The 115343-nt window shown below is 65.2% G+C and carries 95 protein-coding genes and 1 tRNA gene (2 of these 96 only partly in view); 27 read left to right on the forward strand and 69 right to left on the reverse strand.

All coding sequences use genetic code 11. From position 1 onward, the window contains the following. Nucleotides 1–1675, reverse strand: the 5' portion of a protein-coding gene (acnA, locus tag HIM68_RS04510; RefSeq protein WP_216656728.1) for an aconitate hydratase AcnA. The gene continues 1010 nt to the left of window position 1, outside the view; 1675 of the gene's 2685 nt are visible here — the first part of the coding sequence; the start codon lies at nt 1673–1675; its stop codon lies beyond the left edge, outside the window. Between the two features lie 310 nt (nt 1676–1985). Between acnA and HIM68_RS04515 the strand changes: the two genes are divergently transcribed. After that, nucleotides 1986–2180, forward strand: a complete 195-nt coding sequence (locus HIM68_RS04515; RefSeq protein WP_101546980.1) for a hypothetical protein — start codon at nt 1986–1988, stop codon at nt 2178–2180. A gap of 13 nt (nt 2181–2193) precedes the next feature. Here HIM68_RS04515 and HIM68_RS04520 read toward each other — a convergent pair whose 3' ends face one another. Continuing rightward, a complete protein-coding gene (locus tag HIM68_RS04520) occupies nt 2194–3579 on the reverse strand; it encodes a class I SAM-dependent RNA methyltransferase (protein WP_172169949.1) in 1386 nt (461 codons plus the stop codon). Nucleotides 3580–3586: 7 nt separating this feature from the next. Then, nucleotides 3587–5596, reverse strand: coding sequence for an APC family permease (locus HIM68_RS04525; RefSeq protein WP_367647426.1), 2010 nt, complete (start codon nt 5594–5596; stop codon nt 3587–3589). Nucleotides 5597–5633: 37 nt separating this feature from the next. On the opposite strand from HIM68_RS04525, the gene HIM68_RS04530 reads away from it, so the two are divergent. After that, nucleotides 5634–6308, forward strand: coding sequence for a TrkA family potassium uptake protein (locus tag HIM68_RS04530; RefSeq protein ID WP_101546977.1), 675 nt, complete (start codon nt 5634–5636; stop codon nt 6306–6308). Further along, nucleotides 6305–6991 (forward strand): TrkA family potassium uptake protein, encoded by a 687-nt coding sequence (locus tag HIM68_RS04535; RefSeq protein WP_139908226.1) that lies wholly within the window; start codon nt 6305–6307, stop codon nt 6989–6991. The genes HIM68_RS04530 and HIM68_RS04535 overlap by 4 nt, the downstream gene beginning before the upstream one ends. 65 nt (nt 6992–7056) lie before the next feature. On the opposite strand, the gene HIM68_RS04540 is transcribed toward HIM68_RS04535, so the two are convergent. The 3 genes from HIM68_RS04540 to dut are packed head-to-tail and all read right to left on the reverse strand — an operon-like array spanning nt 7057 to nt 8769. Further along, a complete protein-coding gene (locus tag HIM68_RS04540; protein ID WP_139469793.1) occupies nt 7057–7434 on the reverse strand; it encodes an OB-fold nucleic acid binding domain-containing protein in 378 nt (125 codons plus the stop codon). A gap of 6 nt (nt 7435–7440) precedes the next feature. Beyond that, nucleotides 7441–8289 (reverse strand): DUF3710 domain-containing protein, encoded by an 849-nt coding sequence (locus tag HIM68_RS04545; protein ID WP_172169952.1) that lies wholly within the window; start codon nt 8287–8289, stop codon nt 7441–7443. A gap of 6 nt (nt 8290–8295) precedes the next feature. Further along, nucleotides 8296–8769, reverse strand: a complete 474-nt coding sequence (gene dut, locus HIM68_RS04550) for a dUTP diphosphatase (protein ID WP_229664113.1) — start codon at nt 8767–8769, stop codon at nt 8296–8298. A gap of 64 nt (nt 8770–8833) precedes the next feature. Here dut and HIM68_RS04555 point away from each other — a divergent pair, with 64 nt between their 5' ends. After that, complete coding sequence (locus tag HIM68_RS04555) at nt 8834–9289, forward strand: DUF3093 domain-containing protein (RefSeq protein ID WP_139469790.1); 456 nt, start codon at nt 8834–8836, stop codon at nt 9287–9289. Nucleotides 9290–9421: 132 nt separating this feature from the next. Here HIM68_RS04555 and HIM68_RS04560 read toward each other — a convergent pair whose 3' ends face one another. Next, nucleotides 9422–9721, reverse strand: a complete 300-nt coding sequence (locus HIM68_RS04560; RefSeq protein WP_135541258.1) for a DUF4193 domain-containing protein — start codon at nt 9719–9721, stop codon at nt 9422–9424. A 287-nt stretch (nt 9722–10008) separates the two neighbouring features. On the opposite strand from HIM68_RS04560, the gene HIM68_RS04565 reads away from it, so the two are divergent. Further along, the gene (locus tag HIM68_RS04565) at nt 10009–10236 is read left to right on the forward strand and encodes a hypothetical protein (protein WP_172169955.1); all 228 of its coding nucleotides are present in this window, start codon (nt 10009–10011) and stop codon (nt 10234–10236) included. A gap of 66 nt (nt 10237–10302) precedes the next feature. Here the strand turns inward: HIM68_RS04565 and HIM68_RS04570 are convergent, their stop codons facing one another. Continuing rightward, on the reverse strand, nt 10303–11415 hold the full coding sequence (locus tag HIM68_RS04570) for a ferrochelatase (protein WP_172169958.1): 1113 nt from the start codon (nt 11413–11415) through the stop codon (nt 10303–10305). A gap of 328 nt (nt 11416–11743) precedes the next feature. Here HIM68_RS04570 and sepH point away from each other — a divergent pair, with 328 nt between their 5' ends. Next, nucleotides 11744–12865, forward strand: coding sequence for a septation protein SepH (gene sepH / locus HIM68_RS04575; protein WP_172169961.1), 1122 nt, complete (start codon nt 11744–11746; stop codon nt 12863–12865). 2 nt (nt 12866–12867) lie between these two features. Here the strand turns inward: sepH and cydC are convergent, their stop codons facing one another. The 3 genes from cydC to HIM68_RS04590 are packed head-to-tail and all read right to left on the reverse strand — an operon-like array spanning nt 12868 to nt 18992. Next, nucleotides 12868–16389 carry a thiol reductant ABC exporter subunit CydC gene (cydC, locus tag HIM68_RS04580; protein WP_172169964.1) on the reverse strand — a complete coding sequence of 1174 codons (3522 nt, stop codon included), beginning with the start codon at nt 16387–16389 and terminating at the stop codon, nt 12868–12870. Then, the gene (gene cydB / locus HIM68_RS04585) at nt 16386–17408 is read right to left on the reverse strand and encodes a cytochrome d ubiquinol oxidase subunit II (protein ID WP_172169967.1); all 1023 of its coding nucleotides are present in this window, start codon (nt 17406–17408) and stop codon (nt 16386–16388) included. Before cydB ends, cydC begins: the two co-directional genes overlap by 4 nt. 12 nt (nt 17409–17420) lie before the next feature. Continuing rightward, a complete protein-coding gene (locus HIM68_RS04590) occupies nt 17421–18992 on the reverse strand; it encodes a cytochrome ubiquinol oxidase subunit I (protein WP_172169970.1) in 1572 nt (523 codons plus the stop codon). Between the two features lie 242 nt (nt 18993–19234). Between HIM68_RS04590 and HIM68_RS04595 the strand changes: the two genes are divergently transcribed. Then, complete coding sequence (locus HIM68_RS04595; RefSeq protein ID WP_092013109.1) at nt 19235–19597, forward strand: BlaI/MecI/CopY family transcriptional regulator; 363 nt, start codon at nt 19235–19237, stop codon at nt 19595–19597. An 18-nt stretch (nt 19598–19615) separates the two neighbouring features. Next, the gene (locus HIM68_RS04600) at nt 19616–20509 is read left to right on the forward strand and encodes a M56 family metallopeptidase (RefSeq protein ID WP_139908233.1); all 894 of its coding nucleotides are present in this window, start codon (nt 19616–19618) and stop codon (nt 20507–20509) included. Between the two features lie 75 nt (nt 20510–20584). On the opposite strand, the gene HIM68_RS04605 is transcribed toward HIM68_RS04600, so the two are convergent. Beyond that, nucleotides 20585–22696, reverse strand: a complete 2112-nt coding sequence (locus tag HIM68_RS04605; RefSeq protein WP_139908234.1) for a type IIA DNA topoisomerase subunit B — start codon at nt 22694–22696, stop codon at nt 20585–20587. 126 nt (nt 22697–22822) lie between these two features. Here HIM68_RS04605 and HIM68_RS04610 point away from each other — a divergent pair, with 126 nt between their 5' ends. Further along, a complete protein-coding gene (locus tag HIM68_RS04610; protein ID WP_172169973.1) occupies nt 22823–23671 on the forward strand; it encodes an N-acetylmuramoyl-L-alanine amidase in 849 nt (282 codons plus the stop codon). 84 nt (nt 23672–23755) lie between these two features. On the opposite strand, the gene HIM68_RS04615 is transcribed toward HIM68_RS04610, so the two are convergent. Both HIM68_RS04615 and HIM68_RS04620 read right to left on the reverse strand, forming a co-directional pair. After that, complete coding sequence (locus HIM68_RS04615) at nt 23756–25186, reverse strand: RNA polymerase sigma factor (protein WP_248284068.1); 1431 nt, start codon at nt 25184–25186, stop codon at nt 23756–23758. Nucleotides 25187–25508: 322 nt separating this feature from the next. Continuing rightward, a complete protein-coding gene (locus HIM68_RS04620; protein ID WP_172169976.1) occupies nt 25509–26681 on the reverse strand; it encodes a DUF4192 family protein in 1173 nt (390 codons plus the stop codon). A gap of 295 nt (nt 26682–26976) precedes the next feature. Here HIM68_RS04620 and HIM68_RS04625 point away from each other — a divergent pair, with 295 nt between their 5' ends. Both HIM68_RS04625 and HIM68_RS04630 read left to right on the forward strand, forming a co-directional pair. Continuing rightward, on the forward strand, nt 26977–27729 hold the full coding sequence (locus tag HIM68_RS04625; protein ID WP_367647428.1) for a spermidine synthase: 753 nt from the start codon (nt 26977–26979) through the stop codon (nt 27727–27729). Between the two features lie 233 nt (nt 27730–27962). Then, a complete protein-coding gene (locus HIM68_RS04630; protein WP_172169982.1) occupies nt 27963–30194 on the forward strand; it encodes an ATP-binding domain-containing protein in 2232 nt (743 codons plus the stop codon). Nucleotides 30195–30452: 258 nt separating this feature from the next. On the opposite strand, the gene nrdR is transcribed toward HIM68_RS04630, so the two are convergent. From nrdR to mraZ, 22 genes are all read right to left on the reverse strand, one after another. Next, the gene (gene nrdR, locus HIM68_RS04635; RefSeq protein ID WP_025777954.1) at nt 30453–30950 is read right to left on the reverse strand and encodes a transcriptional regulator NrdR; all 498 of its coding nucleotides are present in this window, start codon (nt 30948–30950) and stop codon (nt 30453–30455) included. A 2-nt stretch (nt 30951–30952) separates the two neighbouring features. Continuing rightward, a complete protein-coding gene (gene hisD, locus HIM68_RS04640) occupies nt 30953–32263 on the reverse strand; it encodes a histidinol dehydrogenase (protein ID WP_172169985.1) in 1311 nt (436 codons plus the stop codon). Nucleotides 32264–32334: 71 nt separating this feature from the next. Continuing rightward, a complete protein-coding gene (gene dnaE, locus HIM68_RS04645) occupies nt 32335–35892 on the reverse strand; it encodes a DNA polymerase III subunit alpha (RefSeq protein WP_139469776.1) in 3558 nt (1185 codons plus the stop codon). A 192-nt stretch (nt 35893–36084) separates the two neighbouring features. Then, nucleotides 36085–37008 carry an RluA family pseudouridine synthase gene (locus HIM68_RS04650; protein WP_139908244.1) on the reverse strand — a complete coding sequence of 308 codons (924 nt, stop codon included), beginning with the start codon at nt 37006–37008 and terminating at the stop codon, nt 36085–36087. Next, a complete protein-coding gene (locus HIM68_RS04655) occupies nt 37001–37537 on the reverse strand; it encodes a signal peptidase II (protein ID WP_172169988.1) in 537 nt (178 codons plus the stop codon). Before HIM68_RS04655 ends, HIM68_RS04650 begins: the two co-directional genes overlap by 8 nt. Nucleotides 37538–37661: 124 nt before the next feature. Further along, nucleotides 37662–38465, reverse strand: a complete 804-nt coding sequence (locus HIM68_RS04660) for a DivIVA domain-containing protein (protein WP_172169991.1) — start codon at nt 38463–38465, stop codon at nt 37662–37664. 304 nt (nt 38466–38769) lie between these two features. Further along, nucleotides 38770–39069, reverse strand: coding sequence for a YggT family protein (locus HIM68_RS04665; RefSeq protein WP_101546294.1), 300 nt, complete (start codon nt 39067–39069; stop codon nt 38770–38772). 93 nt (nt 39070–39162) lie between these two features. After that, nucleotides 39163–39681, reverse strand: a complete 519-nt coding sequence (locus HIM68_RS04670) for a cell division protein SepF (protein ID WP_172169994.1) — start codon at nt 39679–39681, stop codon at nt 39163–39165. A 30-nt stretch (nt 39682–39711) separates the two neighbouring features. Further along, entirely contained in the window at nt 39712–40518 is an 807-nt protein-coding gene (pgeF, locus tag HIM68_RS04675) for a peptidoglycan editing factor PgeF (RefSeq protein WP_139469771.1), read from the reverse strand. 1 nt (nt 40519) lies between these two features. Then, the gene (ftsZ, locus tag HIM68_RS04680; protein WP_139469770.1) at nt 40520–41707 is read right to left on the reverse strand and encodes a cell division protein FtsZ; all 1188 of its coding nucleotides are present in this window, start codon (nt 41705–41707) and stop codon (nt 40520–40522) included. Between the two features lie 270 nt (nt 41708–41977). Then, nucleotides 41978–42733, reverse strand: a complete 756-nt coding sequence (locus tag HIM68_RS04685) for a cell division protein FtsQ/DivIB (RefSeq protein ID WP_139908247.1) — start codon at nt 42731–42733, stop codon at nt 41978–41980. A gap of 5 nt (nt 42734–42738) precedes the next feature. Further along, on the reverse strand, nt 42739–44154 hold the full coding sequence (gene murC, locus HIM68_RS04690) for a UDP-N-acetylmuramate--L-alanine ligase (protein ID WP_172169997.1): 1416 nt from the start codon (nt 44152–44154) through the stop codon (nt 42739–42741). A gap of 2 nt (nt 44155–44156) precedes the next feature. Further along, nucleotides 44157–45257 (reverse strand): glycosyltransferase, encoded by a 1101-nt coding sequence (locus HIM68_RS04695; protein WP_172170000.1) that lies wholly within the window; start codon nt 45255–45257, stop codon nt 44157–44159. 1 nt (nt 45258) lies between these two features. After that, nucleotides 45259–46869: a putative lipid II flippase FtsW gene (gene ftsW / locus HIM68_RS04700; protein WP_172170003.1), complete on the reverse strand. Its 1611-nt coding sequence runs from the start codon at nt 46867–46869 to the stop codon at nt 45259–45261. Between the two features lies 1 nt (nt 46870). Next, entirely contained in the window at nt 46871–48391 is a 1521-nt protein-coding gene (gene murD, locus HIM68_RS04705; protein ID WP_216656730.1) for a UDP-N-acetylmuramoyl-L-alanine--D-glutamate ligase, read from the reverse strand. After that, the gene (mraY, locus tag HIM68_RS04710) at nt 48384–49472 is read right to left on the reverse strand and encodes a phospho-N-acetylmuramoyl-pentapeptide-transferase (protein ID WP_139469765.1); all 1089 of its coding nucleotides are present in this window, start codon (nt 49470–49472) and stop codon (nt 48384–48386) included. Before mraY ends, murD begins: the two co-directional genes overlap by 8 nt. Further along, complete coding sequence (gene murF, locus HIM68_RS04715; protein ID WP_172170006.1) at nt 49469–50935, reverse strand: UDP-N-acetylmuramoyl-tripeptide--D-alanyl-D-alanine ligase; 1467 nt, start codon at nt 50933–50935, stop codon at nt 49469–49471. Before murF ends, mraY begins: the two co-directional genes overlap by 4 nt. Nucleotide 50936: 1 nt before the next feature. Continuing rightward, nucleotides 50937–52508 (reverse strand): UDP-N-acetylmuramoyl-L-alanyl-D-glutamate--2,6-diaminopimelate ligase, encoded by a 1572-nt coding sequence (locus tag HIM68_RS04720; RefSeq protein ID WP_253903709.1) that lies wholly within the window; start codon nt 52506–52508, stop codon nt 50937–50939. Beyond that, entirely contained in the window at nt 52508–54289 is a 1782-nt protein-coding gene (locus tag HIM68_RS04725; RefSeq protein ID WP_139908253.1) for a penicillin-binding protein 2, read from the reverse strand. The genes HIM68_RS04720 and HIM68_RS04725 overlap by 1 nt, the downstream gene beginning before the upstream one ends. Nucleotides 54290–54364: 75 nt before the next feature. Continuing rightward, complete coding sequence (locus HIM68_RS04730) at nt 54365–54931, reverse strand: hypothetical protein (RefSeq protein WP_172170012.1); 567 nt, start codon at nt 54929–54931, stop codon at nt 54365–54367. Beyond that, a complete protein-coding gene (gene rsmH / locus HIM68_RS04735) occupies nt 54928–55890 on the reverse strand; it encodes a 16S rRNA (cytosine(1402)-N(4))-methyltransferase RsmH (protein WP_172170015.1) in 963 nt (320 codons plus the stop codon). Before rsmH ends, HIM68_RS04730 begins: the two co-directional genes overlap by 4 nt. Nucleotides 55891–56055: 165 nt before the next feature. Next, on the reverse strand, nt 56056–56487 hold the full coding sequence (mraZ, locus tag HIM68_RS04740; protein WP_039208349.1) for a division/cell wall cluster transcriptional repressor MraZ: 432 nt from the start codon (nt 56485–56487) through the stop codon (nt 56056–56058). 458 nt (nt 56488–56945) lie between these two features. Here mraZ and HIM68_RS04745 point away from each other — a divergent pair, with 458 nt between their 5' ends. The 3 genes from HIM68_RS04745 to HIM68_RS04755 are packed head-to-tail and all read left to right on the forward strand — an operon-like array spanning nt 56946 to nt 61718. Further along, on the forward strand, nt 56946–57935 hold the full coding sequence (locus HIM68_RS04745; RefSeq protein ID WP_101546280.1) for a MoxR family ATPase: 990 nt from the start codon (nt 56946–56948) through the stop codon (nt 57933–57935). Between the two features lie 4 nt (nt 57936–57939). Next, complete coding sequence (locus HIM68_RS04750; protein ID WP_172170018.1) at nt 57940–59199, forward strand: DUF58 domain-containing protein; 1260 nt, start codon at nt 57940–57942, stop codon at nt 59197–59199. Then, entirely contained in the window at nt 59196–61718 is a 2523-nt protein-coding gene (locus tag HIM68_RS04755; protein WP_172170021.1) for a DUF3488 and transglutaminase-like domain-containing protein, read from the forward strand. The genes HIM68_RS04750 and HIM68_RS04755 overlap by 4 nt, the downstream gene beginning before the upstream one ends. 122 nt (nt 61719–61840) lie before the next feature. Here the strand turns inward: HIM68_RS04755 and HIM68_RS04760 are convergent, their stop codons facing one another. From HIM68_RS04760 to dinB, 3 genes are all read right to left on the reverse strand, one after another. Next, complete coding sequence (locus tag HIM68_RS04760; protein ID WP_172170024.1) at nt 61841–62560, reverse strand: ElyC/SanA/YdcF family protein; 720 nt, start codon at nt 62558–62560, stop codon at nt 61841–61843. Nucleotides 62561–62609: 49 nt separating this feature from the next. Continuing rightward, entirely contained in the window at nt 62610–63017 is a 408-nt protein-coding gene (locus HIM68_RS04765) for a DUF3040 domain-containing protein (protein ID WP_172170027.1), read from the reverse strand. A 146-nt stretch (nt 63018–63163) separates the two neighbouring features. Continuing rightward, the gene (gene dinB / locus HIM68_RS04770; protein ID WP_139908260.1) at nt 63164–64399 is read right to left on the reverse strand and encodes a DNA polymerase IV; all 1236 of its coding nucleotides are present in this window, start codon (nt 64397–64399) and stop codon (nt 63164–63166) included. 60 nt (nt 64400–64459) lie between these two features. Between dinB and HIM68_RS04775 the strand changes: the two genes are divergently transcribed. Continuing rightward, on the forward strand, nt 64460–65005 hold the full coding sequence (locus HIM68_RS04775; protein WP_229664119.1) for a hypothetical protein: 546 nt from the start codon (nt 64460–64462) through the stop codon (nt 65003–65005). After that, entirely contained in the window at nt 65002–66282 is a 1281-nt protein-coding gene (locus HIM68_RS04780; protein WP_253903710.1) for a polyprenyl synthetase family protein, read from the forward strand. The genes HIM68_RS04775 and HIM68_RS04780 overlap by 4 nt, the downstream gene beginning before the upstream one ends. A 101-nt stretch (nt 66283–66383) precedes the next feature. Here the strand turns inward: HIM68_RS04780 and HIM68_RS04785 are convergent, their stop codons facing one another. Continuing rightward, a complete protein-coding gene (locus HIM68_RS04785) occupies nt 66384–66734 on the reverse strand; it encodes an Rv2175c family DNA-binding protein (RefSeq protein WP_101546273.1) in 351 nt (116 codons plus the stop codon). A 129-nt stretch (nt 66735–66863) separates the two neighbouring features. Here HIM68_RS04785 and HIM68_RS04790 point away from each other — a divergent pair, with 129 nt between their 5' ends. Then, on the forward strand, nt 66864–68003 hold the full coding sequence (locus HIM68_RS04790) for a LysM peptidoglycan-binding domain-containing protein (protein WP_172170030.1): 1140 nt from the start codon (nt 66864–66866) through the stop codon (nt 68001–68003). Continuing rightward, a complete protein-coding gene (locus HIM68_RS19285; RefSeq protein WP_172170033.1) occupies nt 68000–70267 on the forward strand; it encodes a PASTA domain-containing protein in 2268 nt (755 codons plus the stop codon). Before HIM68_RS04790 ends, HIM68_RS19285 begins: the two co-directional genes overlap by 4 nt. A 152-nt stretch (nt 70268–70419) precedes the next feature. On the opposite strand, the gene HIM68_RS04800 is transcribed toward HIM68_RS19285, so the two are convergent. The 4 genes from HIM68_RS04800 to gcvH are packed head-to-tail and all read right to left on the reverse strand — an operon-like array spanning nt 70420 to nt 73867. Then, nucleotides 70420–71814: a class II 3-deoxy-7-phosphoheptulonate synthase gene (locus HIM68_RS04800; protein WP_139469752.1), complete on the reverse strand. Its 1395-nt coding sequence runs from the start codon at nt 71812–71814 to the stop codon at nt 70420–70422. Nucleotides 71815–71824: 10 nt separating this feature from the next. Continuing rightward, entirely contained in the window at nt 71825–72310 is a 486-nt protein-coding gene (locus HIM68_RS04805) for a bifunctional nuclease family protein (RefSeq protein WP_101546269.1), read from the reverse strand. Nucleotides 72311–72320: 10 nt separating this feature from the next. Further along, nucleotides 72321–73463: an FHA domain-containing protein gene (locus HIM68_RS19290; RefSeq protein ID WP_172170036.1), complete on the reverse strand. Its 1143-nt coding sequence runs from the start codon at nt 73461–73463 to the stop codon at nt 72321–72323. Then, nucleotides 73463–73867 carry a glycine cleavage system protein GcvH gene (gcvH, locus tag HIM68_RS04815; RefSeq protein ID WP_172170039.1) on the reverse strand — a complete coding sequence of 135 codons (405 nt, stop codon included), beginning with the start codon at nt 73865–73867 and terminating at the stop codon, nt 73463–73465. The genes HIM68_RS19290 and gcvH overlap by 1 nt, the downstream gene beginning before the upstream one ends. A gap of 230 nt (nt 73868–74097) precedes the next feature. Here gcvH and HIM68_RS04820 point away from each other — a divergent pair. Beyond that, a tRNA-Pro gene (locus tag HIM68_RS04820) sits at nt 74098–74174 on the forward strand. Between the two features lie 165 nt (nt 74175–74339). Here the strand turns inward: HIM68_RS04820 and HIM68_RS04825 are convergent. From HIM68_RS04825 to HIM68_RS04840, 4 genes are all read right to left on the reverse strand, one after another. After that, entirely contained in the window at nt 74340–75512 is a 1173-nt protein-coding gene (locus HIM68_RS04825) for an MFS transporter (protein WP_172170042.1), read from the reverse strand. Next, nucleotides 75509–76900 carry a sodium:proton antiporter gene (locus tag HIM68_RS04830; RefSeq protein ID WP_172170045.1) on the reverse strand — a complete coding sequence of 464 codons (1392 nt, stop codon included), beginning with the start codon at nt 76898–76900 and terminating at the stop codon, nt 75509–75511. The genes HIM68_RS04825 and HIM68_RS04830 overlap by 4 nt, the downstream gene beginning before the upstream one ends. Nucleotides 76901–77103: 203 nt before the next feature. Further along, nucleotides 77104–77598, reverse strand: coding sequence for a DedA family protein (locus HIM68_RS04835; RefSeq protein ID WP_172170048.1), 495 nt, complete (start codon nt 77596–77598; stop codon nt 77104–77106). A gap of 151 nt (nt 77599–77749) precedes the next feature. Next, nucleotides 77750–78964 carry an amidohydrolase family protein gene (locus HIM68_RS04840; protein ID WP_172170051.1) on the reverse strand — a complete coding sequence of 405 codons (1215 nt, stop codon included), beginning with the start codon at nt 78962–78964 and terminating at the stop codon, nt 77750–77752. Nucleotides 78965–79220: 256 nt separating this feature from the next. Here HIM68_RS04840 and HIM68_RS04845 point away from each other — a divergent pair, with 256 nt between their 5' ends. Together HIM68_RS04845 and HIM68_RS18915 are read left to right on the forward strand one after the other, a co-directional pair. Beyond that, nucleotides 79221–83237, forward strand: a complete 4017-nt coding sequence (locus HIM68_RS04845; protein WP_172170054.1) for a Pls/PosA family non-ribosomal peptide synthetase — start codon at nt 79221–79223, stop codon at nt 83235–83237. Next, complete coding sequence (locus HIM68_RS18915; RefSeq protein WP_253903711.1) at nt 83230–84693, forward strand: M1 family metallopeptidase; 1464 nt, start codon at nt 83230–83232, stop codon at nt 84691–84693. The genes HIM68_RS04845 and HIM68_RS18915 overlap by 8 nt, the downstream gene beginning before the upstream one ends. 84 nt (nt 84694–84777) lie before the next feature. Here the strand turns inward: HIM68_RS18915 and HIM68_RS04860 are convergent, their stop codons facing one another. After that, complete coding sequence (locus tag HIM68_RS04860) at nt 84778–85623, reverse strand: N-acetyltransferase (RefSeq protein WP_172170057.1); 846 nt, start codon at nt 85621–85623, stop codon at nt 84778–84780. Beyond that, nucleotides 85620–86936, reverse strand: a complete 1317-nt coding sequence (locus HIM68_RS04865; RefSeq protein WP_172170060.1) for an MATE family efflux transporter — start codon at nt 86934–86936, stop codon at nt 85620–85622. Before HIM68_RS04865 ends, HIM68_RS04860 begins: the two co-directional genes overlap by 4 nt. Nucleotides 86937–87260: 324 nt before the next feature. Between HIM68_RS04865 and HIM68_RS04870 the strand changes: the two genes are divergently transcribed. After that, on the forward strand, nt 87261–90104 hold the full coding sequence (locus HIM68_RS04870; protein ID WP_253903712.1) for an HNH endonuclease signature motif containing protein: 2844 nt from the start codon (nt 87261–87263) through the stop codon (nt 90102–90104). 162 nt (nt 90105–90266) lie between these two features. On the opposite strand, the gene HIM68_RS04875 is transcribed toward HIM68_RS04870, so the two are convergent. Further along, nucleotides 90267–91466: an acetyl-CoA C-acyltransferase gene (locus HIM68_RS04875; RefSeq protein ID WP_172170063.1), complete on the reverse strand. Its 1200-nt coding sequence runs from the start codon at nt 91464–91466 to the stop codon at nt 90267–90269. 51 nt (nt 91467–91517) lie between these two features. After that, nucleotides 91518–92261: an SDR family oxidoreductase gene (locus HIM68_RS04880; RefSeq protein ID WP_172170067.1), complete on the reverse strand. Its 744-nt coding sequence runs from the start codon at nt 92259–92261 to the stop codon at nt 91518–91520. A gap of 512 nt (nt 92262–92773) precedes the next feature. On the opposite strand from HIM68_RS04880, the gene HIM68_RS04885 reads away from it, so the two are divergent. The 5 genes from HIM68_RS04885 to HIM68_RS04905 all read left to right on the forward strand — a co-directional run bounded on the left by HIM68_RS04885 (nt 92774) and on the right by HIM68_RS04905 (nt 97460). After that, the gene (locus HIM68_RS04885) at nt 92774–93922 is read left to right on the forward strand and encodes an ABC transporter substrate-binding protein (protein ID WP_229664121.1); all 1149 of its coding nucleotides are present in this window, start codon (nt 92774–92776) and stop codon (nt 93920–93922) included. Between the two features lie 85 nt (nt 93923–94007). Then, nucleotides 94008–94874 carry a branched-chain amino acid ABC transporter permease gene (locus HIM68_RS04890; protein ID WP_139469740.1) on the forward strand — a complete coding sequence of 289 codons (867 nt, stop codon included), beginning with the start codon at nt 94008–94010 and terminating at the stop codon, nt 94872–94874. 5 nt (nt 94875–94879) lie between these two features. After that, a complete protein-coding gene (locus HIM68_RS04895; protein ID WP_253903713.1) occupies nt 94880–95986 on the forward strand; it encodes a branched-chain amino acid ABC transporter permease in 1107 nt (368 codons plus the stop codon). 2 nt (nt 95987–95988) lie between these two features. Beyond that, a complete protein-coding gene (locus HIM68_RS04900) occupies nt 95989–96756 on the forward strand; it encodes an ABC transporter ATP-binding protein (RefSeq protein ID WP_172170076.1) in 768 nt (255 codons plus the stop codon). Continuing rightward, nucleotides 96756–97460 (forward strand): ABC transporter ATP-binding protein, encoded by a 705-nt coding sequence (locus tag HIM68_RS04905; protein ID WP_172170079.1) that lies wholly within the window; start codon nt 96756–96758, stop codon nt 97458–97460. Before HIM68_RS04900 ends, HIM68_RS04905 begins: the two co-directional genes overlap by 1 nt. Before the next feature lie 148 nt (nt 97461–97608). Here the strand turns inward: HIM68_RS04905 and HIM68_RS04910 are convergent, their stop codons facing one another. The 17 genes from HIM68_RS04910 to HIM68_RS04990 all read right to left on the reverse strand — a co-directional run. Then, the gene (locus HIM68_RS04910) at nt 97609–98235 is read right to left on the reverse strand and encodes an L-threonylcarbamoyladenylate synthase (RefSeq protein WP_101546252.1); all 627 of its coding nucleotides are present in this window, start codon (nt 98233–98235) and stop codon (nt 97609–97611) included. A gap of 147 nt (nt 98236–98382) precedes the next feature. Next, entirely contained in the window at nt 98383–99693 is a 1311-nt protein-coding gene (locus tag HIM68_RS04915) for an AI-2E family transporter (RefSeq protein ID WP_253903714.1), read from the reverse strand. Further along, nucleotides 99694–101205: a ribosome biogenesis GTPase Der gene (gene der, locus HIM68_RS04920; protein WP_172170082.1), complete on the reverse strand. Its 1512-nt coding sequence runs from the start codon at nt 101203–101205 to the stop codon at nt 99694–99696. It abuts the gene before it with no gap. Then, nucleotides 101202–101861 (reverse strand): (d)CMP kinase, encoded by a 660-nt coding sequence (gene cmk / locus HIM68_RS04925; RefSeq protein ID WP_172170085.1) that lies wholly within the window; start codon nt 101859–101861, stop codon nt 101202–101204. The genes der and cmk overlap by 4 nt, the downstream gene beginning before the upstream one ends. Next, complete coding sequence (locus HIM68_RS04930) at nt 101858–103006, reverse strand: prephenate dehydrogenase (RefSeq protein ID WP_172170088.1); 1149 nt, start codon at nt 103004–103006, stop codon at nt 101858–101860. The genes cmk and HIM68_RS04930 overlap by 4 nt, the downstream gene beginning before the upstream one ends. Further along, nucleotides 103003–103863, reverse strand: a complete 861-nt coding sequence (locus HIM68_RS04935; RefSeq protein ID WP_139908276.1) for a pseudouridine synthase — start codon at nt 103861–103863, stop codon at nt 103003–103005. The genes HIM68_RS04930 and HIM68_RS04935 overlap by 4 nt, the downstream gene beginning before the upstream one ends. A gap of 17 nt (nt 103864–103880) precedes the next feature. Further along, nucleotides 103881–104534, reverse strand: a complete 654-nt coding sequence (gene scpB, locus HIM68_RS04940) for an SMC-Scp complex subunit ScpB (protein WP_172170091.1) — start codon at nt 104532–104534, stop codon at nt 103881–103883. Further along, complete coding sequence (locus tag HIM68_RS04945) at nt 104531–105442, reverse strand: ScpA family protein (protein WP_367647432.1); 912 nt, start codon at nt 105440–105442, stop codon at nt 104531–104533. Before HIM68_RS04945 ends, scpB begins: the two co-directional genes overlap by 4 nt. Before the next feature lie 17 nt (nt 105443–105459). Further along, entirely contained in the window at nt 105460–106326 is an 867-nt protein-coding gene (locus tag HIM68_RS04950) for a ParA family protein (RefSeq protein WP_172170094.1), read from the reverse strand. A gap of 38 nt (nt 106327–106364) precedes the next feature. Then, on the reverse strand, nt 106365–107315 hold the full coding sequence (xerD, locus tag HIM68_RS04955; protein WP_172170097.1) for a site-specific tyrosine recombinase XerD: 951 nt from the start codon (nt 107313–107315) through the stop codon (nt 106365–106367). A 6-nt stretch (nt 107316–107321) separates the two neighbouring features. Beyond that, complete coding sequence (locus tag HIM68_RS04960) at nt 107322–108026, reverse strand: NUDIX hydrolase (RefSeq protein ID WP_172170100.1); 705 nt, start codon at nt 108024–108026, stop codon at nt 107322–107324. A gap of 88 nt (nt 108027–108114) precedes the next feature. After that, entirely contained in the window at nt 108115–109776 is a 1662-nt protein-coding gene (locus tag HIM68_RS04965; protein ID WP_172170103.1) for a CTP synthase, read from the reverse strand. A 26-nt stretch (nt 109777–109802) separates the two neighbouring features. Next, a complete protein-coding gene (locus HIM68_RS04970) occupies nt 109803–110939 on the reverse strand; it encodes a glycosyltransferase (protein ID WP_172170106.1) in 1137 nt (378 codons plus the stop codon). Nucleotides 110940–110972: 33 nt separating this feature from the next. Further along, nucleotides 110973–112121 carry a glycosyltransferase family 4 protein gene (locus HIM68_RS04975; RefSeq protein ID WP_172170109.1) on the reverse strand — a complete coding sequence of 383 codons (1149 nt, stop codon included), beginning with the start codon at nt 112119–112121 and terminating at the stop codon, nt 110973–110975. After that, nucleotides 112118–113857: a lipid II flippase MurJ gene (gene murJ / locus HIM68_RS04980; RefSeq protein ID WP_172170112.1), complete on the reverse strand. Its 1740-nt coding sequence runs from the start codon at nt 113855–113857 to the stop codon at nt 112118–112120. The genes HIM68_RS04975 and murJ overlap by 4 nt, the downstream gene beginning before the upstream one ends. After that, a complete protein-coding gene (locus HIM68_RS04985; RefSeq protein WP_172170115.1) occupies nt 113854–114723 on the reverse strand; it encodes a hypothetical protein in 870 nt (289 codons plus the stop codon). The genes murJ and HIM68_RS04985 overlap by 4 nt, the downstream gene beginning before the upstream one ends. Continuing rightward, nucleotides 114720–115343, reverse strand: the 3' portion of a protein-coding gene (locus tag HIM68_RS04990) for a copper transporter (RefSeq protein ID WP_139469722.1). Its footprint extends 369 nt past the window's final position; the window shows 624 of its 993 coding nt (coding positions 370–993); its start codon lies off the right edge, out of view; the stop codon is at nt 114720–114722. The genes HIM68_RS04985 and HIM68_RS04990 overlap by 4 nt, the downstream gene beginning before the upstream one ends.

Raw genomic sequence — 115343 nt, forward strand, 5'->3', positions numbered from 1 at the left:
TGCCGGCCAGTGCGTAGGCGATGACCAGCGGAGGCGAAGCGAGGTAGTTCATCTTCACGTCCGGGCTGATGCGGCCCTCGAAGTTGCGGTTGCCCGACAGGACTGCGGTGACCGAGAGGTCGTTGTCCTGGATGCTGTTCGAGATCTCCGAGTCCAGCGGACCGGAGTTGCCGATGCAGGTGGTGCAGCCGTAGCCGACGATGTAGAAGTTCAGCGCTTCGAGGTCCTCGATGAGGCCGGCCTTGTTGTAGTACTCGGTGACGACCTTCGAACCCGGTGCGATCGAGGTCTTGACCCACGGCTTCGAGTTGAGTCCGCGCTTGCGGGCATTGCGTGCCAGCAGGCCGGCGGCCATCATCACCGAGGGGTTCGAGGTGTTGGTGCAGGACGTGATCGAAGCGATCGCCACGGCACCGTTGGCCAGCTCGAAGTTGCGTCCGTCAGCGGTGCTGACGTCCACGGACTTCGACTCCTCGCCGGGAGCGGCGTAGTTGTGGATGTCCTTGGCGAACTGGCTCTTGGCATCGGAGAGCTCGATGCGGTCCTGCGGGCGCTTCGGTCCGGAGATCGAGGGCACCACGGTGGACAGGTCGAGTTCGAGGTACTCGGAGTACTCGACTTCGTTCTCCGGATCGTGCCAGAGTCCCTGCGTCTTGGCGTAGTCCTCGACGAGCTGGATCTGCTCTTCCGAACGGCCGGTGAGCTTGAGGTAGTCGATGGTGACTTCGTCGATCGGGAAGATCGCGGCGGTCGAACCGAACTCGGGGCTCATGTTGCCGATGGTGGCGCGGTTGGCCAGCGGCACCTCGGCGACGCCCTTGCCGTAGAACTCGACGAACTTGCCGACGGCTCCGTGCTGGCGGAGCATATCGGTGATCGTGAGCACAACGTCGGTTGCGGTGACACCCGAGGGGATCTCACCGGTGAGCTTGAAGCCGACGACGCGCGGGATGAGCATCGACACGGGCTGGCCGAGCATGGCGGCCTCTGCCTCGATGCCGCCGACGCCCCAACCGAGCACACCGAGGCCGTTGACCATCGTGGTGTGCGAGTCGGTGCCGACCAGGGTGTCCGGGTAGGCCCGGAGGACTCCGCCGACCTCGCGCGGCATGACCACGCGAGCCAGGTGCTCGATGTTGACCTGGTGAACGATGCCCATGCCCGGAGGCACGACCTTGAAGTCTTCGAATGCGGTCTGGCCCCAGCGCAGGAACTGGTAGCGCTCACCGTTGCGCTGGTATTCGATGTCCATGTTGAGCTCGACGGCGTCAGCGGTGCCGAAGCGGTCGATCTGCACCGAGTGGTCGATGACCAGCTCGGCCGGAGCCAGCGGGTTGACCTGATCCGGGCTGCCGCCGAGCTCGACGACCTTCTCGCGCATGGTGGCGAGGTCGACGATGCAGGGCACACCGGTGAAGTCCTGCATCACCACGCGGGCGGGGGTGAACTGGATCTCCGTATCGGGTTCGGCATTGGGGTCCCAGCTGCCGAGGGCTTCAATATGTTCCGAAGTGATGTTTGCGCCGTCTTCCGTGCGCAGCAGGTTCTCCAACAGCACCTTGAGGCTGAAGGGAAGCTTCTCCGACCCTTTGACCTGGTCCAGGCGATAGATCTCATAATCCTTATCGCCTACGGTCAGGGTGCTCTTCGATTTGAACGTATCGACGTTGCTCATCGTGATTCTCCTGTTTCATCCGACACTCATCCAAGAAACCGGGTCCGTCCGACTCGGCGGTCGGACCCTTGCATCACGCACCGATTTACGCGACACATATGTTTCCAAAAGTATCTTGACGTCAAGATAAATTCTATCGCATTTGAGGGGCTTTGACCACCATGGCACACGGAGGTGCGAAACCCTGCGATCGGGTTTTCCGCAGGCCCTCGTGCGGTCATCACCAGGGCCGCGGCCGGGTCGCGCGGCCTAGCCTGGACAGCACACTCAAAGCAGCAGCGCACTCGCCTGCCACCCCCGAGGAGATCCCATGGACCCGTTCACACTAGGCGCCGGATTCGGCTTCGGCGCACTGCTCGTCGGCATCATCTTCGCCGTCGTCTGCAGCTCATTCGCGAAGGAGAAGGGCCGGTCGGGCGGCTGGTGGGGCCTGTGGGGCTTCCTCACGACGTTCATCGCCCTCATCGCGCTCGTCCTCCTCCCCCGCCGCTCGGTCACCGCCTGAGGTCACCGGTCGGTCACCGCCGGAGCACGGTGACCGTCTCCAGGTGCGAGGTCAGCGGGAAGAGGTCGAAGCCGGTGAGGCTCTCGATCGCGAATCCCCCGCCTGTGAGAGCCGCGAGGTCCCGAGCCAGCGTGGCCGGGTCACAGGACACGTAGACCAGGGTGCGTGCCGCTGATTCGATGATCGCCGAGGTGGCTTTCCTCCCGGCGCCCGCCCGTGGCGGGTCGAGGATGATGACGTCCGAATCGGGCAGTCGGGCTCGATCCACGCTGAGAGCGAGGAATCGGGACTCGAGATCGGCGGCATTGTCTCGAGCATGAGCAATGGCTGTCTCCACCCCTTCGACCCCGAACAGGGGCGCTCCGGTGGCCCGGGCGGCAGTGATGCCGAGGAGCCCGACCCCGCAGTAGAGGTCGGTGATCGCCGCGACATCGGCAGGCAGGGCTGTGACGACCTCCGAGCTGAGCAGTGCGGCCGCATCCCGATGGACCTGCCAGAAGCCGTCGGCGCCGACGGTGAAGTCACGACCGTCGACCGTTTCGGTCAGGGTGTGGTCTCCACGGATCACGCGCAGGGCGGGAGCGGGCGCATGGGAACGACCGCGACCACGGGGACGACCTCCGCGACCACGACCATGACTCTGCTCCGGTCCGGCCGCCTCGGCGAGGAGGGAGAACGACGTCGGCAGCCAGGACTCGATCTCATCGAGGACCTGCGCAGTGGGCCGACCACGGACGATGAGCGCGCCATGGTCGCCGGCCCACGCGAATTCGAGTCGGCGGACTCCCGGCACATGCAGTGTCGTCATGGCGAGGTCGTGCAAGGGCCTGGCGGCCAGAGGGGGCGTGGTCACAGGGATGACCGCATGTGATCTGGGGGCGAGCATTCCGGCACGGCCCTCTTCGTCGACGGCCAGCTGCACGCGGGTGCGCCAGTCCGTGCCGTCCGTCTCGCCCGGCGCGGGAAGCACCTCGGCGGCGCAGTCGATATGTCCGATGCGCTGAAGCTGGGCATTGAGCACCTCGGCCTTGAGCGCGCGGGAATGGGCGAGGTCGACGTGGGCGAATTCCATTCCGCCGAACCCGGCCGAATCCGGCACGGCCCCAGCACCGGGGCCCGCAGCGAACCCCGCACCGGAACCGTCGGCAGAATCACCGGGAACATAGTCGAGACGACGATCGGGGACGCGGTGAGCCGAGGCCTCGATCACCTCGGTGACGGCGGCGCGAAGAAACCGGGCGGGCGGTCCTGCCTCGGTGCGAACTCGGACCTTCTCACCGGGCAGGGCCCCGGAGACGAAGACGACCTGACCGTCGTGTCGGGCGATGGAGGTGCCGCCGGCCGCCGGTGCCTCGATGTCGAGGGTGAGTTCCTGGGCGGGAACCGAAGTGTCGCTCATGCGTGTTCTAGGCCTGTCTGTACAGCGAGGTGTCGGAATCGGGTCCGTCTCCGCCGTACTGTCGAGAGAAGGACTTCAGTCGCCAGGGTACGGAGACCACGACGACGTTGGGCACCAGCAGCAGTCGGGTGCGCAGTTTGAGAGCCACCTGGTTGTGCAGGATGTGCTCCCACCAGCGACCGACGACGAACTGCGGGATGTAGACGATGACGAGGTCCCTGGGCGACCTGCGGCGGATGGCGAGGATATGGGCGAGCATCGGACGGACGAGTTCGCGGTACGGCGATCCGAGCACGGTCAGCGGCACCGGCAGCTCCATCTCGTTCCATCGTTTCTGCAGACCGGCCGCGGCCTCTTCGTCCACGGCCACGGTGACGGCTTCGAGCTGACTCGACCGGGTCACCCGGGCGTAGGAGAGGGCCCGCATCGTCGGTTTGTCGATTTCGCTGACGACGACGATGGCGTGGGTGTTCGACGGGATCGTCCGTGAGTTCACGTCCGCGTCGGGGGCGAGCTCGCGGGCCACCCGCGAATAGTGTCGGTGGATGGCGCCCATGACGAGGTAGAGTCCGGCCATGGCGGCGACCGCCAGCCAGGCGCCGGCGAGGAACTTCGAGACGATGACGACGATGAGGACGCCGGCGGCGAGCACGCAGCCGACGGCGTTGACGACCTGGTTGAAGTGCATGCGCATCCGGGTCTTCGAATCGATGACCAGGCGCAGCCGTTTGCGCCAGTGCAGGACCATTCCCGCTTGGCCGAGGACGAAGCTGGCGAAGACCCCGACGAGGTAGAGCTGGATGAGCACCGTCGCCGAGGCGGACGTGGCGACGACGAGGACGATCGCCGCTGCGGCCAGCAGCAGGATGCCGTTGGAGAAGGTGAGTCGATCGCCCTTCGTCGCCAGCTGCCTTGGCAGGAATTCGTCGCGGGCCAGCCGAGAGGCCAGTCCGGGGAACCCCTCGACCGCAGTGTTCGCAGCGGCGATGAGCACGAGCGCGGTGATGAGGACGACGATGAAGAACATCGCCGGCGCATTGTCGAAGATCGCGTGCGCCAGTTGCGCGAGGACGGGTTCCTGTTCGTATTCGGCGCTGACCGGGCTGCCGTCGCCGCGGACGAGATAGAGATGCGGGTCGTCGACGTATTTGATTCCGGTGGCCGACGCCAGATAGGTCAGCCCTGTGAGCATGAGGGCGGCGAGCAGTCCCGACAGCAGCAGGGTGTTGCCGGCGTTCTTGCCACGCGGCTTCTTGAACGCCGGAACCGCCGTGGCCACGGTCTGCACGCCGGCCAGTGCGACGGCACCGGACGAGAACGCGCGCAGGACGATGAGGACGGTGGCCAGGCCGAGCGTCGCCTGATCGCCGATGTTGCTGTGCACGACCGTGTAGTCGGCGGTCTGGGCGTGCGGGGTGTCACCGAGCCCGACGCGGATGAGACCGACCGACATCGTGAGGAACACGGCACCGAGGAACAGGTAGGTCGGCACGGCCAGCAGCATCGGAGTGGCCCGGGAACCGCGCAGACCGGCGAAGCAGATGAGCAGGATGCCGACGATGGCCACGGGCACACGGTAGGGCGCGAGCATCGGGAACGCCGTGGTGATGTAGGCGGCGAAGACCGTCATCGACACGGCCAGGGTGAGCACATAGTCGACGAGGAGGGCCGCGGCGACGACGAGCCCGGCACCGGAGCCGAGGTTCTTCGAGGCCACCTCGTAGTCACCGCCGCCGGAGGGGTACGCCTTGACGTTGATGCGGTAGCAGGCGACGATCACGAGGATGACGATGCCGACGGCCACACCGATCCAGGGGGCGACGGTCAGGGCCACAAGTGAGGTCAGCGACAGTGCCAGCAGGATCTCATCGGGGGCGTAGGCCACCGAGGAGAGCATGTCGGAGGCGAAGACGGGCATCGCGATGCGCTTCTTCAGCGCAGGCGCACGCCTGTCCTCACTGCGGAAGGGCCGTCCAACGAGTAGTCTTTTGACGGCATCAGAAAAACTGCTGGCCACGGCAACCAATGGTAGATCACTGCGGGAAGGATTACCCATGCACTTCGTGATTATGGGCTGCGGTCGAGTCGGGGCCTCCCTGGCCAAAGCCCTTGATGCGAATGGGCACTCCGTCGCAGTCGTCGACCGGGACCCCGACGCGTTCCTCAAGCTCGGTCGGGATTTCAGCGGTTCGACGATCACCGGCGTCGGTTTCGACCGCGAGACTCTGTCCCAGGCGAAGACCGCCGAGGCCTTCGCCTTCGCCGCCGTCTCCAGTGGTGACAATTCGAATATCCTCGCCGCGCGTGTCGCTCGTGAGACCTTCGGGGTGAGCAATGTCGCCGCCCGCATCTACGATCCCGACCGTGCGCAGGTCTTCGAACGTCTCGGCATCCCCACGGTGCCCACCGTGCGGTGGACGGCCGAGCAGGTGATGCGCAAGCTCGTCCCGCAGGGGTCGATCACCGAATACCGTGAGCCCTCCGGCAACCTCGTCCTGGCGGAGGTGCATCTGGATCCTGGCTGGGTGGCCCGTCCGATCAAGGAGATCGAAACACGGACCAAGGCTCGGGTCGCCTATGTCACCCGCCTGTCCGAGGGCATCGTCGCCCACGATGATCTGCTCCTCCAGGACGGCGACCTCGTCCATCTCATGGCTCCGGTCGACCGCCTCGGCGAGATCGAACGGATCCTCGATCAGCCCGTGCGAACCGTGGAGGAAGAAGAATGAGGGTCATCATCGCCGGAGCCGGCTCCGTCGGACGTTCGGTGGCCAGGGAGCTGCTGGACAAGGACCATTCGGTCCTGCTCATCGACCAGAGCAAGGAGGCGCTGGGCCATGAGCGCATTCCGGGCGCCGAATGGCTGCTCTCCGATGCCTGTGAGCTCGCCGGTCTCGCCGAGGCGGGGCTGGAGGAGGCCGATGTCGTCGTGGCCGCGACGGGAGATGACAAGACTAATCTGGTGCTCTCCCTGTTGGCGAAGACCGAGTTCGGGGTGCCCAGGACGGTCTCGCGGGTGAACAATCCGAAGAACGAATGGCTCTTCGACGACAACTGGGGCGTCGATGTCGCCGTCTCGACTCCGCGCCTGATGACCGCGCTCGTCGAGGAGGCCGTGGAAGTCGGCGGACTGGTCCACCTCATGAGCTTCGAACGCGGGCAGGCGGGCCTGCTCGAGTTCACAGTGCACGAGAACGCCGAACTCGTGGCCGAGCGCGTCGGTGGGATCACCTTCCCGCTCGATACGGTGCTGGTGGCGATCATCCGCAATTCGCGGGCGTTCGCTCCGAGCGCCGATGATGTCATCGAGGCCGGAGACGAACTGTTCTTCCTCTCCTCCCCCGATCAGGAGCCGGCGCTGCTAGCGCTGCTGCAGGAGACTGCGAAAGCCGACGAGAACGCAGAGGGCTGAGCCCGGTCGTCTGCGGCCGAGATCGTCAGTTCTGCGGCCGACGGCCGCCCGGCCCCTCGGGACGGTCAGTCGTCGGAGTCGTCGCGGGTCTGCAGGAGTTCGTAGACGGGATTGTGTGCGGTGAGCACTCCGTCCTTGCCGCAGAACCGTCCTTCTAAGACGATGAGGGACCCGGGACGGATGCCGCTGATCTCCCGGCGTCCGAGGAATTGGGCGCGGGCTTCGCCGGTGCCATCGGCGACGGTGATGTCGAGCCTGGGGCTGTCGGCGCTGCACGACTGAGTGGTCGCTGAAACGACTCCGGCGATGCGTGAGGTCTTTCGCGCCTCCAGCTCTTCGACCGGAATAACCCCGGGGATCTGGCTGACCAGTCGCAGATCGGCCCGGGCCTCGGCCTCACGGGATCCGAAGTCGCGCACGAGGCGAGGGATGAGGTTCCGCATCAGCGCTCAGCGGACCTCTGTGATCTCGGGGCCGCGTTCGAAGGGGTTGAGTTCGTCCTCGTCCTTCTTCTCCTCCGCCTCGTCCTGGTCGACCTGCGGTGCGGTCAGTGCGATGAGCTCGCGGGGAGCCATCGCCTCCTCACCGCGATCGACGACGACTCCGCGGAAGAGTGCGGAGAGTTCGGCACGCACCTCGTCATCGGTCACGGCCTTGCCGGAGAACACGGCGCGGACGAACCAGCGTGGTCCGTCGATGCCGGCGAAGCGCATGGCGCGTTTGCCGGGGCGACCGGATTCCGTCTTCGCCGGAACCTCGATGGCCAGCTCCTTGCCGAGAGAGGTGTGCAGCTCGGTCGATTCCCCACCCTGTTTGGTCACGGATTCGGCGAGCTGACCGCGCACCGTGTTCCACAGGCCCTCGGAGCGTGGTGTCGCGAACGCCTGCAGCTGGATGCCTCCACCGTCGTGGATGAGGGTGACGGCCAGCACGCGCTGAGAATCGTCGTCCGTGTCCAGGCGCACCTGCATGCCGTCGACGACGGGCACCTTGAGCGCGCCGAGGTCGAGGCGGTCATGCTCCGGGTACTCCTCGGAGATGTCGAAGGGGCCCTTCTCGGACCGGTCGAAGGGTGCGGACTTCTCCAGCCGCGCTTCTTCCTCGTCGACATCTTCATCGGACTCGGCCGCCTCTGCGGCGGACTCTGCCTCGTCGTCATCGGCGTCGTCGTCTGCACGATCGGCCGCCTCGGTGTCGGTGTCCTGAGCGTCGAGCTCATCGTCGTCGGTGAGTTCGTCGTCGGCGCGGACGTCGTCATCGGTCGGTGTGGATTTCTTGAACCGGGAGAACAGTCCCATAAGTCCTCACTTCTCCTTTTCGCTGAGGCCGGCGACGATTCCGCCGGTGGATCCGAATCCCCCGGCGCCGCGGGCGCTGTCTTCGAGGGATTCGACGATGTCGAAGTCGGCGTGAGCGATCCTCTGGATCACGAGTTGGGCGATGCGGTCGCCGCGCACGACGCGCAGCGGGGTCTTCGCGTCGAGGTTGATCAGCGGCACCTTGATCTCGCCGCGGTAGCCGGCGTCGATGGTGCCCGGCGCATTGACGACCGTGACTCCGTGCTTGCTCGACAGGCCCGAACGCGGATGCACGAAGGCCGCATAGCCCTCTGGCAGGGCGATCGCGATTCCGGTCGGAACGACACGGCGCTCGAACGGTTCGAGCACGAAGTCGATCGCCGAATGCAGGTCTGCACCGGCGTCGCTCGCATGCGCGTAGCCGGGCGCGCTCATGCCCGCGTCGAGGAGCTGGAGGTTGATCTTCACGGTTTCCGTCACAAAGATGCACTCTAACGCTCCAGCCTGAGCGTGGCCAAACTTCTCGCTATGGGACAATGGCCGCATGGCAACAACTCAATCCGGAACCCACGTGGTCTATCAGGAGAAGGTCCGCCCCTCGGTCGGCATGTGGATCCTCGTCGTGGTGGCCGCTCTGTCCACGGCACTCATGGTCATGCCCGTCTGGCAGCTCGGCACCATCATCCTTCCCGTCGTCAGCTTCGTCCTCTTCGCCTGGTGGCTGAATTCGCTGACGCTGACGATCATCGTCACCGAACGACAGCTGTTCGTCGGCGAAGCTCATATCGACCGCACGTTCGTTCCGGGTGCGGTCGCCTTCGACGGCGAGGAGGCCCGGCAGGCCCGCGGTGTCGATCTCGACGCCCGCGCCTTCCTCAAGATCCGCCCGTGGGTGAAATCCGTCGTCCGCATCGATCTCGACGATGAGACGGATCCGACCCCGTACTGGCTCGTCTCGAGCCGTCACCCCCACAAACTAGCCGCCGCCCTCACCCCCTGATTACTACCTGACGGCGGCCCAGCAACCTCGCGCGAGGTTGCTGGGCCGCCGTCAGGTAGTAAGGGGAGAAGAACGGACCGCGACCCTTTCGAGGGTGCGGTCCGTTTTCGGGTTTTCGCGAAGAGAAGCGATTCAGCCTGCACAGTCTGTGCAGATGGGGACACCGCCTTCTTCGGTCGCAAGCTGAGAACGATGGCGGACCAGGAAGCACTCCATGCAGGTAAACTCATCGTTCTGCTTCGGCAGGACCCGAACGGAGAGCTCTTCGTTCGACAGGTCCGCACCGGGAAGTTCGAAGCCTTCGGCTACTGCAGTCTCGTCTTCGTCGATCTTGCTCGCCTGAGCCTGGGAACGCTGGGCCTTGAGCTGCTCGATCGAATCGCTTTTGATCTCATCGTCTTGCTTGCGAGGTGCGTCGTAGTCTGTTGCCATATGGCCTCATCGCTCTCTGTCCGGAGGGGGTGCCGAAGAGGAGCATCTTCTCCTCTTCCGAGATGTGTCCCCAGCATTGTGCACTGTATGCTTGCCGTTGGCAAGATGGAATGAGCACCTGATGCGGTGATTCTCGTCACCAGCTTGTCCGCATGGACGGAGCACACATAGAGTTCACGAAATGCTCTGCAAGAATGCTTGTGATGGACAGCACCGACAGCACGCTCTGTCGGTCGAATACCGGGCTCGTCCCCTGTGGAGGCGGCCCGAGGAAGGACGGATCCACAATGAGTGAATTCGCTGATCAGCTCGACACACGAATCGATGATGTCCGTCATCGCATTCACGAGGCCCGTTCCGCCGGTGACGACTTCCTCGTCGAAAATCTCATCGACGACCTGCAGAACCTGATGGAATTGGCCGGACGCAACGATGTCGACACCGGTCCCATCGCCGAGGCGATCCAGGCCGAGACGGGAGCCCTGCCGGTCATCCCGAGTCCCGACGACTACTGAGAGAACACACAGCAAAGAACCCTCCCTCACCGATTCGGTGAGGGAGGGTTCATTCGTCTTCAGGACTCAGTTCGCCATGGCCCAGTTCGGATAGGTTGCACGTTCGATGCGGCCGCGGCAGCAGTCGATGCTGCAGGCTCCGCTGCCAGGCACCAGAGCCTTCGTCCCGGGCAGAGCCGGAACGTCGACGTCTTCCCCGCGCAGCTGAGCCACGCGCTCCTCGACGAGGTCGACGAGTCCCCCGACGAAGGCGTCATGAGTGCCGACGGTGTCGACCCGGGTGAAGTCGAGACCGAGTTCCTCAGCAGTCTCCTTCGCTTCGGTGTCGAGGTCGAAAGCGACCTCCATATGGTCGGAGATGAAACCGATGGGCACGAGCACGACACCGGTCACCCCCTCCTCGGCAAGTTCGGTCATCCGGTCGTTGACATCGGGTTCGAGCCAGGGCACCTCAGGTGAGCCGGAACGTGAGCAGTAGACGAGTTCGGACGGAACACGATCGGCCTCATCGATGCGCCCCATGAGGTGCTCGATGAGTTCTTCGTGCTGGGCCCGGTATCCGTTGGTGGCCACCTCTGAGGCGTCCTGCATGACGTTCGGGATCGAGTGGGTGACGAAGAGGATCCGGTGCTTGGTCGAATCGATCTGCCCGACCTTCGACCGGAAATCGGCGAGGCCGTCGCCCAGGCAGTCGGCGCAGGCGTCGGCGTAGCCGGGATGGTTGTAGAACTGACGGATCTTGTCGATCGAGACAGTGAGACCCTCGTCCTTGAGCGTGTCGATCGTCTTCGCGAAGTCCTCACGGTACTGCCGGCACGACGAGTAGGAGGAATACGCGGAGGTGTCGATCGAGAGGAACTGCGTGGCACCGTCCTGTGCCAGCTTGCGCACCTCGTCGGTGAGATAAGGATCCCAGTTGCGGTTGCCCCAGATCAGCGGGGTCTCGATTCCGCGGCGATCGAGTTCGTCGCGCAGCGCGGCCAGCAGCGCCTTGTTCTGATCGTTGATCGGAGACTTGCCTCCGAAACCGAAATAGTGCTCCCCCACCTCCTCGAGCCGTTCCTCGGGAATCCCGCGGCCGGCGGTGACGTTGCGCAGGAATGGAACCACTTCTTCTGGGGCCTCCGGTCCTCCGAATGACATGAGGATCAGGGCGTCGATGGGTGCAGTCGTATTCACCTTCCCGATTTTACAGACTGTAGAGCCGCTCGGCCCGCTGTCCGCACAGTGAGCCGCGCCCACTCACGGTGCAGACGCCGACCGGAGGGTCCGACGCCCGCCCTCGCCTGTGTCGTGGCGACGCCGGCGGCGTGGTGGCGACGCTGTCGGAGCCGACGCGCAGGTTCCCCTTTCGCACATTTCTCGCACGTGCGTGGCCGGTCTCACAGAATCACCCCGCCGGCTCCCGATCTGCCCCGTGATTTCGCGACTCGCGCGGAAATCTGCCCGGCACGACGCGCCGAACGTGACACGATGCTTCTGAGACGCGACAAAGGAGCTTAAGGCAATGCGTGAACTGATCTTGAACGGAGTCAACGCAGACGGCACACATCTGCTGTTGAACGACGAGAACGGGCTTCAGTACCGAGTCGTCCTCGATGAGGCTCTCTTCGCCGCGGTCCGCAGGGACCGCTCCCACCCCAAGTCCGAGACTCCCGTGCGCCCGAAAGAGATCCAGGCCATGATCCGCGGCGGCATGGACGCCGAGGAGGTCGTGGCCGCCACCGGTGCCGACATCGAATACGTGCGCACTTACGAAGGTCCGGCGATGGCCGAACGCGAACGCACCGCCTACCTCGCCAGCCGCCATCCCATCTATTCCGATCATGATCCCAACGGTGAACCGACTCCGCTCATCGAGCTGTGTCAGGAACGCCTGGCGATGCGCGACGTCGATATCGAGACGATGGAGTGGGATTCCTGGAAGCAGCAGGACGGCAACTGGTACATCCAACTCAGCTTCACCGCCGCTGATCGTGTCCGCACCGCCAGCTGGCATTACTACCGCCGTTCGCTGACCCCGATCGACGATGAGGCGAAGTGGCTCGCCGATTCCGGTCCCACCGACACCGGACCGATCCCGAACTACGGCAGCGGGGCCGAACGACAGAGGAACACCGAGGAGGTCGATGTCCTCCCGGCGACCGATCAGTCGTCCGCGTCGATCGCCGCCGACGGACCGGTCCGGCCCACCGCCGGTTCGGCGCCGTCGCAGCAGGCCCGCGATCATCAGGCCGAAACCGGCCGGATTCTGGAGAATCTGCGCAAGCGCCGCCACGCCGAGGAAGAGCCGCGGACCCGTCTGCGCGCGGTCACCGAGGACCCCGAGACTCACCCGCAGGGAGCGCACACCGCTCCGGGCCAGCCCGAAGCCGCCACCGATGACGAAGTCTTCGCCTTAGAAGATGCGGCTGCCTCGGCTGAGGAACCGCAGGAGCCGACCGAGAAGGTCGGCGTCTTCGACGACGAGAATCAGCTCTCCCTGCTCAATGAGCCCGGAGTGAGCGATCACGACGATCAGTTCAAGGACTCGGCCTCGGCGAAGGATACGAAGCCGAAGTCGAAGAAGAACTCGCGTGCCTCGATCCCGAGCTGGGACGAGATCATGTTCGGGTCGAAACGGGACTGACCTCAGACTCTCGAGTGTTCGCCCTCGGGGTCGCGTGTGCCGAGGCCCGCTGCACCCGGTTCGACTGTGCCGAGGTCGACGACCTCATCGCCGTCCGCGATCAGTCTCCTGTCATGGGTGACCATGACGACCGTGCGGTCGCCCAGGCTCCCGCGGAGATCGTCGATGAGCAGCCGAGCCGTCTCATCGTCCAAGTGCGCCGTCGGTTCGTCGAGGACGATCACATCGGCTCCGGTCAGCAGGGTTCTGGCCACTGCCAAACGCTGTCGCTGACCGCCGGAGATCTCCGCTCCGTGGTCGCCGACCCACCGGTCGAGCCCCGCGGAGTCGGCCCAGTCGCTCAGTCCTGCCGCTCTCAGCACGGAGATCATCTCGTCGTCCCCGGGGAACGACCGCCCGGCGAGTGCGAGATTGCCGCGCACTGTGGAGCGGAAGACGTGTGCCTCCTGAGGGCACCAGGCGATTCGGCCGACGAGGTCTTCGGGTGAGCAGGTGAGCATATCGTGGTCGGTCCCGCTCCGGTCACGGGCACGGTACCTGCCGGACCAGGGGTCGAGGAACCGCAGGAGCACGCTCAGGCTCGTCGTCTTACCGGTTCCGCTGTCACCGCACAGCACGGTCCAACTGCCGCGTTGAGCTCTCAGGTCCAGTCCTGCGACGACAGCCTGATCGTCCCATCCGACGGTGATCTCATCGAATTCGAGGGCGTCGACGCCGACGAGCTCGACCGGGCCAGAGCGGCACGACGAGTCGTCGCTCTCGCCGGCCGTCGTTCCGGCAGCAGGAGCCTGCACTTCGACGTCGAGTCCCGAGTCCTCGGCTTCGCGGTCCGCCGCACTGTCCGCATTGGGCAGACAGTCCAGTGCCGACCCCAGGGCGGGCAGCTGGCGGAACGCTTCGAGTGCCGAAGCGAACACTTCGCCCAGGCCCAAGGCCATGAGGGAGAGCACCGCGACGATCTCGGTCGGAGCATCCGTGGACACCGCCAGGATGACTGCGGTGGTGAACGTGCTCAGCTGCAGCCACAGTTGGGCGAGCCCGAAGTTGCGGGCAGAGGCCTTCTGCTTCTTCTCGAGGTCGGCCTCCAAGTCGGCCAACAGGCCGAGGACCGCAGAGTCGACCCGGTTCGTGCGCAGGTCGTCCTTTGCGTACAGAGCGCGAGTGAGCACGGACAGGATCCGGTTGCGGTCCTCCCTGATTCCGTACGCCAACCGGCTCTCTGCCCGGATGACGAGAATCGGGACGATGACGAGGTTGACGGCGCCCACCAGGATGAACCAGACCAGTGACCTCACGTCGAGAAGTGCTGCGGTGATGCTCACGCCGATGACGACCATGGTGGAGACGAAAGGCGGGAACAGAGTCCGGGGCACCAGGTCGCGGACGTCGTCGGCGTCGGCGACCATGGCGCGCAGCGCCGAATCCGAGGTCAGCAGCCGCCGATCACTCATGCCGACGCGCTCGAAGTGCTCCCACAGCCGTATGCGCAGTTTCGTGAGCGCGGCGAAGATCGCCGAGTGGAGTCTCAGCCGACTGGCGTAGAGCAGCACGGAGCGGCTGAGCCCGAAGAATCGCACACCGACGATGGCGACCATGAGCAGCATGATCGGCGGCTGGTACGAAGCTTCGACGATGAGCCATGCGGAGACGGCAGTCAGAGCGATGGCCGCGAGGCTGGACGCGCAGGCGGTGAGCGCGGCCACCAGCATGGTCGGGGTGAACAGCGGCAGGCTCGAGCCCAGTATCGACCAGCGACGTCGCAGTGCAGCTGTCCAGGACTCGCCTCCGGAGTGCTGCGTCGAGACATCCGGGTGCCGCTCGACGTCGGACCGAGGCCCGCGCTCGCTGCCCGAACCCGTCCGTTCCGCCGGAGCGGGAACTTCAGTCCGCGCCCTTGTTGCAGGAACCTCGGCGGCGTCGGTTCGGGCCTGATCCGCGATCACGGTCGACTTTGATTCCGCTGGTGCACCGTTCTCTGCCGCTTCAAAGTGCGTCTTCTCCGGGCGGATCTCTGTGTCGGCCAGCGCGCGAACCTGTTCGTCATGGCTGGCGAGGATCACGCGGTGGGTGGCGGCCGCCTCGGCGATCATGTCGATGACGATGGCGGCATTGTCGGCGTCGAGGTGGGCGGTCGGTTCGTCGAGGACGAGCAGCTCGGCCCCGTCACCGAGGCGGTGCCGCACTCGCACGAGGGCCAGCCGACGCTGTTGGCCGGGGCTCAGCGCCTCCGTCTGCACACACAGATCGGTGGGCAGTCCGGCGGCGGACAGGGCCGTCCGAGCTTGGTCGTCGTCGAGTCCGAAGAGTGCCAGTTCGGCGCCGATGGTCTCGGCGAACATGCGTGGAGCCTGCGGCACGTATGCCGCGCTCATCGGATCGGCGGTGGTGTGCGCGTCGGCAGGCAGACTGCCGACCAGCGCACCGAGCACGGTCGACTTGCCGGTTCCGGACCTGCCGCTGATCGTCGTCACTCCCGGCCGGGTGTCGATGACCCCCGACCACGAGATGAGTGTGCCGTCGGCATAGCGAACCCACTGGTCCCCCGGCCAGCCGATGGCATCGAGCGCGCGTGCCCCCGCCGCCGACGGAGTCTCCGCTTCCGCCGACCGTGTCTCCGACAGCAGCGACCGGGCCCTCTCACGAGCTTCGCGTCCGTTCTCGCTCGCATGATAGCCGGCCCCGAGCTCCCGCAGAGGGATGAAGCATTCGGGCGCGATGAGCAGGACCAACAGGCCATCGCCCAGCTCCATCGTCCCATTGACCAGGCGCAGACCGATGACCACGGCCACGAGCGCCACCGAGATCGTGGCGATGAGCTCGAGTGCCAAACTGGAGAGGAACGCGATGCGCAGCGTCGTGAGGTTCGCCTGATGGTAGCGCTCCCCCAGTTCCCGCAGCCGGCGCGCGTGATCGCGAGAACGGCCGAGGCCGATGAGGACGGGCAGCCCCTCGGCGAGTTCGGCCAGGTGATCCGACAGCCGCTCCAGAGCCGCCATGGTCTCCGAGGTCGACTCTGCCGTGTAGCGGCCGATGAGCACCATGAACATCGGCACCAACGGCAGGCACACCGCGATGATGACCGCCGAGAGGACATCGCTGAAGACGATGCGCACCAGCAGCACGATGGGCACCACCGCGGCCGCGGTCAGGGCCGGCACCACCGTGGTGAAGTAGTCATCGAGATCGTCGATTCCGCGGGTGACCGTGACCGCCGCATTCGTCCGCGGGCGTCCCCGTCCGCGCAGCAGACCGGAGAGGATCGAGCGCCGCAGACCCTGTTTCGAAACGGCTGCCAGGCTGGTGCCCAGACTGCGGTCGAGCCAGAGTCCGCCGCCGCGCAGCAGCGCGCCGAGGGCGCCGAGGACCACCCACAGCCCGGGCGCGCTGTGGCCGATGATGGCTCTCACCAGGGCTTCGGCGATGAGGACGATTCCCACCGACCGGCACAGGGCGGAGAGCACCGACAGTGCCAACCCCCGCCGACCGGTGGGCAGCTCGAGCAGGATCGACAGGGGTGAGCTCACGATCGGATCGCCACCGGCAGCTTGTGAGCTTCGGGGATGTGGGTCTCGGCGATGCGGCCGAGGAACATCCGGTAGCTGAAGATCTGGTAGGCGATGATGATCGGCAGGATCACGATCGTCACGATGAGCATGACGTTCAAGGTGTAGTCCGACGAGGATGCCGCAGCGATCGTCAGCGAGTTCGCCGGGTCGATCGTCGAGGGCAGGACGTTCGGGAAGACACCGGCGAAGACGGCGGTCAGACCGGCGATTAGATAGATCCCGTGCAGGATGAAGGCGCGCTTCTCGGCACCGGCGCGGACCGCGACGAACGCGAACATGAGAGCGACGATCGCAACGAGCACCGGCACGATGAGCCAGGTCCGCTGGGTGATCGAGGAGGCGAACCAGATGAGGAACGGAATCGCGGCCGGCAGCATGATCCGACCGGCCCAGCGCCGCGACCGCGCCCGGACCTCGCCCTGAGTCTTGAGACCGAGGAAGATGAGCCCGTGGGCCAGAGAGAAGCCGAGCCCGCCGAGTCCGCCGGCGAGAGCCGGCCACGACATCCAGGCGAAGGCACCGCCGATCATGTCGCCATGATCATTGAGCGGCAGCCCGATGGTCGTCAGTGCGAGCATCGCACCGATGCAGAAGGCTGTTCCGGCCGATCCCACGGCCAGAGCCCAGGTCCAGAAGGTCTTCCACCTCTCCGAGTGCCCTTTGCCGCGGTATTCGATGGCCACGGCGCGGAAGATCAGCGCGAGCAGGCAGATGGTCAGTGGAATGTAGAGCGCGGAGAACAGTGAAGCGTACCAGTGTGGGAAGGCGGCGAACATCGCTCCGGCCGCGGTGATCAGCCAGACCTCGTTGCCTTCCCAGACCGGACCGATCGAGTTGAGCAGAACGCGCTTGCTGCGTTCGCTGCGGCTGAGGAAGGGCATCATCATGCCCACGCCGAGGTCGAAGCCGTCGAGGAACAGGTATCCCATCCAGAGCACGACGATGAGGACGAACCAGATTGTGGCGAGGATTTCCATCGTGACCTTCCCTCAGTACGCGAACGACAGGACGTCGTCGCCGTTGTCGGTGATTGTGGGTTTCGTATTCGTCTGGTCGAGTTCGGGCATCGCCGAGGCGACTCCCCCCTTGACGTATTTCGTGATCAGCCGCAGTTCGACGACCATCAGAATTCCGTAGACGGAGGTGAGACTGATCAGTGAGAACAGCAGCATCGCCGGTGTCACCTCGGGTGACAGCGCCGCCTGGGTGTACATGTACACTCCGTCGAGCTGAGCCGGGTTCGGTGCGACGACGAAGGGCTGGCGTCCCATTTCGGTGAAGATCCATCCTGCCGAATTCGCGAGGAACGGTGCCGTGATGGCCAGGACGAATCCGCGGCTGAGCCATTTCGACTCGGGCACCGTGCCCTTGCGGGCCAGCCACAGTCCGATGACGCAGACACCGGCGGCCAGGGCGCCGAAGCCGATCATCATGCGGAAGCCCCAGTAGGTGACGATCATGATCGGCTGGTAGTCGATGGGTTCGCCGGCATGGTCGCCGTACCGCGGGTCGTCGGGGATATGCGTGCCGTAGCGCTCCTGGTATTCAGGCAGCAGCGTCGTCACACCGTGGACCGGGGTGTCGAAGTCGCCGTTGGCCAGGAAGGACAGCAGACCGGGGATCTCGAAGATGTTCTGCACTCCGTCGCAGTCGTTCGACGACGGATCGGCGATCGTGAGGACGGAGAATTGGGTGCCGTCGTGGCAGGCCGCCTCGGCGGAGGCCATCTTCATGGGCTGCTGGTCGAACATCAGTTTGGCTTGGACGTCACCGGTGATCGAGACGCCGGCGAAGGCGAGGACGCCGACGATCGCGCCGATGCGCAGGGATTTGATCCACACCGCATGATCCGTCTTGTCCCGTCCTGGAAGCTCCTTCGAAGAGCCCACGATGACCTTGCCGTCGGCACCGACGGTGTCGATTCCGGCCTTGCGCCGGTGGTAGAGGTGGTACCAGGAGATGCCGAGGAGGAAGGATCCGCCTACTGCCAGGGCGCCGAAGATCGTATGCGTGAAGGCGGCGATGGCGGTGTTGTTGCCGAGGACCGCCCAGACGTCGGTCATCACGGGCCGGCCGTCGACCATTTCGACGCCGACGGGATGCTGCATCCAGGAGTTCGCGACGATGATGAAGTAGGCCGAGATCCATGTGCCGATGACGGCCAGCCACAGCGAGCCGAGGTGAACCGCCCGCGGCAGTCGGCCCCAACCGAAGATCCACAGGCCGAGGAAGGTCGATTCGAGGAAGAACGCCAGCAGGGCCTCCAACGCAAGGGGCGCGCCGAAGACGTCGCCGACGAAGCGGGAGTATTCGCTCCACGCCATGCCGAACTGGAATTCCTGGACCAGGCCGGTGGCCACGCCCATGATGAAGTTGATGAGGAAGAGCTTGCCGAAGAACTTCGTGCTCCGCAGGTACACCTCGTTGCCGGTGCGATGGTAGATGGTCTGCAGGACCGCCACGAGCATGCCGAGGCCCAGGGTCAACGGCACCATCCAGAAGTGGTAGACCGTTGTGATTCCGAATTGCCACCGTCCGATGAGGACCGGGTCCAGCTCCATGGGTGCTCCATTCAGGTTTCACGCGAGCAATGTTTCTACGTCACGTAGAATTCTACAGTCCGTAGAAACGCTGCCCGGGTGGTTTCATCATTCAAGACTCCCGATTCCAAGTATGCTCTCGGGCAAGCTCCCTGACCAGGGCCGCCCCTCTGCCGATACACACGCGCCTATGTGGAATTCGACAGGCTGTAGAGATATACTGGAGCGATCAGACCGACAAAGAAATTGAGGGCGAAAGAACTGTGGGAACACTGGGTGAACTCGAACGCAGCGTCATGGACGCCATCTGGGTCCACGACGACGGGTTGAGTGCCGCTGAACTCCGCGAAGTCCTCTCGGATCGCGAGCTCGCGCTGACAACGGTCCATACTGTCCTGTCTCGACTCGAGAAGAAGGGCTTTGTCACTCGCGATCGCAGCATCCGTCCGCATCGCTACGTCGCGGTATCGACACGTGAGGATCACGTTGCGGAGCTGATGACCGAGATGCTGTCTCAGGCACCGGATCGTCAGGCTGTCCTCGCTCGCTTCCTCGGTACCGTCTCGGAGGCCGACACCAAGGCGCTGCGCAATCTGCTCGGGCGCAATCACTCGACGCAGTCCTGACTCAGGCCGGTCACCTCAATGACCATCGTGGGAATCGTTCTGGCCGTGCTGGCTTTTCTGCTGGCATGGCCTATTCCTGCGGCCCTCGCGCGTTTCCGCGGTGACCCGATCTCAGAGGTCGTCCTCTGGCAGGCTGTCGGACTCTCCGGAGGACTCTCCCTCATCGGCGCTGCGCTCGCCTTCGCGGTCGCCCCGGGGACCACGAGTCTCCCGCAGGGACTCTTCGACCTCATCCGGGGCAAGGACCACACTCAGCTCTCACTCTTAGCCTGGATCTTCCTCGTCATCGCCGTGCTCCTCATCGGTCGGCTGCTCGGCTGCCTGATCCTGACCCTCTATTCGGCTCGGCAGACTCGCCTGCGCCACGACGAGATCCTGCATCTGCTCAGCGAACCGTCGATCGCCTATCCCGACACGCGCATCATCACCACCGATGAGGCCGTCGCCTACTGCCTGCCCAAGGGGCCCCGGAAGGGCACTGCCGTCCTGTCGACCGGTCTGCTCAAGGCCCTCGACGAGGATGAGCGCACCGCCGTCATCGCCCATGAGCGGGCGCATCTGGATTTCCGGCACGATGTGCTCGTCATCCCCTTCGCCGCCTGGCATAGGGCCCTGCCGTACTTCTCGGCCACGGCGATCGGGTTGAACTCGGTGAATCGGCTCATCGAGCTCATGGCCGATGATCAGGCCCGCGACCATGTCGATCCGCAGATCCTGGCTCAGGCGGTGAGATCGGCCGCCGCGATCAGCCCCGATCACCGCAGTGATCTGTCCGCGCAGCGTATCCAGCGCCTGTCGCATCCCCTGGATCCGGCGCGGATCCCCGTGCGGCTGATGTCGATCGGATTGGCCGTTCTGCTGCTGCTCCTGCCGACCCTGCTCATCGTCACACCGTCCTCATTCGGCATCTGAGCCCGGACCGATTTTCGGTCCGGGCTCAGATCTGTCGGTGCTGACTCAGCATTGGTGCTGACTCAGCAGTCGAGGTCAGCTGTCGATGCGTTCGGCATCGAGGACGGCAGCGCCGGAGACGATGAATTCCTTGCGCGGCCCGACCGATGATCCCATGAGGAGCTCGAAGGTGTTCTCCGCCATCTCGGCATCCGCCATCGTCACTCGACGCAGGGTGCGCATGCTCGGGTCCATGGTCGTCTCGGCCAGCTGATCGGCATCCATCTCGCCGAGGCCCTTGTACCGCTGGATCGGCTCCTTGTAGGTCTTCTTCTGCTTCTCGAGCTTCTTCAGCAGAGCGTGGAGCTCGGCTTCGGTGTAGGTGTAGACGATGTCGTTGGGCGTTCCGCGCTTCGTCACGACCTCGACTCGGTGCAGCGGAGGCACGGCCGCGAAGACGCGACCGGCCTCGACCAGCGGCTTCATGTACCGGAAGAACAGAGTCAGCAGGAGAGTGCGGATATGCGCTCCGTCGACATCGGCGTCTGTCATGATGATGACTCGGCCGTACCGTGCAGCGTCGATATCGAAGCTGCGCCCGGAGCCGGCGCCGATGACCTGGATGAGCGCTGAGCATTCGACATTGGCGAGCATGTCGGCCAGAGTCGCCTTCTGCACGTTGAGGATCTTCCCGCGGATGGGGAACAGCGCCTGATGGTCGGAATTGCGAGCGGCCTTCGCCGTACCCATCGCCGAGTCTCCCTCGACGATGAACAGCTCCGTGTTCTCCACCCCGTTGTCACGGCAGTCGTAGAGCTTCGCCGGCAGCGAAGAGGCTTCCAGCGCAGTCTTCCGTCGCTGGTTCTCCTTGTGGGTGCGGGCGGAGATGCGTGACTTCATCTCGGCCACGACTTTCTCCATGAGCACGGCGGCCTGCTGCTTCTCAGCACGCTTGGTCGAGGCAAGCACCTCGCCGAGCTGAGACTCCACGGTCTTCGCCACGATCTGTCGCACTGCCGCGGTGCCGAGGACCTCCTTGGTCTGCCCTTCGAACTGAGGTTCGGCCAGCTGCACGGTGACGACGGCGGTGATGCCGGCGAGCACATCGTCCTTCTCGAGCTTGTCCTTGCCGACCTTGAGCTTGCGTGCGTTGGCGTCGACGGCCTTGCGCATCGCCTTCAGGCAGGCCTGTTCGAACCCGGCGAGGTGTGTGCCGCCCTGTGGAGTGGCGACGACGTTGACGAAGGACTTCAGCTTCGTGTCGTAGCCGGTCCCCCAGCGCAGAGCGATATCGACGCCGACCTCGCGTTCGACTTCCTTGGACTCGAGGTGACCCGAGGAATTGAGGACCGGGACGGTCTCCTTGAAGGTGCCGGTGTTCTGCAATCGCCAGGTGTCGGTGATCGGCGGGTCGATGGAGAGGTGATCGACGAATTCGGTGATTCCGCCGTCGAACTTGAAGACCTCTTCGCGCTCCTCGATGACGGCACCGGTCTCGTCACGGGCGACACCGCGACGATCGACGATGCGCAGCTCGAGACCGGGCACGAGGAATGCGGTCTGACGGGCGCGTTCGACCAGATGCGGGTAGTCGAACTGAGCCTTGGACAGGAAGATCTGCGGATCTGCCCAGTACTGGACCCGAGTGCCGGTGGCGCCGCGTTTGGCCTTGCCGACGATGTCGAGACCGGTCGGCTCCTGGAAGGCCTCGAAGGGGTTGTCGGGGCTCGCTGTGCCGGAGGAGTCGTCGAAGCGTCCGGGAACGCCTCGGCGGAAGGACATCTTGTGCACCTTCGATCCGCGGGTGACCTCGACGTCGAGGCGAGCGGACAGGGCGTTGACGACCGAGGCGCCGACTCCGTGCAGTCCGCCCGAAGCAGCGTAGGAGGAGCCGCCGAACTTTCCGCCGGCATGGAGCTTGGTCATGACGACTTCGACGCCGGTCAGCCCGGTCTTCGGTTCGATGTCGACGGGGATGCCGCGGCCCTTGTCGGTGACGGCCACCGATCCGTCAGCGGCGAGTTCGATGAGGATCTCTGAACCGTGTCCTCCGAGCGCCTCGTCGACGGAGTTGTCGATGACCTCCCACAGACAGTGCATGAGTCCACGGGAATCGGTCGTGCCGATGTACATGCCGGGTCGCTTGCGAACCGCCTCAAGACCGGACAGGACGGACAGGTGCCTGGCGCCGTAGCTTTCGTCTTCCACACAATTCCTCTCGTTCGATTAAATTCTAATCGCTGCGCGCTCAGGACCCTATTCCCTCGGGCTCGTGTCGGGAATGCATCCGGTCGACCCCGACCATGGGCACGCCTTTGCTGAAACAATGGAGTCATGCCGCATCGCCTCCTCGTCCCAAGTCTCCTTCTCACCGCCGCTCTCAGCCTGCCCGGACTGGCGGCCTGCTCCCAGGACGCAGGTGCCCCCGAACGAACGAGTCAGGCGGCCGAGACAACCGACGCGTCTCCGACTGCCGGCAACGGTGCGGACGGAGGCGACGACGCGAAGTCGGGCACCGCCTCGGCGAAGGAGGAAGGAACGGATCTGAAAGGGAAGGTCATTGCGATCGATCCGGGACACAATGGCGGAAATGCGGACCATCCGGAGAAGATCAACCGGCAGGTTCCGGACGGGCGCGGCGGAACGAAGGCCTGCAACACCACGGGCACCTCGACGAATTCCGACTATCCGGAGTCCGATTTCACCTGGGCCGTGGCGAAGAAGCTGGAGAAGTCGCTGACCGACGCCGGAGCCGAGGTCGTGCTCAGCCGGAAGGACAACGCAGGAGTCGGACCGTGCGTGGACGAGCGCGGAAAGTTCGCCGACGACGCGGACGCGCTGGTGAGCATCCATGCCAACGGCAGTGAGTCGAGTTCGGTGAAGGGCTTCCACATCATCGTCGCCGATCCCGGTGAGGACGAGAAGACCGAGAAGGCCTCCGGGGAACTGGCGAAGTCCGTGGGGAGTTCGATGGGCGAGGAGTTCACCCCGAACAGGGCCTATGGAAAGGATGCGATCAGCCGTCGCCCGGATCTGGCCGGGTTGAACAACGCATCGGTTCCCGCCGTCATCGTCGAATGCGGAGAGATGCGCAACCCGTCGGAGGCAGAGCTCATGGAGTCGAAATCCGGGCAGAGGAAATACGCCGACGCCCTGTTCGACGGCATCGTCGACTGGTTCTGACCCGTGAATGCCGAACGCCCCTGGGACGATCCCAGGGGCGTTCGCATCTGACTGATCCGGCTCGTGCACCGGCCGAGTTCAGACTCAGTCGAGGTAGTCGCGCAGCACCTGCGAGCGGGACGGGTGACGCAGCTTGGCCATCGTCTTCGACTCGATCTGGCGGATGCGCTCACGGGTGACGCCGTAGACCTTGCCGATCTCGTCGAGGGTCTTCGGCTGACCGTCGTTGAGTCCGAAACGCATGGACACCACTCCCGCTTCACGTTCCGAGAGCGTGTCGAGCACGGAGTGCAGCTGCTCCTGGAGGAGGGTGAAGCTCACCGAGTCCGAGGGCACAACTGCCTCGGAGTCCTCGATGAGGTCGCCGAACTCCGAGTCGCCGTCTTCACCGAGCGGGGTGTGCAGCGAGATGGGCTCGCGACCGTACTTCTGGACCTCGACGACACGCTCGGGTGTCATGTCGAGTTCCTTCGCGAGCTCTTCCGGGGTCGGTTCGCGACCGAGGTCCTGCAGCATCTGGCGCTGCACGCGGGCGAGCTTGTTGATGACCTCGACCATGTGCACCGGGATGCGGATCGTCCGAGCCTGGTCGGCCATCGCGCGGGTGATGGCCTGGCGGATCCACCACGTGGCGTAGGTCGAGAACTTGAAGCCCTTCGTGTAGTCGAACTTCTCGACGGCGCGGATGAGGCCGAGGTTGCCTTCCTGGATGAGGTCGAGGAACAGCATTCCGCGGCCGGTGTAGCGTTTGGCCAGGGACACGACGAGTCGGAGGTTGGCCTCCAACAGGTGGTTCTTCGCGATGCGACCGTCGTGGATGATCCACTTGTAGTCCATCGTTTCGCGCGGGTCGGTCACCTCTCCGCCGTCGAGCAGATGCTCGGCGTACATTCCGGCTTCGATGCGCTTGGCGAGATCGACCTCTTCGGCGGCATTGAGCAGGGCCACCTTGCCGATCTGCTTGAGGTAGTCCTTGACCGGGTCTGCGGTCGCACCGGCGGAGACGACCTGCTGAGCGGGCGCGTCCTCTTCGTCGGCATCGGAGACGATGAAGCCACCGGCCTCGGCCACGGCGGCGTTCTTCTCCTTCTCTTCCGAGTTCTTCGTCTCGGTCGCCTCGGCGGGGCTCTCCTCTGTGGCCAGAGCGTCCGCGGCCGGTTCGACTTCCTCGGTGGTGTCGATATCGTCGTCGGCCTTCTTCGCCTTGGTCGCCTTCTTGGCTTCCTTGGCGGCGGTGGCCTTCGTCGTGGTCTTCGCCGGAGCAGCCGTCGACTTCGCGGCGGCTGTCTTCTTCGCAGCAGTCGTCTTCTTCGACGCAGCCGTCTCGGTCTTTGCGGCAGTCGACTTCGCAGTCGCCGACTTCGCGGTCGCTGTCTTCTTGGCTCCGGCAGCGGTCGTCTTCTTCGCAGTGGACTTCGACGCCGCAGTGGTCTTGGATCCACCGGTCGAGGTCGTGCCAGCCGTTCCCTCCGACTTCTCCGTCACCGTTGTGGATTCCTTGTCGACTCTGGGCACGTGTTCACCTTTCGCGAGCGTTGAAACTTCCCCATGCATTCGGACAGTACTAAGACCCAAGTCAAGTGGTCCGCGTGCGGTCCGGGGCGAACGCAGAGTTCGCCCATCATGCAATGACTGGGTCAACGCTTAATTTTCTCACGTTATTCCCCGCTTTGCGAATCGGCCGTCGAAGACTCCGGGACGATCCGTCCGACCTGTCCCCGACAACAATGTGACCTGCGAATCTGTTCCCCTCGCCTCCCCCTCGCGTGGATCTCGCCGAGGCGGCCGGCCGCCCACATCGGGGAGGCCGACCGTTCGCGCCGTACACGGGCGCCGATCAGATGGTCGAACGCTGAGTCTCCGTCAGCCAGCGAGGCAGGCATCCCATATCGACTGCGCTGACGATGAGCTCGGCCAGCCCGTGCTCGGCTTCGAGCCCGAGGGCGGCACGGGCATAGTTCAGCGCCATCGTCGATCCGCCCAGAGACCATTCGAACCAGGCGATGACGGCATAGGTGTTGGCTCTGGCCCGCGGGTGGCCGGATTGCAGGTAGTCCTTGAGGAAGGCGATGGTGAGCATGATGTCGCGTGGCCTGGGCGCACGCGCTGAGAGTCCGACGAGCTGCTGAGCCGCCCGTGCTTGGGAGACCACACGGCGGCTCATCACGATGAGTTCGTCACCGTCGAGTCCCTTGACCAGGGAGGGTGGGAAGTCTGGGTGGTCGAAGCTGAGGATCATCTCGAGTGCGTCGCGCGACCATTTCTCGACGAGCAGGGTATCGAGCGCCATCACGGTGGGCAGGTCCATGAGGTCGTGGATGCGCGCCTCGTCGATCGCGTCCTCCTCGCACCGCATGGCGTCCAGGCGCGGGTAGACCTCGGCGAGGATCGCGAAGGCCTCGTCCGTGCCCATCCACTCCTCGGCGTGTCCGCGACGACTGTCGGCGAAGGCTTCGGCGGGCATCGGGGCGATGACGAGGTCCTCCGGATCGTTGACTGGGTTGGATCCGCCGGCGACGAGTTCGGTGGCACACGCCGAGGTGGTTGCCTCGATCAGCGGTGTGCAGTCATAGCCGTCCTCGTCGATGCGTCCGAAGTGCTCTTGGTTGACCCACCATGCGCTGAGGGTGTCGACGTTTCTGGAGGCGAAGGTGATGGCCAGTTCGTCGATCGCTGCTCGGATGAGACCACGGTGGACCTCCGCGTATTCGGCGTCTGCACCGGCGCCGAAAGCGCTGACCGGCTGATAGTCGTCATCATAGAGAACGAGGAAGACCCCGGTGACCGTACCGGCGCGCATGACGAGGTCGGCGTACCAGCCGCCGCCTTGGGACAGCGTCTGCGCCGCGCTCTCCCGGTCGAAGTCGATGCGCATCGTGGTCGAACTGGTCTGGGACCCGTTGAGCTCGGTGCCGACGATGACAGCGACGAGGCTGCGACGCGGGGTGTACCCGAGAGTATGGGGGATGATCCCGATGATGTCCTCGGGTGTGCGGGCCGGTGTCTTCACTGCGTCCTCCTTGATCAGTGTGGAACCGGCTGATGCGGAGCGGTTCCTGTGCCTGAGGCGAGGCCCATGCCTGGGATGGGCTGCCTGTCTGGGTACCCACTTCAACCGATCCCTCATCCGTTCCTCCAGATCCTGGTCTGCGCCTGTGGATGGACCGCACGGGTCCACAGCGCTCTGGTGGGCGAGTCGCATCCGTCATCCCCACGAGAATCCGGGCCGAATTGCCTCACACGCCTTACTGGCATACAAGTGAGGGGTGGCGAAGCGACGGATATACACAGCTCCTGGTTCTCAAGTGGTCGACATCTCGACGGGTGAAGCCCGGCTGGAGAAGCTCGACGGTGAGGCCGATTCCTATGTGCTCCACGTCAATGGGGTCCCTTCTTCGTCGATCACGCTCAGCGATCCGCAGCGACTGGACTTCGAGTACCTGGACTGGATGCGACGCATCATCGACGTTCACTTCCCTGACCGGACGCTGCGGGCCGCACACATCGGTGCCGCCGGCTGTGCTCTGGCCCGGGCGCTGAACTCGGCACGACCGGGATCGAAGCAGACGGCGATCGACATCGATGCCAAGCTGCTCGACTTCGCTCGCGACTGGTTCGACCTGCCCCGCTCCCCCGCCCTGGCGCTGCGCGCCGGCGACGGAGCGGTGGAGATCGGCAAGTTCCGGCCCGAGACCCTCGACGTCCTCGTCCGCGACGCCTTCGACCACGACTCGGTTCCCGCCTCTCTGCAGACGTCGGAGTTCTTCGCCTCCTGCGCCGAGGCGGTCAAGGGCTCCGGCATCTATGTCGCCAATGTGCCTGACTCAGGTGACCACCGCGTCCTCCGGTCCGAACTCCGCAGCCTCGGCGACCACTTCGCCCATCTTGCCGCAGCCACGGAACCGGCGATCCTCAAGGGACGTCGACGCGGAAACGTCGTCGTCCTCGCCTCCAATACTCCCCTCGACACGGGCGGGCTCGACCGCAGTCTGCGCACCGCCGCCTCCTCAGCGACCTTCCTGGCGGGAGCAGAACTGCGCTCCAGGTTGGGCCTCTGATCTTCACGAGATCGGGACTCTGACCTTCACGTCGGCACCGGCCGCCTCTCGGGTCCCACGCTCCTGCACTTTCCGACCCAGCTGGCTCTTCTCCCCTCGCCCTGCTGACCCGGCTGGCTCTGCCTACCCCCGGCAGACAGGGAATGTGAGGTACGCCCCGGTCCGAAATGACGATGCGACTACAGACACCGGGGAAAGTTCGGCATAATTGAATGCCGACCCAAGAAGGTGAGATGACCGAAACTTCAGAAATTCGTGTCGAGCAGACCAAGCTCGACGAGCTCTATGCCCGCCTCGATGAGCTCCGGGAGGAGACGACGGCCCGCCTGGGCACGGTGAGGGTCTCCGAGGTCGGAGGCAACCACCAGCACCGCACCGAACGCGATGCCTTCGCGACAATGTACGAAGATCAGCTCATCCGTCTCGACGGCGCCGAGGAGGGGCTGTGCTTCGGTCGCCTCGACATCATCGACGAAGACGACCCCACCTACATCGGTCGCATCGGACTCACCGACGAACAGCGTCAGCAGATCCTCATCGACTGGAGGGCACCGGCTGCCGAGCGCTTCTATCAGTCGACGGCCGCCAACCCCGACGGGATCGCCCGCCGACGTCACCTCGTCACCGCGAACCGGAAGGTCACCGGCATCGAAGACGATGTGCTCGACATCGACGCACTCGATGACGCTCAGCGGTCGAATCTCCAGGGCGAAGGCGCACTCCTCGCCGCCCTCAGCACTCATCGCACCGGACGGATGGGCGATATCGTCGCAACCATCCAGGCCGAGCAGGATGCGATCATCCGCCGTCCGCTCTCCGGCGTGCTCGTCGTCCAGGGAGGGCCGGGAACCGGCAAGACCGCCGTCGCGCTCCACCGTGCCGCTTTCCTGCTCTACCGTCACCGTGAGCGCATCGCGAAGTCCGGTGTCCTCCTCGTCGGCCCGTCGACGGTGTTCCTCAAGTACATCGAGAAGGTTCTGCCCAGCCTCGGAGAAACCGGGGCCGTTCTGCTCACTCCTGGTCAGCTGTACCCGGGCCTCGATACGGATGCCGCAGATGCACCGGCTGTCGCCGAGATCAAGGGCCGCTCCGTCATGGCTCGGGTGCTGAAGAACCATGTTGCGAACTATCAGCGCATTCCCGATCACGATGTCGAGATGCGGGTGCGTTCGCACACGATCGTGCTGCGTCGTAAGGACGTTCAGTCCGCGCGCGATCGGGCTCGTCGCAGCGGGGACCCGCACAATGCCGCCCGCACCGGTTTCGTCACCGGTCTGCTGAAGATCCTCGCCGAGGATCTCGCCCGTGAGATGGGGATGGATGCGGCCGGCGAACGGCTGCCCGAGCTGCTGGAAGACCTGCGCTCCTCCGTCGACGTCCGACGCGCCCTCAACCTCGCATGGTTCCCCATCGGCCCGGCCGCCGCGCTGCGGTCTCTGCTGGGCAGGCCGCACAAGCTGCAGGCCGCTGCCCGCAAGGTCCTCACTCCTGCCGAGCAGTCGATGCTGCTCGAGCAGCGTCGGGATGAGTTCACGGTCGACGATGTGCCGCTGCTCGACGAGTTGGCCGAGCTGCTCGGTTCCGCCCCACAGCAGACGCAGGCGCGGGATGACTCGGCACGCGAATACGCCGAAGCCGTCGTCGACATGACCGAGACCGGAGGGATGGTCTCCGCCGAGACCCTCGCTGCCCGCTGGGAGGAGCAGGGACCGACGATGACGCTGGCCGAACGCGCTCTCGAGGACCGCGAGTGGACGTACGGCCACCTCGTCGTCGATGAGGCGCAGGAGCTCTCTCCCATGCAGTGGCGGGTGCTCTTCCGTCGCGTGCCGTCGAAGTCGGCCACGGTCGTCGGTGACCTCGCCCAGTCCTCGCAGGTCGACAACGCCCGCACCTGGTCATCGATCCTGAGCGAATTCGTCGGAGATCGTTTCGCCCTCCAGGTGCTCACGGTCTCCTACCGCACCCCGCAGTCGGTGATGGATCTGGCCAACCGCTACCTGCACCGGCATTTCCCGCAGCTCGAGCTCGTCGAATCGGTGCGCCAGGGAGGATCGGTTCCGCGCCTGGATACCTTCGCCGACGAATCGGAGATGCTGGGCGCCCTCCCCGAGGCGGTCGCGGCCGAGGTGTCCGCCGCCGAAGGTGGGAAGATCGCCGTCATCGCTGATGAGGAACTCATCGAGCCCATCGCCGAGGCGATCGCGGACTTCGATTTCGGGCGGTCGGTCACGGGCTTGGATCATCAGATCGCCCTCATCACCCCGCAGCAGGCCAAAGGCCTCGAGTTCGATGCGGTGATCATCGTCGAACCCGGCCGCATCGCTCCGCACGGCGGCGAAGAGGGCGTCGGCGGCCTCTATGTGGCGCTGACCCGCACGACTGAACGTCTGCGTGTCCTGGCATCGGCATCGACGGAACTCACCGAGCTCTTCTCCGCCGAAACGATCCGCCAAGCCGGCTGACCCCAAACCCCTTATTACTACCTGACGGCGGCCCAGCAACCTCGCGCGAGGTTGCTGGGCCGCCGTCAGGTAGTAATTGAGGGGTGAATGTGAAAGGCCGCTTGGGTTCGGCTTCCCCTCCGAACCGCAAGCGGCCGCGCGCCGTAGCGCGCACGTTCAATACTACACAACTATTTCTGTACCGCGGTACTCGAAACGAAGATTTCTGACAGAAATCTCAGCAGTCTCAGGATCCGGTCGGCCGGGTCCCCGAGCATCTCAGTCGGCGAAGTCGTCGGGGGTGGGTTCCCGAGTCTGACCGGACTGCAGCAGCGCATCGGCGCGCAGCGAATCGATCGCTGCCTCGAAGTCCTCGAGCGAGTCGAATCCCTGGTAGACGCTGGCGAATCGCAGGTAGGCGACCTGGTCGAGTTCGCGCAGCGGTTCGAGGATCGACAGTCCCACCTCGTCGGCGTCGATCTCGGCGATTCCGCGCGACCGGATATTCTCCTCCACCCGCTGAGCGAGCTTCGCGAGATCATCGTCGCTGACCGGACGTCCCTGGCAGGCCTTGCGCACACCCGACATGATCTTCTGACGGGAGAATTCCTCGGTGACTCCGGAGCGTTTGATCACCGACAGGCTCGTGGCCTCCATCGTGGTGAAGCGGCGACCGCAATGACGGCACTGCCGGCGCCGGCGGATCGCAGCGCCGTCTTCGCTGGTCCTCGAATCGACGACCCGAGAATCGGACTCACGGCAGAACGGACAGCGCATCTCTACTCCTCGAACCTGATGTCGACAGCCCGGCCGTGGGCCGGCAGCTGTTCGCCGTCGGCGAGAACACCGATGTGCTCTGCCACCGCGGACAGTGCCTGTCGGTCATAGTCGATGACCTGGCTGACCTTGATGAATGAGTGCACACCCAGCCCGGAGCCGTGCGCGGCGGTGCCCATCGTGGGCAGCACGTGGTTCGACCCGGCACAGTAGTCACCGAGTGACACCGGGGCCCAATCGCCGAGGAAGACCGCGCCCCCGTTCGTGATTCGTGCCCCGACCGCTTCCGCATCGACCGTGTGGACCTCGACGTGCTCACCGGCATAGCCGTTGACGACGGTGATCCCGGCGTCGAGGTCGTCGACGAGCACGATCGCCGACTGCCGTCCGGCCAGAGCCGTCCCGATCCGCTCGGTGTGCATCGCCTCCGGCACCTGCACGTCCAACTCCTTCTGCACCGCTTCGGCGAGATCGACGGAGTCGGTGACCAGCACCGAGGCGGCCAGTTCGTCGTGTTCGGCCTGACTGATGAGGTCGGCGGCGACGAAGCGCGGATCTGCCTGTTCGTCGGCGAGGATGATGATCTCTGTGGGGCCGGCGACCGCGTCGATGCCGACCCGGGAGCGGACGAGCGACTTCGCCGCAGCCACATAGGCGTTTCCAGGACCGGTGATGAGGTCGACCGGCTCGAGGTCCTCACCGTCGTCGAAGCCATAGGCCAGAGCACCGATCGCCTGTGCCCCACCCATCGCCCAGACCTCGTCCACGCCGAGGATGTGTGCGGTGGCGAGCACGATCGGGTGCGGCAGACCATTGCTCTGCGGTGGGCTGGCGATCGCCAACGAGCGTGCACCGGCCGTCTGTGCTGGCACGACGTTCATGATCACAGTCGACGGGTAGACGGCCAGTCCGCCGGGCACATAGAGTCCGACCCGTTCGACCGGCAGGTGACGGGTGGTGACGAAGGCACCGGAGGCCAGTTCGGTGCGGACATCGACGGGGCGCTGATCGGCGGCGACCTTCCGGGCGCGGGCGATCGATTCGTCGAGCGCGGCCCTGACTGCGGGATCGAGTTCTGCCGCTGCTTCGGCCAGCGCGGATTCCGGTACCCGCAGCGTTTCGGGGCGCACTCCGTCGAAGCGTTCGGTGAAGTCCTTCACCGCGGCCGCTCCCCCACCGGCGACGGTGTCAAGGAGTTCAGCCACCCGTCGTTCGATATCGGCATGGGTCTCGGCGGCCCGAGGCAGTTTCTGCGCCAGGAATCGCTTGTTGAGGGTCTCACCACGGAAGTCCAGAATGTTCACCCGCACCATTCTAGTCTCCGCAGCAGCACCGCTCTCCTCCCGCCCGAAGTGCGGACGAGGGCGGGCTCGGCGCTCTCACCTCAGACGCTCAGGCAGCGGGAACCCAGCAGCGCCTTGAGATCTCCGTAGAGGCTCGGGTTCGGGTCGACTCGGATCGACCTGTCGAGGCGCATCACCGTCTGCCGTCCCGGCTGGGACAGAGTGATGTGGACATCGGTCTGGCCCTTGTTTGATTCGAGGATCTGCTTGAGTTTCGTCGCCATCTCCTCTGTCGCCTTCTCCATCGGCATGATGAGGTTGAGCGGCCGATCGTTGGGGTCGGTGACATCGGGAATCGTCATCGACATCGCCATCAGCGAGGTCGGACGGTCATCGGAGGTGCGGATGCGTCCGGTCAGGGAGATCACGAGGTCGGTCGCGAGAAGGCTCGCCACGGGCTCGTAGGTGTCGCCGAAGAACATCACTTCGATCTCGGCTTCGAGGTCCTCCAAGGTCACGATCGCATAGGGACGCCCGGAGTTCTTCGACACCTTGCGGGTGACCTGCGTGATCATTCCGCAGACCTTGATCTGGGATCCGTCATGACGGTGTGATTCAGGGTCGACCACCTCGGCGATGGAGGCATCTGATTCAGCGGCCAGCACGCCTTCGAGCCCGTTGAGCGGGTGGTCGGAGACGTAGAGGCCGATCATATCGCGCTCGAAGGACAGCTTCTCCTTCTTCTCCCACTCCGGACGGTCGGGAATTGTCACGGAGAATCCGGGTGAGTCGTCTCCCCCGCCGAGACCGGCGAAGAGATCGAACTGACCGTTGGCTTCCTGCCTCTTGACGCCGATGACCGAGTCGACGGCCTCCTCGTGGACTTCGACGAGTGAGCGGCGGCTGTGGCCGAGCGAGTCGAAGCCGCCGGCCTTGATGAGCGATTCGATCGTGCGCTTGTTGCACACATGGCTGGGCACCTTGTCGAGGAAGTCCGTGAACGAGGTGTAGGAGCCCTTCTCTCCGCGGGCCTCGACGATGCCCTCGACGACGTGGGCGCCGACGTTGCGCACCGCTCCCATGCCGAAGCGGATGTCCGTACCGACAGGGGTGAAGTGGAGGGCGGATTCGTTGACGTCCGGAGGCAGCACGGTGATTCCGAGGCGACGGCACTCGTTGAGATAGATCGCGAGCTTGTCCTTGTTGTCACCGACCGAGGTGAGCAGGGCCGCCATGTATTCGGCCGTGTAGTGCGCCTTGAGGTAGGCGGTCCAGTAGGACACGACGCCGTAGGCGGCCGAGTGCGCCTTGTTGAACGCGTAGTCCGAGAACGGCAGCAGGATGTCCCACAGGGCTTGAGCGGCGGCTTCGGAGAAGCCGCGTTCCTTCATTCCGCCGAAGAAGCCGACCTGCTGCTTGTCGAGCTCGGACTTCTTCTTCTTGCCCATCGCGCGGCGGAGGATATCGGCCTGTCCCAGCGAATAGCCGGCGACCTTCTGCGCGATCGCCATCACCTGCTCCTGGTAGATGATGAGGCCGTAGGTGGTGTCGAGGATCTCCTTGAGCGGCTCCTCGAGCTCCGGGTGGATCGGGGTGACCTCCTGCAGACCGTTCTTGCGCAGGGCATAGTTCGTATGCGAATCCGCGCCCATCGGACCGGGGCGGTAGAGCGCCAGGGTCGCGGAGATATCCTCGAAGTTATCCGGCTTCATCATCCGCAGCAGGGCACGCAGACCGCCGCCGTCGAGCTGGAACACGCCGAGGGTGTCGCCGCGGGTCAGCAGCTCATACGCCGCCGGGTCGTCGAGGGCGAGGTGCTCGAGGTCGAGATCGAAATCCCGGTTGGCTTTGATGTTCTCCACCGCATCGGAGATGATCGTGAGGTTCCGCAGCCCCAGGAAGTCCATTTTGATGAGCCCGAGGCCCTCAGATGTCGGGTAGTCGAACTGGGTGATGACCTGACCGTCCTGGAACCGACGCATGATCGGGATGACGTCGATGATCGGGTCCGAGGACATGATGACACCGGCGGCGTGGACGCCCCACTGACGCTTCAGCCCTTCCAGGCCCTTCGCGGTCTCGAAGGTCTCTCGGGCCTCCGGATCGGTGTCGACGAGTTCGCGGAACTCCCCGGCTTCCTTGTACCGCTTGGACTCCGGGTCCTCGATGTCCTTGAGCGGGATGTCCTTGGCCATCTCCGCCGGCGGCAGCGCCTTCGTCAGCCGCTCACCCATCGAGAAGGGTTTGCCGAGCACCCGCGCAGAGTCCTTCAGCGCCATCTTCGTCTTGATCGTGCCGTAGGTGACGATCATCGCCACACGCTCGTCGCCGTACTTCTCGGTCACATAGTCGATGACCTCGCTGCGGCGACGATCATCGAAGTCGACGTCGAAGTCGGGCATGGACACACGGTCCGGGTTGAGGAAGCGCTCGAAGAACAGTCCGTGCTGCAGCGGATCGAGGTCGGTGATGCGCATGGCGTAGGCGACCATGGAGCCGGCTCCCGAACCACGGCCGGGTCCGACGCGGATGCCGTTGTCCTTCGACCAGTTGATGAAGTCGGCGACGACGAGGAAGTAGCCGGGGAAGCCCATCGAGATGATGATGTCGAGTTCGTAGTCGGCCTGCCGGCGGACGTCGTCGGGTACGCCGTTCGGGTACCGGTAGTCGAGACCCTTCGCGACTTCCTTGATCAGCCACGAGGTCTCGTCCTCACCGGGAGGGCACGGGAACTTCGGCATGTAGTTCGCCGAGGTGTCGAAGGAGACTTCGCACTTCTCGGCGATCTCGAGGGTGTTGTCGCAGGCTTCGGGAAATTCCTTGAACAGGGTCCGCATCTCTGCGGGGGTCTTGAGGTAGTAGCCGGAACCGGAGAATGCGAATCGCGAACCGCCCTGATCGTAGGTGGGTTCGATGAGCTTGGAGCCGGACTGGATGGCCAACAGCGCCTCGTGCGCCTTCGCATCCGATTCGTGCGTGTAGTGGAGGTCGTTGGTGGCGACCAGCGGAATGTCGAGTTCCTTCGACAGCCGGATGAGGTCCTTCGTCACTCGCTTCTCGATGGACAGACCGTGGTCCATGAGTTCGACGTAGTAGTTGTCCTTGCCGAAGATCTCACGGTATTTCCCGGCGGCCGCCTTGGCCTCTTCGTACTGTCCCAGGCGCAGCCGCACCTGCACCTCTCCCGACGGGCAGCCGGTGGTGGCGAGGAGTCCGTCGGAGTAGCTCTCGAGCAGGTCCTGGTCCAGTCGAGGCCATTTCGCCGTCACCGAGTCCAGTGAGGCATACGACGATGCCTTGAACAGGTTGCGCATGCCTGTGTTGTTCCGAGACAACAGGGTCATGTGGGTGTAGAGACCGCCGCCGGAGAGGTCGTCGCTCTTCTGCGATTCGTCGGTACGCCACTTCACGCGGGTCTTGTCCCGACGGTCCGTGCCGGGGGTGACATAGGCCTCGACGCCGATGATGGGTTTGATTCCGGCGGCTGTCGCCTGCGACCAGAAGTCGAAGGCGCCGAACAGGTATCCGTGATCGGTCGTGGCGATAGCGGACATTCCCGATGCCTTCGTCGCCGCCATCAGATCGGCGAGGCGGGCCGCACCGTCCAACATGGAGTATTCGGTATGGACGTGGAGGTGGACGAAGTCCTCGTTCGGCACTGGGCGCCGCCTTCCTGAAGTTGCCGGTGTTGCCGTTCCAGCTTAGTCCATCGGCACCCGTGGAGCGGGTTCCCGCGACTGTTGTTCCGGGCACTTCACGACGAGGTTCCGGTTTGTGCGGGTCCCGTCGGCGCGTCGCTCAGCAGTCAGTCTCCGACACAGTCCGGCAAGCGGCAGCGCGTGGGCGCGGCGTCAGTGCGGCCGGATGCGGTCGAGCGCGGTCTGCAGGTCCTCGGGGTAGCCGCTTTCGAATTCGACCCACTTCTGCGTGTCGGGGTGGTGGAAGCCGAGTTTAACGGCATGCAGCCATTGGCGTTCCAGACCGAGTTCCTTCGCCAGCACCGGATCGGCACCGTAGGGCAGGTCGCCGACGCAGGGGTGTTTGGTGGCGGAGAAGTGGACGCGGATCTGGTGGGTGCGTCCGGTCTCCAGGTGGACCTCGACGAGTGCGGCGCGGCGGTGGGCTTCGATCACCTCGTAGTGGGTGATCGCGTTCTTGCCTTCGGTGCGCACTGCGTAGAGTCCGTCGTGCTTGGGGTGTCGGGCGATCGGGGCATCGATGGTGCCGAGCACTGGATCGGGCAGTCCCTGCACGACCGCATGGTAGGTCTTTTCCACCGTGCGTTCCTTGAAGGCGCGTTTGAGCACGCTGTAGGCGTATTCGCTCTTCGCCACGACCATGAGACCCGAGGTTCCGACGTCCAGTCGCTGCACGATGCCCTGACGTTCGGGGGCGCCGGAAGTCGCGATGCGAAATCCAGCGGCGGCGAGCCCGCCGACGACGGTGCGTCCGGTCCAACCGAGAGCCGGGTGTGCTGCCACCCCGACGGGCTTATCGACGACGACGAATGCGTCCTCGTCGTGGACGATGCGCATTCCCGGCACTGGATCGGGCACGACCTCGAGGGGCTTCTTCGGTTCGGGCATCATGATGTCGAGCCGTTCGCCGGCGATGACGCGATCGGACTTGATGACGGGGCGCCCGGACATCTCAACTCCCCCGTCGGCGCAGATATCGGCGGCGGCGGTCCGGGAAAGGCCGAGCAGCTTCGACATCGCAGCGTCCACGCGCTGACCGTCGAGTCCCTCGGGGACCAGGATGGAGCGTTCAGTCATGAGAGTCCTCTTTCACGCGGGTGGAGTCCGATCCGTCGATGTCGATGCCTCTGAGACTGACGATGACCAAGGTCACCGCGGCAGCGGAGATCGCGATGTCCGCGACATTGCAGATGAACAGCGACAGATCGATGAAGTCGACGACGGCTCCGTGCAGGAATGCGGGTTCGCGGAAGAGCCTGTCGACGAGGTTGCCGAAGAGTCCGCCCAAGAGCAGACCGAGACCGATCGCCCATGCTCTCGAGCCGAGTTTGCGCGAGATCACGAGGATCGCGACGAAGACGCCGATGGCGATGATCGGGAAGATCCACGTCACGCTCGAGCCGAGGCCGAGGGCGGCTCCGGGATTGCGGTAGAAGGTGAATCCGGCCAGCGATCCGATCACAGGCACCGGAGGATGGTCTTCGAGGAGACTGACGGCGAGGAATTTGGTGAACTGATCGATCACGAGCACGACTGCCGCGATTGTGAACAGCAGGGCCATCATGGCGGCGCGAGGTCGTTTCACCCGTGAGGCAGGATCGTTCATTTGGTTCATTCTAGACCACCGCCGAGGCCGCGGGATTCACCCGCACGACGGTGCAGTGTGCGGACACGACGGAGGCCCGGGTACTCCGCGGAGTTCCCGGACCTCGGTCGGTGATGCGCTGAGATCAGAGCTTGTGGTTCGAGGAACCGCCCAGTGGGCCGTTTCCGTCGAGGGTCTCCGGAGCCAGGCTCGTGGAGTTCTCGAGGTCACGCAGCTGATCGTTGAGGTAGCTCTTGAGTCGAGTGCGGTACTGGCGCTCGAAGTTCGAGAGCTGGTCGATGGAGCGCTCGAGGGTCGACTTCTGCGATTCGAGGGTCGACAGAGTTTCGTCGCGCTTGGACTCGGCCTTGCCGACGATGTCGGCGGCTTCCTTCTCGGCGCCCTTAATGAGCTCGTCGCGCTTGCGCTCACCTTCGGCAACATGCTCGTCGTGGACGCGCTGAGCCAGAGCGATGAGACCATGAGCGTCTCCGTCGCCGCCGACCGCGGCAGCACCGAGACCGGCACCCGCAGCTCCACCGGCGGCACCGGCGGTCATCGCTGGTGCGGCGGAGTTGTCCTGCGGAGCGGGAGCGGCTTCCTTGACGACCGGGGCCGGGGTCTCTTCGACCGGTGCCGGAGCGGCAGGTGCCTCGGCCGGAGCCGGAGCCTCTTCCTTCTCTTCGGGAGCAGGAACGGCGGCGGGCATCGCCTGAGTGGCGTCGATGTCCTGTGCCGGTGCAGCGGAGGCGCCGCCAGCTTCGAGTTCCTTCACGCGCTGTTCGGCGGTGGAGAGCTTCTGACGCAGTTCGTCGTTCTCCTGGTAGAGACGGCGAATCTCAACGACGACCTCATCAAGGAAATCGTCGACTTCGTCCTGGTCGTACCCGTCGCGGAACTTCACATGCTGGAACCGCTTGTTTACTACGTCTTCAGGCGTGAGCGCCATGAGGTCACCTTCGGTCGATCTACATTCATTACGCTGCCGCCCAGAAGGACGGCTTCAACGTCACATTAGCGTAACACCTGCAGTTTTGTCCCGCAGTAATGGCGTGTCTCGCATTCAATGACGAAGTTTTCCGCGTTCGAGGCTAACAACTCGAGCACACGGACAGCCAATTCCGGTGACCATATTCACCATTTATCCGGTATTCGATCAATCGAATACCCTTCATCGACCGGCACAATCTTCACGCCGTTCCCCATATCCATTCACAGTGGTTCTTCGGCGGAGAACACTGTGATGCCGGGTATCAGGCGGAGGTGTGCGAAAGGTTGAAGAACACCGACGCGATGATCTGGATGCCGATGAGCAGGACGATGAATCCCAGGTCGAGCGAGACCTGTCCCAGCCGCAGCGGCGGAATGATCTTGCGCAGCAGCTTCAGGGGCGGATCGGTGAGTGTGTACACGATCTCGGCGAGGACGAGGAGGAAGCCCGTGGGCCTCCAATCGCGGGAGAACACCTGGACCAGATCGAGCACGACTCGCGCCAGGAGCACGTAGACGTAGAGGCTCAGTGCAGTCCCGAGGATGTAGAAGATGATGGCCACGTGGGTCCCCCGCGCCTTTCGTTGTTGCTTGAGTTCTGGGGCTTCAGCCTATCGGCTCCAGCTGAGGACGAGTTGAGAGCTTCTCCGGCCCACTCAGCTCTGGTTGAAGAAGCTGGCCTGAGTATCCGAATCGGCTTCGCTCTCGCCGGCGACTTCGATGTTCTCGGGGGTGAGCAGGAAGACCTTGTTCGTCACGCGTTCGATCGACCCGTGGAGGCCGAAGATGAGACCGGCGGAGAAGTCGACGAGGCGCTTGGAGTTGTTCTCGTCCATCTCCGAGAGGTTCATGATCACAGGGGTGCCCTCACGGAAGGCGGCACCGATGACCATGGCGTCGTTGTAGCTGCGGGGGTGGATGGTCCTGATGCGGTTCATTGAGGTTCCTGGCGCCGGGGTGTCTACGGGACGGATCGGTGACGGGTGGATCGGTGTCACCGGAGCCGGAGTCCGTTCCTCGGCTGAGGCCGGTTCGTCGTACTGGTCGTCCTCGTCGAAGGTCTCGACGACCTCGCGATCCCGGCGGGCGGGTTCACGACGGTCGGTGTGCTGGGTGGTCTCGTCCTCTTCTTCGACGAAACCCAGGTATTCCAGCGTCTTCTTGATTGCTGACATGTCTAAAGCTCCTCGGACTTCGGCACTTGCTCACCTGTCGCCCAAACTATCGCACGCGAGCATCTGGGCCGGTGAGTCCCATGGGTGTGTCGCGGTGTTTTCTTCCTGCAGCCAGATGATCCCTGCGAAACGGCCCGTGCGCTTCTGCCTGCGGTAGGAGAAGAGGTCCTCGGATTCCTTCGTGCAGGTGCGCGAGAAATGATCGATGGTCACATCGTTCCGGCGCAGCTGTTCGGCCACGGCCCCGGCGACGTCGAGTGCCGGTGTTCCGGCCACCGACACCGAGGCGGCTGTCGGCTCGATCGCCGCGACCTCGCTCCTCAGCTCGGCTGGGACTTCGTAGCAGCGCGGACACACCGAGGGACCGATGACCGCGTGGATGTCCCGTGCACCGGCGTCGTGCATCGCGGCCACTGTTCTGCCGACGATTCCTGCGGCCATTCCCGGGCGGCCCGCGTGGACGGCGGCGATGACACCGGCGTCGGCATCGGCGAGCATGACAGGGGTGCAGTCGGCGACCATGATCGCCAATCCGAGTCCCGGGACGGTCGTCAGTTGGGCGTCGGCCTCCACCGGAGTCTGCCGCAGCTGTGCTTCGTCGCCGATGATGTGCACATCGGTGCCGTGGACCTGGGAGACGAACGAGAGCCGCTCGCCGCTCAGGCCGATGACCTGAGCGAGAGCGGCTCGGTTGGCTGCGACGAGTTCGTCATCGTCTCCGACGTGGCGGGCGAGGTTGAACGAGGAGAAGTCCCCGCTCGAGTATCCGCCGTGCCGGTCGGTGAAGGCGATGTGGGCGGTGCGCCCGCCCGGGATGACGAACCTCGAGCGCAGCATATTACTTGAGGAAGTCCGGGATATCGAGGTCGGAGTCGAAGTTCGAGCTGCTGCGTTCGCCCGGCAGCGAAGCGGGAATCTGGTGTTCCTCGCTGCGGCGCGGCGCAGGTGCAGGCTCGTCGGCTTCGGGGGCCTCGGGCTCGGATTCGGCGATGACGGGCGACTCGGACTCGGTCTCGGCCGGAGCGGCGGCCGGAATCGGCGCGGGGATCTGGTCGGATCCGGCGACCTCCGCGTTCGGGGAGGTGTTGTCGAATCCGGCGGCGATGACGGTCACTCGGCATTCGTCGCCGATGTTGTCATCGATGACGGCGCCGAAGATGATGTTCGCCTCGGGGTGCGCGGCCTCCTGGACCAGGCGTGCGGCCTCGTTGACCTCGAAGAGTCCGAGGTCGCCGCCGCCGGTGATGCAGAAGAGCACTCCGTGGGCGCCGTCGATGCTGGCTTCCAGCAGCGGGGACGCGATCGCGGATTCGGCCGCCTGCACGGCACGGTCGTCGCCGGTTGCCGCACCGATGCCCATGAGCGCGGTCCCGGCATCCTGCATGACCGACTTGACGTCGGCGAAGTCGAGGTTGATCAGACCCGGGACCGAGATGAGGTCGGTGATGCCCTGGACACCGGAGCGCAGCACCTCATCGGCGGAGCGGAATGCTTCGACGACGGAGACGCTGCGATCGGAGATCGAGAGCAGACGGTCGTTGGGGATGACGATGAGAGTGTCGACCTCTTCGCGCAGCGCCGCGATGCCGGCTTCCGCCTGCGCGGAACGACGGCGTCCCTCGAAGGTGAAGGGGCGGGTCACGACGCCGATGGTCAGAGCGCCGAGCGACCGGGCCACGCGGGCCACGACCGGGGCGGCACCGGTTCCCGTGCCGCCGCCTTCGCCGGCGGTGACGAAGACCATGTCCGCGCCCTCGAGAGCGTCGCGGATGGCGTCTTCGGAGGATTCGGCGGCCTTCTTGCCGATCTCCGGGTCTGCGCCGGCGCCGAGGCCTCGGGTCTGGTCGCGGCCGATCTCGAGCTTGACATCGGCGTCGGAGAGGACGAGAGCCTGGGCGTCGGTGTTGATCGCGATGAACTCCACGCCGCGCAGGCCGACGTCGATCATCCTCTGTACAGCGTTGACACCGCCGCCGCCGGTTCCGGCAACTTTGATGTCCGCTCCGGATTGTGGGAATTCAGCCAAGTCGGTTCCTCGTCTCAAGCGCTTGCGCTCCGCAGGGTCTGCGTGCGCATTCGGTCTGTGTTCTCTGCCCTGAGGCTATTGGGCGGGGCAATCTCACTGCAACCATTCTCGCCGGAGTGTCGGGGTTCGGCCAAACTTCACACCCGGTGTGTCGGGGCCAAACGGAGGCAATCGCAGCGACTGGCCCATACGGGGCAGCTCACGGAGGCCCGGGGCGGCCGCGGCGAAGTGTTCGACACCGGCTCGGACCGACGACTGGCCGGGCGGGACTCAGTCGGTCACGGGCACCGAGGGCACGGAGACATCGATCTCGGTGCGGCCCTCGGCGGCCAGCTGGGCGGCGGTGCGCACCTTGAGGCTGGAGTCCGAGGAATCGCCGAAGACGACCGTGGCCTTCTGCTTTCCGGTATCGAGGCGTCCCTTGAGGCTCATTGCGTCCTTGGCCTCGATCGTCACCAGCTGACGCCTCAGCTCCGGTCGCAGTTCGCCCATGAAGCGAATGACCGCGGAGACGGTCTCTCTGTCCGGCTGGTGTCCTCCGCCGCTGAGCACCGTGAGCTTCTTCGGTGCCGTGTCGACCGTGCCGAGGTCGACGGCTTCGGAGTCGTAGAGGCGATAGCCGGATTCGCCTCTGATGGCGATGACGGGGGTGCGGTCGGTGATCTCGATCTTCAGCGCCCTGGGACCCGCGTAGTGGACGGAAGCCGCCTCGGCTTTCGGGAATTCCTCCAGCACGGCGTCCTCGACGCGACCGGGGCGCACCTGCGGAAGCGGTCGGCCGCCCTGGTCGTCGAGCACGGAATTGCTGACCTCATCGGTGTCGAGCAGTCGACTGCCGCTCACCTGCACCTTCTGCAGGGACAGCAGGGGCGAGAACCAGGCGACGGCGACGAGCGCGATGAGGGCGGCCACGATGCCGATGCCGATGAGGCGTCGACGCCAGGTCTTGAGGCGGCGGGCCCGAATGACTCCGGTGAGGTCCGCGGTGGAGTTGTCACCGGCCTGAGCCGGGGGAAGCGGCACCATGGGCGTCAGCCCTCCAACGCGCTCAGCAGCTCGGGCCCGAGGATGGTCACGTCACCGGCACCGACAGTGAGCACGAGATCGCCTGGCTTCACGCGAGCGGCGACGAAGGGGACCGCCTCGGCGAAGGACTCCAGGAAGGTCACGTTCTCGTGCGGGACACGGTCGGCGATGAGCGCGCCGGTGACTCCGGGCACGGGATCTTCGCGCGCAGGGAAGACGTCGAGGACGACGACCTCATCGGCCAGACCGAGGGCCTGTCCGAATTCCTCCCGGAATTCCATCGTCCGCGAGTACAGGTGGGGTTGGAAGACCGCCCAGACCCGTCCCCCGTCGGTGACGACCCCGCGGGCGGCGCTGAGCACCGCGCGCACCTCGGTCGGGTGATGCGCGTAGTCGTCGATGACGCGCACGCCGGCGGCGATTCCGCGTTCTTCGAAGCGGCGGCGGGTGCCTCCGTAGCCGGCGAGACCCGTGGCCGCACGTTCGACATCTGCGCCGAGGCTGTGCGCCACGGCGATGGCGGCGGTGGCGTTGAGTGCATTGTGCATCCCCGGCTGCCGCAGTTCGACTCGCAGCTCGCCGTCCCGGCCGGGCAGGTCGAGGACGAAGCTCGAGCCGATTCCGGAGTCGAGGTCACGCAGCACGATATCGGCATCCTCGGACGTGCCATAGAGGACGACGTCGGCTCCCTGACTGCGGGAGTGCAGGGCGACGTCGTGGGAGCCGGGGTCGTCGGCGCAGGCGATGATCGTTCCACCTCGGGTCTGGATGCCGTCGCAGAACTCGATGAAGGCTTCGCGCACCTTCTCCGGGGTGCCGTAGTGATCGAGGTGGTCGGCTTCGACGTTCGTGAGGATGCCGATGGCCGGTTCGTAGAGGAGGAACGATCCGTCGGATTCGTCTGCTTCGGCGACGAAGACGTCTCCGGTGCCCAGATGGGCGTTCGTGCCCGTCGTCGACAGCACTCCCCCGATGACGAAGGACGGGTCGACTCCACAGGCCTGCAGCGCCACGGTGGTCATCGACGTGGTCGTGGTCTTTCCGTGGGTGCCCGCCACGGCCACGGCCCGCCGGTCGACCATGAGCGAAGCGAGTGCTCCGGAGCGGTGGAGGATGCGCAGTCCCCGGCTCTGTGCTTCGACGAGTTCGGGGTTGTCCTTGCGGATGGCCGATGAGATGACGAGAGTATCGGCCTCGCCGAGGTTGTCGGCCGAATGCCCGATCGCGACCGTGGCGCCCAGGGTCCGGAGAACGTCGACGACGTTGGATTCCTTCGCGTCCGAACCGGAGACGGTGACTCCGTTCATGACCATGATCCGGGCGATTCCGGACATTCCCGATCCGCCGATGCCGATGAAGTGGACGGCTCCGAGTTCGCCGACGGGAACGATGTTCGCGGGGCTCGTGTTCGCAGAGGTCATGGTCAGCCTTCCAGCGCGCGGTTGACGATGGCGGCCATGCGGGCCGCGGCATCGGTGGGGTAGTTGAGATGCAGTGCCGCCTGGCTCATCTGCGTCAGACGGGGCTGGTCGGCCAGCAGCGGCAGAATGGTGTCGACGACCGTCGACGGTGAGAATTCTGCATTGTCGACCATGAGTGAGGCACCGGCCGAGACGCTTCCGGAGGCGTTGAGTCGCTGTTCGCCGTTGCCGATGGCCAGGGGCACGTAGACCGCCGGGACTCCGGCGACCGTGGCTTCGGAGACCGTGGCGGCACCGGAGCGGGCGACGAGCAGATCGGCGACCGCATAGGCCCGATGCATTCCGTCGACGTAGTCCACGACGTGGTAGTCGGGCAGCTCGGCCGCCGCCTCCCGCAGGGCCTCGCCCTTTCCGGCTCCCGTGATGTGGAGGACTTGGACGCCGGCCTCCTGACACGCGGTCGCGGTGGCCAGGAACGCTTCGTTGATCTTCTGCGCACCGGAGGAACCGCCGGTCACGACGAGGACCGGACGGTCGTCGCGCAGCCCGAGATCGGCACGGAACCCCGCGCGCTGTCCCGCGTCGCTGCGGTCGAGGTCCGTGATCTCGGTGGGCATGGGCATGCCGACGAGGGTGGAGTTCCGCAGCTCGGTGTCCGGGAAGGTGATCCCGACGCGCCCGGTGGTGGTCAGTCGGGCGCCGAGGCGGTTGGCCATTCCCGGCTTCGCATTGGCTTCGTGGACGACCAGTGGGATCTTCGCCTGTTTGGCCGCGAGGAAGGCCGGCGGGCAGACGTAGCCGCCGACCCCGACGACGGCATCGATGCTGCGGGAGGCGATGATCTGCTTGACGGCGGAGATGTTGCCGCGGAAGCGTCCCGGGAATTTCAGCAGGGCGGGACTGATCGACCGCGGCATGGGCACCTTGTCGATGGTGAGCAGTTCGAACCCGGCGCGCGGTACGATTTCGGCTTCGAGTCCGTCGAGGGTGCCCAACGCCACGACATCCCAGTCGGGGTGCTGCCGGCGCAGCTCACGGCCGATCGCCAGCATCGGCGAGATATGGCCGGTGGTGCCTCCACCGGCGAGGAGGATACTCGTCATCTCATTTCCTTTTCTTGCGGGCAAGCACGGCGAGTGAGGATCGCAGACGTTCCTTGTTGGCGGCGATGGCCGCCTCGGCGCCCGGTTCGGTGCGAGCGAACGACAGCACCACTCCCACTGCGAGGAGAGAGGCGATGATCGAGGAGCCGCCGTAGGACACGAACGGCAGCGGCAGACCGATGACCGGCAGCAGTCCGGTGACGACGCCGATGTTGATTCCGGCCTGCCCGATGATGAGGGCGAAGAAGCCGGCAGTGGCGACCTGGACCATGAGACTGTTCGAACGCATCACCACGCGGACCATGGCGAAGCCGAGGACGGCGAAGATGAGAATGACGACGAGGGTGCCGACGAGGCCCAGCTCCTCTCCGATGATGGCGAAGATGAAGTCGTTGTGGGCTTCGGGCAGCCAGGACCATTTCTCACGGCTGGCGCCGAGCCCGACCCCCAACCATCCGCCGGAGGCCAGCGAGAACAGTCCGTGGTTGGACTGCCAGGCTTGGCCCATGGTGTCTGCAGCGCTCTGATCCGCGTGACCGGTGAGCATCGCCTGGATGCGGTCAAGACGGTTCTGGGAGCTGAGGACGAAGAAGGTGACCGCCGCGGCGAGCACGCCGCCCAGGAGGATGAAGTACTTCATCGGGAATCCGCCGACGAACAGGCAGACGACGGCCATGGCCATGATGACCAGGCCGGTGCCGAGGTCGTTGCCGGCCACGACGAGTCCGGCGGCGCCGAGGACTCCGGGCACGACGGGAATCATGGCATGGCCGAAGGTGGTCATCTTCCCGGCCTTCTGGGCGAGGATGAAGCCGAGCCACAGGGCGAGGGCGACCTTGAGGAACTCCGAGGGCTGGATCTGGAATCCGCCGAACCCGATCCAGTTCGCATTGCCCTTCGTCTCTTTGCCGAGTCCGGGGACGAAGACCGCCGCCTGCATGAGGAGTCCGCCGATGATGGCGAACCAGGCGATCCGCTTCCAGAACTGCAGCGGCATCCGACTGGCGATGTACATGAGGACGAGGCCGACCCCGGCGAACATCGCCTGCTTGTTGAAGTAGGCGAATGAGGAGCCGGCTCCCCCGTCGTAGGAAGTGATCGATGAGGCGGAGAGCACCATCACCAGGCCGAGTCCTGTGAGCAGGACGACGGAGGCGAGGATGAGGAAGTAGGTCGTCAGCGGGTGTGCGGAGAGGCTGGAGATGTCATCGCGCAGATGGATCCATGCCTTCTTGAGCACCGAGGCGGTCTTGTTCTTCCCCGCGGCCTTCGCAGGCTTCTTCGAGGTGGCCTTCGCGGCACTCTTCCCCGCGGCCTTCGCAGACTTCTTCGCCGCCCCCGCCTTCGGTCTGGAGTCGCGTGCGGCAGATGCCGACCTGCCGGTTCCTGACGAGCGCCTGCCTGCGGTCGTCGTCGGCGCTGTCTTCGCGGCAGACGCTGTGCCGGCAGACTTCGCGTTTCGCGCCTTCGGCGCGGTCTTGACCCCCGTCTGCTGCCGCCCGGTCGTCGACCGTGACGTGGTCGACGTCGTCGGAGCGGATACGGAGACAGACGTCCTCGCCAGCTTGCGGCGGCGGCGTTCATCCGCCTTCGCGGTGGTCTGCCGTCCCATCTCAGCGCTCCAGGTGCGAGTTGACGGCCTCGGCGAAGAGGTCGCCGCGAGTGTTGTAGTTGAGGAACTGGTCCATGCTAGCGGCTGCCGGTGCCAGGAGAACGGTGTCTCCGGCTTCGGCCAACCGTGCGGCTGCGTCGACGGCGGCCGCGGCGACGGCCTCTCCGCGGCGTTTCGGGACTCCGGAGTCCACGGCCAGGGCCGGTTCGATGCGGACGACTTCGAGGTCGGGGATCGTCGCAGCGATGGCCTCACGGTAAGCCGAGTCGTCCGAGCCGATGAGCACGAGTGCCTTGAGCCGTTCGCGGTGGTCGGCGAACAGCGAGGTGAAGTCGGCGCCTTTGGGCAGTCCCCCGGCGATCCAGATGATCGAGTCGAAAGCGGCCAGCGAGGCATTCGCGGCGTGGGTGTTCGTCGCCTTCGAATCGTCGACCCAGCGGATGCCGTCCGCTTCGGCGACGGTGACCATGCGGTGGGCGCCGAGCGAATGGTTCTGCAGTCCCGCGGCGATCGCCTGACCGGGCACGTCGATGGCGCGGGCCAGACAGGCTGCGGCCAGAGCATTGGCGACCTGGTGCGGGGCGGGCCGCGAACCCGCGACCCCGGTGGCCGTCGCCACATCGTCGAAGGAGGCGAGTTCGGCGGCCGATGAGTAGCGCTGCGGAATGAAGGCCCGGTCGACCAGCAGGTCCTCGACGACGCCGAGCTCGCCGGGGCGAGGCACACCGGTGGTGAAGCCGATGGCCTTGGCTCCTTCGATGACGTCGGCGTCCTCGACCATGTGCAGAGTCACCTCGTCGGCGCAGTTGTACACGCAGGCGAGCTGCGCATTGTGGAAGATCTTCGCTTTGTCCGCCGCATAGGCTTCGGCGCTGCCGTGCCAATCGAGGTGATCGGGAGCGATGTTGAGCACGGCTGCGGCGTCGGCGCTCATCGACTCCTGCCAGTGCAGCTGGAAGCTCGAGAGTTCGATCGCGAGGACCTCGAGCCCGGGTTCGAGCACGGCTTCGAGCAGCGGGGTGCCGATATTGCCGCAGGCCTTGGCCTTGAGCCCTGCTGCCAGCAGCATCGATTCGAGCATCGTCGTGGTCGTCGTCTTGCCGTTGGTGCCGGTGATGGCGAGCCATTTGGCGTCGTTGGTGCCGCGGATCCGCCACGCGAGTTCGACTTCGCCGATGACCGGGATGCCGGCCTTCGCCGCGGCCGCGAGCACGGGCTGGTCCGGACGCCATCCGGGTGAGGTGACGACGAGGTCGAGTTCGCCCTCGGGCAGAGCTTCGACGTGTTCGGGACCCCGTCGGATGTCGACGTCGAAGACCTCGAGGATCTGCGCCTTCTCGCTCACATCGGCGGTGGCGTCGCCATCGATGACGATGACATCGGCGCCGCGTTCGCCGAGGTGGACGGCAGCGGGGAATCCCGTCACCCCGAGACCGGTGACGAGGATGCGCAGTCCGGCCAGGGATGAACTCGGTCCGTGCAGTGCGGCCGGGATCTCCTTGGTGGTGGGTTCATCAGCCAATGCGCGCCACCCAATCGGCGTAGAACAGGCAGATTCCGGCGATGACGAAGAGGGCGGCGATGATCCAGAACCTCACCACGATCGTCACTTCGGCCCAGCCCTTGAGTTCGAAGTGGTGCTGCAGGGGCGCCATGCGGAACACGCGTTTGCCGGTGGTCTTGAAGGAAGCGACCTGGATGATCACCGACAGGGTGATGATGACGAAGAGTCCGCCGAGGACAATGAGCAGCAGCTCGGTGCGCGACATGATCGCCAGTCCGGCGAAGGCACCGCCGATGGCCAGCGAACCGGTGTCGCCCATGAAGATCTTCGCCGGCGAGGTGTTGAACCACAGGAAGCCGAAGCAGGCCGCGGCCATGGCGCCGGCGACCATTGCGAGGTCGCGGGGGTCGCGCATGTAGTAGCAGGCGTTCGTGGCCTCAGACATGAGATTGCAGTTCTGGGTCGACTGCCAGGTGCCGATGACGACATAGGCGGCGAAGACGACCACCGAGGCGCCGGCGGCCAGTCCGTCGAGGCCGTCGGTGAGGTTCACCGCGTTCGAGACAGCGGTGACGATGAGGTTCGCCCAGATGACGAACAGGATGAGGCCGAGGATCGCCGAACCGAAGGCGAGGTCGAGGTTCGTGTCGCGGATGAACGACACCTTCGTCGACGCCGGGGTCTCACCGAAGGAGTTCGGGAACTGCAGCGCGAGCACGGCGAACGAGATTCCGACGAAGGCCTGGCCGATGAGCTTCGGCATGGGGCGCAGTCCCAGTGACCGCTGCTTCTTGATCTTGATGAAGTCGTCGAGGAAGCCGACGACCGCCAGTCCTGCGGCCAGCCACAGCACGAGCAGACCCGACGCTGTGGGCACGGAACCGGTGAACAGGTGTCCGAGCAGGTAGGCGAGCACTGCGGCGCCGATGATGACGACTCCGCCCATGGTCGGGGTTCCGCGCTTCGTCGCGTGCGAGGTCGGACCGTCGTCACGGACGAACTGGCCGTACCCTTTCTTGACGAGCACCCGGATGAACAGCGGTGTCCCGACGAGAGCGAAGATGAGAGCCAGGCAGGCTGCGAGCAGTACGGCAATCATTGGGCCCCCGATACTCCGGCGATTTCGTCTCCCAGATAGCGCAGACCGGCATCGCGGGAGGATTTGAACAGAACGATGTCGCCGGGAGCGAGTTCGGCGCTCAGAAGGTCCTTCGCCTCGGCCGCGGTGGCGACCCAGGCCGCCTCGTTGCCCCAGGAGCCTTCGAGGTTCGCAGCGTTGAAGATCGGCTTCGCGCCCTCTCCTACGACGATGGTGCGAGTGATGTTGAGGCGCACGACGAGTTCGCCGATGTCCGAGTGCGCGGACACCGATTCGGACCCGAGTTCGAGCATCTCGCCGAGCACGGCGAAGGTGCGACGTGGGCTGTTCTCCTCATCACCGCGGCCCATCGAGGCCAGGGTCTTCAAGGAGGCCCGCATGGATTCGGGGTTCGCATTGTAGGCGTCGTTGAGCACGGTCACGCCCGACGGCGAATCGATGAGCTCCATCCGCCAGCGACTGGCCGCCGAGGAGGTCGACAGCGTCGTGACGATCGACCTGGCCGCTACGCCGCAGGCGTGGGCGATGGCGGCTGCCGCCAGAGCGTTGCCGACGTGGTGCTCGCCGATGAGCGCCAGACGCACATCGCGGGGCTCCTCACCGGGCAGGGTGAGGGTGAACGTCGGATGACCGGAGGAATCCGTGGACACCGAGGTACCGCGCACGACCAGGTCGTCGGCACCGACCCATTCGGGCAGGGACTCACGCTGTGAGAACCACAGGGTGGTCACCTCTGGAGCGAGCACCTCGCGCATCGCCGATACGCGGGTGTCGTCGGCGTTGAGCACGGCGGTGGATCCGCCCGTCAGGGACTCGACGAGTTCGGCCTTCGCCCGCGCGGTGTTCTCGATCGAACCGAAGACTCCGGAGTGGGCTGTGCCCACGGCCAGCTCGACGGCGATATCTGGTCGGATGAGGCTCGTCAGATAGGCGAGGTTGCCGATCGACCGTGCGCCCATCTCGAGGACGAGGAAACGGGTGGATTCGACCGCACGCAGAGCCGTCAATGGGACTCCGACCTCGTTGTTGTAGGAGTTCGGCGGCCACACGGTCTCCGCCTCACCCGAGAGCAGATCCGCGGCGAGGTCCTTCACCGTGGTCTTGCCGACGGAACCGGTGATCGCGATGACAGTGAGTTCGCCGTCTGTGCGCAGGCCTTCGATGCTGTGCTTGGCCAACTGGCCGAGCGCTTCGGTGGCATCGGCGACGACGACGACCGGCAGAGGTTCGTCGTCGATGGTGGGGACGGATTCGCCGATGATCAGGGCCGCTCCCGCCTCGACGGCGGCGGCGGCGAATTCGATGCCGTCGAAGCTCTCGCCTCGGCGGGCGACGTAGATATCGCCGGGTCCGACTTCTCTCGAGTCGGTCACCACACCGGCGGTCAATGGGGTCTCGGGGTCGATGCCGTACAACTCGCCGCCCAGGGCGGTTGCGATTTCGGCTGCAGTCAGTCGCTTCATATCATCTGTGAACTTTACCTGGTTGTGCGCCGCCCAGTCGCATGGACAGCGCTGAGCGTGTCCTGGCCCGGTCGTCGAAATCGGTGACCGTGGTGCCCACGGTCTGGCCTGTCTCATGCCCCTTGCCCGCGATGAGCACGGTCGCCGAGGCGTCTGCTTCGGCAATCGCCTCATCGATGGCGGCACCGCGGTCGGGGACCTCGATGATCTTTTTCACACGGGCCCGTCCCGCATCCACCTCGGCGTCGATTCCCTGCCTGATGGCTGCACGGATCGTGTCGGGATCCTCGGTGCGCGGATTGTCGTCGGTGAGAACGATCACATCGGCTTCACGTGCCGCCGCCTGACCCATGCCGAAGCGCTTGCCGCGGTCGCGGTCGCCTCCGGCGCCGAAGACGATGATGAGCTCATCGGAGTCGGCGTGGAGCGTCGCCAGCGCCTTCGCGATCGCGTCGGGGGTGTGCGAGTAGTCGACGATGGCCCGCGGCAGGATGTCCGGGTGGGATTCGCTCAGCGCCCGCGGACCGGAGACATCGATGATCTCCATCCGTCCGGGCACCGAGGCCACGAAGCTGCGACCGATGGCATCGATCTCTTCGGCACTGACGCCGGCCTCGATGAGCATCGAGGCTGCCAGGGCCGTATTCGTGACGTTGAAATCGCCTGGCAGCGGTGAGCGGAGCCGGATGCTCTCCCCGTCGTCGAGGTGGAGCACGAAGTCCGAAACGCCTGGGGTGTGCTCGATGCGCCACTGGCTGCGTTCGTCTCGTCCCAGCGTGCGCACGGGCACCTGTGCGGCCGCCGTCATCCGCTCGCCCCATTCGTCTTCGACGACAATGACGGCTTTGTCGGAGAATGTGCGGGTGAACAGCTGGGCCTTCGCCTCGAAGTACTCCTCCATCGTGTTGTGGAAGTCGAGGTGATCCTGGGACAGGTTCGTGAACCCGGCGACGCTGAAGTGAGCCCCGTCGACGCGGTGCTGGCTGAGCGCGTGGGAGGAGACCTCCATCGCACAGGTGTCGACCTCGGCCGCGCGCATCTTCGCAAACAGGGCGTGCAGTTCGGGGGCCTCCGGAGTCGTGCGCACGCTGGGCACCGTATCGCCGGCGATGAGGATGGCGACAGTGCCGATGACGGCGGTGCGGTGGCCCAGTGCCGCGAGCATCCCGTCGGCCAGGTAGGTCGTCGTCGTCTTCCCGTTCGTTCCGGTGACTCCGATGAGCTCCGGCACCGAGGTGGTCCCGTAGACGGCAGCGGAGACGAACCCGAGCACGGCGCGGGGTGCTTCGACGATGAGAGCGGTGACTCCGGCGAGCAGGTCCCGGTCCGCCTCGTCCGTGCCCAGCGCTTCGGTGATGAGATGCCAGCCGGCATCGTCGGTGAGGATGGCGTCGACACCGGCGCGGATCAGCTCGGGGGCGAACTTCGCACCGTGAACGTTCGCTCCCGGCAGGGCGGCGTAGAGCTGACCGGGTGAGACCGCACGCGAGTCGTGGGAGACTCCGGTGACCTCTGTCTCGGGGTCACCGTGGAGGGTGCCGGGTGCGATCGGCAGCAGCTGTGAAAAGCGCATCATTTCCATTCTCGGGCGGGCAGGTCGGGCTTCTGCGTCGACGGTGGGATCTTGAGATGCCGCATGGCGAAGCCCGCGACGTCGGAGAACACGGGGGCTGCGGCCTGTCCACCGTAGTAGCCGTTCCGAGGACGTTGCAAAGTCACCGAGATCGCGAGTTCGGGATCTTCGGCGGGCAGGACGCCGACGAAGGAGGCGGTGTATCCGTCATAGCCTCCGCCCTCGGCTGCCGGAGCCTGCGCGGTGCCGGTCTTCCCTGCGACCCTGTAGCCGGAGACCTGGGCGGACTTGCCCGTGCCTTCGGCCACGACGCCTTCGAGCATCCGCAGGGTCTCGTCGGCGGCCTTCTTGCTGACGACGCGTTCCTTCTCTCCTGCGGGGGTGGAGATGGTGCGTCCGTTCGGGGAGATCATTCCGTCGACGAGGCGGGAGGGCACGTGGACTCCCCCGTTGGCGATGGTGGAGATGACGTCGGTCGTCTGGATCGCGTTCGCGGCCACACCCTGACCGAACATCACGGTGTACTTCGTACGTCCGTCCCACTCCTCGTACGGATGCAGGATGCCCGAGGTCTCGGCCGGGAAGTCGATTCCCGAACTGGTGCCGAAGCCGAACTTCTTCATGTATTCGTAGCGCTGGGCTTCGGTGAGTTCCTTGCCCGCCAGCACGGTGCCGGTGTTCGAGGATTGGGCGAGGATTCCGGCGAAGGTGAGCTTCTCGTCGGGGTGCTCGTGGGAGTCGCGGAACTCCTCGTCGTTCGGTGCCTTCCACTTGTCCGGGACGGTGAACTCCTGTTCGGGAGTGACGAGTCCCTGGTCGAGCAGCGCTGCGGCGGTGACCATCTTCGCGGTCGAACCGGGCTCGAACATGTCGGTGAAGATGCGCGAACCGCGGTCGGGGCCGTCGACCTTGCCCGGGGAGTTCGGGTCGACGGTGGGAGCATCCGCGGCGGTGATGATGCGTCCCGTCTTGATCTCTTTGATGACGATCGACGCGGATTCGGCTTCGTGCTTCTTCCGCTGCTCTTCGATGGCCTGCTGTGCGTAGTACTGCATCGCCGGGTCGATCGTCGTCTGCAGGCCCTGGCCGTCGACGGCGTCCTTCATGTTGTTGTCGCCGAGAGGGATGATCTCTCCGCGTGCTCCGCGTTCGTACTGCTGCTGGCCGTCCTTGCCCGACAGCTGTTCGTCATAGGCCGATTCGAGACCGGCCTGGGCCGTGCCGTCGGAGCTGAGGAACCCGACGAGGTTGCCGGCGACTCCGCCGGCAGGGTATGAGCGCACGGAGTACTCCTCGGCGGAGATGCCGAGGACCTCAAGCTTCTTCACCGCACGCCAGGTCTCCGAGGTCAGCCCCTTCGCAACGGGGTTCCATCGCTTGTCGCCGACGAGTTTCGGATAGAGGACACCGGGGTCGGTCTTCAGCGGCTTCGACAGGGCTTCGGCTGCGCCCCAGGCTCCGACGAGCTTGCCGTCGACTTCGTACTGGGCGACGTTCTGCTGATCGACGACGAGCTGGTAACGGGAGACGCTGTCGGCGAGCACTGTGCCGTCGGCGGCCAGGATCTGTCCGCGATCGGCCGGCAGGGTCCGAGTGACCAGGCGATTCGACAGCGCCTTCTCCGCCAGCTTCATCGAATCCATACCCTGGATGGATACGAGGCGGACGGAGGTGATGAGGAGGACGAGGACCGACACCGCGGCGATGAAGCCCATCCGCCAACGCAGATCGGGGCCACCGCCCTTGCGTTTCTTCTTCAGTCGGGTCTTGGCTGGGCCCATAGCTTGAGTCCTCGGTCCTTGGTGTGGTCGGCGAATGTGTCGGTCAGGCCGTTCCCTGGTCCCGGTGAGCTCGGACTACTTCGGCGCCTCCTGGCTCGGAGCCGCCACGTCCTGGCTCGGGCTGCCCCCGACGACCGGGAGCTTCTCATCCGATCGTAGATTGGGTCGGATGTCATCACGTGTATCGGCGCGCGGGCCGGGCACGACTGTGGGCTCTTTCTCACCGCTGACGTCGATTCCGGGGGCATCGATCATCTTCCCGGTCTTCGCGTCGAGGAATTCCGGTGAGGAATCACGGACGAGACCGAGCTCTTCGGCGGCCAAGGCGATGTTCTGCGGGGACTCACGGTACGAGTTGTCTTCGACGAGGCGGTCCTTCTGCTCGGCCAGAGCTTCCTTCTCACTCGTCAGCTGGTCGACCTTGTAGGAGGTGTTGGCGACGAAGATGTTGAGCAGCAGCACGGCCACGAGGGTGGCGAGAAGGATCCCCACGCACAGCATGGAGAAGGGCAGACGGGACTTCGGCAGTTCGAACTTGAGCAGCCGCAGCCTCGCCCCACCCTGCTGACCACCGGCCTCTTCGAACCGGCGCGGACGTTCGGGGAAGTTAAGCTGACCGGCTCTTGCCGAGGAATTGCTCACGATCGTGCCTCCCTGATCTTCTGCACTGCCCGCAGTCGGACGCTTGCCGCCCGCGGGTTGGTCTCTGCTTCTTGCTCATCAGCCATTTCGGCGCCCCGGATGATCTCGGTCAGCCAGGGCTGGTGCTCTTCGGGCACGACCGGCAGATCCGGCGGCGCCGAGGAGGTCGTGGCCGCTCGGAAGGTCTTCTTCACGATCGTGTCCTCCAATGACTGGTAGGACTCGATGACGGCCACTCCCCCGATGTGCAGCGCTTCCAGTGCCGCCGGCAGTGCGGTGCGCAGCACCCCGAGCTCGTCGTTGACCTCGATGCGCAGGGCCTGAAAGGTGCGTTTGGCGGGATGCGACTTCTTTTTCGTCTGCGGGATCACTCGGGAGAGCATGGCCGCGAGCTGGTCCGAGGTCTCCCACGGGGTGTCGACTCGGTCGGTGACGATGATCTTCGCGATCTTGCCGGCCAGCTTCTCCTCTCCGTATTCGCGGAGGATGCGGCGCAGCTCGGATTCCGAGTAGGTGGCCAGCACTTTCTCCGCCGTGAGCTCCTGGGTGCGGTCCATGCGCATGTCCAGGGGCGCCGGCCGGGAGTAGGAGAATCCGCGTTCGTCCTCGTCGAGCTGCAGTGAGGACACTCCCAGGTCGAGCAGGATCGCGCTGATCTCTGAGATGCCGAGGTCGGCGAGGACCTCGGGCAGTTCGTCGTCGACTGCGTGGACGATATCGATGCGGTCAGCGAAGGGGGCCAGGCGTTTCGCGGCGATGTCGATGGCCTGCAGATCACGGTCGATGCCGATGAGGTGGACATCGTCGAAGGCCGTGAGGACGGCTTCGGCGTGACCGCCCATTCCGAGCGTGCCGTCGACGACGACCGGGGTGTGGCCCGCGCCCCTGGCGGCTTCGACGCCGACGCCGATGAGTTCGACCACGCGCGTCAGGAGCACCGGTACGTGCTGAGCTGTCATTCGTGGGTCCTTCATACGGGGGTGGTCGGGGGTGCGCTGCTGGAGCCAGAACCTTGACCGCCGTGGCCCTGCCACCGGGGAAGTGTGTCAGGACGTCCGAGCTTCGGAAACGGGGAAGTTCCCCGAAACTCGAGCACGGCGGGCAAGGATCAAACCCGAGCAGAATCAGATCACTCCGGGGATCACCTCCTCCTCGCGTTCGGCGAAGGCCTGCTGAGCGCCGACGAGGTAGTCCTCCCAGGTCGGTGCATCCCAGATCTCGACTCGGTTGCCCATGCCGATCACTGCGACTTCCCGATCGAGTGATGCGTACTGCCGCAATATGTTCGGGACCGTGATGCGTCCCTGTTTGTCCGGTTGGTCCGCAAATGCCGCCGACAGGAACACACGCTGGTAATCGCGGGCTTCCTTATTCGTCTTCGGCGCGTTCTGGATTCGCGCGTGCTCGGCTTCGAACTCCGTGGTGGGGAACAGGGTGAGGCAGTTCTCCTGGCCACGGGTCAGAACGAGTCCGGGCGACAGCTCCTCGCGGAACTTTGCGGGCAGGATGAGGCGACCTTTGTCGTCGAGCTTCTGCATATGAGTGCCCAAGAACATGTCGTCTCACCCCTTTCGAAACCCATCGGCTCCGATAGCAACCACAGTACTCCACTTCCCTCCACATATTCCAGCTTTTCGCTTCAACGATGCTCCTGACTCATTGTTTTCCCAGGTCAGATAGGTGGAGGAAAGTGGGGAAAATTTCTCGAAGGCGCGTCGCGGGAGTGTCGGATGCGGGAAGAACGGCGGGCCCGCGAAGGCGGTGGGCTGCCTCGGCGAGGACGATGAGAACGGCACAGATCCGCGAGAATCCGGGGATCACGGGCGAGACCCGCGCCGAGGTGGAGGCGAGTGGGGAGGAAAGTGGAGGGTCCGCGTGGAGGAAAGTGGGGAGAGTGGTGGGGAGTGGGGTGGGGCGCCTCGGGGAGGGCGTGGGAGTGGGGAGAAGAAGGGAGTAACGAAGCTGAAAGAAACTCGTGTGGCTGGGGTGCGGGCTTTAAGGGACAATGGAGGGTATGTCGACCAGCCAAGAAGGTACACAGACCAATTCCGTGATCGGCGCCGAACACATCGAGTGGGTGCAGAATCTGACCTCGCGGGCACGCACCGCGATGAACTCGGTGCTCGAGGGCAAGGATGAGGCCGTCGGGCTCTCACTCATCGCACTGCTCGCCGGCGGACATGTCCTCCTCGAAGACGTCCCCGGCGTCGGCAAGACCCTGTTGGCCCGTGCCATGGGCAAGGTCGTCGACGGTTCCGTGCGCCGCATCCAGTTCACCCCGGACCTGCTGCCCACCGACGTCGTGGGTGTGAACCTGTTCAACCAGGAGACTCGTCACTTCGAGTTCCGACAGGGACCGGTGTTCGCGAACATCGTCATCGCCGACGAGATCAACCGCGCGTCCCCGAAGACGCAGTCGGCGATGCTCGAGTGCATGGCCGAGGGTCAGGCGACGATCGACGGGCAGACCTATCCGATGCCCACGCCGTTCATCGTCGTCGCCACTCAGAATCCGATCGACATGGAGGGCACCTACGCTCTGCCCGAGGCGCAGCGCGACCGCTTCCTCACCCGAATCTCCCTGGGATATCCGGCGACGTCCGATGAGGTCGATCTGCTGGACAACCAGATCCAGAACGATCCCCTCGAGACCGCTGCCGCGGTGACGAACCTCGAGCAGATCACTCAGGCCCGCACCATCGTCCGCCATGTCTCCGCCAGCCGGCAGCTGCGCGAGTACATCGTGGCGATCCTCCATGCCACCCGCAACGATCAGGCGATCCTGCTCGGCAGCTCCCCGCGCGGCGGCGTCCATCTGCTGCGGGCGGCGAAGGCACGCGCGGCACTGTCGGGGCGCACCTTCGTCACCCCCGACGATGTGCAGGCTCTGGCCCCGTACATCCTCGCCCACCGCATCATCCCCCGCGACGGAGACGACGCAGACCTGGCTGCCGACCTCATCGGTCGGGTGCTGTCCCGCGTGCCCGTCTCCGCGAACCAGTGACCGCATGCGACTGAGCACTTCGGGCATCATCTTCGTCCTGGCCGGGGCGGCCCTGATCATCACGGCCTACCGCTTCGCGCTGCCTGGCCTGCTGCCGGCCGGTCTGCTGCTGCTCGGCCTGGTCCTGCTCTCGGCGCTGCTCATCCTGTGGGGCACCCGTCGGGTGTCGATCGCGATGAGCACGAACCTCCACGAAGTGGCGCTGTCTCCTTCGGGAGACCGCTACCCGCTGGCCGCCGAAGGCAAAGAGGTCGAAGTCCAGGCGCGCGTGACGAATGTCGGCCAGCTCGCGATTCCCGCCGCGACGATCGATTTCACCCCGGCCGAGGGATTCGGCGACTCCACCTCCGGCGATGTCCCGGCTCTGGCCCATGGGGCATCGCAGACGGTGCTGACGTCGTTCACCCCCAATCGCCGCGGTGTCTCCGGGATCGATGCGGTCCTCATCACCGTGTTCGGACCCTTCGGCCTGGTGAAGATGAAGAAGAAGGCCCACGGGGCCTTTCCCGTGGCCGTGTCCGTGCCGATCCTGCCTGCGCGCATCCCGCAGGATTCGTCGATCCGGCCCTCCCGCCTCGACGACGGCAAGGTCCGCACCGGACACACCACCCGGGACTTCCACACACGTGAGTACGTGCCCGGCGATGATCTGCGGCATGTGCATTGGCCCTCGACGGCGAAGTCCGGCGAGCTCATGGTCCGGCACGAAGCCGATGAGGAGACGCTCCATTCGCTCATCCTCATCGACCTCGTCGCCGATGAGGGTGCCGAGGAGCCGACCGACCTCGAGATCGAGTTCCTGCTGGCCGCGGCGACCGCGGCCGGAACCGCGTTCCTCAAGGCCGATTACGAAGTCAATGTCGTCGCTCCCGGACACCAGATCAGATTCAAAGGAGCCCGCGAGATCGACAAGCTGCGTCTGCTCTCCGCCCTTGTGCGCCCGGGCAGGGTCGAACTGCCCTCGCACGACAACCCCAACCACATCGTCATCTGCTCCGTCGGCGACCAGCGCGGGCAGGAACTCGCCTCGCACTTCTCCCGCCGCGTGCCGGTGACTCTGCGCACGCTCAGCGAGATCGACGATCTGACGATGCTCGGTCTCAGCGAGGACCTGCCGGAGTCCTGGACGACGTTCGAGTCCAAGCGCTCTCGCAGCGGCACCGGTCGGACCTCGGCCGAACCCGGACCGGGAACTGCCTGTGCCGGCAGCGCGTCCGCGGCTCCGGGTGGTGCGAGCTCGACTCCGCAGGGGGTGCGCCGATGAGTCTGAATACTCCCGACACACGTCTGCGCGGAGCCAATTCCGAGTCTCCGGCGAACGGCTATTCGGCTCCCTCGTCGACGGGCGATGAGCGCCCGAGCACGGGCTGGCTCGAGGCGATCGTCGTCTTCGTCGCCATGGCCCTTACCGCTGTCGCCGTATCGGCGGTGTTCAAGGACTTCGCCTGGGTCTCGCCCGTCCTGGTCGCCGTCGCCGTCGTCGTCATCGTCGGCGCCGTGTTCCGCACCGTTCCGGCACTGCGCTCGACCGGCACCGCGGTCATCGCCCAGTGCGTGGCCGGTCTCATCGCGGTCTTCATCGTCTGCGCCGGGGATTCGCTTCTGCTCGGGTTCATCCCGACCGGTGAGTCCTTCGGAACGGTGATCGATCTGCTCTCCGAGGGGGTCAGCGACCTCTACGCGACCGCTCCCCCGGCGGCGAGCACACCGGGCTTCATCGCGATGCTCACGATCGCTTTCACCCTCATCACGATCCTCATCGACGGCCTCGTCTCGGATCTGCGGGCACCGAAGGTCGGCGGTGTGCTGCTGCTCGTGCTGTGGATGATCCCCGTCTACTTCGCCGCGCAGGAGGTGAAGTGGTGGCACATCGTCGCGATCCTCGCGGCGTTCCTGCTGCTCATGCTCAGCCCCTATCTGCCCGCGACCCGGTGGCGCGGAGGAATGACGGCGATCCTCGCCGGAGCTCTGGCTCTGGCGATCGGCATCGGCCTGCCCCTTCTGCTGCCCCCGGTGCCCACCCTGCCCGACCGGGCCTCGAAGGGCCAGGGCGATCTGACGGTGACGAACCCATTCCTCAACCTGCGCCAGAACCTCGGCGACCGGGATGACAAGACGCTGTTCAGCTACCAGACGACGGACGAGGACGCGGATCCGATCCGGTTGACCTCGATCGATGACTTCGACGGTGAGAACTGGGCACCGAGCCCGTTCAGCCTCGATCCGTTCGCGATCGCCGCCGACGGAATGCCATGGCCCGCGGGGATGCCGCGGGACAAGAACTTCAAGGAGCAGACGATCAGCGTCGCCGTCGGCGACGACTACGACCAGCAGTACCTGCCGTCTCCGTATGCTCCGCAGCAGCCGAAGGACCTGAGTCGTCGGTGGATCTTCGACGAGAAGACCTTGACGGTCGTCGGCAACGGTGAGAAGACCGGTGGACTGCAGTATTCGATGGACTATCTGTCCCCGAATCCCGACGTCGAGGATCTGCAGTCGGCAACTCCGGTGTCCGAGAGCGACTTCGAGACCGAACTCGCCGTCCCCGACTCCCTGCCGACCAGCGTGAAGGAGACCGCAGAGCGGGTCACCGCCGATGCGGATAACCAGTGGGAGGCCGCAGTCATGCTGCAGGCGTACTTCCGCGGCGGCGACTTCGAGTATTCGCTCGATGCCCCCGAACGGGCCAGCGGCGACGCGATCTCGGACTTCCTGGCCGATAAGCAGGGCTACTGCGTCCAGTTCTCCTCGGCCATGACGATCATGGCCCGGACGATGGGAATTCCGGCCCGCATCGGCGTCGGATACGCCGGCGGGGACGAATCCGAGAACGGCGTGGATGTGAGCATGCAGGATTCGCATGCCTGGCCGGAGCTCTACTTCGAAGGTGCCGGCTGGGTGCGCTTCGAACCCACCCCCGGCGGTCCCGCCGGAGATCCGCCGAAGTGGACCCTCGCCGATGGCGCCGACCAGCAGGAGGAGGGCGACGAGTCGGAATCTGCGAGCCCGAGCGAAGAACCGACCGAATCTGCTTCGCCGACCGGTGGCTCCGAGGAACCCACCGAGGAGGAGACGAGCACTCAGGCCGCAGAACCGGCCGGTTCGAACCTGGGCACTGTCATCGGCATCGCTGCGATCGTGCTCGTCCTGCTGCTGCTCGCGGCACTGCCTGCGATCTGGCGTTCGATCCTGCGCTCGCGCAGGACGAAGGATCCGCAGAATCTCGAAGCGGTGTGGACAGAGGTCCGTGCTCTGGCCACCGACTACGGGCAGAGCTTGGATTCGAGTCGGACGCTGCGCTTCAACGAGCTCGTGCTCGCCGGTGCCGTCCCTGCAACCGGTGCTGCCGGTGCCTCTGGCGGCGGGGCTGCGGATGCTTCCAGCTCGGCTGGTACGGATGCCGGCTCCACGGCGCCAGAGATCGATCCGGACACCGGCGAACCGATGCGAAAGACCGCCGCCGAGGCGGCTGCCGGCTCCGGTGCCGCCGCTGAGAATGCCGCCGGTTCCTCGACGTTCGATCGTTCGGATGAACGGCTGCGACGTCTGAGCAGCCCGGCCCCGTCACGTCCTTCCGAGTCGGGTCATGATGACTCTGCGCTCGGAGCGTTCGTCGATGCCCTCGAAGCCCAGCGCTACGGTGCGGCTACCGAGGCGCTCGATGACTCGGAGGTGCAAGCGCTCGTCGACGAAGTGAGAACAGACTTGTCGGAGCGGGCCACGCCGGGCAGTCGGATCTCCGCGAAGATCTGGCCGGCCAGCCTGTTCAATCGTCCGAAATGACGAGGAGCTGACGATCCTGGCCTCTACCTGACGGTCCTGGCTGATGAGCGAAGAGGCGGTCCTGTGGGCCGCCTCTTCGCTGTCTCGCAGAGTCTGGGCGCTCAGTGCGTGAGCGCGGGACCTCAGTGCCCTGCCGCGTGTTTCGCGTTCTCTCGATCGAGTGCACGCAGGGCGAGCAGGCCGCGCACGGCGGCGATGGGCTTCACCAGCGGCTGTTCACCGAACCGGTAGTCTCCCCCGCGGACCAGTCGTCGTGCCAGGTCCGGGCGCATCTGCCACAGGTGGTCACGGGCTTTCTCGGCATGATGGGAGTTCGAGACGATGCTGATCGTCGTGGCCGGGGTGAGTTCGCAGTCGATGATGGGGATCGCGTTGGCGATGTTCTCCCACGTCGTTGCGCTCTGAGCTTCCAGCACAGTTCGGCCGGCGAAGCCGAGTTCGTCCCGGGCGAAGCGTTCGAGGATGAGAGCCTCCGGTGTTCGTCCTGTGACGGCCCCTCCGCAGAGGATGAGGAGAGTCGACCGGGCTGTCGGATCGATCGACCGCAGACCCGCGCGGACCCTAAACCGGTTGATTCCGTTCGGTCGCTGACCGCAGTTTGCATATCCGAGGACGATGATGATCTGGTCACTGTCGGCTGTGGTCTCGTCTCTGCCTGCCGCGGTCAGGGCCCGAACGCCTGGACTCGACCACCGGTCGCTCCGTGATCGCCGGTCAACAGAGCCAGAGCTATCACAGTCTCCCAGCCGACGGTGGCTCGATCGCCAGTGGGCCGCCTCGGCGAAGGCGAAGACGCCGGCAAAGACGCCAAGGACAGTACCGGCGAGTACGCGGACCGGCATTGAAAAAGGCACTCTCATGTCGAGAGTGCCTTGATCGCCCTGAGCAGGATCATTCGCCGCGCTGGCGCTTCTCCCACCGGTCTTCCATTCGGCTCATGAATCCGGAGTTGCCCTTGGCACCGGTCTTCGCTCCGGAGTTCCGAGAGTCCGTCTGAGTGGTGTGCACATGGCCGGGACGGCTGAACGCCCAGTACATTCCGGCGACCATGAGGCCGAAGCCGACGACGCCGAGGGCGATCCACCATGCGGAGTTGGACACGAGCGAGATCGCGAGGATCGTCGCGGCCAGCCCGGCGAGTGCGATGAGAATACCGAGGACGAAGCGCTTCGCCGAGAAACCGGGCCCCGTGGCAGCGGCCTGGGTTTCCGAGATATTCCGGGCAAAACGAGGGTCTTCACTGCGCAGCTGCTTCTCAAGTTGATCCAACAGCTGCTGTTCGTGATCGGAGAGTGGCATCTCGAACCCCCGTTTCGCTTCCCAAGTCTTTCCCCCAATCATAGTCTCTGAGGTCATAGTCTCTGAGGGCCGAAAAAACATCTCCGGGGGCCGTCAGGAGCCGGATTCCCACGGGGTCTTCAGACTGTGCTCCCGCTCACCCGCTCTCAGGCCTCGGGGCGTTTGCGCAGAAGCGAGGCCTGCGAGATCGCTTCGCTGCCGAATCGCCGCCTCACCTCGTCGAGGGCGACCTCGGCTTCACGTCCGGAATGTTCTGGTTCGTCCAAGGTGGCCTGCCGTCCGGTGACGGCGAAATCGCTGAGGCCGGCGGCTCGGACGCCGAGCAGCCTGACTCCCTGGGAGCGCTGCTCACGCAGTTTGCGCAGAGCCGGGCGCAGCGCCTCGTACATCTCCCGGGCCAGATCCGTCGGCGCCGACAGAGTCACAGACCTCGACAGAGTCGTGAAATCGCCGAGACGGTACTTCAGTCCGAGGCTTGTGGCGACCTTTCCTTCTGCGCGGACTCGGTAGGCGACCTTGTCAGCGAGGCGCAGCAGTTCGTGTTCGAGCACGGCGACGTCCCAGATGTCCTCGCCGAAGGTGTTCTCAGCACTGATCGAGTGTTCCTTGGCCTGGTGGTCGAAACCGGACGAGTCCTGACCGTGGGCAGCCCGCCACAGCTGATGGCCGTGCGCACCGAAGACTCGTGCGGCCCAATCCTCGTCGACTGCGGCGAGGTCGCCGATGAGGCGGATTCCATAGCGGAAGAAGCCCTCCTGCGTCTTCTCCCCCACCCCGGGCAGGGCTTCGATGGGCATCGGGTCGAGGAACTGCTGGGTCGCGGCTGCGGGCACGAGCAGCTGGCCGTTCGGCTTCGCCCTCGTCGAGGCGAGTTTGGCCACGACGCGGCTGACGGCGATGCCCACCGAGGCGCTCAGACCGGTGCGCTCCTGGATCTGGGCTCGCAGCTGGGTGGTGATCTCCACCGGAGAGCCGAGCCGGCGCACGGCTCCGGAGACATCGATATAGGCTTCGTCGACGCTGACCTGCCGTACGTCGGGGGTCACCTCGGCGACGAGATCGAAGACTTGGCGGGAGTACGAGGAGTACAGGCCGTGGGAAGGCGGGATCACCTCGGCGACGGGGCACAGGTTCATGGCCCGCGACATCGGCATCGCCGCATGGACTCCGAACTCGCGGGCTTCATAGCTGGCCGAGACGACGACTCCGCGTCCGCTGCGTCCGCCGACGATGACGGGGCGGCCGACGAGATGCGGGCGACTGAGCAGCTCGACGGAGACGAAGAACGAGTCCATGTCGAGGTGGAGCATGGTGGCACCGGAGTCGTCCGTGCCCAGACGGCTCAGATCACCTCCGGATCGTGCCAGCTGCTTCCGACTCATCGCCTGCCCCTCGCGCTTGTTCCTTTCGGCTCCGCCGAACAGTCCAGGTACTCTTGAAGCATGGTATCGCGCACCGCTGTCATGACACTGCCCATCGTTGCCGCGCTCGCTCTCGCGGGCTGCTCGGGAAACGGTGGAGACAAGGCCGAATCGACCCCTTCGGCTTCTCAGGAGGCCCCTGCCTCCGCATCCCCTGCCGAATCCGAGACCGCCTCGGCCGAAGCATCGACCGAGGCCACAGGCTCGGACCCCGATACATCGAACGATGTGAAGGATCTGCCCGAGTACATCAAGCCGTACCCGGATTCCGAGGTGCTCTCCGCGTCGAGCGTCAAGGCTCACAACGACAAGGACAAGAAGCTGCCCGAACAGGTCAGCCTCGTCGTCAAGGCGAAGGCCGATGCCAAGGACATCTTCGAGTTCTACGAGAAGGAGCTCGGCAAGGCGGACTTCGAACGCCTCGGCGAAGAGGTGAAGACGAAGAGCGCCCGCGTGGTCAACTTCAAGCACAAGGACAATGACAGCGTCCTCGTCGTCACGGTCGCCGAGGATTCGGAGGACAAAGCGAATTCGATCGTGACCGTCGGCGGAAACATCGGTTCATGACCTCGCACAGATCGGGGATGACCGGCGACGCCCCTGAGCCCGGCCCGTCCACAGCACCCGGCTCGGCCGACGCCCCTCCCGCCCTTGTCGAGTTCCTCGACTCTCCCGAGTCCATCGCCGCCGAGGTGTCCGCCCAACTGGAGGCCTTCCTCGCTGAGAAGGCTGCCGAGTTCGAGGCGATCTCACCCGATGCGACAGCGATCGGCGACGCGCTCATCGAGTTCACCCGCGGCGGCAAGAGGATCCGCCCCGTCCTGCTGTGGTGGGGTTTCCAGCTCGCCGGCGGTGACGTCCGCGCCGGCGAGGCAGGCGGGACCACAGCCGACCGGACAGCCGGCTCCGCAGCCGACCTCACCGCGGGTCTGGCGCAGGCGGCCGGTTCGCTCGAGCTGCTCCACGCCGCCGCGCTCATCCATGATGATGTCATCGACAATTCGGACACCCGTCGTGGTCGGCCGGCCCTGCACCGACAGTTCGAGGCCCACCATCAGCGCTCCGGCTTCCATGGCGACGGCGCGTCCTTCGGCGTCTCCGCTTCCATCGTCATCGGCGATATCTGCCTGGCGCTGAGCGAGGAGCTCTTCGAACGATCGCAGGAGGCCCTGGGCAACAGCCGCACGGCCCTCGAGCTGCGCGGAACAGTGCGCCGAGATGTCATGGTCGGCCAGTACCTCGACGTACTCGCCGAGGTCATTCCGCTCAGCGACGACCGGATCGCCGAACGCGCGTGGGAGGTCCTGAGCTATAAGTCCGCGAAGTATTCGGTCGAGCAGCCGCTCCTCCTCGGCGCGGCCCTGGCCGGAGCGGATGGTGGGCAGCTGCAGGAGATCTCCGCTTTCGGCCTCCCCCTCGGACAGGCGTTCCAGCTGCGCGACGATGTGCTCGGCATCGCCGGTGACCCCGAGGCCACAGGCAAACCCGCCGGCGACGATATCCGGGAGGGCAAACGCACCGTGCTCATCGCCGAGACCGCGGCCCGGATCTCGGCGGACCAGCTCGAAGTCCTCGCCGCGCGGTTGGGCGATCCGGATCTCAGCGACGCCGAGGTGGCCGAATGCGTTGACATTATCACGGACTCGGGCGGTCTCGCCGCCGTCGAATCCTTCATCGCGGACAAGCATGCCCACGCAGCGACGATCGTCGATACGTGGGCAGAAGCCGATGCCGGTGCAGGTTCAGCGGCAGGGCCGACCGCCTCGGCGCAGGTGCGCATCGGATCGGCCGCACAGGAGCGACTCAAGGGTTTTGCGAAAGCGCTGAGCTACCGCTCCAGCTGAGGCCGGCGAACAGGTCTGCTCGCTTCGAGGGTGCCGCGTTGACCACGTCAAACGCTGCTCACCTCAAGGGTGCTGCGCTGCTCTCCTCGAGCCCGCGCAGATCAGAACGCGAGGGCTTGAGCGCGGCGGCGCACTTCCTTCTTGTTACCCGAGCGAAGCAGGTCGATGGGCCGGCCGGGCAGGGACTCGTCATGGGTGAAGAGCCACACGATGGCTTCTTCGTAGTCGAATCCGGCGTCGTAGAGGGTGTGCAGGGTGCCTTTGAGCGGTTTGACGACCTCGCCGTCGACGAAGAAGGCCAACGGAACCCGCAGAACCTTCGGATTGCCGATCTTGATTCCGCAGATGGCGCCGTCTTCGAGCAGCCTCCGCACTTGGGAGATGCCGAGCCCGGTGAGCTCTGCGATGTCGGGCAGCGGGGCCCAGTCCTGGACGAGTTCTTCGGTATTCACGCCCTCAAGCGTAGCAATATTCGGCAGAAACACCCCGCCATGCGGTGCCGAATGCTCGGGTCGAGCCCGCCTACTCGTTAGGCTGGAGACCGTAGCTTCCCCACTCGACATGAAGTCAACAGGTGACAGATGACACGACCGCGACGGCACAGGCCCGTCACCGCCGCTCCTGACATCCGCGCCGCATCGAAGGTGAATTCGACCGGTCCGATCCCAGGAGCCGAACGGGTCGACCCCGAAAACGACTCCCCCACCGAGGTGGCCCCCACCACCGAATCCCCCGACGATCAGTCCGATGACGGCGTCGAGGACACATCCGACCGTCGCCCCGCTGACGAGGACGCAGCCACCTCGAGCACCGGTCCGCAGTGGATCTCGGGCACCGCGAGTGCCACCGTTCCCGTCACCCACGGCGGCCGCACATACAAGGTCAAGCAGGGCGACACCCTCTACGGTGTGGCCAGCAAACACGGCGTCTCAGTGCCCGCGCTGGCCGAACTCAACCGCATCTCGCCGCGTCAGAACCTCCACCAGGGTCAGGTCCTGTCCCTGCCGGAGAAGAACGATCTACCGGACGATGATCCCTCACACGTCGTTGCCCCGGGTGACACCCTGCAGGGGATCGCGGCGCGGCACGGAATCTCGCCGGCGACCCTGCGGCAGGCCAACGCCATGGGCGAAGATTCGTTCATCACGGTCGGCGAACTCCTCCTGCTGCGACCGTCGAAGGCCCGCCCGCGTCGCACCCCGGCCGAACCGCCGAGCGACGTGCCCCGCGTCGCCGCCAGCGCGCAGGTCGAGGGCATCCGCCCCTCGGTGCTCCACGCGGCGCGACTGAACAAATACACTCTGCTGCACCGCCGCCATCCGGCCCCGGCGCAGGCGAAGCTGCTCGTCGCCTCGCTGGCTGTCGAGCTCGGCGCCGATCCCGCCCTCATGCAGGCCCTCGCCGCTGCCGAATCCGGTTTCCAGCACACGACGGTCTCGGCCGGCAACGCGATCGGGATCATGCAGATCACTCCCCGATCCGGTCGCTGGGCGTCCGATATCGTCGGTCGCGGACTCGACCTGCTCGACATCGAAGACAATATCGTCGCCGGCACCGTCATCCTCGGCTGGCTCATCGAAACCGCCGAATCGGAGAACGAAGCCATCGCCGGCTACTACCAGGACCTGCGCTCGGTTCGCGCCGACGGACTGCTGCCGGAGACGAAGGCCTTCGTCCGCGCCGTCCAACTGCAGCGTGCGCGTTTGGAGGAGGCCCTGTGACCGCCCGCCGAGATCCCCTCATCGGCACGGTGCTCAATGAGCGCTACCGCATCGATGCCAAGATCGCCCGCGGCGGCATGGCCATGGTCTACCGCGGCACCGACCTGCGACTCGACCGTGAGATCGCGATCAAGGTCATGCATGAGCACCTCATCTCCGATGACACCTTCGTCGAACGCTTCCGCCGGGAGGCCATCAACGCCGGTCGGCTCACCCACCCGAACCTCGTGGCCATCCACGATCAGGCGCGCGACGGCGACATCGTCTACCTCGTCATGGAATACCTGCCGTCGGTGACGCTCCGCCGCGAGCTCAAGCACCGCGGAACCTTCACGCCCAGACAGGCGATCGTCGTCCTCGATGCGATCCTCGCCGCGCTCGAGGCCGTGCACTCGACCGGGATCATCCATCGCGATCTCAAACCCGACAATGTGCTGCTGGGCACCGACGGTCAGGTCAAGCTAGCCGACTTCGGTCTGGCCCGTGCCGTGACCACGGCAACGACGACCAAGACCCTCATCGGCACGGTCGGCTATGTTGCTCCCGAACTCGTCACCCGAGCCGGAGCAGATGCCCGCACCGATCTGTACACGGTCGGCATCATGTTCTACGAGATGCTCACCGGCGCTCAGCCGTATACCGATGACGTCCCGATCCAGGTCGCGTACCGTCACGTCCACGATACGGTTCCGCCGCCGTCGGACGTCGTCACCCGCCTGAGTCCGCGCTTGGACGCGCTGGTGCTGTGGGCGACGTCGAAGGACCCCGAGGACCGTCCTGCCGATGCCGCCGAGTTCCGCTTAGCGTTGGCAGAAGCGCGCGCGGAGATGTCCGAGGCCGAGCTCGACCTCGGAGATCCGCAGATCGCCACCGGTGAGCACTCCCCCGTGCTCACCGCGAGCATCGACCTCGGCGAGGAGGTGCCGAAGGAGAAGCGCTCCCGCACCGACGAGATCCCGTATCTCGAAGGCGAAGAGGACGACACCGAGGCGGACACAGGTGCGGCTGATCCCGACGATGCCGATGACGACGAGTCCTCCGCCGAGGCGGCTGTCGCGGAAGCTTCCCACGACGATGCCGACGGGGTCGACGGTGTCGAATCGAGCGACTCTGATCTTGACGCTGACGCCGACTCCGATGACGCCGATCATGGCGATGACGACCACACTGACGGTGCCGCCGGCGCGGCCGCCGTCGCTGCGGCCGAAGTCGGAGTGGCCGGCGCCGCGGTTGCCGGTGCCGGTGCCGGTGCCGTCTCGGAATCCCCCGACGCAGACACGTTGGGCGCGGAAGCCGCAGGCGCTGCCGCCGATTCAGCTGATTCTGACGCTTCGGACGGTTCCGCTGATCGAGAGGACTCCGACGACGAACCGGTGTCGAAGGATTCGGATTCCGACCGCCACGATAAGGCTGCGGTGGTCGCCGGCTCCGCGGCCGCCTCGGCGGGGGCATCTCCCGTCCAACGTCGCCGACGTCGTGTCCTTACGGGACTCGTCGCCGTGGTTGCCGTCCTCGCTCTGGTCGCCTGGTTCGTGGTGGCGAACCTGCCGACACCGAAATCCATCGTTCCCGGTGAGCTGGCGGGCAAGCCCGTCGGGGAAGTCACCTCGCAGCTGGAGGACAACGATCTCAAGGCCGAGCCCAAAGAGGTCTTCGACGACAAGGTTCCCGCCGGGACTGTCATCGGCACCGAACCCGTCAGCGGTGCAGAACTCGCTCCTGACTCTTCCGTCACGGTCGTCGTGTCCAAGGGTGAGGAGAAGTTCGCGGTTCCGAAGCTCGAGGGCACGACCCGCGACGAAGCAGAGGCCGCGCTGAAGAAGGTCAACCTCGAGGTCGGCAAGGTCGAGGAGAAGTACAGCGACACTGTCGCCAAGGACTCCGTCATCTCGGCATCGCAGAAGGCCGGAACCAAGCTGTCGAAAGGCGAGAAGATCGATCTCGTCGTGTCCAAGGGCGTCGCGCCGATCCCGGTTCCCAACGTCGAGGGGCTGACCTTCGACGCCGCCTATGCGACCCTGGCCAAGCGCGGATTCCGCGTCGGCAAGGACGAGGTGTTCTCCGACGACGTACCCAAGGGCAAGGTTGTCTCGCAGTTCCCGAAGAGCACCGAGGCGAAGCCCGCGAACTCTCTCATCATCGTCCGCGTGTCCAAGGGCAAGGAGAAGAAAGAAGACTCCGACTCGAAGGATGACAAGAAGGACGAGAAGAACGATTCCAAGGACAAGAAGTCTGACGACAAGAAGGACGACAAAGACAAATAGGACTCGTCGGTCAGACGTGTCGGTCGGTCAGGCACGACGGGCGGACAGGCACGACGGGTCGCTCGGGCGCAGATGATTCCGGTCGGTCAGACGACAAAGCCGGGGGCTCCGCAGAGATTCTGCGGAGCCCCCGGCTTTGTCAGTTGTGGCGGTTACTGCCGTCGGGTGAGGTACTCGGCGACCTGGAACGCCATCTCCAGCGACTGATCGTGGTTGAGGCGCGGGTCGACGAGGGTCTCGTAGCGGCGACGCAGGCCCTCGTCGTCGATCTCGGTGGCCCCGCCCATGATCTCGGTGACGTCATCGCCGGTGAGTTCGATGTGCAGTCCACCGGGGATCGTGCCCGCCTCAGCGTGCGCGTTGAAGAATCCTTCGACCTCGGCCATGACGTCTTCGAAGCGGCGGGTCTTGTACCCGGTGTTCGAGGTGATCGTGTTGCCGTGCATCGGGTCGCAGACCCAGGTCACATGCGGCAGACGGTCGCCGATTCCCGACAGCAGAGCCGGCAGCGACTCACCGATCTGACCGGCACCCATCCGGGTGACGAAGGTCAGGCGGCCGGGCTCGGCGTCCGGGTCGAGTTTCTCGGCCAGGGCCAGGGCGTCATCAGCCGTGGCAGTGGGTCCGAGCTTGACGCCGATGGGGTTGCGCACCTTGGACAGGAAGTCGACATGGGCGCCGTCGATCTCGCGGGTGCGTTCGCCGATCCACAGGAAGTGTCCGGACACGTCGTAGGCTTCACCGGTGCGTGAGTCGATGCGAGTCAGTGCACGTTCGTATTCGAGCAGCAGCGCCTCGTGGGCGGCGTAGAACTCGGTGGTCTTGAGCGCATCGAAGTCGGCTCCGCAGGCATCCATGAAGCGGATGGCACGGTCGATCTCGGCAGCGGTCTGCTCGTAGCGCTGGTAGCCGGGGTTCGATGCGAGGAAACCGCGGTTCCAGTCGTGGACGAATCGCAGATCGGCGAAGCCGCCCTGGGTGAACGCACGGATGAGGTTCAGCGTGGAAGCGGAGATGTGGTACGCCTTGAGCAGACGTTCCGGATCGTGGCGGCGGGATTCCTCGGTGAACTCGTAGCCGTTGACGATGTCGCCGCGGAACGACGGCAGGGTGACTCCGTCACGGGTCTCCATATCGGCCGAACGCGGCTTCGCGAACTGACCGGCCATGCGGCCGATCTTCACCACGGGCATCGATCCGCCGTAGGTCAGCACGGCCGCCATCTGCAGAACCGTCTGCACACGAGCCCGGATCTTGTCCGCCTGGGCTCCGTCGAAGGATTCGGCGCAGTCGCCGCCCGCCAGGACGAAGGCTTCTCCGCGCGAGGCGGCGGCGATCCGCTGCTTAAGCACATCGGCTTCACCGGCGAAGACCAACGGGGGTGAGTTGCGCAGATCGGTGAGCACCTCGTCGAGCGCAGCACTGTCAAGATACGTCGGCTGCTGCTTCGGATCCATCTCTCGCCAGTCGTCGAGACCGCGGAGATTGTCGTGGCCGGCAGCGGCGATTTCTCTGTTGGACAGGACCGGATCGGTGTGGAGACTCAATGTTTCACTTTCATGGGTTTTCGGTACCGGTCTCGAAGTCCTCGGCCGAGACATTGTCGAGGAAGTCTCTGAACTGTGCGACTTCCTCTTCATCGGCCTCGGGGGCTTCGATTCCGGACTCTTCAAGCAATTGTGTTTCGACGAACACGGGGCAGTCGGCTGTCAGCGCCAGTGTCACCGCGTCCGAAGGGCGCGCGGAGATCGACTTCCCGTCATTCGTGTGCAGCTCTGCCAGGAAGATCTGACCGTCCTTGCCGGTGATCGTCACGTCCTGCAGCTCGGCCCCGTACTTCTCGAGGACGTCGAGCAGCAGAGCGTGCGACATGGGGCGCGGCGGGGTCAGTCCCCGCTGCGCGATCGAGAGCGCATTGGCTTCGATCGCACCGACCCAGATCGGCAGATAGTAAGCAGGTTCGCTGGCCTTGAGCAGCAGAATCGGTTGGTTGGCGGGCATTTCGATGCGGACGCCGACAACCTCGACTTCGACTTTTGACATTATCCCCCGGTCAGGAGCGCGGACGCTGCTGGAAGATCATTCGGAACTTGCCGATCTGCACATCGGCTCCGTTCTGCAGTTCGATGGAGTCGATGAGCTGACGGCCCACATAGGTGCCGTTGAGCGAACCCGTGTCGCGCAGAGTGAACCCGCTGGGAGTGCGGATGAACTCGGCATGCTTACGAGAGACCGTGACGTCATCGAGGAAGATGTCGGCATTCGGGCTGCGACCCACCGTGACCACGTCGGTGTCGAGCAGGATCTGTGAACCGGAGTCCGGTCCGGAGACGACGACGAGCAGAGCATCGGCGTCCTGCAGACCTTCGAGGTCGGGCACAGGGTGGATCTCGCCGGTGTGCGGATCCAGGATTCCCTGGAACTGCTGGCTACCCGAATCGTTCATCGGGTCCTGTCCGCCGTTCGTCGGAGCGCCCTGCGGCTGGCCGCCTTGGGGCTGACCCGACTGGGGCTGACCATACTGGCCGGGGCCGGGCTGGCTGCCCTGCTGCTGGTTGGGATCGAACTGGCCGTACTGGCCGGCACCGTTCGAACCGTACTGCTGCTGGCCGCCCTGCTGCGGATGGTTCCCGTACTGCGGCTGACCTTGGCTGCCCTGAGGCTGCGCAAACTGACCGGCACCATTGGAGCCGTACTGCTGCTGGCTCTGGCCGCCCTGAGGCTGACCGCTCTGCGGCTGGCCGTAGTTCTGCGGCGGATACTGATTCTGCTGAGGCTGATACTGCGGCTGCCCCTGACTGCCCTGCCCCTGTCCGGCATACGGCTGATTCGCCGGCTGCGACGCACCATAGTTCTGTCCGCCCTGCGGGGTGCCGCCGAACTGCTGACCATTGCCATAGCTCTGGCCGCCCTGGGGCGTTCCGCCGTAGTTCTGGCCACCTTGAGGCGTTCCGCCGAACTGCTGGCCATTGCCGTACTGCGGTGCCTGAGGGGCACCGTCGGCAGGCTGCTGACCGTAGGGAGGGGTGTTCCCCTGACCGTTCTGGTCGACCTGAGGGTTCATCCGAGTCGCCGACTCGTCAGCGCCGTTGCCGTTTCCGGCCCCGAACGGGAACTTCTTCGACTGCGGGACCTGTCCGTTGTCATACCAGGGCTGCGAGGGGGTCGGACGATTCTGATCGTGGTTCTGCGACATTACGCCTCCTCGCTCTGAATGAGCTCTTTGTACGCCTCGCTGTCCATCAGCGATTCGAGCTGTGTGGGGTCACTGAGTTCGACGAGATACATCCACCCGTCTTCGAAGGGAGACGAGTTCACCGTCTCCGGTGAATCGTCGAGTGAGTCGTTGACCTCTGTGACGGTCCCCGACACAGGTGCGATCAGATCGGAGACACTCTTCGTGCTCTCGACTTCGCCGCAGGACTCCCCTGCGGTGACCGAATCCCCGGTTTCAGGCAGGTCGACATAGACGACGTCACCCAGCTGTTCCTGGGCGAAATCAGTGATACCCACACGGACTACTGCGTTGTCTTCCGTGGTCGCGACCCACTCGTGGTCGCGCGAGTACCGCAAAGACACTGGATAATCCAGATCTGCCATGTCGACTCCTCTAGTTTGTCGGTGTACCAAGCATAGCCGCCTGGGCCACTTTCATAACAATCACGAAACGGAAATGTTACTGAGTCACCCTGTCAGGCATCTGCAGGACCCGCTTCTTCGGTATCTACCTGGGATGATACCTGTTTTTCGAAGGTCACGGAACGCGGTTTTGGCAGTTGGCCTCCGATCGGTATAAGCTAGTTCTCGTTGCCCACGAGGGAGTACGGTAACGGGCTATGGCGCAGCTTGGTAGCGCGCTTCACTGGGGGTGAAGAGGTCGTGGGTTCAAATCCCGCTAGCCCGACCACCCGGGTCATCACCCGCTTTCAATAGAATGTGTCGCCACTTCGCTGAGACGAAGGAGCGGCACATTTTTCGTTCCCCGAACCTGTCAGCCCCGCGTTGTGGCGACGTCTATTCAATCCAAGCCAGGGGACTTGACTCGAGCCGGGGAACATCCCGCCCACACTCGTCAGGTCCGACGGACGTCCAAGCGGTTCGCGAAGACCACGGTCAGGAGGCCGACGAGCACGAGGATGCCGAGTCCCCACCGCAGTCCCCCTCCGGTGGCGACAACCCCGACCAGCGGACTCGTCCCGAGGTACCCCACCCGCATCAGCCAGTTCACCAGCGTCACTCCCCCGGCACGTCCGACCCCGGGCAGACGAGCGGCCGCTCCCAGTGCTCCGGGCACGAGCGTCGCTGACCCGAATCCGAGCGCTCCCATCGAGACGAGCAGCAGAACGGGCTCCTGGGCCGCGATGACGCCGATTCCGCCGCATGCGATGAGACCGCCGCCGAAGCCCGCGATCCGGCCGGCCCCGAACCTCGTCACGAGCACGTCCCCGCTGATTCGTCCGAGGCATTGGCTGCCGATGACGACGCTGAAGGCGATCCCCGCCGAGGCGGCCGGAACTCCTGCGAATTCGACCGCAGCCAGCCCCGCCCAGTTGTTCGCAATGTCCTCGACCGCGGCACCGCAGATCGCGACGATCGCCAAGGGCAGCGCCGCCCAGAGGACCATCCGTTTCGAACGGCCCACGGCCCGGTCTCCGCTACGGCCCTCAGGTGCGGCATCGGAATCGGCGACCCGCCTCGGCGAGGCGTAGTCTCCGATGAGGCGGCGTCCAACGATCGTGATGACCACGGCGGCGACACCGATGAGCCCCAGCCACGCCCGCATGTCGGCACCGGAGCTGGCGGCCGCGGTTGCGGCGGCTCCGCTGAGCAGACCGCCGAGGCTCCACAGCGCATGCATCGACGACAGGATCGTGCGACCGGCCCGCTCCTGGACGGAGATGCCGACGACGTTCTGCGCGACATCGACGATGGCATCGCAGCACCCCAACAGGAGCAGACAGATCGCCATCATCACGCCGTTGACCGACCACGCCGTCGCCGAGGCGGCCACACCGAGCATCACCGTCCCAACGATGACGACACGGTGCGCTCCGAATCGGGCGATGAGGGCGGCGGGCAGGGCCGAGGACAGCAGCGAGCCGACGGCGAAGCAGGCGACGACGAGGCCGAACTGCCAGGAGCTCAGTCCGAGTCGGTCGACGAGTAGCGGATACCACGGCAGGAGAGCGGCGAAGACGGCACCATTGCCGGTGAAGTAGAGGCCGACCCCGGCTGCGGCCTTCACTCTGCCTTGGCGACTTTCGCTGCGCGCAGGTCGCGTCCGGCCTGCCCGAGGATCACGAGGGCGACCAGGACTCCGAGCAGAATCCACCACAGTGAGCCGGTCATGAAGATGAGCACCATAGAGGCGAGGATCGGCACCAGGCGGCGCAGCGACCACCACACGTAGCCGCCGAAGCTCGGCATCGCCACATTCGCCGAATCTGCGACGGACTTGACCATGAAGTTCGGTCCGTTGCCGATGTAGGTGATGGCCCCACCCATGACAGCGCCGAGCGAGACCGCGATGAGCAGGGTCTCGGGCACTCCCGCCACCTTCGGTTCACCCGGCACCTGGGCGGCCATCTCGAAGAAGGTGACATAGGTGGGAGCATTGTCGAGCACGGAGGACAGACCGCCGGTGAAGATGAACAGGGAGATCTCGCCCAGCGGGATCTTGTGGGCGATCTGCCCCAGGTACTGCAGGGCCGGCATCATCGTGAGGAAGATGCCGATGAAGAGCGACCCGACCTCGAGGATCGGCGTCCAGGTGAATTTGTTGAGATTGAACCGTGCACCGCGGTCACCGACGAGGAATGACGTCACCGCGGAGACGAGCATGACGAGCTCACGCCACGGCACGAAGTCCGAGGCGCTCGCATGTCCTGTTTCGATCGCATGCAGGTCGACCGAAGGGATGAAAGCGACGGCCACGATGATGATCGCGAGGAACAGCAGACCGCTGGCGCCGCGCAGGCCGAGTTTAGTCACATACTCGGCATCTTTGGCAAGCGCCTCGGCCGGTTCCTTCGCATACATCTTCTTATCGAGTGCGAAGTAGCTGATGAGCAGCAGGGCGTTGACGAACAGCCAGTACGGCCAGAGCCCGAATGTCCATTCGAATGGCACTCCGCGCAGCATTCCGAGGAAAAGCGGCGGGTCGCCCAGCGGTGTGAGCAGACCGCCGCAGTTCGCGACGATGAAGATCGTATAGATGACGGTGTGGGTGCGGTGCTTGCGGTCCTGGTTCGTGTTGAGGATCGGGCGGATGAGCAGCATCGCCGCGCCCGTGGTGCCGATGAACGAGGCGAGCACACCGCCGACAGCGAGGAAGATCGTGTTGTTCCGAGGCGTCGCCTTGATGTCGCCGACGAGGAAGATTCCGCCCGAGGCGACGAAGAGGCTGCCGATGAGCATGATGAATTGGAAGTATTCGAGCAGCGCGTGGATGACAGTCGTCGACTCTCCGCTGAGCAGGAACCACACGGCGATCGGCACACCGAGGATGAGCGCGACGATGAGCTTGACGAGGTTGCGATCCCAGATCTTCTCCGTGGCCGGAATGAGCGGGAGCACCGCGATGCATCCGAGCAGCAGAACGAACGGAATGATGCTCCACCAGGCCACGACCATCCGGGGACTCCTTTACTCAGTGTCGACGAGCAGGCTCGTCCAGTCGACGTTGACGCTGTCTTACTCTACTGAACTCGCGCAGCGCATCGGACCACGGTCTGCCACACGGACGTAGCTTGCCCATGGATGCAAAGAGCCGCCGGCGAAGATCGTTCAGTTCGCCGAGGCGGCCGGTGAGTCAGCAGAGGTACCGGTCAGTTCGCCTAGGCGGAGGCCGATTCCTCGGCGGGAATGCGATCCTTGCGCAGTCCGATGAGCAGACCGCCGATCGCGACGATGAAGACGAGGCCGAGCCCGACGGTCAGTCCCGGTTCGGCCTGGTAGGCCTTGGCCACTGCTTTGAAGCCGAGGAACCCGACGGTCGAGTAGATGAGCGCCCACAGCGATCCTCCGACGGCGAGCGCCGGGACGTAGCGGCGGTAGCGCATCCCCGTGGTTCCGGCAGCGAGGTTGACCACGGTCTGCAGCCCGACGGTGAGGAAGCTCAGGGCCACGACGGGCGCCCCGAAGCGGTCGATGGTGTCCTCGGCGCGGCGGTATTTGGGTCCGGCCATGATCTTCTCGACCCGGTGGAACTTGCGGATTCCCTTGCGGGCGAAGCGGCCGAGGACGAAGGTGCCGCCGGCGCGGACGACGATGATGCCGAACATGATCAGCCATGTCACTGCGATCGGAAACGACCAGTCGAGCGGATTCATCGGTGCGGCGCACTCCTCACTCTGGGCATTCCGCTGCGCGGACGCACTGCGGCTTCACGGATCGGTCGCTCCCATCATAGCCCCGTTAGGTTAGGTTTCCCTCACAGAGCGGCCGGCCGAGACCGATCTCACCCACCGAGGCGGTGACCTCTCAGACGTGCCCACCATCGAGGTAGACCGCGTTGACCCGGTTCTCGATTCCACGGACGTCGGCGGTGCGCAGGTCGCCGTCCACGACGACGAGGTCGGCCAGTCCGCCCTCGCTGATTCGGCCGACCCGATCGTCATCGAGCAGGCGGGCGGCCACGGAGGTTCCGGCGGCGAGCGCCTCCGTCGTGGACAGTCCCACCTCGGCCAGCAGGCTGATCTCTTCGAGGTTCTCCCCGTGCGGGCCGACTCCGGCATCGGTGCCCAGCGCGATCGGGACTCCTGCTTCGTGGGCCCGGCTGATCGACTCCTGGTGGGCGTCGACGACGCGTCGGGCCTTGTCCACGACGGAGGCAGGCAGCCCGGCACCGGCATCGGCGGCCTTGATGACGGCCTGCGGGGCCTGCAGGGTCGGGACGAGGAAGGTGCCGTGCTCGAGCATGAGGTCGATGGCTTCGTCGTCGAGGTAGATTCCGTGTTCGATCGAGCGCACCCCGGCACGGACGGCGTTCTTGATTCCCGGTGCGCCCTGCGCGTGGGACATCACATGCGCACCTTGGGCGGCCGCCTCGGCGACGATGACAGCGATCTCGGCTTCGGTGAACTGGGAGTGCCGCGGATCGTCGCGAGGGGAGAGCACTCCCCCGGTCGAGCAGATCTTGATGTGGTCGGCCCCGGCCCGCAGCAGTTCGCGGGTCTTCTTCTGCACCTCTTCGAGTCCGTCGGCGACCCCCGAGGGCCGGCCGGGGTGCGGGGCCAGGAAGGGAGACTCCGCCCCGGAGACGAGGTGGAAGTCTCCGTGGCCTCCGGTCTGGGACATGATGTTGACGGCGATCGTCAGCCGCGGCCCGCGCACCACACCGGTCTCCACGGCGACCTTCGCACCGAGGTCTGTGCCTCCGGCATCGCGCACGGTCGTCACTCCGCCTTTGAGGGTGGCCTCCATATTCTTCACGGAGTTATAGAACTGGAGCGAGAACGGGTCGTGGAAGTTCGAGGTGGCTGCCGCGCCACTGCTCGTGAGGTGGACGTGGCAGTCGATGACTCCGGGGATGATCGTCTTCCCCGTGCAGTCGATGTGGTCGTCTCCGGCGTTGTGCGAACCCTGCCCTCCTTCCGCCACCGAGGCGATCCGTCCGCCGTCGATGACGACGTCCCGGGTGCCGGGTAGGAAGCGGGTTCCGTCGAAGACCGTGGCGTGGGTGAGAACTGTGACCATGGGCGTGCTCCTCATCGTTGAAAATCAGCTGGTCGACCGTGAACGGCCGTCCCCTCACATCTATCACGGACGACCGCTCCGTGACGATCAGGGCGGTGACACGGAGAACAGTGACTTAAGATCAGACATCGGAACCGGAACGCGCACTGTTCGCGCCCCGACTCTTGTTCACGTCCGCGACACCTTCCTGGGTTATGGTCACCGGCGGCACCGGTCGGCCCGGCGCCGATCAGCTCCCGAACGACCCGGAAGACACGTGAGAGAATACGCACCGCAGTTCCCGTCCCCTGTACGGCCCCGTGAGGACCGCACCCTCATCGACGTCCTCCTCGAGTCGGCCGCCGCGCATCCCGATCAGCCGGCCCTCGACGACGGCACTCGGGTGCTCAGCTATTCGGAGCTCATCACTGCGATCCGCGATCTCGCACTGGAGATGGCCGAGACCGGGATCGGCCCCGGTGACAAGGTCGGCGTCCGTGTCCCTTCGGGGTCGGTGGATCTGTACCTGGCGATCCTCGCCACGCTCATGCTCGGCGCGGCCTACGTTCCCGTCGACGTCGACGATCCGGATGAGCGGGCGCGCACCGTGTTCGCCGAGGCGGCCGTGACCGGAGTGATCACCGCCGGACCACACATCGAATCCCGCACCGACCGCGGCCCCCTCGACCGTTCCGAGCTGCGGTCCCCCACTCCCGATGACGACTGCTGGGTGATCTTCACCTCCGGGTCGACGGGCACCCCGAAGGGCGTTGCCGTCACCCATCGTTCGGCCGCGGCCTTCGTCGACGCCGAGGCGGCCCTTTTCTGCGTCGGGGAGCCGCTGAGTCCCGGCGACCGCGTTCTGGCCGGACTGTCCGTGGCCTTCGACGCCAGCTGCGAGGAGATGTGGTTGGCATGGCGGCACGGAGCATGCCTGGTCCCGGCCACGCGTGCGCTGGTGAAGTCCGGGATGGATCTGGGTCCGTGGCTGTCGTCGCGGCAGATCACCGTCGTCTCGACCGTTCCGACCCTGGCCGCACTGTGGCCGGCGGAGAGTCTCGACAATGTCCGCCTCCTCATCTTCGGCGGCGAGGCGTGTCCGCCCGAACTCGGGCGACGGCTCAGCGATGATGACCGCGAGGTGTGGAACACCTATGGTCCCACCGAGGCGACCGTCGTCGCCTGTGCCGCCATGCTCGACGGATCCGAGCCGGTGCGCATCGGCCTGCCGCTCAAGGGCTGGGACCTGGCCGTCGTCGATGCCGAGGGCGTGCCCGTCGCCGATGGAGAGACCGGTGAGCTCATCATCGGCGGGGTCGGCCTGGCCCGCTATCTCGATCCGGCCAAGGACGCCGAGAAGTTCGCCCCCATGCCGAGCCTCGGCTGGGAGCGGGCGTACCGGTCGGGCGACCTCGTCGTCAACGATCCGGCCGGGCTGATCTTCGTCGGTCGCGCCGACGAGCAGATCAAGCTCGGAGGCAGGCGCATCGAGCTCGGCGAGATCGATGCCGCACTGCAGGCCCTGCCCGGAGTCGAGGGTGCCGCGGCGGCGGTGAAGAAGACCGCGGCCGGTACGGACGTCCTCATCGGCTATCTCGCCCCCGGTGCCGGTTCCGGCGAGGCCGATCTTTCCGCCTGGGAGGCCCGACTGCGTGACGAACTGCCGGCCGCGCTCGTTCCCCGTCTGGCTCTCGTCGAGGATCTGCCCACGAAGACCTCGGGCAAGGTCGACCGCAATGCCCTGCCGTGGCCGCTCGATGACGGCGCCGAGGCGGCCGGATCCGATGAGGTCTTCGACGAGGACACGGATTGGGTCGCCGAGCAGTGGGCCGCGGTCCTCGGTGCCCGACCCGGCAGCGCTACGGACTTCTTCACCGCCGGCGGCGGTTCACTGGGAGCAGCGCAGCTCGTGTCCCGGCTGCGCACCCGCCATCCCAGCGTCACCGTCGGCGATATCTACGCCCATCCGCGCTTCGGCGCCCTGTCCAGGCTCTGCCTCGGCGAAGAAGGATCCGGCATCGGACCGACGGGTCCCAAGCGCACGATCACACGCACCTCCCGGGGGATGCAGGCCTTCCAGGTTCTGCTCGGGATCCCGGTGCACATCCTCGGCGGGGTTCGGTGGGTGGTGCTGGCGATGCTGGCGGCAAATATCGGTGTCGGACTCGGCGCGGATCTGCCGCTGACTCCGTGGCCGGTCGTCATCGTCCTCTTCCTCGTCTTCGTCACCGCCTGGGGACGAATGCTCATCTCTGCAGGAGCGGCGCGTCTGCTCATGATCGGGATCCGGCCCGGGGACTATCCGCGATCGGGCTGGGTGCACAAGCGACTGTGGCTCGCCGAGCATATCGCCGATCTTGCTGCGGCGGTCTCGGCGGCGAGCGCACCCTGGGTGACCTGGTATGCGAAGCTGTTGGGCAACCGCATCGGGCCCGATGCCGATCTGCACTCGGTGCCGCCGGTGACCGGTTTCCTCACCCTCGGCGAGGGTGCGGCGGTCGAACCCGAGGTCGATCTCAAGGGCTGGTGGGTCGATGGCGATCTGCTGCGCATCGGACGCATCGACATCAGTCGCAACGCCACGATCGGCGCCCGGTCGACGCTCATGCCCGGCGCCGAGGTGGGCGTCGGGGCCCTCATCGAAGCCGGATCCGCAGTGACCGGACGGGTTCGGAAGAATCAGATCTACTCGGGTTCACCGGCCGTGCGCGTCGGCAAGGCGAAGAAGTCCTGGCCTGCTCCCCCGCCCAGGCGGCGTCTGCCGTTCCTGTTCTATGCCGTCGGCTCGCAGATCAATGCTCTGCTGCCGTATCTCGCTGTGCTGCCGGGCATCGCCTTGATGCTCGGAGTCTCCGGGGTCGAGGTCGTCGAGTCGCCCTGGCTGCTGGTGGCGTGGTCACCGGTCGTGGCCTGTCTGTGGTTCTTCACCACTGCACTGTTCATCCTCATCGCGGTGCGGATCCTGGCGATCGGCATGGAAGAGGGAGAGTTCCCTGTCCGCTCGGCCCGCGGTTACCGGGTGTGGGCGACGGAGCGGCTGCTCGACATGGCCCGGGACCTGCTGTTCCCCCTCTACGCGTCGATGCTCACCCCGTGGTGGCTGCGCCTCCTCGGTGCGAAGGTAGGTCCGGGTACTGAGATCTCCACCGTTGTCTTCGTTCCGAAGATGACGACGATCGCGGCCGGTGCCTTCCTCGCCGATGACACCATGGTCGCCAGCTACGAACTCGGCCACGGCTGGATGCGGGCGGGGCGCGCGAAGGTCGGCAAACGTGCCTTCCTCGGCAACTCGGGAATCGCCTCGCCCGGTCGCAGAGTGCCGAAGAACTCGCTGGTCGCGGTGCTGTCGGCGGCGCCGGCGAAGGCGAAGAAGGGGTCGTCGTGGCTCGGCTCTCCTCCGGTGCAGCTGCGCCGCGCCGCTGTGGAATCCGACGAGTCGCTCACCTATGCCCCGACCTTCGGGGTCAAGGCCGCCCGTGCCTTCTGGGAGACTCTGCGGATCTCATCGATCATCGCCGGCGGTGTGCTCATCACCGCTGTCGTGCTCACCATCTGGTTCTTCCTCGGTCTGCCGGGCGGGGTGGCCGCTCAGTCGACGACGTTCCTCGCCTCCGTGCTGCTGGCCCTGCTCACCTCGGGGGTCGTGATGATGGCCGCCGGTGCCGTAGCGGCGGGACTGGCCGTGGCCGCGAAATGGATCCTCGCCGGTCCGATCCGACCCGGGGAGCATCCGCTGTGGTCGTCATTCATCTGGCGCAACGAGGTCGCCGACTGCTTCGTCGAACTCGTGGCCGCTCCCTGGTTCACCCGGAACGCCGTGGGCACGCCGGCGATCGTGTGGTACCTGCGGGCGATGGGGGCGAAGATCGGGCACGGCGTATGGTGTGAGTCCTACTGGCTGCCGGAGGCCGACCTCGTCGACCTCGGGGACAACTCGACGGTCAACCGCGGCTGTGTGGTCCAGACTCACCTGTTCCATGATCGGGTGATGAGCCTTGATACCGTTCAACTCGATCCCGGTGCTACTTTGGGACCCAACAGCGTCATCCTCCCGGCCTCCACCCTGGGGGAGAACGCCACTGTCGGGGCGACGTCGCTGGTCATGCGCGGCGAGTTCGTGCCGGCCCATGCCTACTTCAGCGGCAATCCTGTCATACCCTGGGTGGATGCCCCAGAACTTCCCTCACTCGAAGAAGAAAACCGAGACGAAGACGGCCGCGACTGCGCCGGCGGAAGTGCCGCCGACGAGGACGCAGGCTCCGACGGCGACCGATCGAGCCGATCGCATGCTTGATTCCTACACCCAGGGCGTCGGCAATGCGGACCTTCACATCGACCACTACGATCTCGACCTCGACTACCGGATCGGCCCGAATCGGCTCTCCGCCAGGGCGGTGCTCAAGGGACGCGTCCTCACGGACACGTCGTCGATCGTCCTCGATCTCACGGGTCTGCGGGTGACGAAAGCCAGCGTCAACGGCAAGAAGGTCCGCTTCTCCGCACGAGGGAAGAAGCTGCGGCTGACGACCCCGGCGCTGAAGAGCGACCAGCCGGTGGTCATCGACATCAGCTACACGGGCAATCCGGAACCGGCGATCGGCACCTGGGGAGACGTCGGCTGGGAGGAGCTCGAAGACGGGGTGCTCGTGGCCGGTCAGCCCGTCGGTGCCTCGACCTGGTTCCCGTGCAATGACCATCCCTCGAACAAATCCCAGTACAGGGTCTCGGTGCTCGTCGAGTCCGAGTACACGGTGGTGTCCAATGGGTCGCTGACGAAGAAGACGCGCAAGGCAGGGCGGACCCGCTGGACCTATGAGTCGACGACTCCCCTGGCGACCTATTTGGCGACGGTGCAGATCGGTCGCTACAAGTACGGGCAGATTCCATTGAGCTCCGGTGCGACGAGGTTCGGCGCCGCGATGCGCGGGGCGGCGAAGGATGCCGTTGCCGGTTCGGCCAGAGACGCCCTATCGAGCGCTGTCCGAGGAGTCGCCGGCGCTGCCGGCAAGGACGTGTCTGTTCACGATTCGTCGGGCAAGCGAACGAGGCACAGCCGGACAGAGTCCCCTGTTCCCCTTGGCGTCTATGCCGATGATCATTGGGATGTGGCAGTCGAACGCCTCGGTGTCCAACACGGAATGATGAACCTGTTCATCGACCGCTTCGGACCCTATCCGTTCGACGTCTATGACGTGGTCGTGACCGATGATGTGCTCGAGATCCCGCTCGAGTCGCAGCCGCTGTCCGTGCTCGGTCCCAATCATCTGGGACCGGAGTGGGAGGCCGAGCGTCTCGTCGCCCACGAGATGGCGCACCAGTGGTTCGGAAACTCGCTCACACCGTCACGGTGGAGGGACATCTGGCTCAATGAGGGCTTCGCCTGCTATGCGGAGTGGCTGTGGTCGGAGGAGTCCGGGCGTGCGAGCGCCGATGAACGTGCGCGGCAGTGGTGGGAGGAGCTGTCCGCTCAGCCGCAGGACATCATGCTCGGTGATCCGGGCGGGCCGGACATGTTCGATGACCGCGTGTACAAGCGCGGTGCCCTGTGCCTGCATGCTCTGCGCATCGAACTCGGCGATGCGGAGTTCTTCACCGCCGTCGGCGAGTGGACGAAGCGGTACCGTCATTCGTCGGTGAGCACCGAGGAGTTCATCCGCTGTGTCTCCGAAGTGGCAGAGCGTGATATCGCCGAGGTGGTCCGCCCTTGGCTCGAGGAGCTCGAACTTCCGAATCTTCCGGACCTTCCATAAAAGGGCCAGGGGGCTGAGGAGCTGACTGCGCCTCAGTAAATTCCAGCTCCAGAAGCTGTTGCGAAATCTCGGCAGCGGTGTGCCTCAGCCGAGCTTGCGGACGAGCACGTTCGAGTCGCCGTTGCGTCCGACGGACACGAATCCGTGGTCGGTGTAGAGTTTCGCCGCCCCGTTGCCGTCCTCGACGGACAGGCTGACGGCGGGAAAGCCGCTCATCCGCGCCAGCGCACAGACCGTGTCGAGAAGGGCTCCGCCGATTCCCTGCCCCTGGTGGTCGGGCAGCACTGCCATCGAGAGTTCAGGAATGTCGGCTGCGACCCAGCCGTACCCGGTGAAGGGCATCTGCTCATCCGACGGCGTCAGATCGGCGGGTGCTGACTCAGTGGCTGCCGGCTCAGTGGCTGCGTCGTCTGCGTCAGCGGACCCGTCGGTGTCGGTGCCGGCCGGTACGTCTGAACCCGAGCCAGCCACAGCCCCAGCATCAGCATCACCCTCGGTCACGACTTCGCTGCGCACCACCTCGGTGCCGGTCTTGTCCAATGCTGCGGCGAAGTCTCCGCCCACCTTTTCGTCGGCCCTCCCGACGACATCGTCGATATCGGCCAGGCGCACCCAGGCGAGTCCGACGATCGGTGACTGCGCATCGGCTTCGGCGTGCGCGGCGACGGCGATATCTCCCTCGCGTCCCCAGCCGCGGTAGTAGAAGACGGCATCGCTGCGGTATCGGAGGTCCTCGATTTCGATCCGGGGCCTGTCCATCGACCAGTTGAAGCACAGATCGAGGAAGGGCAGGAAGGTCTCGTCATCGGTCTCGGCCGGGAGCGGACGGATCCGTCCGCGCAGGGAGGCGGCGGCCGCCTCAGCGGAGGTGTCCGGCGAATCGGCGGAGGTGTTCTGCGAATCATGAGCGTCAGTGTGTGCAGCGTTCATGAGATTCCTTTCTCGACGGCGCGTTCGATCCACGCCCGGTTGCGTACTCGCCAGCCCAGTGTCAGGGCGCGGAAACCGACGAATCCGATGCAGAAGCCGGCCCAGAGCCCGGGTGCTCCCGGCCAGATGCTGATGATCGGGATGAGCAGAACTGCGTATCCGATCACAGCGACCAATTGTGCCAGAGCCAGATACTTCGCGTCCTCAGCTCCCATGAGCACTCCGTCGAGGACGAAGACAAAGCCTGCGATCGGCATGCTCAAGGCGAGGACCGGCAGGAGGGCGGCCAGTGCCGACACCACGGCCGGGTCCGAGGCGAAGGCACGGGGGATGATTCCGGAGCCGGCGAACAGGACGACGCCGACGACGATGCCGAAGACGATCCCCCACAGGCACAGTCGGCGGTTGATCGCGGCGACCGCCTCGGTGTTCTTCGCCCCCAGCTCGAGGCCGATCATCGCCTGGCCCGCGATGGCCAAGGAATCGAGGGCGAGGGCGAGAGCGAAGAAGATGCTCTGAGCGACCTGGATCGCGGCGAGGTCCGTCGTGCCCATCGCCGTGGCCAGGAAGACGAGGAGGATGAGGGCAGCACGCAGCGAGGCGTTGCGCACCAACAGCCATCCGGAGGTCTTCGCCGAGGTGAACACGCCTGTCCAGTCAGGGCGGATGCTGGCGTGGAGGCGACGGGCCGCGCGGATGGAGATGGTGAGGTAGACCGTGCACATTCCGGCCTGCGCGATGACCGTGCCCATCGCCGATCCCGCGACTCCCATGTCGAGGCCGTAGATGAAGATGGCGTTGAGGCCGATATTGGCGATGCAGCCGGCGGCCGCGACGAGCAGCGGGGTCTTCGTGTCCTGAAGTCCGCGCAGCAGTCCGGTGGCCGCGATGACCATGAGCATGAATGGCAGCCCCCACCATGAGATCGCAAGGTAGGAGTGTGCGCCCGCGGTGATGATCGGATCCGGGTCGAAGGCCTCGATCGCTGTATTCAGCAGGGGCAGCCCGATGATGATGAGCAGGACGGAGGTTCCCAGTGCTAGCCAGATTCCGTCGAATCCGGCCGTGATTGCGCCAGGCCGGTCCCCCGATCCCATCCGTTTCGCCACCCGCGGCGTCGTAGCATAGGCGAGGAAGATCATCAGACCGAGCACCGTCTGCAGGATCGTCGAGGCGATCGCCAGCGATCCCAGGGCACCGGCACCGAGGTGGCCGACCATGGCCGTGTCCGTAAGCAGGAAAATGGGTTCGGCGATCAGGGCTCCGAGTGCGGGAAGGGCCAAACGGAGAATATCTTTGTCGATCGCTGCCACGTCCCCGATTCTAGCGAACCGGTGGTGCGGTGAGCCTGTCGCGAACCGGCGGTGCGGTGAGTCCGTCGCGATCGATCACTGCAGAGCAGTTGTGGGTTCAAGCCCGATCGCAATGTCGTGTCAGTGCCGAACTGTAGATTCAGAGGACAAACTTATCAGAGTCGATAAAGATGACTACCAATCGATTCTGATCGCAACTGCTAGTTTGCGTGTTCTATTTGTAATCGTTTTGTTATGTGAATTCATAGCGGCGGATCATATAATTGAGATAGCCGACTTCCCTGACGACTGACTTCCACAGAGGCGTGGAGAGGTGAGAGACCGATGAAGAACATCGGAGACAGCGACGGACAGGAATTCGGTCTGCCCACCGCTCCCCCTGCAGGGGCTGACCGTCGAGCTCTGTCCCAGTTCCGCCGCGCTCACGGACGTCGCATGGAGATCGCCGAGGAGAATGAGCTTGTCGACCTGCTGAGCACCTATGCGCAGAGCAGCCTCGCCCAGGTCAATTCCTTTATCGCCACCAGCCACGTCGTGGCACAGGATGTCGCCTACGCTCTGGGGCTCATGGGCACTCGGCTCGATACGGTCTACGAATTCGCATCTTTTACCAGAACCGCTGCCCGGCACCGTCTGCCCGAGGACAAGGGAGTCGATCGGAAGTCCGACGGCGACGACTGCGTCGTCGACGTTGCTGACGACGACGCATTCTCGTCGACCAGAAGCTGGACCCGAAGAGAGACACGTGCATGGACCCAGGCACTGGCCGCTGTCGAGGCCGAAACCGGGAGGAAGATCGACGCAGACAAAGGACGGAAGAAGGACCGCGCTGCCGGTCGCCGCACTCGTCGCGTGAAGAAGCTGGCAAAGCAGCTGCTGACCGACCCCGCTCTGCTGCCTGACTTTCCCGGCTACGACCCGAAACTGACGTTCTTCACGTGGCTGCGCGGCAGCATCGAACCGACTGAGGCCGGGGTCTATTCGAGTCTCCTCGGGGCAACGACGAGTAACTCGCTCAGGCATATGACCTCGTCGATGACGCTGACCCAGGGACTTCCGAAGTTCCTCAAGCGATGCCTCGATGGGGACTTCACGATCGAGCACGTCGATTGTGTCACTCGCGCATGCCGTGACCTGCACTTCGAGCACCTGCCGAAGTTCGACGATTATCTGGCGCACAGGCGCGCCGACATCACGATCGAGACGTTCAAGCGCTCGGTCGCCTTGAAAATCGCGGTAATCCAACCGGCCGAGGACACTCTGAAGAGTGTTTCACTGCGTCGTCGGGTCGATTTCAGCAGCGGCGACGATGGGACTGCGTACCTCACCCTGACCGGGCCCGCACCGGAGCTTCGAGCGTGCTTCAGAAGGCTCGACGCCTTTGCCCGGGCAGTGCATAAGAGCAATACGAGTGCGTTCTCAGGTCAGTTGAAGGCTGGAGACTGCCTTGATGAGGAGCGTACGATCTCGGCTCTCATGTTTGACATCCTCACGCGCACGCGTCCGCAGCTGAAGCTGCGCATCATCAGCACGAACGACACCGACAGCTCGTTGACAAGCACCGATTTCCCTCTCGACGGCCTCTTCGCCGGACCCGACGGCACACCGATGCACGAGGGTGAGTCCCTGCTCGACTACATCGAGCGGGTATTCGACGACATGGACAAGACCGGCTGCCAATCACAGGCTCAACCTGTGCCAACCGATTCGGAAACCTCCGCTCAAGATGGCTCCACCACCGATGCACCCACCACACCGGCCGACCGCGTCTTCGAATCCCAGATGCTCGAGGCCATCCTCAGCAGCAACAGCGCCACGGACCGCGACAAGGTCGACGCGCTCTCAACTTTCATCGGATCGCGTGCCAGCGGAGCTCGCCCCGCAGCTGAGGGCACCGGAGCAGAGACAGCGGGAGTAATCGATGCTTTCGGCAATCCCATCCTCGACGCCGGCGAGCGCCGCATCAGTTTCGAGTTCCTGCTTGATATGCCGACCAGTGAGTATTGGCTGGCAAATCAGGCCAGCACCTTCATCACCGTTCCTCTACTGACTCTGCTCACCCAATTCCAGTCGGAAGACGGCAACGTTCCGCCACCTACCGCCGATCCCCCGGGTGCGCCGCCGCCGACAAACGATCCGCCGGGTCCACCGCCACTGAGCACCGATCCCCCTGATGCGCCACCGCCGCCCATAGTTTCCCCGGACCTGCCGCCCATGGCCGAACCACCGACCGCACCGACCACACCGACCGACTCAAACACACCGACTACAGGACCTGACGGACCGCTGACCTCAAATGAGGTGTGCGACCTGGCTGGCATGCTTCCAAACGGGTCGCCGATTCCCGCCGACATGGCGCGGCGGGTCGCAGGAAACTCCACCACCTGGACTCGGCTGCTGACCGACCCTGCGACCGGAACACCGGTCGATGCGAAGGCAACGTCCTACGCCATTCCCAACAGCGTACGCAAAACTCTCGTCGCACAGTTCGTTACGTGCACCTTCCCCGGGTGCACTCAGCCCGCCGAAGTGTCAGAAGTGGACCACATCGACCCGTTCAATCACTCCGACCCGACCCGAGGTGGCCTCACCCGCTTCGGAAATCTCCATTGCCTGTGCAAGGCGCACCACTTGCAGAAGACCAACGGCAGTTTCGACGTGCGGATGACCGAGCCCGGCCACCTGGAGTACGTCTTCCGCAAGGGCGTCACCGTGGAGGTCGTCTCACCGGACAACCCGATCAGTGTTGAGCATGCGCGGCTGTTCCTCGAACGGTTCGGCAGGGGCCTCTCCCGCATGGGACGAGCAGCAGCACCGGAGGAGTCGAGCACAGAAGGTCCTCTGACCCGCGAGAGCGCTCCAACAGCCGAGTACGAGTCCGGCAGCGATCTTGAGTCTGGCGCCGAGACGTCGTCTGCACACAGCGGCGATGCAGACACCGCTGATCCCGCGCCCGGCGATCGGAAGAGAGCACAGGAATGCCCTGAACCGGCCGCGACCGACGGATCCCCTGGCTGGAGGGAGCTCACCGACGAGGACCTCTTCGCTTTCACACCCACGCCTGTTCCGAACAGTTCCGGCACCACATCTGGCACCGCGCATACAGACGAGGACAACGCCGAACTGCGCAGCTGGTTCTGGGACAACGGCGAACCTCCACCGTTCTGAGACGACTCCGACAACCCCGCAATGCCCTGAGGCAGGTCCTCTCAACCCGAGAGTCGTCGCTCTCCACATCAACGGAGCACGCAGAAAGGGCCGGCGGTTCTCGGTCAGAATGACCAGAGAATCGTCGGCCCTCCGTTTCTGCTGAGCTGCCGGCGGAATGCCTCAGCAGACTTCGAACAGTCCGGCTGCGCCTTGGCCGCCGCCGATGCACATCGTGACGACGACGTACTTCACTCCGCGGCGACGTCCCTCGATGAGAGCGTGACCGACGAGACGGGCACCGGTCATTCCATAGGGATGTCCGACGGAGATGCCGCCGCCGTCGACGTTGTACTTCTCCGGGTCGATGCCGAGGCGGTCACGGCAGTACAGCGCCTGTACGGCGAAGGCCTCGTTGAGTTCCCAGAGTCCGATGTCATCGATCGACAAGCCATGGGTCTTCAGCAGCTTCGGAATAGCGAACACCGGTCCGATGCCCATTTCGTCCGGCTCACAGCCGGCCACGGCCATACCGCGGTAGACGCCCAGCGGTTCGAGTCCGCGCCGACTGGCTTCGTCGCTCGACATGACCACCGAAGCAGAGGCTCCGTCGGAGAGCTGCGAGGCGTTGCCGGCGGTGATGCTCGGAACCTTCGACGCCACACCGGGATCGAGCACCGGATTGAGTCCGGCGAGGCTTTCGATCGTCGTCGACGGCCGGTTGCCCTCGTCGGCTTCGAGAAGCACATCCTGACGCGAGGTCTCCTTCGTCTCCTTGTCGACGACGACCTTCGTCGTCGGCAGAGGCACGATCTCGTCATCGAACCGTCCGGCCTCCTGAGCAGCGGCGGTACGCTGCTGCGAAGATAAGGAGTACTCGTCCTGAGCCTCACGGCTGACACCGTAGCGTTCGGCAACCACCTCGGCCGTCGCCAGCATCGGGTAGTAGATGCCCGGGATGCGCTCCACGAGCCACGGATCCTTGGCCCGGAACGTGTTCATCTTGTCATTCTGGACCAGCGACACCGACTCCACGCCACCGCCGACGGCGATCTCCTGGCCGTCGAAGAGGACCTGCTTCGCCGCGGTCGTAATGCCCATCAGCCCGGAAGCGCACTGCCGGTCGATCGACATGCCCGGAACCGTCACAGGAAGCCCGGCTCGCAGTGCCGCCTGCCGAGCGACATTCGTCCCTTGGCTGCCCTGCTGCAGAGCGGCACCGAAGACGACGTCCTCGACCTCACCGCCTTCCAGACCGGCGCGCTCCACAGCATGCTTGATCGCATGACCGGCCAGCTCCTGAGCCTGGGTGTCGTTGAAGGCACCACGGTAGGCCTTGCCGATCGGCGTGCGAGCCGTCGACACAATCACTGCTTCTCTCATGGGTCTCACCTTTCGAAGATGTTCGTGAACTCGTCGTGAGGACGGTGGCGATCAGTCCTTCGGACCGCCGGCGACGTAGATGACCTGACCGGAGACGAATCCGGCGGCCTCGGAGGCGAGGAACGACGCGGTGTGGGCGATGTCCTCGGGCTTGCCCGATCGCGCCACGGGAATCTGCTGGACGGAGGCTTTGACGAACTCCTCGAAGCCCATACCCACGCGCTCGGCGGTGGCCTTGGTCATATCGGTTTCGATGAAGCCGGGAGCGATGGCATTCGCGGTGATGCCGAACTTGCCGAGCTCGATCGCCCAGGTCTTCGTGATGCCCTGGATACCGGCCTTGGCGGCGGAGTAGTTCGTCTGTCCGCGGTTGCCCTGAGCCGAGGTCGACGACATCGAGATGATGCGGCCGAACTTCTCTTCGACCATGTACGACTGCACGGCCCGCGCCATGAGGAACGCTCCTCCGAGGTGGACGGAGAGAACCTTGTTGAACTCCTCGTGAGTCATTTTGAACAAGAGGTTGTCACGCAGGATCCCTGCGTTGTTGACCAGAACGGTCGGCGCACCGAGGGTCTCGGCGACCTGCTTGACCGCAGCGTTGACCGAGTCTTCGTCAGAGACATCGGCTTCGAGGCCGAGCGCTTCGCCGCCGGCTTCCTTGATGGCGGCAACGGTCTCATCGGTGGGGCCCATATCAAGAACGGCGACCTTGAGTCCGTCGGCTCCGAGTCGCTTGGCGATGGCGGCTCCGATGCCGCGGCCTCCACCTGTGACGATTGCTGTACGAGTCATGAACAAGCTCCTAAAGATGATGTTGCGTCATTGCCGTGGGGAACCGAGTGTTCGACTGCGGTTCGCGTCTGCACCGGAACCGATGTGACACAGCTCTCCCATGCAGCTAAGGCCACTGTAGACCAATTCCGTCACTGAACGATTGTTTGCTCACCTTTCAGACATATAGCTGGGTCCAGCGACTCAAAACCTCGACGCCGTTCTGCGAAGCTCCGCTCGCAAGCACCCCGACCTCGCCTTTTGTTCTCCCTGCCCGGCTCGCCCGGCAGATTATCGAACGTTCAAAAATCTAGCTCAAAACCATTGACTTCACCAGAGTGATTTGGAAGTGTTCACATCAGTCGAAGTCCATTACGGATTGCCGACGACTCCGAGCACCGTCACTGACGACGGCTCGGGCAACGTGTGGAGCGAGCCCGCTCCAGGAGCTTTTCAAAGGAGAAAAGATGAACTCTGTCTCGCGAAGTCGCCGCCGCAGACTCTCGGCAGCCGCAGTTTTGGGAGCAATCGCATTGACTGCCACAGCCTGCGGAGGAGGTGGTGGCTCGGGTGAGGGTGACACGGTTGTCATCGGCTACACCGGACCGCTCAGCGGAGGAGGCGCCGCGTACGGCGAGAACGTGAAGATCGGTCTCGAAATGGCCATCGACGACCTCAACGCAGACGGTGTAGAGGTCGACGGCAATCCCGTGACACTGGAGCTGAAGTCCCTCGACGACAAATACGCACCATCCACCGCGGCAAGCAATGCTCAACGATTGGCCGATCAGGACAAGGCCCCGGTGGTCGTCTCCCCGAACGCCGGAGCGATCAAGGCGATTCAGCAGATCAACAGCGGCAGGTCGAACTTCCTCATCTCCGCCTACACCTCTGACCCGGCGATCGTGCAGGCCGACAACCCTCTGACGATGATGATTCCTCCGAACTTCGAGTCCTATGCCGAGGAATTCTCCGAAACTGCCATGGAGCACGGAGGCAAGAAGCTCGCTCTGCTAGGTACTCAGAGTGAGTACGGACAACAGTGGACCAAGTCGATCAAGGATGCCTGGAGTGAAGCCGGCGGGAAGATCGGCGGCGACAACAGCGTCGACTACGCCACCGTGTCCGACTTTGCGGGCCCCGTCTCGAAAGCCCTGTCAGAGAAGCCCGACGCCATCTTCGTCGGCGGACCTTCCCAACCGACAGCGCTGATCATGGAAGAAGCTCGAAAGCAGGGCTTCAAGGGCAGCTTCCTCGTCATGGACCAGGCGAAACTGGATGAAATGGCCACGGTGACGAAGCTCGACAATCTCAAGAATTCGGTCGGTGTCCTGCCAGTCTCCGAATATGAGGATCCCGGTACCGAGGACTTCCTGAAGAAATTTGCTGAGAAGGCCGGAGAGAAGAAGGTCCCGACCAGTGAAACGGCACTGAACTACCAGGGAATTGCGATCATCGCGAAGGCGATGGAAGCTGCGGGGACGACCGACGACCCCGAGAAGATTCGCGAAGCCATCAGCGAGGCACTGCCTGAGGTCGATGACAAGTACAAGGTCAATGGCTTCCCCGACGAGATCACAGAACAGGGCCACCTCCTCAATCCCAACCTGGAAGCAACCTTCCTCAATGAGGACGGCAAATACACCAAGGTGCCGATCGAACAGGTATCCGACGACAAGTAATCTCCGTCAACGGCCGTTCTTAAGGTGAGGCGCATCGGTGCGCCTCACCCGGGCCGCACTCATGCCTGCAGAGGACCCGACAATCATGACCCTCTTCATCCAACAACTCTTTAATGGCCTCGCGCTGGGCGGTGTCTACTGTCTCGCTGCGATCGGGCTGACATTGGTATTCGGAGTGCTGCGCATTCCCAACCTGGCTCACGGTGCGCTGTATATGCTCGGCGCCTACATCACCTACTTCTTCCTGACAACCGTCGGCGTTCCCTATATCGCCGCAATCGGCATCGCTGCGATCATGCTCTTCATTGTCGGAGTCGGTCTCGAGCGCCTCGTCTTCCACCCCTTGCGCAACTCCCCGCATACTCACCACATGATCGCGGCCGTCGGTGCGATGTTCTTCTTCCAAGCACTGGCTCAAGCGATCTGGGGCGCTGACTTCCGACGCATGGACACACCGATCACCGGCGAACTCCGCATTCTCGGCGCCGAGATCTCTGCGCAGCGAATCGTCATCATCGTCACCGCTGTGATCGTCTTGGCCCTGTTGGCGCTGTTCATCAAGCGGTCCATCCATGGCCAGACGATCGAAGCGATCGAACAGGACCGCGTCGGTGCATCGCTGGTCGGCATCAACCCGTCGATGGTTTCAATGCTGACACTGGGGCTGTCCGCCCTCCTGGCCACGATCGCGGCGGGCCTCGTCGCACCGATCAATCTCCTGTCTCCGACGATGGGCGACGCACTCAATCTCAAGGTGTTCGCCATTATCATCCTCGGTGGTCTGGGGTCGCTTCCCGGCGCCATCGTCGGCGGTTTCGCACTCGCTATCGCAGAGACGATGACGGCGACCTACATCTCCTCAGCCGTCGGTGAGGCCGTGGCATTCATCGTTCTCGTCGCCGTGCTGGCCATCAAGCCGAACGGACTGTTCACGAAGGCGGTGCAGCGATGAACCCAATGAAGAATCCTCGAATCATCGGCACCATCGCCGTCATCATTCTGCTCGGTCTGACGCCCCTGGCGTTTGCACAGGAGAACTACGCGATGCGAGTGATCACCGTGGGCATGTGTGCGGCGATCGCTGTCTACGGCCTCAACATCATCCTCGGCTTCACGGGACAGCTGAACCTGGCTCAAGGCGGGTTCTTCGGAATCGGCGCCTATGGAGTCGGGCTGCTCACCACCGATTACGACTGGAGCTTCTGGGCAGCCTTCGTCGTGTCAGTCATCGGGACTGCGGTCATCGGCTACCTCTGCGGGCTGATCGCCCTGCGGACCAAGGATGAGTACTTCGCCATCTTCACAATGGCCATCGGCTTCATCATCTTCCTCGTCATCAGCCGCTGGGAGCCCGTGACTCATGCCCATTCCGGGGTCAACAATGTGAAATTCCCCGAAGGCGGAGGGCTCATCGACTTCGAATCTCCGGTCGCGATGTTCTACCTGGTGTTCGCAATCCTGCTCATCTGTGTCTACACGACCTATGCGATCAGGCGTTCAAGCGTAGGCCGCACACTGCTGACCATCAGGACGAGCGAAGACCTGGCGGATGCGATCGGAGTGCGCGTCGGCTTCAGCAAACAGCTCGCCTTCGCCGCCTCGGCTGTCTTCGGCGGAGTCGGCGGCGGCCTCTACGCAACAGTGGTCGGTTTCATCGGACCCGACGCGGCATCGATCGACAAGACCTTCGAATTCCTCATGTTCATTCTCGTCGGAGGCATGGGCACTGTCGCGGGTCCTCTGCTCGGAAGCATGATCGTGACATTCCTGTTTGAACTCTTCCAGGACTTCCAGGCCTATCGATTCATCGTGCTGGGTCCCATCATCGTCGCCCTCGTGATCTTCGCGCCGCGGGGAATCGTCGGATACCTCGGCGGTTTCGTCGACAGACACAATCGACGGCGCAGGGCGGAGGAAGCCCGTGGTGCCGACGACGATCTCGATTCGACAGGTGCTTCGACCTCCGGCGGAACAGGCGACCACCGCGCACGCAACGTCGCCGACGGGATCGAATCGGGTGCCGGCCGGACCGGAGGCACCCCCTCTTCCGAGGAGACGAAATGACAATGCTTGAAATACGAGACCTCGGTAAGCGCTTCGGCGGGCTCGATGCGGTCAAGGACGTCAATCTGGACGTCGAGGCAGGTCAGATCACTGCAGTCATCGGTCCCAATGGAGCAGGCAAGTCAACGCTGTTTAACCTTGTCCATGGATTCTATCGGCCCACAGCCGGGACCATCAGCTTCAAGGGTGAGGACATCACTCATTCGTCACCACACCGGACTGTGGCCGGCGGCATTGCCCGCACATTCCAGACAACGAATCTGTTCGATGACAGCACTCTGTTGGAAAACGTCTTGGCCGGTCGAATCGTCCGTTCGAAGTCCAACGTCTTCGACGCGGTCTTCCACACGCCTCGCCATCGTCGTGAATCACGCATCAACGAGGACAAGGCGATGGAAGCTCTTGAGTTCTGCGGGGTCGCAGAATATCGGCACGATCTGGCGTCCAATGTTCCGCAGGAAGTGCAGAAGCGCACCGCAGTGGCCATGGCGCTGGCCACGGAGCCAGAGCTGCTGCTGCTCGACGAACCCGCCGGCGGCATCCCCGAAGAGGAGACTGTCGATTTCGGCAACCTCATTCGGTCGTTGCCACAGCGAGGCGTTTCCGTCCTCCTCGTCGAACACAAGATGACGATGATCATGGACCTCGCCGACACGATCCTCGTCCTCGACCACGGGCAGAAGCTGGCGCTCGGCGCACCGGCGGAGATCCAATCGAATCCGGATGTCATCCGTGCCTATCTCGGTTCGACAGCACAGGAGGAGAACTGATGCTCACGCTCGACAATGTCAGCACCGGGTACGACGCCACGAACGTTCTCCACGGGGTGAGTATCACGGCGAACCCAGGAGAGCTCACCGTGGTCCTCGGAGCGAACGGGTCAGGCAAGACGACACTCTTCAGAACCATCAGCGGACTGATGCGTGTCCGTGCCGGGTCGATCACCTATGAGGGTCGTCAGTTGCAACGAGCTCGCCCGAATGCCATCGTCAAAGCCGGTATCGCGCACTGCCCGGAAGGTCGCCATCTGTTCGGCAAGATGTCGGTGGAGAAGAACCTGCGTCTGGGGTCCTATCCTCACCGGAACAGATCGCGAACAGAAGAGGTCTACGCTGAGGTCCTCGATATGTTTCCGGTCCTCAAAGAGAAGGCGAAGCAACCAGCAGGCTCCCTGTCCGGCGGACAGCAGCAGATGGTCGCAATCGGACGAGCATTGATGTCCGACCCGAGCCTGCTGATCCTGGATGAGCCGTCGATGGGCCTGGCTCCCATCGTCGTCGAGCAGGTGCTCGAGTCAGTCGCCCAGATCAATCGAAACGGCATCGGCGTCCTGCTCAGCGAGCAGAACGCGAAGGCATCGCTGGCGATCGCCCACAGAGGATACGTCCTTGCTGAGGGGCGGATCGTCCTCGCTGATGATGCCTCCCGGCTGCTCGACAACCCTGAGGTGCAGGCGGCCTACCTCGGCCTCTGACGAGCGGACGCCTCCCATTCGTGCAGGAAGACTGCGCAGTACAAAGATCTCGCCGAGGCGGCCCGGCCACCTCGGCGAGATTTCGCTGAGTTGATCGTTCCGAACGTCCAGAACGGTCAGTCAATTCGGTTGGGCGTGCCCGGCCGTCTCACTCATCCTGGAACCGGGAGACGTCCCCGGCTCCGACGCGAGCCACCTCGGGGTACCGTCCGGTGAAGTCGATGACCGAGGTCGGCACGACTCCGGGGACACCGGACTCGATGACGATATCGAGGTCATTGCCGAGCTGGTCCATGACATCCTCGGCGTGAGTCAGCGGATCCTCATCGCCGGGCAGCAGCAGCGTCGAGGACAGGATCGGCTCCCCCATCGCCTCGACGAGGGCGAGGGCCGTGACGTTCTGCGGAATCCGGGCGCCGACCGAATGCTTCTTCGGGTGCATCATCCGGCGCGGGACTTCCTTCGTCGCCTTCATGATGAACGTGTACGGCCCCGGCGTCATCGATTTGATGGCTCGGAAATCGGAATTGTCGACGATGACGAACTGACCCAGCTGAGCGAAGTCATGGCACATCAGCGTGAAATGGTGCTTCGAACCGAGATGCCGGATGCGGGTGATCCGTTCGATGCCTTCTTTGTTGTCCAAGGCACAGCCGAGGGCATAACAGGAATCAGTCGGATAGGCGATCAGGCCACCGTTCCTGAGTGACTCAGCGGCCTTCTCGATCAGTCGGTCCTGCGGGTTCTCCGGATGGATATTCAGTAGTGTCGCCATACTTCATGCTAACCACTCTGCCGCCACAGTGCGAGGGGTTGACGGACAAGTGCCCGGCAATGCGAAAACGGTGGGCTCTTCGAGCCGAAACCTTTCGGCGGCGTCGGGTCGGTCCGTCAGATTCCCAGACCGAGCAAGAGGTATTGATCAGTCCGACGTCACTGGCTTCTTCAGGCCCTTGACCAGTTCGGCTCGGGCGGTGCGCGGATCGGAGGCGAGAAGGATATTCACCCACCTGGCTCTGGGATCCGCGTCGACCAGCAGAGCCTTGATGAGCAGTGTCGCCGGCAGTGCGAGCAGGGCGCCGAGCCAGCCGAGGATCCACACCCAGAACAGCAGTGACAGGAACGAGATCAGCGGGGTCACGCCCACCGACTCACCCGTGAACTTCGGCTGGATGATCGCCTGGATGACGAAGTTGAGCACGCTGTAGGCGATGACCACCCACAGGGCCGACTGCCAGCCGCTGTCGACCAGCGCCAGCAGAGCCGGTGGGACGAGACCGATGACGAAGCCGATGTTCGGGATGTAGTTCGTCAGGAATGCGAGGACTCCCCACACCCAGATGAGCGGGACGTCGATGATCGCCAAGGCGATGACGTCGAGGAATGCGACGATGAGGCCGAAGACCGTGGCCACCACCCAGTAGCGGCGGACGCCACTGGCGAAGTCGCCGATCGACGCCGACAGCGAGGGCTTCACATCGAGCAGCATCGCCATCCGCTTGTCGATGCCCATCGAGTCCATCGCCACGAAGAACACCGCCATGATCACCGTGGTCAGCAGGCCCGCAACCGACGACAGGTTCGTCAGCAGCGGATAGACGGCGTCGAGCACGGAGCGGACGTCGAAAGCCGAGAGCTGCTGCTGGATCACCGAGGATGTCACCCCGATGTCCGACAGCAGCGCCAGAGTGCTCTGGTAGGTGGCCACGAGTTCATTGCTGTAGCTGGGGATGAGGATGACGAGCTCGGCGACGGACCATGCCGTGAGGCCGAAGAAAGCGAAGATCATGCACAGCACGAGCACGACCGAGATGCACGCCCCGATCGCCCGCGGCACCTTGATCCGAGTGAGCAGCCTCTGCACCGGGTAGACGACGATATAGAAGTTGAGCGCAAGGAACACCGGAGCCACGATGTCCTGGAGTCCGCGGAAGAACATCAGCGCGTACGCCAGGCCCGCCAGCGTCACCGCGATCATCAGCGCCCGTGCCGGCGGCCGCGCATGCCAGGGCCGTGCCTCGCCCGCTGCGTCGGAGGCGGCGTATCCGACCTTCCCCGACGCAGAGTCAGCGTGTAAAGACTCCGAGTCCGCCACAGGGCCCGTGTGCCCGGACGTCGAACCGGCTAACGGTGTTGAGGACGGCGCAGGCTCGGCCGGGCGCGCGGCATCGCCGGCTGATCCGACCGCACCGTCAGCGGCGCCCGACGCCTGCGCCTGCTCGTCCTCGTTCATTCAGCGTCCCCGACGCTTCTCGCGGATGCGCATCGACACCTCGATGGGAGTGCCCTTGAAGCCGAAGGTCTCGCGCAGGCGACGGATGATGAACCGGCGGTAACCGGGATCGAGGAAGCCGGTGGTGAAGAGCACGAACTTCGGCGGACGCGACTGCGCCTGAGTGCCGAAGAGGATGCGCGGCTGCTTTCCGCCGCGCACCGGGTGCGGGTTGGCCGCGACCAGCTCACCGAGGAACGCATTGAGTCGTCCCGTCGGAATACGGGTGTCCCAGCCTTCAAGAGCGGTCTCCATCGCCGGTACGAGCTTCTCCGCATGACGGCCGGTCTTCGCCGAGATGTTCACGCGCGGTGCCCATGCCACATGGCCGAGATCCCGTTCGATCTCCCGCTCCAGATAGAAGCGACGTTCGTCATCGAGCAGATCCCACTTGTTGAACGCCAGCACCACGGCACGTCCCGCCTCGACGGCGGTCGTGACGATGCGGACGTCCTGCTCGCTCAGAGGATCCTGGACCTCCATGAGGACGAGAGCCACCTCGGCGCGTTCGAGCGCGGTCTGCGTGCGCAGCGCTGCATAGAAGTCGGCACCACTGGCCTGATGAGCGCGACGGCGGATACCGGCAGTGTCGACGAAGCGCCACTGCTTACCGCCGAGCTCGATGAGCTCGTCAACCGGGTCACGAGTGGTGCCCGCGACATTGTCGACGAGCACCCGGTCGGAACCGATGAGCTGGTTGAGCAGGGACGACTTGCCGACGTTCGGACGGCCGACGAGGGCCACACGACGCGGTCCGCCCTCTTCGACGCGGGTGTCGACGGCCGAGACCTCAGGCAGGATCGTGAGCACCTCGTCGAGCAGGTCGGCGACTCCCCGACCGTGCAGAGCCGAGACGGTCCACGGCTGGCCGAGGCCCAAGCCCCAGAGTTCGGCGGCCATGAGCTCGCCGCGCTCGTCGTCGACCTTGTTCGCGGCGAGGAGGACCGGCTTCTTCTTCCGGCGCAGCATCTTCACGACCATCTCATCGGTCGAGGTCGGGCCGGTCGTGGCATCGACGACGAGGAGCACGGCATCGGCCATGTCCACGGCGACCTCGGACTGGATCGCGATGCGCGAGGCCATGCCCTTGGAGTCCTGATCCCAACCGCCGGTGTCGACGAGGGTGAATTCCTTCGTGTTCCATTCCGCCCGGTAGCTCACGCGGTCACGGGTGACGCCCGGAACGTCCTCGACGACGGCTTCGCGGCGGCCGAGGATGCGGTTGACCAGCGTCGACTTGCCGACGTTGGGGCGACCGACGACGGCCAGCACTGGTGCGGCACCGAGGGCCTCGTCGTCGTCTTCATCGAAGCCGTAGGCGCGCAGCAGCGCACGGTCTTCGTCTTCGAGCTCATAGCTTTCGAGTCCGGCCTCCAGCGCGGTCGCCCGCTGCTCGGCCTCCTCGTCGCTGATGCTCTCGACACGATCGACGAGGTCTTCGTCGGGTGTCTCGTGGAATTCGGATTCGCTCATTGTGAGTCCTTCACCAGCTGCAGCACCGTCTCGACCACCTGGTCGAAGTCGATGTCACTGGTATCGAGTGTGAACACTCCGTCGGCGGCCTCTAAGAAGCTCGTCGTGGCGGAGTCCTTGGCGTCACGGCCCGTGACGAGGTCTTGAGTGGCGGCGATCGCCTCGGCGTCGGCATTGCCGTGCACTTCCTTGGCCCGGCGGGCCACGCGGACCTCATCGCGGGCGGTCATGAGGATGCGCACATCAGCATCGGGGGCCACCACTGTGGTGATGTCCCGGCCCTCGACGACGATGCCCTCGGGTGCGGCGGCGATATAGGCCCGCTGCATCTCGATGAGCTCCTCGCGGGCGTCGATGACACCGGAGACCGTCTGCACGTTCGCCGAGACGTCCTCACCGCGGATGTCCTCGGTGACGTCGATGTCGTCGACGGAGACGAAGAATTCGTCGGGGCTGAGCGAGATCTCCAGATCCGCTCCGCGCACCTGCTCGAGCACGTCGACGGGGTCGGTGACCCCGCGGTTGAGGCACAGCCACGCCATCGCCCGGTACATCGCACCGGTGTCCAGGTACTGGTACCCCAGCCGACGCGCCACCTCCTTGGCGGTGCTCGACTTGCCCACTCCGGACGGTCCGTCAATGGCTACGACGCTCATGCAGTTCCTTCTTTCTCGATGGCGGATTCGGGGATCTGCCATCCCTTCGACAGCAATCCGATCTCCAGCTCCTGCTGGATGGCCGGGACCACGGACACGTCGACCATGCCCAGTTTCCGACCGGAGGCGTGATCCATCCGGAAGTCCTCGACATTGACGCCGAGGTCGCCGATGTCCTTGAACAGCCGGGCCAGCATTCCGGGCGTATCCGGAACCAGGATCGTGACAACAGCATAGGTGGTCGGCGGCTGCCCGTGCTTGCCGGGAATTCGGTCGTGGCCCTCGTTGCCCAATGCGATCGCCTTGGCGAGCAGTCCCGTCGACCCGGGTCCGAGTTCGAGTGCGCCGATGACCTCGTCGAGCTCGGTGCGCAGATCGATGAGCACGGAACGGACCTCTTCGGCGTTTCCGGTCAGGATCTGCGTCCACAGACCCGGGTCCGAGGCGGCGATGCGCGTGACGTCGCGCAGTCCCTGCCCGGCCAGTGAGATCTCCTCCAGAGGCGCATGCCGCAGCTGAGAGGCGACGAGGGAGGACACGATCTGCGGCACATGCGAGACCTTCGCGACCGCGGCATCGTGGATGCGCGGATCCAGGTGGAGCACCGAGGCACCCGTATCTTCGGCCATGGCGATGACTTCGCCGAGGCGGTCGGCCGGGGTCTGCTCATCCGAGCAGATCACCCAGGGCCGGGCCGTGAACAGGTCCGACTGGGCGGCGATCGCCCCGGACTTCTCGCGTCCGGCCATCGGATGGCAACCGATATAGCGATCGAGCTGAGGTTCCGTGACCAATTCGCGCACCGCTTCGAGGAGGCGGGTCTTCACGCTGGCGACGTCGGTGACCGTAGCGTTCGGGTAGTCCTCGAGCGCCGAGGCGATCACCCGTGCGGCAACGTCGGGCGGGGTGGCCACGACGACGATGTCCGGGTGCGCGGCAGAAGATGCCGCGTCGGCGGCGACGGTCGGGTCGGCCGCCTCGGCGAGGTCTTCGGTCGGATTGACGACCTGACCAGCGCCGAGATCCGCGGCGAGCTGCTGCGCGGTCGGTGAGGTGTCTTCGAGGGTCACCTGATGGCCCTTCGCGCTCAGCGCCAACCCCAGGCTGGCACCGAGCAGGCCGGTGCCGATGATGTGGACTCTCACAGACCGACGGCCTCGAACAGTGCGCCTACCTCATCGGAGCGCAGCGGGCGGATCTTGCCCTGCTTCTGCTCGTCGAGGACGATCGGTCCGAACTTCAGCCGCACGAGCCGCTCCACCGGGTGGCCGATCTCGGCGAGGAGGCGGCGCACGATGCGGTTGCGCCCGGAATGGAGGGTGAGTTCGACGACGGACTTGCCCGGAGTCGAATCGACGAGCTTGAAGTCGTCGACCTTGACGAACCCGTCTTCGAGGTCGATTCCGGCCTTGAGGATGGCACCGGCATCCTTCGCCAGCTGCCCCTTGACCTTCGCGAGGTAGGTCTTCGGGATCTCGTAGCGCGGGTGGGCCAGGCGGTTGCTCAGCTCCCCGTCGTTGGTGAGCAGGATGATGCCCTCGGTCTCGGTGTCGAGACGGCCGACATGGAAGAGGCGCTCATTGTTGTTGCGCACATAGTCGGCCAGGCAGGGTCGGCCCTCGGGGTCGCTCATGGTCGACACGACTCCCGCAGGTTTGTTGAGCACGAGGTAGACCTTCTTGGTCTGTGTCGAAATTCTCACTGTGTCCACGTACACGGACTGTGTTTCGGGGTCGATCCGGGTGCCCAGTTCGGTGACGATGGACCCGTCGACCTCGACGCGGCCATCGGCGATGAGCTGCTCACAGGCACGGCGTGATCCCAGTCCCGCCTCGGCGAGCACCTTCTGCAGCCGCACACCCCCGCTGACGTGGGCGTCTGATGTCTGACCGGCTCCCGAACCACCCTTGTTGGAGGCCTGATTCGCCGTCGCTGCGCGCTGTTTTCGGCTGGGTCGGTTCTGGCGCCCGCCGGGGGCGCGGTGATCACGGTAGGGACTCATACATCCATTCTCTCAAATCAATCAGCGACTCGTGACATCTCGGCGGCCGAATCGGAGTCATCGTCGAGATCGTCGTCGAGGGCGCCGTCGATCTCGGCGAGCACTTCGGTGACTTCGGCGCCGAGTTCGGCGACGTCGGCGTCTTCGGGCAGGTAGGGGGCGATATCGGGCAGGTCGTCGATCGCGTTCATACCCATCGTGTCGAGGAACGTACGCGTGGTGGCGTAGAGCAGCGCCGAGGTGGACGCTTCCTTGCCGGCTTCGACGATGAGTCCGCGCAGCAGCAGGGTGCGGATGACGCCGTCGACGCTGACTCCGCGGATGGCCGCGATGCGGGGCCGGGAGATCGGCTGCCGGTAGGCGATGACTGCCAGAGTCTCGAGCGCGGCTTGGGAGAGCTTCGCGCTCTGCCCGGCCGTGAGGAAGTCCTTGACCACCTCGTGGTAGTCTCCGCGGGAGAAGATGCGGAAGCCGCCGGCGACATGGCGGATCTCGAACCCGCGCTGCCGGTGGTGCTCGTCTCCGTCGTAATCGGCCTTGAGTGTGCGGATGGCTTCGAGGACGGTGTCCTCGTCGAGGCCGAGGGAGCCCGCAAGGTCTTCGACAGTGACGGCCGAATCGGTGATCATGAGCACGGCTTCGATACCGGCGAGGATCTCGTCATCGATCATGATTGTTCCCCTTCTTCTTCGTCTCCGCTCCAGTCGCCTTCGGTGCGCAGGTCGACTCCGTCTTCGTTCATCTCCGTGCGGTGGATGAGCAGCCGTCCCAGAGGTTCGGGCTGGTCGAAGTCGCAGAGGCCGACCTTGAACAGTTCGAGCAGAGCGAGGAACCTCGCCACGACGACCAGGGTGTTCTCGGCTGTTTCGAGCAGATCCTGGAAGTCGACGTCTCCGGCGCGCAACAGGGACAGGATGTGCCCGCGCTGCTCGGACACGCTCACGAGCGGCAGGTGGATATGGTCGACGGCGACGCTCGGCGGGGTGTGGTCGCGTTGGAGCACCGTGGCGAAGATTCCGGCGAGCTCACCGGGATCGATGTTCAGCTCCAGCGGCGGCAGCACGTCCTGGAACTCCGGCTCGAGGTCGACATCGCGTGGGGCTCGGATCGAGCCGGCGGCCATCGCTTCGGCCAGGTACCCGGACACGGACTTGTACGCCTTGTACTGCAGCAGCCGGGCGAAGAGGAGGTCACGGGCTTCGAGCAGTTCGAGGTCGAGGACCTCTTCACCGTCTTCGTGCGGCAGCAGCCGTGCCGTCTTGAGATCGAGCAGGGTCGCGGCGACGAGGAGGAACTGGGAGATCTCGGCGAGGTTCGCCTGGTCCTTCAGCTCTGTGGTGTACGCGATGAACTCATCGGTCACCTCGGCGAGCGCGATCTCCGTGACGTCGAGGCGGCGCTTCGAGATCAGTCCGAGCAGCAGGTCGAAGGGGCCGGTGAAGTTGTCCAACCGCACCTGGAATCCCTGTGCGGCATCATCGCCGGGCGCTGCGCCATCGCCGGACACGATGTCAGTGCCGGAATCAGCGCCATCGCCCGAGGCGACGCCACCGCTCGAGGCAGATGCCGCTTCCTCCACATCTGTTACGGAGTCGCTCAGGGTGCGCCTCCGCGGGCGATGAGCTCCCGGGCGAGTCGGCGGTAGGCTTCGGAGCCGGCATGCTTCGGGGCGAAGCTCGTGATCGGTTCGGCGGCCACGGAGGCGTCGGGGAACTTCACGGTGCGGTTGATGACGGTCTCGAAGACCTTGTCGCCGAAGGCTTCGGTGACTCGCGACATGACTTCCTTCGAGTGCAGGGTCCGCGAGTCGAACATCGTGGCGAGGATTCCGTCGACCTCGAGCGAGGGATTGAGCCGGTCCTGGACCTTCTCGATCGTCTCGACGAGCAGGGCGACGCCGCGCAGGGCGAAGAACTCGGTCTCGAGCGGGATGACGACACCATGGGCGGCAGTCAGAGCATTGACGGTGAGCAGTCCCAGCGAGGGCTGGCAGTCGATGAGGATGACATCGTATTCGTCGGCGACCTTCGACAGGGCACGGGCGAGCACCTGCTCGCGGGCGACCTCGCCGACGAGCTGGACTTCGGCGGCGGAGAGGTCGATATTGGCCGGCAGGATGTCGATATTGTCGAAGTCCGTTTCGACGATGACCTCGTGCGGGTCCAGTCGCGGGTTCATCAGCAGGTTGTAGATGCTGATGTCGAGCTCATAGGGGTTGAGTCCCAGACCGACGGACAGTGCGCCCTGCGGGTCGAAGTCGACGAGCAGCATCTTGCGTCCGTAGGCGGCCAGAGCCGCACCGAGGTTGATCGACGAGGTCGTCTTGCCGACCCCGCCCTTCTGGTTGACCATCGCGATGATGCGGGCGGGTCCGTGCGAAGCCAGGGGTGCCGGCTCCGGGAAGTCCTGGGGCTCGTTTGCGGTCCGCTGCTGGGGGATCTCCAACGCCTCTTGCGTATTCATCTCTCGGATGGCCACCTTTCGTTGCTCTACGTCCAACCCTACCGCGCTCGGGGGTGCGAGGTCGCGTACACTTCCCGCAGTGTCTCCTCGGAGACTTTCGTATAGATCTGCGTCGTCGTCACCGAGGCATGGCCGAGCAGCTCCTGGACGACGCGGATGTCCGCACCGCCCTCGAGGAGGTGCGTGGCGAACGAGTGTCGGAACGTATGCGGAGACACCTCGGCGTCGATCTTCGCCGCCTCTCCGGCGTCCTTGACGATCTGCCACGCCGAGACCCGGGAGAGCCGGGTTCCGCGTGCGTTGAGGAACAGTGCCCCGGCCGGGGCCGAGGATCTCGCCTTCGCCGCCATCGACGGACGCACCCGTGACACCCACGCTCCCAGGGCGCGCGCGGCGTGGGATCCGAAGGGCACGATCCTCTCCTTCCCGCCCTTGCCGTAGAGCCGGACGAGCCCCGAGTCGAGGTCGAGATCGTCGAGGTCGACGCCCACGGCCTCGGAGATGCGTGCACCTGTGGCGTAGAGGAGTTCGAGCAGGGCCGCGGCCCGAATCTGCACGGGTTCCTCGCCGTCGGTGGTGGCGATCATCGCTTCGATCTCGTCGAGTGCCAGTGCCTTGGGCAGTCGCAGTCCTTCCTGCGGTGGGCTGACCTCGGAGGCCGGGTCCGTGGGCGCGAGGTTCTCCCCCAGCGCGAACGTGTGGAATCGTCGCACCGCGACGAGTGCGCGTGCCCGACTCCGCGGTGCCAGTCCCGAATCGAGCAGGTGAAGCGCAAAGTTCTCCACCTTCTGTCGATCGACATCGCCGAGGCGGCTTACCCCGTCCTCGGTCAGCCAGGTTCCGTACCGGGCGAGGTCACGGGCGTAGGCGTCGATCGAGTTCATCGACAGTCCGCGTTCGAACCGCAGGGAGGCGAGATAGGACTCGAAGGCGCGCCGCAGGTCTCCGGGCAGGTTCTCCGGCAGGAGTTCGGCGCCGTGCCGAGCCACAGGGTCTCAGTCCTCGCTCGAATCGGCCGTCTCGACCTGTGCACCACGGCCGAATTCGGGGCGGCCGTCGACGAGTCGCCTCGGCGCATCGACGGGACGGAACTCCACCGGTGCTCCCGCAGCTTCGGCGCGCAGCACCCGGTCGACCTGGAAGATCGCGAGCTGGGCGATCGCGTTGGTGATCCGTCCATCGGTCACGGCCGCGAGTGCTTCGTCGATGCCGACCCAGGCGTAACGGAATCCTGCCTCTTCTTCGCCGCGTTCGTGACGGTCGGCTTCGGGAACAGAGGACAGCCCGCGTGCCAGGTAGAGACGCATCGTCTCGGAGCTGCCGCCCGGGGTCAGGCAGGAGTCGCTGAGGACGTCCCAGTGGTCGGCCGTGAGGTCGGCTTCCTCGACGAGTTCCCTCTTCGCCGCTTCGAGCGGGTCCTCTCCGGGAACGTCGAGCAGACCGGCCGGGACCTCCCACAGCCTCGCTCGGACGGGATGCCGGTACTGCTGGGCCAGGAGGATCCGCTGCTGGTCGTCGACGACGGCCACGCCGACGGCACCGGTGTGCGCCATGAGATCGCGGACGAGCCCGGACGCCTCGGGCAGGTCGAAGGTCTCTCTGCGGATATCCCACACTGCGCCTTCGTAGACGACCTCGGAGGAGGTGATCGGCGGGATCACCGGATCGTCCTGCAGGATCTCATCGTGCTGGGTACTCATCGGCTGCCTCCCGAAACTCGACGGTGGTGGAACGGCGAATGCCGCCGGCGCTCTGGCCGACGGCATTCGCTGTGAAGATGGACAACGGTCACTGACGCTCGAGAGCGGCGGCGACCAGACCCGCGAACAGCGGATGAGGTGAGGTCGGACGCGACTTCAGCTCGGGGTGCGCCTGAGTGGAGACGTAGAACGGGTGCTGCTCGTGCGGCAGTTCGACGAATTCGACGAGCTCACCGTTCGGTGAGGTTCCGGAGAACTCGAGCCCCGCCTCGGCGAGCTGATCCCGGTAGGTGTTGTTGACCTCGTAGCGGTGACGGTGACGCTCACTGATCGTCGTGTCCCCGTACACGCCGGCTACGACGCTGCCTTCGGTGAGTTTGGCTTCGTAGGTGCCCAGACGCATGGTGCCGCCCAGGTCGCCTTCGCCTTCGACGATCGAGAGCTGCTCGGCCATGGTCGCGATGACCGGAACCGTGGTCTCGGGGTCGAATTCGGACGATGAGGCCGCCTCGATGCCGGCGACGTTGCGTGCGTATTCGATGACCATGCACTGCAGACCCAGGCACAGGCCGAGGGTCGGAATGCCGTTGGTGCGGGTGAATTCGAGTGCGCCGAGCTTGCCTTCGATGCCGCGGATGCCGAAGCCTCCGGGCACGCAGATCGCGTCGAGGCCGGACAGTGCCGACGCGGCTCCGGCTTCGGTGGAGCAGTCATCGGACTGGATCCACTTGATCTTGACCTTCGCATCGTTGGCGAAGCCGCCGTGGCGCAGCGCCTCGGTGACGGAGAGGTAGGCATCGGGCAGGTCGATGTACTTGCCGACGATGCCGATGGTGACTTCCCGGGACGGGTTGTGCACGCGTTCGAGTACCCAGTCCCACTTCGTCCAGTCGACGTCGCGGAACGGCAGGTTGAGGTTGCGGATGACGAACACGTCGAGGCCGCCGTCGTGGAGGACCTTCGGAATGTCGTAGATGCTCGGGGCGTCGACGCAGGACACGACAGCTTCGGTCTCGACGTCGCAGGCGCCGGCGATCTTCGCGCGGATCGAATCCGGCAGCTCGCGGTCGGAGCGGAGCACGATCGCATCGGGCTGGATGCCGATGGAGCGCAGGGTGGCCACCGAGTGCTGGGTCGGCTTCGTCTTCAGCTCTCCGGAGGGCCCGAGGTAGGGCACGAGGGAGACGTGGATGAAGAACACGTTGTCCCGGCCGATGTCGTGACGGACCTGGCGGGCCGCCTCGAGGAAGGGCTGGGATTCGATATCGCCGACGGTGCCGCCGATCTCGGTGATGATGACGTCGGGGCGGTCCGCCTCGGGGCGTTCGGCCTGGGCACGCATCCGCGCCTTGATCTCATCGGTGATGTGCGGGATGACCTGGACGGTGTCGCCGAGGTACGCACCGCGGCGTTCTTTCGCGATCACCGAGGAGTAGATCTGTCCGGTGGTCACATTCGCTGCGCCGTCGAGGTCGTTGTCGAGGAAGCGCTCGTAGTGGCCGATGTCGAGGTCGGTCTCGGCACCATCCTCGGTGACGAAGACTTCGCCGTGCTGGAAGGGGTTCATCGTGCCGGGATCCACGTTGAGGTAGGGATCCAGCTTCTGCATGGCCACGGTGAGGCCGCGCTGAGTGAGCAGATGGCCGAGGCTCGATGCCGTCAGACCCTTGCCCAACGAGGAGGCGACGCCTCCCGTGACGAAGATGTGCTTTGCCGTATGTGTGCCGCCTGGGCCAGTTCGATTCACCACGGGATTTGATTCTATCAAAGTCCGGCTCACGAATCCGAGACAGCGTCGACCTCGGCGTACAGATCGAGCAGCGTCTCGGAGATCGCCGCACCGTTGCTCACGTCGATGACCCGCTTCTTTGCTGCCACGGCGGAGGTTCCGCGTCCGGCCGGGTCGTCGAGAAGATGATTGATCTCACGCAGCAGCGCCTCCGTGTCGTCGGCGGGAACGGCCTTCGCGGCCTCTCCCCAGATGCCGGCGCGGCGTTCGCTGCCGATGAAGACCGCGGGCTTCGACAGCTGCATGAGGTCTTCGTGGGACAGTCCCGTCATCGTCTCGCTGGCGATGACGACATCGGCAGCGGCCGCGACATCGACGAGGTCTCCAGCCGGTGCCACAAGGACGCCGCGGTCGGAGAATTCGCGGGAGATCGTCGACCGGTCCTTGCCGGTGCCGGTGAGGACGAAGACGACCTTGCGGTCGCGGCGGCGCTGGTTGATCTGGTCGGCGGCGTCGAGGACCGTCGCCAGAGCGGTGTGGTCACGCAGCGCGATGGGGCTGGCGACCATCCAGGTGCCTTCCGCGAGGCCGAGTTCGCGACGGACCTCGGCGCGCGGGGTGCGGACCGTGAGGTCGGCGTCGATGTCCGGGTGGACGAGTTCGGCGCGTTCGACGACCGGGACGCGGCCGCCGTAGTAGTCGACGACGGGTTCGGTCGTGCCGAGCACTGCGGTGGCCGTACGGCCGACGATCTCGGCTCCGGTCTTCTCGATGACGTTGGCGGAGTCGAAGGATTCGATGGTGGCGACGACCTTCGGGTGCAGGCGGGCGGGCAGACCGGTGAAGGCCAGTCCGGCGAGCGTCGCCGCATGCAGTCCGTGCGCGTGGACGATGTCCACGTGCTGGTAGTACTTGTGAAGAGTGAAGGCGGAGCCGGGGTCAGCGGTCGTGAGTCGGCGACGGGCGGTGAGTTCGATCTCGCGGAATTCGCCGGCCAGTTCCTCAGGGACTCCGAAGGTGCCCAGCAGTGACCGGTGCGCGGCGACGGCGACCTTGAAACCGGCCCGGAGGTGACCGAGCACGGCGAGCTTCGCCACTTCGACGACGGGACCGGTGGTATCGGCGAGCACGTGCAGAATCCTCGTGTCTGCGCTCAGTGGGTTGACCTCGCCGGATTCGCTCATTTCCTCATCCTCTTCTTTCGTTCGACGCTGCTTCTAGCCTACCTGGGCAGGCACGAGTTCCGTGTAAAGACCTGCGAGTTCTTCGGCAACTTCCCTCTCATCGGGAAGCTCCGCTCCGCGTGCCCGTGCCCTGGCTCCGAGTTCTGCGCGGCGGGCAGGATCGACGGCGAGTTCGGCCACGGCAGCGGCGAAGGCGGCATCGTCGTCATGGTCGATCAGTATCCCCGCATCGCCGACGAGTTCGGCGCTGCCTCCGGTGGCGGTGGCCACGATCGCCTTGCCGGTCATCAGCGCCTCTTGGAGCACGAGCGCCCGGGCCTCCCACACGCTGGTGAGCGCGTAGATGTCCGCAGCCGCTGCGAGTTCGGCGATGTCATCGCGGGGTCCGAGGAAGTGCAGGGCCGGAATCGCCGAGGCGGCTGCGGCGTCATCGTACTGAGCGCGGACGTCGGCGAGCACCTCCTCATCGGCGGCACCGGCGATGAGGGCGACGATCTCGCCCTGGTGGTTCTCCTCGCCGAGGCGGACGAGTGCGCGCACGAGCATCGGGTAGTTCTTCTGTTTGGCGACGCGACCGACTGCAAGGACGATGAGTGCCCCAGGATCGAAGTCGAACTCCTCGGCCAAGCTCGCGCGGGTGGCGGCGGCCGCCTCGGCGGATACGGGGGTCACCTCGGGGGCGGCGGCCGGGAGGAACCGGGCGGTCTGCGCTCCGAGTTCGCGGGCGCGGTCGACGAGGTCGGTGCTCGCGCCGAGGACGAGGTCGGCCCCGCGGGCGAGCATCGTCTCGACTCGGGTTTCGACCCGTCCGCGCAGTCCCTGTCCGCTGGCCTGGTTGTGGAGGCTGAGGACGAACTTCGGTCGGGTCTTCAGCGTGCGCAGGGTCAGCAGGGTGATGAGCCCGGCGCGGAAACCGTGGGCGTGGACGATCTGCGGAGAGAAGCTGCGCAGCAGTGTGCGCTGCCGGCGGACGAGGGCGGCGTCGGAGGGGCCGATTCCGGTACCGAGTTCGAGGACGCCGAACCGGACGCCGGGCAGCAGCGAGAAGCCGAAGTGTTCGTCGGTGGCGGCCGGTCCGATGACGCCGATCTCATGTCCGGCGGCGGCGAGGTCGCGGGCGAGTGCGTGCACGTGGGTGCCGACTCCCCCGGTCGAGGTGCCTATGGTGAAGACGATTCTCATGAGTCTTCCTCCCTGTCGGTGTCGCTGGGTCCGTGATCTCTGGTCTGTGCTTCGGCGGCGTGCACGGTCGTCTCGTCGTTGACGCCGGCCCGGTTCCGGTCGGCGAGCAGGCCGCGGATCTCTCCGAGGAACCCGCGGTCGATGATGAGCACGATGAGTCCGAATACGATGCAGCCGAGGAGAGCTGCGACGATTCCGGCGATGACCGCGGAGCTTGCCGAGTTGTCGAGGAGTCCCCCGAACCACTGCGAGGTCACGACCCCGGCGGTGCCCGCGACGACGGCGGCCCCGAGCGCGAGCAGCGACCGGCGTCCGACGAGGGCGAGTCCGGTGGGGCCGAGGACGCGGCGCATATTCACGAGCAGGAATACTCCGGCGACGGTCATGCCCAGCACATAGCCGCTGCAGATGCAGACGAGGGTCAGTCCGGGATTGCCGTTCGAGCCGGTGACGAGGATGGCTCCGACCATGCCGACGATGACGAGGATCCACCCCGTCGTCGTGGCGGCAGCCGAATAGCGGGAGCGTTCCACCGCATAGAAGACGCGGGTGCCCCACGCCACGAAGGACCACCCGGGCACGGCCAAGGCCATGACCATGATCGCCGTGGCCATGGAGTCGAAGGGGGCAGCGGATTCGCTTTCGGCGTCGATGGCGATGAAGAAGGTCTGCAGGGGGCCGGCCGCCGAGAGCAGGATGACGGCGCCGAGTCCGCCGATAGCGATGATGAGGGCCGTCGTCGTCGAGGTCACCGACCGCATCCGCACCCCGGCTTCCGCACGTCTGTGCTCGGTCGCCTCGGGGTCGGTGGATCGTCCCACCCAGGTCGACAAGGTCGGGAAGACCACCGTCGCCACGGTCACGGCGAGCACCGCGTAGGGCAGCAGGTAGACGGCGTTGATGTAGCTGAAGAGGACGAGCGTGCCGTCCCCACCGACATGGTTGGCCAGGCTCAGGGTTGCGAGCACAGCGGCCTGCTGGGCGAGCAGGGCAGACATTCCGGCGCCGGCCAGGCGCAGCGCACGATGGGCGACTCCGGGTGGGAAGGAGAAGGTGGGACGCAGCTTCAGCCCGGTCGTGGCCATCGGCAGGGCGAGCGGCAGCGCGAGGGCTGCGACGCCGACGGTGGTGCCCCAGCCGAGCCAGCCGAGGTGGGTCTGCCAGGTGTCGTCGCTGCCGCCGACGGAACTGTAGGCGATATAGCTGCCGATGACGATGAGGCTGGAGAGCAGCGGGGCGAACGCCGGCCACAGGAACTTCCGGTGGGCCTGCAGCACTCCGGTGAGCACGGCGCCGATTCCGTAGAGGACGAGCTGCGGGGAGAACATGAGCAGCAGCTCCACGGTCGCCTGCACTCCCGCGGCGCTCGTCTTCGTGTCGACGAGGATCCTCGCGATCTGCGGGGCGAACACGGCCAGCAGGATCGACAGGGGCAGGGTGACGCTGACCGCCCAGGTCAGCAGGCCGGAGGCGATGCGTCCGGCGGTCTCCCGGTCCGATCTGGCCAGTGGCACGGCGAGAAGCGGGATGACCGCTCCGGCCAGGGCGCCTCCGGCGACGACCTCGAAGAGGATGTTCGGGACCTGGTTGGCACTCTGGTAGGCGGTGCCGACGGTGCCGGCGCCGACGTTTGCCGAGAACACCAGCCAGCGCAAGAAGCCGACCAAACGGGTCAGCAGGGTGATGATCGATACGAGCAGCGCCGTGGAGGCGAGGACTCGAACGAGCTTGTTCACTTATCCTCGCGGCCGAACGAGTCGATCTCCCGCAGTCCCGGAGTCGATTCGATGACGGAGGTGAAGGAGACCTTCTCGCTGGCCAGGGTGAGTCCGGCGAGGACAGCGAGGATGAGGCGTCGCTGTGCCGGTGTGGCGGTTTCGGCGAGGATCACGCCGATCGCCGCTCCCAGGGCATTGGCTCCGGTGTCGCCGAGCATCGCATCACCGGCGAGGTCGTCGGGCAAGGCTGCGGCCGTGGCGCCGGCGATCGCTCCGGCTGGTGCCCAGGACACGCGGCGATGGTGGTCGGTGAAGGCCAGGGTCAGTGCTCCGGCCTTGAGTGCCCGGCCCGGCCGCAGGTCGAGGAGGTTGAACAGGTTTGCAGAGCCCGCGATCACTCCCCCTGTGACGATGACATCCGCGGTGGCCGCGTACCAGGGCCGGTCGCTTGTCGAGTGCGTGGAGCCGAAGAGCCCGGACGGGCGGGTGCGGCTGCGCAGGATCGCGGCGGCCGCGATCGAGGCGAGCGGAATGCCGGTGACCTTGATGGCCCCGGTCGTGATCTCCCCGCGGGCCAGAGCCGACAGATGACCGCGCAGTCCTTTGGAGGATCCGGATTCGCAGAAGTCATCGACGGCGCCGAGGCTGCCCGCCACGGCCGTGGCCAGCAGGGTCGCCGACCGCTGCCGAGGATCTTCGATGAGCAGGCTGCCGGCCAGCAGTCCCGCCGCGACGGCAGGGCCTTCGGCGAGCGAGACGTCGTGTCCGGCGTGGTTGGTGCGCACCACGGAATCGTGGGTGCGCAGCCGCGATCTGAGCACGGCTTTCGTCGCGGCGAAGCCGGCGAGTCCGGCGACGGCGGTGCTGACGATGGAGCGGATCATTTCTCGTCTCCCTTCGGGGTGTCGTCGGACGGCTTCTCTTCGATCTTGCCCGGCAGAATGCCTTCGGCGTCCTCAGCGAATCCGAAGTGTCCGTGCTTTCCGGCTTCCCCGGAGGCCAGGGCCCGCACGGTGATGACGGGACCGGCGCCGAGGCCGAGGCCGTCGACGGTGCTGGCGCGGGACTTCTCCGTCCGCAGCACGTTGACGAGTCCGTTCTGTGCCGAGCCGGCGTCGCCGGCGACGACCACCGAGGTGGCTTCGGCGGTGAGCGCGGTGATGAAGTCGGTGACGAGGGTGCGGGTGCCCTTGTCGTCGGTGGCCTTCGGGCTGGGTTCGGTGTCCTCGGCCAGTGTCGAGTTCTCATCATCGATGACGATGAACAGCGAGGTGGTCTTGTGGTCTGTGTCGGTGCGCAGACGGTCGGCTTCGACGAAGACGTCGTAGAGCTTCGCCGCCTGCTTCTCCGCATCGGCCTGATCGTCCTCGTCTTCGAGCATCGAAGCGTCACCGGTCAGGGCGATGACGAGGGCGGCGCGGATCGCGGTCGAATCGTCCTTCGGCAGGTGCGGCACGACTGTGCGCAGCCGCTTGAGGAACTGGGTGGAATCCTCCAGGCTGAG

Origin of the sequence: Brevibacterium sp. CT2-23B (assembly GCF_013168765.1) — a bacterium.
Classification (GTDB): Bacteria; Actinomycetota; Actinomycetes; order Actinomycetales; family Brevibacteriaceae; genus Brevibacterium; species Brevibacterium sediminis.

Excerpts from the sequence above, each read along its gene's own strand:
- HIM68_RS04515 (WP_101546980.1), top strand. The coding sequence starts at position 1,986 with ATGGACCCGTTCACACTAGGCGCCGGATTCGGCTTCGGCGCACTGCTC.
- HIM68_RS04755 (WP_172170021.1), top strand. The coding sequence starts at position 59,196 with ATGAGTCTGAATACTCCCGACACACGTCTGCGCGGAGCCAATTCCGAG.
- murF (WP_172170006.1), bottom strand. The coding sequence starts at position 50,935 with ATGAAGCGACTGACTGCAGCCGAAATCGCAACCGCCCTGGGCGGCGAG.
- HIM68_RS04985 (WP_172170115.1), bottom strand. The coding sequence starts at position 114,723 with ATGATCCGCTCCATCGTCAGCACCGCCGTCGCCGGACTCGCCGGCTTC.
- HIM68_RS04960 (WP_172170100.1), bottom strand. The coding sequence starts at position 108,026 with ATGAGTACCCAGCACGATGAGATCCTGCAGGACGATCCGGTGATCCCG.
- cydB (WP_172169967.1), bottom strand. The coding sequence starts at position 17,408 with ATGGAAATCCTCGCCACAATCTGGTTCGTCCTCATCGTCGTGCTCTGG.
- dinB (WP_139908260.1), bottom strand. The coding sequence starts at position 64,399 with ATGAGTCGGAAGCAGCTGGCACGATCCGGAGGTGATCTGAGCCGTCTG.
- HIM68_RS04875 (WP_172170063.1), bottom strand. The coding sequence starts at position 91,466 with ATGAGAGAAGCAGTGATTGTGTCGACGGCTCGCACGCCGATCGGCAAG.
- rsmH (WP_172170015.1), bottom strand. The coding sequence starts at position 55,890 with ATGACAGCTCAGCACGTACCGGTGCTCCTGACGCGCGTGGTCGAACTC.
- HIM68_RS04745 (WP_101546280.1), top strand. The coding sequence starts at position 56,946 with ATGTCGACCAGCCAAGAAGGTACACAGACCAATTCCGTGATCGGCGCC.
- HIM68_RS04660 (WP_172169991.1), bottom strand. The coding sequence starts at position 38,465 with ATGGCGCTCACGCCTGAAGACGTAGTAAACAAGCGGTTCCAGCATGTG.
- HIM68_RS04900 (WP_172170076.1), top strand. The coding sequence starts at position 95,989 with ATGCTTGAAATACGAGACCTCGGTAAGCGCTTCGGCGGGCTCGATGCG.
- HIM68_RS04910 (WP_101546252.1), bottom strand. The coding sequence starts at position 98,235 with ATGGCGACACTACTGAATATCCATCCGGAGAACCCGCAGGACCGACTG.
- murC (WP_172169997.1), bottom strand. The coding sequence starts at position 44,154 with ATGACCTCTGCGAACACGAGCCCCGCGAACATCGTTCCCGTCGGCGAA.
- HIM68_RS04860 (WP_172170057.1), bottom strand. The coding sequence starts at position 85,623 with ATGAACGCTGCACACACTGACGCTCATGATTCGCAGAACACCTCCGCC.
- HIM68_RS04695 (WP_172170000.1), bottom strand. The coding sequence starts at position 45,257 with ATGACGAGTATCCTCCTCGCCGGTGGAGGCACCACCGGCCATATCTCG.
- HIM68_RS04880 (WP_172170067.1), bottom strand. The coding sequence starts at position 92,261 with ATGACTCGTACAGCAATCGTCACAGGTGGAGGCCGCGGCATCGGAGCC.
- HIM68_RS04950 (WP_172170094.1), bottom strand. The coding sequence starts at position 106,326 with ATGAATACGCAAGAGGCGTTGGAGATCCCCCAGCAGCGGACCGCAAAC.
- HIM68_RS04835 (WP_172170048.1), bottom strand. The coding sequence starts at position 77,598 with ATGAATCCGCTCGACTGGTCGTTTCCGATCGCAGTGACATGGCTGATC.
- HIM68_RS04780 (WP_253903710.1), top strand. The coding sequence starts at position 65,002 with ATGACCTCGCACAGATCGGGGATGACCGGCGACGCCCCTGAGCCCGGC.
- HIM68_RS04530 (WP_101546977.1), top strand. The coding sequence starts at position 5,634 with ATGCACTTCGTGATTATGGGCTGCGGTCGAGTCGGGGCCTCCCTGGCC.
- mraY (WP_139469765.1), bottom strand. The coding sequence starts at position 49,472 with ATGATTGCCGTACTGCTCGCAGCCTGCCTGGCTCTCATCTTCGCTCTC.
- HIM68_RS04540 (WP_139469793.1), bottom strand. The coding sequence starts at position 7,434 with ATGCGGAACCTCATCCCTCGCCTCGTGCGCGACTTCGGATCCCGTGAG.
- HIM68_RS04760 (WP_172170024.1), bottom strand. The coding sequence starts at position 62,560 with ATGCCGGTCCGCGTACTCGCCGGTACTGTCCTTGGCGTCTTTGCCGGC.
- HIM68_RS04790 (WP_172170030.1), top strand. The coding sequence starts at position 66,864 with ATGACACGACCGCGACGGCACAGGCCCGTCACCGCCGCTCCTGACATC.
- nrdR (WP_025777954.1), bottom strand. The coding sequence starts at position 30,950 with ATGCGCTGTCCGTTCTGCCGTGAGTCCGATTCTCGGGTCGTCGATTCG.
- HIM68_RS18915 (WP_253903711.1), top strand. The coding sequence starts at position 83,230 with ATGCTTGATTCCTACACCCAGGGCGTCGGCAATGCGGACCTTCACATC.
- HIM68_RS04895 (WP_253903713.1), top strand. The coding sequence starts at position 94,880 with ATGAAGAATCCTCGAATCATCGGCACCATCGCCGTCATCATTCTGCTC.
- HIM68_RS04630 (WP_172169982.1), top strand. The coding sequence starts at position 27,963 with ATGACCGAAACTTCAGAAATTCGTGTCGAGCAGACCAAGCTCGACGAG.
- sepH (WP_172169961.1), top strand. The coding sequence starts at position 11,744 with ATGCGTGAACTGATCTTGAACGGAGTCAACGCAGACGGCACACATCTG.
- HIM68_RS04870 (WP_253903712.1), top strand. The coding sequence starts at position 87,261 with ATGAAGAACATCGGAGACAGCGACGGACAGGAATTCGGTCTGCCCACC.
- HIM68_RS04650 (WP_139908244.1), bottom strand. The coding sequence starts at position 37,008 with ATGACTGAACGCTCCATCCTGGTCCCCGAGGGACTCGACGGTCAGCGC.
- hisD (WP_172169985.1), bottom strand. The coding sequence starts at position 32,263 with ATGGTGCGGGTGAACATTCTGGACTTCCGTGGTGAGACCCTCAACAAG.
- HIM68_RS04565 (WP_172169955.1), top strand. The coding sequence starts at position 10,009 with ATGAGTGAATTCGCTGATCAGCTCGACACACGAATCGATGATGTCCGT.
- HIM68_RS04970 (WP_172170106.1), bottom strand. The coding sequence starts at position 110,939 with ATGAGCGAATCCGGCGAGGTCAACCCACTGAGCGCAGACACGAGGATT.
- HIM68_RS04600 (WP_139908233.1), top strand. The coding sequence starts at position 19,616 with ATGACCATCGTGGGAATCGTTCTGGCCGTGCTGGCTTTTCTGCTGGCA.
- HIM68_RS04975 (WP_172170109.1), bottom strand. The coding sequence starts at position 112,121 with ATGAGAATCGTCTTCACCATAGGCACCTCGACCGGGGGAGTCGGCACC.
- HIM68_RS04545 (WP_172169952.1), bottom strand. The coding sequence starts at position 8,289 with ATGGGACTGTTCTCCCGGTTCAAGAAATCCACACCGACCGATGACGAC.
- HIM68_RS19290 (WP_172170036.1), bottom strand. The coding sequence starts at position 73,463 with ATGTCGCAGAACCACGATCAGAATCGTCCGACCCCCTCGCAGCCCTGG.
- HIM68_RS04720 (WP_253903709.1), bottom strand. The coding sequence starts at position 52,508 with ATGCGCTTTTCACAGCTGCTGCCGATCGCACCCGGCACCCTCCACGGT.
- HIM68_RS04775 (WP_229664119.1), top strand. The coding sequence starts at position 64,460 with ATGGTATCGCGCACCGCTGTCATGACACTGCCCATCGTTGCCGCGCTC.
- HIM68_RS04935 (WP_139908276.1), bottom strand. The coding sequence starts at position 103,863 with ATGAGTCCCTACCGTGATCACCGCGCCCCCGGCGGGCGCCAGAACCGA.
- HIM68_RS04805 (WP_101546269.1), bottom strand. The coding sequence starts at position 72,310 with ATGTCAAAAGTCGAAGTCGAGGTTGTCGGCGTCCGCATCGAAATGCCC.
- HIM68_RS04915 (WP_253903714.1), bottom strand. The coding sequence starts at position 99,693 with ATGAACGAGGACGAGCAGGCGCAGGCGTCGGGCGCCGCTGACGGTGCG.
- HIM68_RS04765 (WP_172170027.1), bottom strand. The coding sequence starts at position 63,017 with ATGCCACTCTCCGATCACGAACAGCAGCTGTTGGATCAACTTGAGAAG.
- HIM68_RS04560 (WP_135541258.1), bottom strand. The coding sequence starts at position 9,721 with ATGGCAACAGACTACGACGCACCTCGCAAGCAAGACGATGAGATCAAA.
- HIM68_RS04685 (WP_139908247.1), bottom strand. The coding sequence starts at position 42,733 with ATGGTGCCGCTTCCCCCGGCTCAGGCCGGTGACAACTCCACCGCGGAC.
- HIM68_RS04555 (WP_139469790.1), top strand. The coding sequence starts at position 8,834 with ATGGCAACAACTCAATCCGGAACCCACGTGGTCTATCAGGAGAAGGTC.
- pgeF (WP_139469771.1), bottom strand. The coding sequence starts at position 40,518 with ATGCTGCGCTCGAGGTTCGTCATCCCGGGCGGGCGCACCGCCCACATC.
- HIM68_RS04670 (WP_172169994.1), bottom strand. The coding sequence starts at position 39,681 with ATGTCAGCAATCAAGAAGACGCTGGAATACCTGGGTTTCGTCGAAGAA.
- HIM68_RS04830 (WP_172170045.1), bottom strand. The coding sequence starts at position 76,900 with ATGGTCGTGGCCTGGTGGAGCATCATTCCGTTCGTTCTGCTGCTCGGA.
- HIM68_RS04590 (WP_172169970.1), bottom strand. The coding sequence starts at position 18,992 with ATGGAGCTGGACCCGGTCCTCATCGGACGGTGGCAATTCGGAATCACA.
- HIM68_RS04725 (WP_139908253.1), bottom strand. The coding sequence starts at position 54,289 with ATGGGCCCAGCCAAGACCCGACTGAAGAAGAAACGCAAGGGCGGTGGC.
- HIM68_RS04840 (WP_172170051.1), bottom strand. The coding sequence starts at position 78,964 with ATGGTCACAGTTCTCACCCACGCCACGGTCTTCGACGGAACCCGCTTC.
- HIM68_RS04905 (WP_172170079.1), top strand. The coding sequence starts at position 96,756 with ATGCTCACGCTCGACAATGTCAGCACCGGGTACGACGCCACGAACGTT.
- mraZ (WP_039208349.1), bottom strand. The coding sequence starts at position 56,487 with ATGTTCTTGGGCACTCATATGCAGAAGCTCGACGACAAAGGTCGCCTC.
- gcvH (WP_172170039.1), bottom strand. The coding sequence starts at position 73,867 with ATGGCAGATCTGGATTATCCAGTGTCTTTGCGGTACTCGCGCGACCAC.
- scpB (WP_172170091.1), bottom strand. The coding sequence starts at position 104,534 with ATGATCGATGACGAGATCCTCGCCGGTATCGAAGCCGTGCTCATGATC.
- der (WP_172170082.1), bottom strand. The coding sequence starts at position 101,205 with ATGAGCGAATCCGAATTCCACGAGACACCCGACGAAGACCTCGTCGAT.
- HIM68_RS04655 (WP_172169988.1), bottom strand. The coding sequence starts at position 37,537 with ATGAACGATCCTGCCTCACGGGTGAAACGACCTCGCGCCGCCATGATG.
- ftsW (WP_172170003.1), bottom strand. The coding sequence starts at position 46,869 with ATGGGACGGCAGACCACCGCGAAGGCGGATGAACGCCGCCGCCGCAAG.
- HIM68_RS04890 (WP_139469740.1), top strand. The coding sequence starts at position 94,008 with ATGACCCTCTTCATCCAACAACTCTTTAATGGCCTCGCGCTGGGCGGT.
- cmk (WP_172170085.1), bottom strand. The coding sequence starts at position 101,861 with ATGAGCGTCGTAGCCATTGACGGACCGTCCGGAGTGGGCAAGTCGAGC.
- HIM68_RS04610 (WP_172169973.1), top strand. The coding sequence starts at position 22,823 with ATGCCGCATCGCCTCCTCGTCCCAAGTCTCCTTCTCACCGCCGCTCTC.
- HIM68_RS04520 (WP_172169949.1), bottom strand. The coding sequence starts at position 3,579 with ATGAGCGACACTTCGGTTCCCGCCCAGGAACTCACCCTCGACATCGAG.
- HIM68_RS04750 (WP_172170018.1), top strand. The coding sequence starts at position 57,940 with ATGCGACTGAGCACTTCGGGCATCATCTTCGTCCTGGCCGGGGCGGCC.
- HIM68_RS04535 (WP_139908226.1), top strand. The coding sequence starts at position 6,305 with ATGAGGGTCATCATCGCCGGAGCCGGCTCCGTCGGACGTTCGGTGGCC.